The organism is Azospirillum thiophilum, from assembly GCF_001305595.1.
In the GTDB taxonomy this organism is placed as follows: Bacteria; Pseudomonadota; Alphaproteobacteria; order Azospirillales; family Azospirillaceae; genus Azospirillum; species Azospirillum thiophilum.
In genome coordinates this window covers 2047914-2159625 of the sequence record NZ_CP012401.1, presented here as the reverse complement: position 1 = coordinate 2159625, position 111712 = coordinate 2047914, and the positions used below count along the sequence as shown (strand labels likewise).

Annotated in this window: 108 protein-coding genes, 1 tRNA gene and 2 pseudogenes (2 of these 111 only partly in view); 29 read left to right on the top strand and 82 right to left on the bottom strand. The window is 67.7% G+C overall.

All coding sequences use genetic code 11. From position 1 onward, the window contains the following. Positions 1 to 1768: the 5' end (the start) of an alpha-2-macroglobulin family protein gene (locus AL072_RS10060; protein ID WP_045580447.1), read on the bottom strand. Its footprint begins 3449 nt before the window's first position; the window shows 1768 of its 5217 coding nt (coding positions 1-1768); its start codon is at positions 1766 to 1768; its stop codon lies off the left edge, out of view. Between the two features lie 165 nt (positions 1769 to 1933). On the opposite strand from AL072_RS10060, the gene AL072_RS10055 reads away from it, so the two are divergent. Both AL072_RS10055 and AL072_RS10050 read left to right on the top strand, forming a co-directional pair. Continuing rightward, entirely contained in the window at positions 1934 to 2359 is a 426-nt protein-coding gene (locus tag AL072_RS10055; RefSeq protein ID WP_045580448.1) for a hypothetical protein, read from the top strand. 52 nt (positions 2360 to 2411) lie between these two features. Continuing rightward, entirely contained in the window at positions 2412 to 3794 is a 1383-nt protein-coding gene (locus AL072_RS10050) for a PepSY-associated TM helix domain-containing protein (protein WP_045580449.1), read from the top strand. 12 nt (positions 3795 to 3806) lie between these two features. Here AL072_RS10050 and AL072_RS10045 read toward each other — a convergent pair whose 3' ends face one another. From AL072_RS10045 to cutA, 3 genes are all read right to left on the bottom strand, one after another. After that, a complete protein-coding gene (locus tag AL072_RS10045; RefSeq protein ID WP_045580450.1) occupies positions 3807 to 4706 on the bottom strand; it encodes a LysR family transcriptional regulator in 900 nt (299 codons plus the stop codon). Continuing rightward, positions 4703 to 5947 (bottom strand): molybdopterin molybdotransferase MoeA, encoded by a 1245-nt coding sequence (locus tag AL072_RS10040; RefSeq protein WP_045580451.1) that lies wholly within the window; start codon positions 5945 to 5947, stop codon positions 4703 to 4705. The genes AL072_RS10045 and AL072_RS10040 overlap by 4 nt, the downstream gene beginning before the upstream one ends. 185 nt (positions 5948 to 6132) lie before the next feature. Continuing rightward, positions 6133 to 6489: a divalent-cation tolerance protein CutA gene (cutA, locus tag AL072_RS10035; RefSeq protein ID WP_045580452.1), complete on the bottom strand. Its 357-nt coding sequence runs from the start codon at positions 6487 to 6489 to the stop codon at positions 6133 to 6135. A 127-nt stretch (positions 6490 to 6616) separates the two neighbouring features. Here cutA and AL072_RS10030 point away from each other — a divergent pair, with 127 nt between their 5' ends. After that, a complete protein-coding gene (locus tag AL072_RS10030) occupies positions 6617 to 6955 on the top strand; it encodes a hypothetical protein (RefSeq protein ID WP_045580453.1) in 339 nt (112 codons plus the stop codon). Positions 6956 to 7003: 48 nt separating this feature from the next. Here AL072_RS10030 and AL072_RS10025 read toward each other — a convergent pair whose 3' ends face one another. From AL072_RS10025 to AL072_RS10005, 5 genes are all read right to left on the bottom strand, one after another. Next, positions 7004 to 8218, bottom strand: coding sequence for a hybrid sensor histidine kinase/response regulator (locus tag AL072_RS10025; RefSeq protein ID WP_045580454.1), 1215 nt, complete (start codon positions 8216 to 8218; stop codon positions 7004 to 7006). A gap of 288 nt (positions 8219 to 8506) precedes the next feature. After that, entirely contained in the window at positions 8507 to 8719 is a 213-nt protein-coding gene (locus tag AL072_RS10020) for a DUF1127 domain-containing protein (RefSeq protein WP_052709873.1), read from the bottom strand. 207 nt (positions 8720 to 8926) lie between these two features. Next, entirely contained in the window at positions 8927 to 9928 is a 1002-nt protein-coding gene (glpX, locus tag AL072_RS10015; protein ID WP_245636644.1) for a class II fructose-bisphosphatase, read from the bottom strand. 66 nt (positions 9929 to 9994) lie between these two features. Beyond that, a complete protein-coding gene (locus tag AL072_RS10010; protein ID WP_045580456.1) occupies positions 9995 to 11299 on the bottom strand; it encodes a homoserine dehydrogenase in 1305 nt (434 codons plus the stop codon). Beyond that, on the bottom strand, positions 11299 to 12573 hold the full coding sequence (locus AL072_RS10005; RefSeq protein ID WP_045580457.1) for an LL-diaminopimelate aminotransferase: 1275 nt from the start codon (positions 12571 to 12573) through the stop codon (positions 11299 to 11301). Before AL072_RS10005 ends, AL072_RS10010 begins: the two co-directional genes overlap by 1 nt. Before the next feature lie 267 nt (positions 12574 to 12840). On the opposite strand from AL072_RS10005, the gene AL072_RS10000 reads away from it, so the two are divergent. Continuing rightward, positions 12841 to 14913 (top strand): methyl-accepting chemotaxis protein, encoded by a 2073-nt coding sequence (locus AL072_RS10000; protein ID WP_045580458.1) that lies wholly within the window; start codon positions 12841 to 12843, stop codon positions 14911 to 14913. A gap of 31 nt (positions 14914 to 14944) precedes the next feature. Here AL072_RS10000 and AL072_RS09995 read toward each other — a convergent pair whose 3' ends face one another. Continuing rightward, complete coding sequence (locus tag AL072_RS09995; protein ID WP_045580459.1) at positions 14945 to 16018, bottom strand: response regulator; 1074 nt, start codon at positions 16016 to 16018, stop codon at positions 14945 to 14947. A gap of 214 nt (positions 16019 to 16232) precedes the next feature. Between AL072_RS09995 and AL072_RS09990 the strand changes: the two genes are divergently transcribed. From AL072_RS09990 to AL072_RS09980, 3 genes are all read left to right on the top strand, one after another. Next, positions 16233 to 16805, top strand: coding sequence for a peroxidase-related enzyme (locus tag AL072_RS09990; RefSeq protein ID WP_045580460.1), 573 nt, complete (start codon positions 16233 to 16235; stop codon positions 16803 to 16805). 73 nt (positions 16806 to 16878) lie between these two features. Next, positions 16879 to 18630, top strand: coding sequence for a signal peptide peptidase SppA (sppA, locus tag AL072_RS09985; RefSeq protein WP_045580461.1), 1752 nt, complete (start codon positions 16879 to 16881; stop codon positions 18628 to 18630). Positions 18631 to 19211: 581 nt separating this feature from the next. After that, a complete protein-coding gene (locus AL072_RS09980; RefSeq protein WP_045580462.1) occupies positions 19212 to 20780 on the top strand; it encodes an MDR family MFS transporter in 1569 nt (522 codons plus the stop codon). A gap of 1 nt (position 20781) precedes the next feature. Here AL072_RS09980 and AL072_RS09975 read toward each other — a convergent pair whose 3' ends face one another. The 5 genes from AL072_RS09975 to AL072_RS09955 form a co-directional block, all read right to left on the bottom strand. Continuing rightward, a complete protein-coding gene (locus AL072_RS09975; RefSeq protein WP_045580463.1) occupies positions 20782 to 21864 on the bottom strand; it encodes an AI-2E family transporter in 1083 nt (360 codons plus the stop codon). A 244-nt stretch (positions 21865 to 22108) separates the two neighbouring features. Continuing rightward, positions 22109 to 23554 (bottom strand): sensor histidine kinase, encoded by a 1446-nt coding sequence (locus AL072_RS09970; protein ID WP_045580464.1) that lies wholly within the window; start codon positions 23552 to 23554, stop codon positions 22109 to 22111. Between the two features lie 25 nt (positions 23555 to 23579). After that, positions 23580 to 24260, bottom strand: coding sequence for a winged helix-turn-helix domain-containing protein (locus AL072_RS09965; RefSeq protein WP_045580465.1), 681 nt, complete (start codon positions 24258 to 24260; stop codon positions 23580 to 23582). An 88-nt stretch (positions 24261 to 24348) separates the two neighbouring features. After that, positions 24349 to 25914 (bottom strand): DegQ family serine endoprotease, encoded by a 1566-nt coding sequence (locus AL072_RS09960; RefSeq protein WP_045580466.1) that lies wholly within the window; start codon positions 25912 to 25914, stop codon positions 24349 to 24351. Positions 25915 to 26049: 135 nt separating this feature from the next. Beyond that, a complete protein-coding gene (locus tag AL072_RS09955) occupies positions 26050 to 26469 on the bottom strand; it encodes a secondary thiamine-phosphate synthase enzyme YjbQ (protein WP_045580467.1) in 420 nt (139 codons plus the stop codon). A gap of 119 nt (positions 26470 to 26588) precedes the next feature. Between AL072_RS09955 and AL072_RS09950 the strand changes: the two genes are divergently transcribed. Together AL072_RS09950 and AL072_RS09945 are read left to right on the top strand one after the other, a co-directional pair. After that, the gene (locus AL072_RS09950) at positions 26589 to 27038 is read left to right on the top strand and encodes an SRPBCC family protein (protein WP_045580468.1); all 450 of its coding nucleotides are present in this window, start codon (positions 26589 to 26591) and stop codon (positions 27036 to 27038) included. A 121-nt stretch (positions 27039 to 27159) separates the two neighbouring features. Next, positions 27160 to 27804, top strand: a complete 645-nt coding sequence (locus AL072_RS09945; RefSeq protein WP_082108800.1) for a nitrogen fixation protein NifQ — start codon at positions 27160 to 27162, stop codon at positions 27802 to 27804. Between the two features lie 21 nt (positions 27805 to 27825). Here the strand turns inward: AL072_RS09945 and AL072_RS09940 are convergent, their stop codons facing one another. From AL072_RS09940 to AL072_RS09895, 9 genes are all read right to left on the bottom strand, one after another. After that, positions 27826 to 28104, bottom strand: a complete 279-nt coding sequence (locus tag AL072_RS09940) for a hypothetical protein (RefSeq protein WP_245636643.1) — start codon at positions 28102 to 28104, stop codon at positions 27826 to 27828. Positions 28105 to 28229: 125 nt separating this feature from the next. Next, complete coding sequence (locus AL072_RS09935; RefSeq protein ID WP_245636642.1) at positions 28230 to 28628, bottom strand: response regulator; 399 nt, start codon at positions 28626 to 28628, stop codon at positions 28230 to 28232. 145 nt (positions 28629 to 28773) lie between these two features. Next, on the bottom strand, positions 28774 to 30177 hold the full coding sequence (locus tag AL072_RS09930; protein WP_167543369.1) for a response regulator: 1404 nt from the start codon (positions 30175 to 30177) through the stop codon (positions 28774 to 28776). A 27-nt stretch (positions 30178 to 30204) separates the two neighbouring features. Continuing rightward, positions 30205 to 32688, bottom strand: a complete 2484-nt coding sequence (locus AL072_RS09925) for a methyl-accepting chemotaxis protein (RefSeq protein ID WP_045580471.1) — start codon at positions 32686 to 32688, stop codon at positions 30205 to 30207. A 479-nt stretch (positions 32689 to 33167) separates the two neighbouring features. Further along, positions 33168 to 34508: an acetyl-CoA carboxylase biotin carboxylase subunit gene (gene accC, locus AL072_RS09915; protein WP_045580473.1), complete on the bottom strand. Its 1341-nt coding sequence runs from the start codon at positions 34506 to 34508 to the stop codon at positions 33168 to 33170. Between the two features lie 19 nt (positions 34509 to 34527). Beyond that, on the bottom strand, positions 34528 to 34977 hold the full coding sequence (gene accB, locus AL072_RS09910; RefSeq protein ID WP_045580474.1) for an acetyl-CoA carboxylase biotin carboxyl carrier protein: 450 nt from the start codon (positions 34975 to 34977) through the stop codon (positions 34528 to 34530). 22 nt (positions 34978 to 34999) lie between these two features. Further along, on the bottom strand, positions 35000 to 35449 hold the full coding sequence (gene aroQ / locus AL072_RS09905) for a type II 3-dehydroquinate dehydratase (RefSeq protein WP_045580475.1): 450 nt from the start codon (positions 35447 to 35449) through the stop codon (positions 35000 to 35002). 133 nt (positions 35450 to 35582) lie between these two features. After that, complete coding sequence (locus AL072_RS09900; RefSeq protein ID WP_045580476.1) at positions 35583 to 36467, bottom strand: substrate-binding periplasmic protein; 885 nt, start codon at positions 36465 to 36467, stop codon at positions 35583 to 35585. 120 nt (positions 36468 to 36587) lie between these two features. Then, on the bottom strand, positions 36588 to 38051 hold the full coding sequence (locus AL072_RS09895; RefSeq protein WP_045580477.1) for a dynamin family protein: 1464 nt from the start codon (positions 38049 to 38051) through the stop codon (positions 36588 to 36590). Between the two features lie 173 nt (positions 38052 to 38224). On the opposite strand from AL072_RS09895, the gene AL072_RS09890 reads away from it, so the two are divergent. Continuing rightward, positions 38225 to 38869, top strand: a complete 645-nt coding sequence (locus AL072_RS09890; RefSeq protein WP_045580478.1) for a hypothetical protein — start codon at positions 38225 to 38227, stop codon at positions 38867 to 38869. Positions 38870 to 39412: 543 nt separating this feature from the next. Continuing rightward, positions 39413 to 39671: pseudogene (locus AL072_RS34270) on the top strand (helix-turn-helix domain-containing protein); the annotation flags it as partial. A gap of 642 nt (positions 39672 to 40313) precedes the next feature. On the opposite strand, the gene mepK reads toward AL072_RS34270, so the two are convergent. Next, positions 40314 to 40946, bottom strand: a complete 633-nt coding sequence (gene mepK, locus AL072_RS09880) for a peptidoglycan L,D-endopeptidase MepK (protein ID WP_052709875.1) — start codon at positions 40944 to 40946, stop codon at positions 40314 to 40316. Between the two features lie 378 nt (positions 40947 to 41324). Here mepK and AL072_RS09875 point away from each other — a divergent pair, with 378 nt between their 5' ends. Continuing rightward, positions 41325 to 42641, top strand: a complete 1317-nt coding sequence (locus AL072_RS09875; protein WP_045580479.1) for a L,D-transpeptidase family protein — start codon at positions 41325 to 41327, stop codon at positions 42639 to 42641. Positions 42642 to 42663: 22 nt separating this feature from the next. Here AL072_RS09875 and AL072_RS09870 read toward each other — a convergent pair whose 3' ends face one another. After that, complete coding sequence (locus AL072_RS09870; RefSeq protein ID WP_245636641.1) at positions 42664 to 43053, bottom strand: DUF2934 domain-containing protein; 390 nt, start codon at positions 43051 to 43053, stop codon at positions 42664 to 42666. A gap of 273 nt (positions 43054 to 43326) precedes the next feature. On the opposite strand from AL072_RS09870, the gene AL072_RS09865 reads away from it, so the two are divergent. Then, complete coding sequence (locus AL072_RS09865; protein ID WP_045580481.1) at positions 43327 to 44961, top strand: polysaccharide deacetylase family protein; 1635 nt, start codon at positions 43327 to 43329, stop codon at positions 44959 to 44961. Positions 44962 to 45017: 56 nt separating this feature from the next. Here AL072_RS09865 and AL072_RS09860 read toward each other — a convergent pair whose 3' ends face one another. The 7 genes from AL072_RS09860 to AL072_RS09830 all read right to left on the bottom strand — a co-directional run bounded on the left by AL072_RS09860 (position 45018) and on the right by AL072_RS09830 (position 52953). After that, a complete protein-coding gene (locus AL072_RS09860; protein ID WP_045580482.1) occupies positions 45018 to 45380 on the bottom strand; it encodes a hypothetical protein in 363 nt (120 codons plus the stop codon). 123 nt (positions 45381 to 45503) lie between these two features. Beyond that, positions 45504 to 45854: a hypothetical protein gene (locus tag AL072_RS09855; protein ID WP_045580483.1), complete on the bottom strand. Its 351-nt coding sequence runs from the start codon at positions 45852 to 45854 to the stop codon at positions 45504 to 45506. A 588-nt stretch (positions 45855 to 46442) separates the two neighbouring features. Next, on the bottom strand, positions 46443 to 48479 hold the full coding sequence (locus AL072_RS09850) for an amylo-alpha-1,6-glucosidase (RefSeq protein WP_045580484.1): 2037 nt from the start codon (positions 48477 to 48479) through the stop codon (positions 46443 to 46445). A gap of 25 nt (positions 48480 to 48504) precedes the next feature. Beyond that, complete coding sequence (gene treZ, locus AL072_RS09845; protein ID WP_245636640.1) at positions 48505 to 50367, bottom strand: malto-oligosyltrehalose trehalohydrolase; 1863 nt, start codon at positions 50365 to 50367, stop codon at positions 48505 to 48507. Between the two features lie 313 nt (positions 50368 to 50680). Further along, entirely contained in the window at positions 50681 to 50935 is a 255-nt protein-coding gene (locus tag AL072_RS09840) for a hypothetical protein (protein ID WP_045580485.1), read from the bottom strand. Between the two features lie 33 nt (positions 50936 to 50968). Then, the gene (locus tag AL072_RS09835; protein WP_045580486.1) at positions 50969 to 52216 is read right to left on the bottom strand and encodes a zinc-dependent alcohol dehydrogenase; all 1248 of its coding nucleotides are present in this window, start codon (positions 52214 to 52216) and stop codon (positions 50969 to 50971) included. Further along, a complete protein-coding gene (locus tag AL072_RS09830; protein WP_245636639.1) occupies positions 52213 to 52953 on the bottom strand; it encodes an SRPBCC family protein in 741 nt (246 codons plus the stop codon). Before AL072_RS09830 ends, AL072_RS09835 begins: the two co-directional genes overlap by 4 nt. A 259-nt stretch (positions 52954 to 53212) precedes the next feature. Between AL072_RS09830 and AL072_RS09825 the strand changes: the two genes are divergently transcribed. After that, positions 53213 to 53863, top strand: a complete 651-nt coding sequence (locus AL072_RS09825) for an alpha/beta hydrolase (RefSeq protein WP_045580487.1) — start codon at positions 53213 to 53215, stop codon at positions 53861 to 53863. Positions 53864 to 53894: 31 nt separating this feature from the next. Here AL072_RS09825 and AL072_RS09820 read toward each other — a convergent pair whose 3' ends face one another. The 7 genes from AL072_RS09820 to AL072_RS09790 form a co-directional block, all read right to left on the bottom strand. Continuing rightward, the gene (locus tag AL072_RS09820) at positions 53895 to 54818 is read right to left on the bottom strand and encodes an anti-sigma factor family protein (protein WP_245636638.1); all 924 of its coding nucleotides are present in this window, start codon (positions 54816 to 54818) and stop codon (positions 53895 to 53897) included. A 14-nt stretch (positions 54819 to 54832) separates the two neighbouring features. Continuing rightward, positions 54833 to 55342, bottom strand: coding sequence for a sigma-70 family RNA polymerase sigma factor (locus AL072_RS09815; RefSeq protein ID WP_045580489.1), 510 nt, complete (start codon positions 55340 to 55342; stop codon positions 54833 to 54835). 247 nt (positions 55343 to 55589) lie between these two features. Continuing rightward, a complete protein-coding gene (locus AL072_RS09810; RefSeq protein WP_158511057.1) occupies positions 55590 to 57266 on the bottom strand; it encodes a tetratricopeptide repeat protein in 1677 nt (558 codons plus the stop codon). 43 nt (positions 57267 to 57309) lie between these two features. Further along, positions 57310 to 57385: transfer RNA gene (locus AL072_RS09805), tRNA-Ile, on the bottom strand. A gap of 132 nt (positions 57386 to 57517) precedes the next feature. Beyond that, positions 57518 to 59530 (bottom strand): RNA polymerase sigma factor RpoD, encoded by a 2013-nt coding sequence (gene rpoD, locus AL072_RS09800; RefSeq protein WP_045580490.1) that lies wholly within the window; start codon positions 59528 to 59530, stop codon positions 57518 to 57520. Positions 59531 to 59700: 170 nt separating this feature from the next. Then, entirely contained in the window at positions 59701 to 61611 is a 1911-nt protein-coding gene (gene dnaG / locus AL072_RS09795; protein WP_045580491.1) for a DNA primase, read from the bottom strand. A 199-nt stretch (positions 61612 to 61810) separates the two neighbouring features. Then, positions 61811 to 62275, bottom strand: a complete 465-nt coding sequence (locus AL072_RS09790) for a GatB/YqeY domain-containing protein (RefSeq protein WP_045580492.1) — start codon at positions 62273 to 62275, stop codon at positions 61811 to 61813. 357 nt (positions 62276 to 62632) lie between these two features. On the opposite strand from AL072_RS09790, the gene carA reads away from it, so the two are divergent. Continuing rightward, positions 62633 to 63805, top strand: a complete 1173-nt coding sequence (carA, locus tag AL072_RS09785) for a glutamine-hydrolyzing carbamoyl-phosphate synthase small subunit (protein WP_045580493.1) — start codon at positions 62633 to 62635, stop codon at positions 63803 to 63805. Positions 63806 to 64178: 373 nt separating this feature from the next. Then, positions 64179 to 64520 carry an HNH endonuclease family protein gene (locus tag AL072_RS09780; RefSeq protein WP_045580494.1) on the top strand — a complete coding sequence of 114 codons (342 nt, stop codon included), beginning with the start codon at positions 64179 to 64181 and terminating at the stop codon, positions 64518 to 64520. 20 nt (positions 64521 to 64540) lie between these two features. Here the strand turns inward: AL072_RS09780 and AL072_RS09775 are convergent, their stop codons facing one another. Continuing rightward, positions 64541 to 65275: a hypothetical protein gene (locus AL072_RS09775; RefSeq protein WP_045580495.1), complete on the bottom strand. Its 735-nt coding sequence runs from the start codon at positions 65273 to 65275 to the stop codon at positions 64541 to 64543. Positions 65276 to 65365: 90 nt separating this feature from the next. Further along, complete coding sequence (gene serA, locus AL072_RS09770; protein WP_045582338.1) at positions 65366 to 66610, bottom strand: phosphoglycerate dehydrogenase; 1245 nt, start codon at positions 66608 to 66610, stop codon at positions 65366 to 65368. A gap of 217 nt (positions 66611 to 66827) precedes the next feature. Between serA and arsC the strand changes: the two genes are divergently transcribed. The 3 genes from arsC (at position 66828) to AL072_RS09755 (ending at position 69241) form a co-directional block, all read left to right on the top strand. Continuing rightward, positions 66828 to 67169 carry an arsenate reductase (glutaredoxin) gene (gene arsC / locus AL072_RS09765; protein WP_045580496.1) on the top strand — a complete coding sequence of 114 codons (342 nt, stop codon included), beginning with the start codon at positions 66828 to 66830 and terminating at the stop codon, positions 67167 to 67169. Between the two features lie 46 nt (positions 67170 to 67215). Next, positions 67216 to 68148, top strand: coding sequence for a 50S ribosomal protein L3 N(5)-glutamine methyltransferase (gene prmB / locus AL072_RS09760; RefSeq protein ID WP_045580497.1), 933 nt, complete (start codon positions 67216 to 67218; stop codon positions 68146 to 68148). Positions 68149 to 68245: 97 nt separating this feature from the next. Beyond that, on the top strand, positions 68246 to 69241 hold the full coding sequence (locus AL072_RS09755) for an alpha/beta fold hydrolase (protein ID WP_052709877.1): 996 nt from the start codon (positions 68246 to 68248) through the stop codon (positions 69239 to 69241). Positions 69242 to 69248: 7 nt separating this feature from the next. On the opposite strand, the gene AL072_RS09750 is transcribed toward AL072_RS09755, so the two are convergent. The 26 genes from AL072_RS09750 to AL072_RS09630 all read right to left on the bottom strand — a co-directional run bounded on the left by AL072_RS09750 (position 69249) and on the right by AL072_RS09630 (position 95617). Continuing rightward, positions 69249 to 69839: a GNAT family N-acetyltransferase gene (locus AL072_RS09750; RefSeq protein WP_045580498.1), complete on the bottom strand. Its 591-nt coding sequence runs from the start codon at positions 69837 to 69839 to the stop codon at positions 69249 to 69251. Positions 69840 to 69886: 47 nt separating this feature from the next. Beyond that, positions 69887 to 70342 carry a MarR family winged helix-turn-helix transcriptional regulator gene (locus AL072_RS09745; protein ID WP_045580499.1) on the bottom strand — a complete coding sequence of 152 codons (456 nt, stop codon included), beginning with the start codon at positions 70340 to 70342 and terminating at the stop codon, positions 69887 to 69889. 154 nt (positions 70343 to 70496) lie between these two features. Further along, complete coding sequence (locus AL072_RS09740; RefSeq protein WP_045580500.1) at positions 70497 to 70916, bottom strand: organic hydroperoxide resistance protein; 420 nt, start codon at positions 70914 to 70916, stop codon at positions 70497 to 70499. Positions 70917 to 71597: 681 nt separating this feature from the next. After that, complete coding sequence (locus AL072_RS34265) at positions 71598 to 71804, bottom strand: hypothetical protein (RefSeq protein WP_158511056.1); 207 nt, start codon at positions 71802 to 71804, stop codon at positions 71598 to 71600. 168 nt (positions 71805 to 71972) lie between these two features. After that, positions 71973 to 72734: a lysozyme gene (locus AL072_RS09730; RefSeq protein ID WP_052709879.1), complete on the bottom strand. Its 762-nt coding sequence runs from the start codon at positions 72732 to 72734 to the stop codon at positions 71973 to 71975. A 71-nt stretch (positions 72735 to 72805) separates the two neighbouring features. After that, positions 72806 to 73183 carry a DUF4376 domain-containing protein gene (locus tag AL072_RS09725; protein ID WP_158511055.1) on the bottom strand — a complete coding sequence of 126 codons (378 nt, stop codon included), beginning with the start codon at positions 73181 to 73183 and terminating at the stop codon, positions 72806 to 72808. Between the two features lie 105 nt (positions 73184 to 73288). Next, positions 73289 to 75220, bottom strand: coding sequence for an SPRY domain-containing protein (locus AL072_RS09720; protein ID WP_045580501.1), 1932 nt, complete (start codon positions 75218 to 75220; stop codon positions 73289 to 73291). Further along, on the bottom strand, positions 75217 to 76128 hold the full coding sequence (locus AL072_RS09715) for a hypothetical protein (RefSeq protein ID WP_045580502.1): 912 nt from the start codon (positions 76126 to 76128) through the stop codon (positions 75217 to 75219). Before AL072_RS09715 ends, AL072_RS09720 begins: the two co-directional genes overlap by 4 nt. A gap of 3 nt (positions 76129 to 76131) precedes the next feature. Continuing rightward, complete coding sequence (locus tag AL072_RS09710) at positions 76132 to 77706, bottom strand: hypothetical protein (RefSeq protein WP_045580503.1); 1575 nt, start codon at positions 77704 to 77706, stop codon at positions 76132 to 76134. Beyond that, positions 77703 to 84350 carry a tape measure protein gene (locus tag AL072_RS35970; protein WP_045580504.1) on the bottom strand — a complete coding sequence of 2216 codons (6648 nt, stop codon included), beginning with the start codon at positions 84348 to 84350 and terminating at the stop codon, positions 77703 to 77705. Before AL072_RS35970 ends, AL072_RS09710 begins: the two co-directional genes overlap by 4 nt. Positions 84351 to 84380: 30 nt before the next feature. Next, positions 84381 to 84611, bottom strand: coding sequence for a hypothetical protein (locus tag AL072_RS09700; RefSeq protein ID WP_045580505.1), 231 nt, complete (start codon positions 84609 to 84611; stop codon positions 84381 to 84383). A 23-nt stretch (positions 84612 to 84634) separates the two neighbouring features. Further along, positions 84635 to 85009: a hypothetical protein gene (locus AL072_RS09695; RefSeq protein ID WP_045580506.1), complete on the bottom strand. Its 375-nt coding sequence runs from the start codon at positions 85007 to 85009 to the stop codon at positions 84635 to 84637. A gap of 83 nt (positions 85010 to 85092) precedes the next feature. Further along, complete coding sequence (locus AL072_RS09690) at positions 85093 to 85572, bottom strand: hypothetical protein (protein ID WP_045580507.1); 480 nt, start codon at positions 85570 to 85572, stop codon at positions 85093 to 85095. An 86-nt stretch (positions 85573 to 85658) separates the two neighbouring features. Then, positions 85659 to 86087 (bottom strand): hypothetical protein, encoded by a 429-nt coding sequence (locus AL072_RS09685; protein ID WP_045580508.1) that lies wholly within the window; start codon positions 86085 to 86087, stop codon positions 85659 to 85661. Next, positions 86087 to 86389: a head-tail joining protein gene (locus tag AL072_RS09680; RefSeq protein ID WP_045580509.1), complete on the bottom strand. Its 303-nt coding sequence runs from the start codon at positions 86387 to 86389 to the stop codon at positions 86087 to 86089. The genes AL072_RS09685 and AL072_RS09680 overlap by 1 nt, the downstream gene beginning before the upstream one ends. Before the next feature lie 6 nt (positions 86390 to 86395). After that, entirely contained in the window at positions 86396 to 86725 is a 330-nt protein-coding gene (locus tag AL072_RS09675) for a hypothetical protein (protein ID WP_045580510.1), read from the bottom strand. Between the two features lie 3 nt (positions 86726 to 86728). Beyond that, positions 86729 to 87754 carry a major capsid protein gene (locus tag AL072_RS09670; protein WP_045580511.1) on the bottom strand — a complete coding sequence of 342 codons (1026 nt, stop codon included), beginning with the start codon at positions 87752 to 87754 and terminating at the stop codon, positions 86729 to 86731. 12 nt (positions 87755 to 87766) lie between these two features. Next, entirely contained in the window at positions 87767 to 88126 is a 360-nt protein-coding gene (locus tag AL072_RS09665) for a head decoration protein (RefSeq protein ID WP_045580512.1), read from the bottom strand. Continuing rightward, positions 88123 to 88638, bottom strand: coding sequence for a hypothetical protein (locus AL072_RS09660; RefSeq protein WP_052709881.1), 516 nt, complete (start codon positions 88636 to 88638; stop codon positions 88123 to 88125). Before AL072_RS09660 ends, AL072_RS09665 begins: the two co-directional genes overlap by 4 nt. Beyond that, positions 88635 to 89468, bottom strand: coding sequence for a S49 family peptidase (locus AL072_RS09655; protein ID WP_052709882.1), 834 nt, complete (start codon positions 89466 to 89468; stop codon positions 88635 to 88637). Before AL072_RS09655 ends, AL072_RS09660 begins: the two co-directional genes overlap by 4 nt. A gap of 15 nt (positions 89469 to 89483) precedes the next feature. Beyond that, on the bottom strand, positions 89484 to 91079 hold the full coding sequence (locus tag AL072_RS09650; RefSeq protein ID WP_052709883.1) for a phage portal protein: 1596 nt from the start codon (positions 91077 to 91079) through the stop codon (positions 89484 to 89486). Further along, positions 91079 to 91312, bottom strand: a complete 234-nt coding sequence (gene gpW, locus AL072_RS09645) for a gpW family head-tail joining protein (protein ID WP_045580513.1) — start codon at positions 91310 to 91312, stop codon at positions 91079 to 91081. Before gpW ends, AL072_RS09650 begins: the two co-directional genes overlap by 1 nt. Next, on the bottom strand, positions 91309 to 92967 hold the full coding sequence (locus tag AL072_RS09640) for a terminase gpA endonuclease subunit (protein WP_052709884.1): 1659 nt from the start codon (positions 92965 to 92967) through the stop codon (positions 91309 to 91311). The genes gpW and AL072_RS09640 overlap by 4 nt, the downstream gene beginning before the upstream one ends. Positions 92968 to 93076: 109 nt before the next feature. Beyond that, positions 93077 to 94312, bottom strand: coding sequence for a tyrosine-type recombinase/integrase (locus tag AL072_RS33360; RefSeq protein WP_158511054.1), 1236 nt, complete (start codon positions 94310 to 94312; stop codon positions 93077 to 93079). An 86-nt stretch (positions 94313 to 94398) separates the two neighbouring features. Further along, positions 94399 to 94599, bottom strand: a complete 201-nt coding sequence (locus AL072_RS09635; RefSeq protein WP_045580514.1) for a hypothetical protein — start codon at positions 94597 to 94599, stop codon at positions 94399 to 94401. Continuing rightward, positions 94592 to 95617 carry a hypothetical protein gene (locus AL072_RS09630; protein WP_045580515.1) on the bottom strand — a complete coding sequence of 342 codons (1026 nt, stop codon included), beginning with the start codon at positions 95615 to 95617 and terminating at the stop codon, positions 94592 to 94594. Before AL072_RS09630 ends, AL072_RS09635 begins: the two co-directional genes overlap by 8 nt. Positions 95618 to 96077: 460 nt before the next feature. On the opposite strand from AL072_RS09630, the gene AL072_RS09625 reads away from it, so the two are divergent. Beyond that, positions 96078 to 96539 (top strand): hypothetical protein, encoded by a 462-nt coding sequence (locus AL072_RS09625; protein WP_052709885.1) that lies wholly within the window; start codon positions 96078 to 96080, stop codon positions 96537 to 96539. Here AL072_RS09625 and AL072_RS09620 read toward each other — a convergent pair. Both AL072_RS09620 and AL072_RS33355 read right to left on the bottom strand, forming a co-directional pair. Next, the gene (locus AL072_RS09620) at positions 96527 to 97525 is read right to left on the bottom strand and encodes an IS1595 family transposase (RefSeq protein WP_045580516.1); all 999 of its coding nucleotides are present in this window, start codon (positions 97523 to 97525) and stop codon (positions 96527 to 96529) included. The genes AL072_RS09625 and AL072_RS09620 overlap by 13 nt on opposite strands. 78 nt (positions 97526 to 97603) lie before the next feature. Continuing rightward, complete coding sequence (locus AL072_RS33355; RefSeq protein ID WP_082108807.1) at positions 97604 to 98200, bottom strand: DUF1376 domain-containing protein; 597 nt, start codon at positions 98198 to 98200, stop codon at positions 97604 to 97606. Positions 98201 to 98346: 146 nt separating this feature from the next. Here AL072_RS33355 and AL072_RS33350 point away from each other — a divergent pair, with 146 nt between their 5' ends. From AL072_RS33350 to AL072_RS33345, 4 genes and pseudogenes are all read left to right on the top strand, one after another. Continuing rightward, a complete protein-coding gene (locus AL072_RS33350) occupies positions 98347 to 98586 on the top strand; it encodes a transcriptional regulator (RefSeq protein ID WP_082108808.1) in 240 nt (79 codons plus the stop codon). Positions 98587 to 98598: 12 nt separating this feature from the next. After that, on the top strand, positions 98599 to 99201 hold the full coding sequence (locus tag AL072_RS34260; protein ID WP_144428191.1) for a hypothetical protein: 603 nt from the start codon (positions 98599 to 98601) through the stop codon (positions 99199 to 99201). 18 nt (positions 99202 to 99219) lie between these two features. Then, positions 99220 to 100257, top strand: coding sequence for a DUF2971 domain-containing protein (locus AL072_RS34255; protein WP_144428190.1), 1038 nt, complete (start codon positions 99220 to 99222; stop codon positions 100255 to 100257). Between the two features lie 140 nt (positions 100258 to 100397). Further along, positions 100398 to 100994, top strand: a pseudogene (locus tag AL072_RS33345) (IS5 family transposase). Between the two features lie 204 nt (positions 100995 to 101198). Here AL072_RS33345 and AL072_RS09610 read toward each other — a convergent pair. From AL072_RS09610 to AL072_RS09595, 4 genes are all read right to left on the bottom strand, one after another. Beyond that, positions 101199 to 101600, bottom strand: coding sequence for a hypothetical protein (locus tag AL072_RS09610; protein ID WP_045580517.1), 402 nt, complete (start codon positions 101598 to 101600; stop codon positions 101199 to 101201). A gap of 129 nt (positions 101601 to 101729) precedes the next feature. Next, positions 101730 to 101966: a hypothetical protein gene (locus AL072_RS09605; protein ID WP_144428189.1), complete on the bottom strand. Its 237-nt coding sequence runs from the start codon at positions 101964 to 101966 to the stop codon at positions 101730 to 101732. Positions 101967 to 102259: 293 nt separating this feature from the next. Next, on the bottom strand, positions 102260 to 102778 hold the full coding sequence (locus tag AL072_RS09600) for a hypothetical protein (RefSeq protein ID WP_045580519.1): 519 nt from the start codon (positions 102776 to 102778) through the stop codon (positions 102260 to 102262). A 74-nt stretch (positions 102779 to 102852) separates the two neighbouring features. Next, positions 102853 to 104199 carry an IS701 family transposase gene (locus AL072_RS09595; protein ID WP_045582059.1) on the bottom strand — a complete coding sequence of 449 codons (1347 nt, stop codon included), beginning with the start codon at positions 104197 to 104199 and terminating at the stop codon, positions 102853 to 102855. A gap of 58 nt (positions 104200 to 104257) precedes the next feature. Between AL072_RS09595 and AL072_RS35295 the strand changes: the two genes are divergently transcribed. After that, positions 104258 to 104539, top strand: coding sequence for a hypothetical protein (locus AL072_RS35295; RefSeq protein ID WP_045580520.1), 282 nt, complete (start codon positions 104258 to 104260; stop codon positions 104537 to 104539). 116 nt (positions 104540 to 104655) lie between these two features. Then, positions 104656 to 105732, top strand: coding sequence for an IS5 family transposase (locus AL072_RS09585; RefSeq protein WP_045580521.1), 1077 nt, complete (start codon positions 104656 to 104658; stop codon positions 105730 to 105732). 102 nt (positions 105733 to 105834) lie between these two features. Here AL072_RS09585 and AL072_RS34250 read toward each other — a convergent pair whose 3' ends face one another. Further along, positions 105835 to 106176 carry a hypothetical protein gene (locus AL072_RS34250; RefSeq protein ID WP_144428188.1) on the bottom strand — a complete coding sequence of 114 codons (342 nt, stop codon included), beginning with the start codon at positions 106174 to 106176 and terminating at the stop codon, positions 105835 to 105837. Positions 106177 to 106484: 308 nt separating this feature from the next. Between AL072_RS34250 and AL072_RS34245 the strand changes: the two genes are divergently transcribed. Further along, positions 106485 to 106955, top strand: coding sequence for a hypothetical protein (locus AL072_RS34245; RefSeq protein WP_144428187.1), 471 nt, complete (start codon positions 106485 to 106487; stop codon positions 106953 to 106955). Between the two features lie 322 nt (positions 106956 to 107277). Next, positions 107278 to 107538 (top strand): hypothetical protein, encoded by a 261-nt coding sequence (locus AL072_RS34240; protein WP_144428186.1) that lies wholly within the window; start codon positions 107278 to 107280, stop codon positions 107536 to 107538. Positions 107539 to 107573: 35 nt separating this feature from the next. Here the strand turns inward: AL072_RS34240 and AL072_RS09580 are convergent, their stop codons facing one another. The 5 genes from AL072_RS09580 to AL072_RS09565 all read right to left on the bottom strand — a co-directional run bounded on the left by AL072_RS09580 (position 107574) and on the right by AL072_RS09565 (position 110780). Next, entirely contained in the window at positions 107574 to 108518 is a 945-nt protein-coding gene (locus AL072_RS09580; RefSeq protein WP_045580522.1) for a tyrosine-type recombinase/integrase, read from the bottom strand. Further along, complete coding sequence (locus AL072_RS35290) at positions 108515 to 108817, bottom strand: hypothetical protein (RefSeq protein WP_200909742.1); 303 nt, start codon at positions 108815 to 108817, stop codon at positions 108515 to 108517. Before AL072_RS35290 ends, AL072_RS09580 begins: the two co-directional genes overlap by 4 nt. 108 nt (positions 108818 to 108925) lie before the next feature. Next, a complete protein-coding gene (locus AL072_RS09575; protein ID WP_245636637.1) occupies positions 108926 to 109399 on the bottom strand; it encodes a phage terminase large subunit family protein in 474 nt (157 codons plus the stop codon). Next, positions 109383 to 109913 carry a terminase small subunit gene (locus tag AL072_RS09570; protein ID WP_052709886.1) on the bottom strand — a complete coding sequence of 177 codons (531 nt, stop codon included), beginning with the start codon at positions 109911 to 109913 and terminating at the stop codon, positions 109383 to 109385. The genes AL072_RS09575 and AL072_RS09570 overlap by 17 nt, the downstream gene beginning before the upstream one ends. A gap of 120 nt (positions 109914 to 110033) precedes the next feature. Continuing rightward, entirely contained in the window at positions 110034 to 110780 is a 747-nt protein-coding gene (locus AL072_RS09565; RefSeq protein ID WP_052709887.1) for a hypothetical protein, read from the bottom strand. A gap of 96 nt (positions 110781 to 110876) precedes the next feature. On the opposite strand from AL072_RS09565, the gene AL072_RS09560 reads away from it, so the two are divergent. Then, positions 110877 to 111125: a hypothetical protein gene (locus AL072_RS09560; protein ID WP_144428185.1), complete on the top strand. Its 249-nt coding sequence runs from the start codon at positions 110877 to 110879 to the stop codon at positions 111123 to 111125. A gap of 14 nt (positions 111126 to 111139) precedes the next feature. Here AL072_RS09560 and AL072_RS09555 read toward each other — a convergent pair whose 3' ends face one another. Beyond that, the gene (locus AL072_RS09555; protein ID WP_045580525.1) at positions 111140 to 111394 is read right to left on the bottom strand and encodes a hypothetical protein; all 255 of its coding nucleotides are present in this window, start codon (positions 111392 to 111394) and stop codon (positions 111140 to 111142) included. Beyond that, positions 111391 to 111712, bottom strand: the 3' end of a protein-coding gene (locus AL072_RS09550) for a DNA-methyltransferase (protein WP_045580526.1). The gene runs 470 nt beyond the window's last position; 322 of the gene's 792 nt are visible here — the last part of the coding sequence; its start codon lies beyond the right edge, outside the window; it ends in the stop codon at positions 111391 to 111393. The genes AL072_RS09555 and AL072_RS09550 overlap by 4 nt, the downstream gene beginning before the upstream one ends.

The following is a 111712-nucleotide window of genomic DNA, read 5'->3' as shown; positions in this document are numbered from 1 at the left end:
CGCCAAGCGGCGCGGTGCGGGTCAGGGTCAGCGGCAGGAAGAAGCCGCCGGCCTCGCGGCCCTTCAGCGCGCCGCTGTAATATTCGGTGCCGCTGGGGCGCATCACCTTCACCGTCAGCGGGAAATCCTCCACCGCCTCGGTCTTGTCATCGCGCAGCAGGATCGACAGGTTGACCGTCTCGCCCTGGCGGTAGACGCCGCGGTCGGCATAGACGAAGGCGTCCATCGGCCCCGGCGCCGGGCGCCCGCCGACCCCGCGGTCGCTGAGGTCGAAGGCGGCGCCGGTCAGATCCTGCATGGCGAAATCGGTGCCGAGATAGGCCATCGCCATCTCGGGCGCGTTGCCGCCGGTCTTCAGCAGGCCGGGCGCGAAGCGGGCGCGGCCGAACTCGTCGGTCTTGACGCGGGCCAGCTCGGAATTGTTGCGGGCGACCAGCGCCACCTCGACCCCCGGCAGCGGCTTGGCGCTGCCGAAGGAGCGGGCGAAGACGGTCAGCCCGTCGGCGCCGCGGAAGCTGGTCAGCCCGATGTCGGACAGCAGCACCCACTGGGTCGCCAGCGCCTCCCAGCGGTCGGCCTCCTCGAGGTCTTGCGGGCGGGCGGTGACGACATAGAGGCCGGGCTTGGGATCGTCGCCCACCGCCTGCCTGAAGGGGATCGCGGCGGTGACGTCGCGGTTGCGCTCGCCCTTGACGTCCAGCGAGCCTTTCCACACCTGCTCGCCATTCTCCTCGGCCAGCCGCTCGGCGGAATAGCCGGTCAGCTCGCTGAAGATGCTGCCCTCATACTTGTTCGACACCAACGCCCGGTCGGCGATGCGGTAGACCGCCACGTCGAGCCGGTCGGTGTTGACGCTGACCACCGGGATGCCGTCGCTGCCGGTGCGCGGCAGGATGTAGGCGGAACCGCGGAAGGCCGCCATCGATGGCCGGTCGGGCACCCGCAGCCGCTGGGTCTCGTCGGCCTTCAGCGCCACCCCGTCCTCGCCGGGCAGGCCCTGGCGCAGGGTGACGGTGTAGCCGTTGCCGTGGCTGACGCCGCGCAGGCAGAGGTTGTTCCCGCGCACCTCGATGGCGATCTTGGTCGGCGGCTCGACCCGGACGTAATCGTCGAAGCGCACGCCCTGCCTGTTGCTCAGCGGGGCGGAGAACTGGAAGCAGGCGCGCGGGCTGCTGCCCTCCGGGTTGACGTTGACGGCGGTCAGCGCCAGCCCGGCCTTGCGGCGCATGGCGGCATAGCGCTCCTCCAGCTTGGGCGCCTGGGTGTCGAGCGTCGCCGCCTCCAGCTTCGGCGCCAGCTCGCGGATCGCGGCCAGCGCCTTCACCGCCTCGTCCGGCTTGCCGAACGCCTCGTCCATCAGGGTGGCGAGGCGCCAGAGGATGGCGACGCGCTCCTCGTCCTTCGGGTTGAACTGGCCGGCAATCACCGCGCTCTGCAACGCGCGGTCGCGGTTGGGCGGGGATGCTGCCATCCAGGTGGCGCTCAGCTCCAGCCACAGCGAGGGCGAGCCGCCGCCCTGGGTGACCGCCTTCTCGTAATTCTGGATCGCTCCGGCCATGTCCTTGCGGTCGCGGGCGGCGCGCGCCTGCTTCAGCAGGTCGGCGATGACCTGGGGCTTGGGCTGCGGCGGCGATTTCAGCAGCAGGCCGTTGGCGTAGGCGGTTGCGTCGGACAGCGCCCCCGGCGGTGTGTAGTCGGCCCGCACCGGACCGGCCGCCACGGCCATCACCACCAGGACCCAGAGCAGCGTCAAAAGCCGAGCCATCATATCGCCTTACCACCGGAAACGGGACGTTCCGTTTATAGCGCCGATAATCGGGTGCTGGCGATATGGCGAACCGCCGATGCTCCGTTCGGCCATGGCGAGGCTTGTCCGCCCGGGATGGATCGGTTAACGATCCGACATTCGAGGCTGCGCGACGATCACGACCCGATGCTGGCCCATTGCCGCAGGTTTCAGGAACACTGGGGGCTGGCGCTTGCGCTCGCACTGACCCTCAGCCTGTTCCTGCGCCTTGCCGCACCCGCCGCGGGCGCCGCCGACCGTGACGGCTATGTCGCGATCTGCACCGGCAGCGAGCTCGTCTATCTGCCGGCGGACCGGGACGGCCTTCCCCTGGCGGACGGCCGTCTGCCGGCGGATCAGGACACCGACAAGCAGCAGCTAGCCCCCCTTCACCTGCCCTGCAACTGGCTCGGCCAGTACATCGCCCTGCTGCCGGCCTTGCAAACGCTCGTCCTGCCGGCAGGGCTCCTGCTGCCCCCGGGCCTGCCGAAGCCCGACGAAATCCACCGGCCGAAGGACCGGAAGCCCTTCCAGTCCCAGGCCCCGCCATCCGGTCGCATCCGTAGGCACTGAACCGCCCGCCTGCCGGGCGATCCGTCTCACGACGACCGAATGGATTCACCTGATGACCAGAATTACGCAAGGCGGAGCGATCGGCTCCGCCCTTTACCGTGCGCTGTGGCGCTGGCACTTCTTCGCCGGGCTGATCTGCGCGCCCATCGTCATCCTGCTCGCCGTCACCGGCGCCATCTATCTGTTCAAGGACGAGATCAACGACCGGCTGCACCGCGACCTGCGCATCGTCGCCCCGCAAGGCACCGAGCGGCTTGCGCCGTCCGCCCTGGTGGCGAAGGCCCTGGACGCCCATCCGGGCACGCTCAAGGGCTATGCCCCGCCCGAGGCGCCCGACCGGGCCGCCGGGGTGCAGATCGTCGGCGCCGACGGCCTCAAGGACACGGTCTATGTCGATCCCTACAGCGGCCGGGTGCTGGGCAGCCTGTGGGACGGCGGCGCCGCCGGATCGCCGTCGATGTATGTGGTGCGCAAGCTGCACAGCCTGAAATACGCAGGCTGGTTCGCCGAACGCATCGTCGAGGGGGTCGCCGGCTGGATGGTGCTGATGACCGCGTCGGGCATCTATCTGTGGTGGCCGCGCAATCGGGGCGGCTCCCAAGCGGGCGGCCCCCAAACGGGCGGAGTCGTCACCGTGCGCGGCCGGCCGGGAAGCCGCCTGTTCTGGCGCGACCTGCATGCCGTCACCGGCATCTTCGTCAGCGTCTTCATCGTCTTCCTGGCGATGACCGGCCTGCCCTGGTCGGGCTATTGGGGCAAGACCTTCTACAACGTCGCCTATGCGGTCGGCATGGGCATGCCGGACGGCTATTGGGACAAATATCCGGTCTCCACCGTGCCGCTGAAGGACACCGTCGACCGCGCGCCCTGGATCGTCGAGAACCAGCCGACGCCGCTCTCCACGACTGCCGCCGGGGTTCCGGCGACGCTCGACGAGGTGGTGCGGACGCTGGACGGGCTGGGGATGGCGCCGGGCTACGCCGTCGTCGTTCCGGGCAAGCCGGACGGCGTCTTCACCGCGTCGGTCTATCCCGACGACATCACCAGGGAGCGGGTGGTCCATCTCGACCAGTATTCCGGCAAGGTGCTGTTCGACATGCAGCTGAAGGATCTGGGCCTGTTCGGCAGGCTGGCCGAATGGGGGGTCAGCATCCATATGGGCCAGGCTTTCGGGCTGGCGAACCAGCTGGTCCTGCTCGCCTCGCTGGTGGCGATGGTCGGGCTGGTGGTGTCGGGGCTGACGATGTGGTGGAAGCGTCGCCCGGCCGGCAGCCTGGGCGCGCCGCGCCTTCCGGCCGGCGCGGTGGCGCCGTGGGGGCTGGTCGCCATCGCGGTCGCCGCCGGCCTGTTCTTCCCGATGGTGGGGATTTCGATGCTCGCCTTCGCCGTCGTCGAGGCCGTCGCCTTCGGCATGCGCACGCTACGCACCGCGTAGGCCGCCGTCCCGTCAGGAAGAGGCCGGGGCCGCTTCCACCGCCAGCCTCACGAACGCCCGTTCGGCGATGCTGCGGTAACGGTCGCGGTGGCGGACCAGATGGAAGGGCCGGGCCGGCAGCTCCAGCCCTTCCAGCGCGACGATGCGTCCGGCCGCCAGATCCTCGGCGACGATCAGGTCGGACAGCACGCTGGCCCCCAGCCCGGCCAGCAGCGCGGCGCGGATCACCCCGCCGCCCGGCAGCGTCATCGCCACGTCCAACCCACCCGGATCAAGCCCGGCGGCGCGCACCGCCGCCTCGAACAGCGCGCGGGTGCCGGACCCGGATTCGCGCAGGATCCAGCGCCCGGCCGCCATATCCTTCACCCCGACCCGGCCCAGCCCGGCCCAGGGATGCCGGCCGCCCACCACCAGCCTCAGCCGGTCGCCGGCGATCGGCTCGCTCACCAGCGCCGGGTCGGACACCGCCCCCTCGGCGATGCCCAGCTCGGCGCTGCCGTCGCGCACCGCCTCGGCCACCTGTCCGGTGTTGCCGATCGACAGGTCGATGCGGATGCCGGGATGGGTCTCGGCGAAGCGCAGCAGGCGCGGCGGCAGCCAGTGGTTGCCGACCGTCTGGCTCGCCGCCAGCCGCAGGGTGCCGCGCGACAGGCCCGACAGCTCGGCCAGCATCGTCCCGGCCTCCTCCACCTTCGCCAGGATGGCGCGGGCCTCGCGCCGGAGCAGGTGGCCGGCGGCGGTCAGCTCGACCCGCCGGCCGATGCGGTCGAACAGGCGCAGCCCATGCTCGGCCTCCAGCGCGGCGACGGCGGCGCTGACCGCCGGCTGCGACAGGTGCAGCGTCTCCGCCGCCCGGGTGAAGTGCAGCGCGTCGGCCACCGCGGCGAAGATGCGCAGCTGCTCCAGCGTCACGCGAACAGGCCGGTGAAGGGCAGGAAATCCACCAGATCGCCAGGGTTCACCGCGGTCGCCTCCGCCGGCATGTCGACCAGCCCGTCGGCCTCGACCATCGAGGTCAGCACGCCGGAGCTGTTGCTGGGGAACTTGATCGCCACCGGGCGGCCATCCTCGCCACGCTCCAGCCGGGCGCGCAGGAACTCGCGGCGGCCCGGCTTCTTGGTGAAGGAGAAGCCGGCGACCACCAGGCTGCGCGGCGTGGCGATGCTCTCCGCACCCGACAGCCGCAGCACCAGCGGCCTTCCGACCAGCAGGAAGGTCACCATCGCCGACACCGGGTTGCCGGGCAGCCCCAGGAAGGGCGTGTCGCCGACCCGGCCCAGCGCCAGCGGCTTGCCGGGCTTGATCGCCAGCGTCCACAGATCGATGGAGCCCAGCGCGTTGACCGCCGCCTTGACATGGTCCTCCTCGCCGACCGACACGCCGCCGCTGGTCACGATCAGGTCGGCGGTGCCGGCCGCCTCGGCCAGCGCGGCGCGGGTGGCGTCGGGCCGGTCGGGCAGGATGCCGAGATCCCGCACATCGACCCCCAGCGCGTCGAGCTGGGCCGCCAGCGTGTAGCGGTTGGCGTCGTAGATGGCATGGTCGGGCTTCGGCGTCCCCGGCTCGCGCAGCTCGTCGCCGGTGGAAAACAGCACCACGCTCAGCCGCTTGCGCACCGTCAGGGCGGCGCGGCCGACCGCGGCGGCCAGCCCCACCTCCTGCGCGCGCAGCCGCTGGCCGGGATGCAGCACGACCGAGCCGGCCGTCATGTCCTCGCCCGCCGAGCGCAGGTTGGCGCCGCGTTTCAGCCCGGCCGGCACCAGCACGCCGCCATCCTCGGCCCGGCAATCCTCCTGCATCGCCACGCTGTCGACCCCTTTGGGGACCGGCGCGCCGGTGAAGATGCGCACCGCCTGCCCCGGCCCGACCACGCCGTCGAAGACCGAGCCGGCCGGCACCCGCCCGACGACCTCGAGCCGCCGGAAGCCGGCATCGCCGCCGGCCTCCGCAGCGAAGGCCCAGCCGTCCATCGCCGAGACGTCGGCCGGCGGCACGTTGACCGGCGCCGTCACCTGTTCCGCCAGCACCCGGCCGAGCGCCCGGCGCAGCGGCACCCCCTCCGTCCCGGTCACCGCACCATAGCCCTGGACGACACGGCCGACCGCCTCGTCGAGCGACAGGGGGGTGGGGCCGTGTGCGGAGCAATCGTCCATGATCTCACTATCCTTATCCGAGGGTTCGGCCAAGTCGCTGTTTCCGAATGGGTCGCTGGTTCGGTATGGATATTACGGCGGCCGGCCGTTGGTTTGTCTACACCCGAACAGCAGCGCGCGGCGTTGATCGGCGTCAAGGGACTGTTGCAGGCTTTTCATATCCCGCCCCCCGCCCCTGACGTCCCTCACGCGGTTTCGGCCCGCAGCCAGTCCAGATAGGCCGGGTTGCCGCGGCCGACCGCCAGTTCCACCACGCAGGGCGTGTCGTAGCTGTGGAGGTCGCGCACCCGTCCGGTCAGCCGGTCGAACAGGCCGGCGCGGGTCTTGGCGATCAGCACCGCCTCCTCCGCCTGCTCCACCGCGCCGTTCCAGCGATAGACCGAGGTCATGCCGTCCAGCACATTGGCGCAGGCGGCCAGCCGCTCATCGACCAGGATGCGGCCGATGCGCAGCGCCTCCTCCTTGGAGCCGGCGGTGATATAGGCGAAGACCGGATGGTCGGCCCCAGTGTCGGCCGCGGTGTCGGGAATGGTGTCGGACATGGGAAAGCCGCCTCCTTATTCGATGCACCCTTGGACGCTTTCGCGTAGGATGCCCGCACTTTGCCACAGCCCCCGCCGGGGCGGGCAAGCCCCAGTCCGATCCCGCATCCGCAAGAGTCGTCCGTTCATGGCCAAGTCCCGCCGTTCCCCCTCCCGCAGCACTCCGTCCGACGCCCAGGGGGCATGGCTGCGGCGCGGGCTGGACCAGCCGGGCGGCAAGCTCCCGCTGTTCGACGAGCGCGGCCAGCGCGTCAAGAAGGCGACGGTCGAGGCCTGCCTGAAGGCCGGCTGGGCCGAGCGCTGGTTCGACAACCCGCTGAAGCCCGATTGGCTGGTCTGCCGCCTGACCGAGGGCGGCCGTGCCGCGCTTGAGGGCGATGGCCGCACCGATGCCGCCTCTACCGGCGACGCGGCGGAGGAGATGGACGAGTCCCGCCACGACGCGCGCCAGGGCGCGCTGATCTGAACTGAGAAAGGGCGGTCTGCCGAGCCGCCAGAGCCTACTGCGCCAAGCCTACTGCGCCGCCTGGATTGTGTCTTCGCTGGCGTCACGCAACTGGCGATCGACTTCGGCCTGGAGCTGGCGCGGCGTCACCGGCTTGTGCAAAACCGGGACGCCATGGGCCGAGGCGTCGGCCAACGTGTCGATCCCGGTCTCCCCGGTCAGGATCAGGGCGGGAACCGCCGCCCCGTAGCGCTCGCGCACGCGCCGGATCACTTCCGTGCCGACACGTCCCTCGCGCAGCCGGTAATCGGCGATCACGAGGTCGGGCGCCCGCCCCAGCGCGGCCAGCCGGTCCATCGCCCGGTCGGTGCCGTCGGCGGCCACGACCCGGAATCCCCATTCGGTCAGCACCGTCTGCAAGCCCAGCAGGACCACCGCGTCGTCATCGACCAGCACCGCCAGCCGCGGCCGGTCGATGCCGGGCTGCCGCTCGGCCCCGCCGGTCCCCGCCGCGAGGAAGCGGGCGGCCGCCAGCGGCACCAGCACGCGGAAGGCGGAGCCCCGACCCTGCACCGACCGCACCTGGACCGGATGGTCGAGCAGCTGCGACAGCCGCCGCACGATGGCCAGCCCCAGCCCCAACCCGCGCAGCCGGTCGCGTTCCGGGTTGCCGACCTGATGGAACTCCTCGAAGATGCGGTCGAGATGTTCGGGCGGAATGCCGATGCCGGTGTCCTGCACCTCGATCGCCAACTGGCCGGCCTCCGGCCCGCCGCCGACATCCACCCGGCAGCGGATGCGGATGACGCCCGCATCGGTGTAGCGCAGCGCGTTGTCGACCAGATTGCACAGCAGCTGCATCAGCAGGCCGCGGTCGCTGCGCAGCATGCCGTCGCAGCCCTCCACCCGCCAGACCAGGCCCTTTTCGGTGGCCTGCTTGCCATAGGCGGCGTCGAGCGCATCGGTGATCTCGCTGACCGCGAAAGTGTCCAGCACCGGCGTCACCACCCCGGCCTCCAGCCGCGACACCTCCAGCAACCCGTCGAGCAGCCCCTTCATGGTGTCCAGCCCCTGGTCGAGCCGGGACAGCAGGTCGCGCCCGCTATGGTCGCCGACATGGCGGGCCAGGGCGGCGGACAGGAAGAACAGGGCCTGCAAGGGCTGGCGGAGATCGTGGCTGGCGGCGGCAAGGAACTTCGACTTCGCGAGGTTGGCCCGCTCGGCTTCCTCCCGGGCGGCATCGCGCTCCGCTTCCAGCGACTGAAGGCGATGAATGAGACTCATGTGACCACGGCTCTCACGGAGGATGGGGTTCCCGAAGGCGCCCCGTTTCCATTTTCAAACAGAACCGGGGTTAATATTAAACTTCATTAACCATACCCATGCTGCACCGCGCAACCCTTCCCATGCATATGTGCCGCATGGGCAGGGTCCATGAAGAAAAGGTCAATGCCTGCACATATGCGAAAGCCCCGGTTCGGGTCCGGGGCTCTCCGCATTCGGTGCTCGAATGGTGCGGGGCGGCAGAAATCGTGGGCAAACCTTTCGACAGGGCACCGGTCAGACGCCCCATCAGACGCCGCGACGGACCGCGTTGTGGATCTCGCCCCTGGTCAGACCGATATCGGACAGTTCGACATCGGACATATGGTTCAGCTCACTTTCCGCGCGGCGAAGTTCAATCCGCTCACGGGCCCAATGAACAACACGCTGAAAGAAGGTAACATCCTTGGTTCCAACACCGAACAATTCGCCGGACGTCGAGTGCATCGAAGAGTAGGCCATGTTGATCTCCTGTTTCCCGGATCGATTACATGGCCCTATTTTGCCTTTTGCAGCCGCGAAATCAATGATCCGCATCCTGCGGCCCGTCGGCGGCAGCCCTGCACGGATTCGATGGATGCTTCGTAGTCAAATCAACGCGGGCATAGAAAAAGCGCGCGGAGGTCTCCCCCCGCGCGCCCTTCCGTCCGGCGGTGCCGGCCGGATTGCTTACTTCACGCTGACCTTGCGCGACAGGTTGTGGTGTGCCTCGATGTAACGGACGGTACCCGACTTGGAGCGCATGATCACCGAATGGGTGTAGGCGCCGCCGGGGAAGCGGCGGACGCCCTTCAACATGGCGCCGTCGGTGACGCCGGTGGCGGCGAACATGACGTTGCCGCGCGCCAGTTCGTGCAGGCTGTACTTCTTGTCGAGGTCGGTGACGCCCCACTTGGCGGCGCGGGCCTTCTCGTCGTCGTTGCGGAACAGCAGACGGCCCTGGAACTGGCCGCCGATGCAGCGCAGCGCCGCCGCGGCCAGCACGCCTTCCGGCGCACCGCCCGAGCCGACATACATGTCGACGCCGGTGCCGGCCTGGCTGGTGGCGATGACGCCCGACACGTCGCCGTCATTGATCAGCATGATGCGGGCGCCGGCTTCGCGGACGCGGGCGATCAGCTCGGCATGGCGCGGACGGTTCAGGATGCAGACCAGCAGTTCCTCGACGTCGGTGCCCTTGGCCGCGGCCAGCGCCTTCAGGTTGTTGGCCGGGGTCTCGTCCAGGTCGACGACATTGTCCGGCAGGCCGGCGCCGACGGCGATCTTGTCCATGTAGACGTCGGGGGCGTTCAGGAAGCCGCCCTCCTCCGCCATGGCGATGACGGCCAGCGAGTTCGGGCCGCCGGTGGCGCAGATGGTGGTGCCTTCCAGCGGATCGAGCGCGATGTCGACCTTCGGGCCGGAGCCGATGCCGGCGCCGACCTTCTCGCCGATGTAGAGCATCGGGGCCTCGTCGCGCTCACCCTCGCCGATCACGACGGTGCCGTCGATGTAGAGCGTGTTGAGCGCCTGGCGCATGGCGTCGACCGCGGCCTGGTCGGCCAGCTTCTCGTCGCCGCGGCCCATCAGCAGCGAGGCCGACAGGGCGGCGGCCTCGGTCACGCGGACGGCCTCCAGGGCGAGGTTGCGGTCCATGTGGGACAGGTCGACATGCGTAGACGGCGTAGACATCTTGTGCTCCCCCCGACTCTTCGGTCGTATCAGGCAGTCATTGGTTTAGGTGGGAAAGGGTCCAGGTCAGAACTGTTCGATCCGGATCATCCGCGGCGGCTCCAGCACGCTGTCGCTGGCCGCGATGGTCGCAAGCGCGCGCTGCATGGCCGCCTCGTCGGTGTCGTGGGTGGTGAGGACCACCGGAACGCCGGCGTCCGGCGACCGGCCGCGCTGCAGGAACTGCTCCATGGAGACGTCCTGGTCGCGCATCGCCGCCGCGATATCCGCTATCACACCGGGGCGGTCCACCACCATCAGGCGGACGTAGTAAGACCCACGGCGCGCCTCCATCGGCGACGGCGACGCCGCGCCCAGCCGGTCGGCCGGGACGCCGAAGGTCGGAGTAGAGCGCCCGCGGGCGATGTCGATCAGGTCGGCGACCACCGCCGACGCGGTCGGGCCGGCACCGGCGCCGCGGCCGACGAACAGCACGCGGTCGGCGAAGTCGGCCTGCGCCACCACGGCGTTGAACACGCCGTCGACCGACGCGATGGGGGCGGTCTTCGGCACCATGCAGGGATGCACGCGCTGCTCGACGCCGGCGGCGGTGCGCCGGGCGATGCCCAGCAGCTTGATGCGGAAGCCCAGCTGGTCGGCATAGTCGAAATCGACCGCCGACACCTGCCGGATGCCCTCGATATAGACGGACGGGAAATCGACCGGGGTGCCGAAGGCTACCGAGGCCAGGATCGCCAGCTTGTGCGCCGCGTCCACCCCGTCGATGTCGAAGCTCGGATCCGCTTCGGCATATCCCAGAGCCTGCGCGTCGGCCAGCACGTCCGCGAAATCGCGGCCGGTGGTGCGCATCTCGGTCAGGATGTAGTTGCAGGTGCCGTTGAGGATGCCGTGGATCTCCGACACCGCATTGGCGGCCAGCCCCTCGCGCAGTCCCTTGATGATCGGGATGCCGCCGGCCACCGCCGCCTCGAAGGCGACGGTCAGGCCTTTGGCTTCGGCCTTGCGGGCGATCTCGGTGCCATGGACGGCCAGCAGCGCCTTGTTGGCGGTGACGACATGCTTGCCGGTCTCGATGGCGGTGGCGACGGTGTCGCGCGCCGGGCCTTCCGACCCGCCGATCAGTTCGACCACCAGATCGGCGCCGCTTTCCGCCGCCAGGGCGACCGGATCGTCGAACCACTGCACCCGCGACAAATCGACGCCGCGGTCCTTGCCCCGGGACCGGGCGCTGACCGCGACCACCTCGATGCGGCGGCCGCAGCGCTGTTCGATCAACGAAGCTTGGGCGTCCAGCAGCTTCAGGACGCCGGCGCCGACCGTACCGAGGCCGGCGACGGCGATTTTCAGGGGGGCTTGCTGGGCGTTCGGCATCAGGCTTTCGCTTTCTCGGAATCCAGAAGGGCGGCGCGGGCCGCAGGGTCCTTGCTCGCCGCGACGCCGCCGGCGTTGGAGCGGAAGAACTCCTTGATGTTGCGGGTCGCCTGGCGGATGCGGTGGACATTCTCCACCATCGCCAGACGGACATGGCCATCGCCATACTCGCCGAAGCCGATGCCGGGGGCCACCGCCACCTCCGCCTGCTGCAGCAGCAGCTTGGAGAATTCCAGCGAGCCCAGATGGGCGAACTGCGGCGGGATCGGCGCCCAGGCGAACATCGACGCCGTCGGGCTGGGAACCTCCCAGCCGGCGGCGGCCAGCCCCTCGATCATCACGTCGCGGCGCTGCTTGTACATCTCGCGCACCTGCAGCACGCAGTCCTGCGGACCGTTCAGCGCGGCGGCGGCGGCGACCTGGATCGGCGTGAAGGCGCCATAGTCCAGGTACGACTTGATGCGGGCCAGCGCGGTGATCAGCGTCTTGTTGCCGGTGGCGAAGCCGATGCGCCAGCCGGCCATCGAATAGGTCTTCGACATCGAGGTGAATTCCACCGCGATCTCGCGCGCTTCCGGGATCTCCAGGATCGAGGGCGGCGGCTGGTCGTCGAAGAAGATCTCGGCATAGGCCAGATCGGACAGGATGTAGATGCCGTGCTTGCGGCAGAACTCGACGATAGGACGGTAGAAATCCAGCCCGACCACCTCGGCCGTCGGGTTGGACGGGTAGTTCAGCACCAGCGCCAGCGGCTTGGGCACGCTGTGGCGCACCGCGCGCTCCAGCATCATCATGAAGCTGTCGATGTCGGTCGAGGCGCCGTTCTCCATGCCCACCGGCAGATGGCGCACCGAGGCGCCGGCCAGGATGAAGCCGAAGGGATGGATCGGATAGCTGGGATTCGGCACCAGGATGATGTCGCCCGGGCTGGTGATCGCCTGGGCGAGGTTGGCCAGCCCCTCCTTAGAGCCGATGGTGACGATGCACTCGGTCTCGGGATCGACGTCGACGTTGAAGCGGCGCTTGTAATAGGCGGCATGGGCCTTGCGCAGGCCGGGGATGCCGCGGGAGTTCGAGTAGCGGTGCGTCTTCGGATCGCGCACGGCCTCGACCAGCTTGTCGACGATGTGCTGGGGAGTCGCCTGGTCGGGATTGCCCATGCCGAGGTCGACGATGTCGGCGCCATTAGCTCGAGCTCGTGCCTTCATCGCGTTGACTTCGGCGAAGACGTAGGGCGGCAGGCGCTTGATGCGATGGAATTCGGTGTTGGACATGGACGCTCCGGAAGACCGCTCCGGTCACGCCACGAACCCAATTGACCAGCGGACCGGGATTGACGTTCTACCGCCGCGACGCGACGGAAGCGAGGCAAATTTCGCGTGCCGCGTCCCCCTCGCCCGGCAGCAGGTGAAACGAGGGTCGTCCCTGACTGGCCATAATGGCTTGAACTTTAGTATGGATATTTTCTATTTTAGCTCTTTCGTACTACGCCTTAGGTTTCGCCCTTGGGCGTCCTCCCTGTCGTTCCGGAGAGTGTTCCCATGAGCCTGCTGCTGCCGGCCGTCGACCGTCTGCTCGGCAACCTGCCCTTCGCCCGCAAGCTGGCGCTCGCCCTGTCGCTGCCGGCGGCCGGCGCCCTGCTGCTGTCGGGGCTGACGGTGTGGGAACAATATGGCGAGAGCCGGCGCGCTGCCGATCTGGAGACGGTGACCGGCCTGTCGGTGGGCATGACCGGCCTCGTCCACGAGCTGCAGAAGGAACGCGGTTCCTCCTCGGTCTTCCTCAGCGCGAAGCTGGACCGGGACCGCCAGCGGATGGAGGCCGCCCGCGCCGCCTCCGACGCGCGGCTCGCGGCCCTGCTGCCGCAGTTCGACACCGTGCGGCTGAACAGCGACCGTCTGCGGGCGACGGTGGCGGCGGCGAAGGACCAGCTGGGGCGGCTGGCCGCCCTGCGCCACGGCGTCGATGGCCTGTCGATGCCGTCGCTGGAAGCGGTGAAGACCTATACCGGGCTGATCCGCATCCTGCTCGACGCGGCGGCGCAGGCGCAGTCGGTGTCCGGCGATCCCGACCAGGTGCTGGCCGCCCAGGCCATGCTGGCCGTGTCGGAGGCGAAGGAGCGGCTGGGCCAGCAGCGCGCCGTCGGCGGCGCGGCCTTCCGCAAGGACCGTTTTCCCGCCGACGCGCACGAGCGCTTCATCGAGCTGTCCGGCGAGTACAAGGCCCTGATGGCCGGGCTGCGGGCCAAGCTGACGGCGGACGAGGCCGCCTTCTTCGACCGGACCTTCGCCGGCCCGGCGGTGGAGGAGGTCGAGCGGATGCGCCGCATTGGCATCGCCTCGGCCTATGGTGCCGGCAATCAGGGCATCGATGCCGGCGCATGGTTCGACACCGCCACCACCGTCATCGACATGCTGCGCGCCGTTGAAACGCGGGTGGCCGACGACCTGATCGCGCTGGCCGGCCGCGACGCGCGGGACTCGATGACGCGGCTGACCGGGGTCGCCGCCGGCATCGCCGCGCTGCTGGCGGCGATGACGCTGGCCGCCCTGCTGGTCGCCCGCAACATCACCCGTCCGATCGCCCGCCTGAACGGCGACATGGCACGGATGGAGGCCGGCGAGCGGGAACTGGCCATCGACGGGGCCGGCCGTGCCGACGAGCTGGGCGCCATGGCCCGCAGCCTGGACCAGTTCCGCCGGAGCCTCGCCCGCGCCGACCGGCTCGCCGCCGAACAGACGCGGCATCACGAGGAGCGGCTGCGCCAGGCCGAGCGGCTGGAGACGCTGGTCGATGCCTTCGACCGCCATATCGAGACGGTGGCCGAGGAGCTGGCCGGCGCCGCCGCCGGCCTGCGCGGCAACGCCGAGCGGATGAGCCACATCGCGTCCGACACCGAACTGCATGTGCTGTCGGTCGCCCGCGCGTCGGAAGGCGCGTCGGAGAATGTCCAGGCGGTCGCCGCCGCGTCGGAACAGCTGTCCTCCTCCATCGCCGAGATCGGGCGCCAGATGGCCGGCTCGACCGAGATGGCGGAAAAGGCGGTCGCCGACGTCCGCCACACCGCCGGCGTCATCGCCAACCTCAGCGGCGCCGCCCGGCAGGTCGGCGAGATCGTGCAGCTGATCACCGACATCGCCAGCCAGACCAACCTGCTGGCGCTGAACGCCACCATCGAGGCGGCCCGCGCCGGCGAGGCCGGCAAGGGGTTCGCGGTGGTGGCGAGCGAGGTGAAGACGCTGGCCAGCCAGACGGCGAAGGCGACCGAGGACATCACCGCCAAGGTCGCCGAAATCCGCTCGGCGACCGGCCAGACCGTCGAGGCGATCGGCGGCATCGGCAGCATCGTCACCCACATCGAGGAGAACATCTCGGCCGTAGCCGCCGCGGTGGAGCAGCAGAACGCCGCCACCGCCGAGATCGGCCGCAACGTCCGCCAGGCCGCCGACGGCACCGGCGAGGTGTCGCACAATGCCGGGCTGGTCGGCGCCGAAGCCGGCCGCGCCGGCGCCATGGCGAAGGAGGTGCTGTCGATGGCCGACACGCTGAAACGCAACGCCGACGGCCTGCGCCGCGACGTGGCGGAGTTCATCGCGCAGATCCGGGCGGCGTGAGATCAGGCGGCGGGCCGGAAGCGGACCGGCCTCACCCCCGCCCCGCCTCCGCCGCCTTGGCATGCTTGCGCTTCGCCACCTCCAGCGACGCCAGCAGCTGCTGTCCGGTGGCGCCGCCGTCGCCGCTGACCCTGCCGGTCATCACCGCCCTGATCGCATCGACATGGGCCTTGAACAGCAGATGCTCGCCGGCGCTCACCGCAGCCGGCCCGCAGCGGGTCGCCTCGTACAGCGACTTGGCGATCATGGTGATCAGCGGATAGCCGAAGATGCCGCCCTGCCCGCGCATCTCGTGGGCGGCGCGGTTGACCTGGGCCAGCAGGCCGGGCACCGCCTCGGGTTCGCGCGGCAGGCGGTCGACGCGGCGGCCCATCTCCTCCACCTCGGCGCCGATCCACACCGCATAGTCGCCGGCACGGTTCTGGATCTCCTCCTCCGCCGCGGCCAGCACCTCGGGCGGCAGGGTCGGCACCGGGTCGCGCGGGGCGAGGCCGGCCTTGGCGCCCAGCCGGTTGGGCAGCTCGAAATGGATGACCGGGAAACGGTCGATGCCGCGCGCCTTCGACGCGCTGTGGACCACCAGGATCTCCGACGGCGCCGTCATCCGGCAATCCATGGCGACCGGCTTGTCGGCGCGGCGGCGGTCGGGGCCGAAATAACCCTTGGCCAGCACGAAGCGGCGCGGCCGGGCAATGGCGAACAGCAGCCGGCTGGCGATGGTCTGGGCGGAGAAGGGCTTGGCGATGAAATCGGTCGCCCCCAGGTCGCGCGCCTGCTCGACATACTGGCGGTCGGCGGCTCCCGACAGCATCAGCACCGGCAGGAACTTGTCCGGGCTCCTCGGGCTGTAGCGGATCCAGCGCAGCAGCATCAGCCCGTTCACCTCGGGCATCACCAGATCGGACAGGATCAGGTCGACCGGCGCGGTTCCCGGCGGCAAGGCCGCGCGCCGCTCCTCCAGCCAGCGGATCGCGGCGGCGCCGCTCGCCACCCCCTCGACCCGGCCGATGCCGATGGCACGCAACGTCGCGGTCAGGACCTTGCGGATGAAGCCGCTGTCCTCCACCACCAGGACCGACAGAAGCTCGAGCTTCGGCTGGGTCATCGCCCCCCCGCGTCGCGAACCGGGGGCATATCCCCGCATTCATCTCTCTTTCTGACACAGCGGCACCCGCTTGGCGAGGGACAAGCCGGGGCGGGAGCCTTATGCCGGTTGGAAGGAACGCCGCAGTTCGGATTGGCGAGACAGGCCGCCCCGGGCCCGGTTACCTTCTGCATCCCGTAAAAGCAAACGAACGAACAAAGAGAGGAACCGCCCGATGCCGCAACCCGATCACGTCATGGCCCTGCCGCTGCCCGAAAAGCCGGATCTCGACGCCGACATGCAGGCCCTGTTCGACAAATGCGTCGAAAAGCTGGGTTTCGTGCCCAACGTGCTCCAGGCCTATGCCTTGCGGCCGCGGAAGCTGCGCAACTTCGCCCTGTTCTACAACGAGTTGATGCTGGGCGAGAGCGGCCTCAGCAAGCTGGAGCGCGAGATGATCGCCGTGGTCGTCTCGTCGGCCAACCATTGCTACTACTGCCTCGTCGCCCATGGGCAGGCGGTGCGCAAGCTGTCCGGCGATCCGGAACTGGGCGAGATGCTGGTCGCCAATTACCGCGTCGCCCCGCTCGATCCCCGCCAGCGCGCCATGCTCGATTTCGCCTGGAAGCTGACGAAGGAGCCGATGTCGATCGGCGAGCCCGACCGCGAGGCACTGCGCACCGCCGGCTTCAGCGCCGAGGACATCTTCGACATCGCCGACACCGCCGGCTTCTACAACATGTCCAACCGTGTCGCGACCGCGGTGGACATGATGCCCAACCGCGAGTACCACAAGCAGGACCGCTGACGCGGGCGCATCCGGCACCCCCGACGCATGTTGGGCCGGGTCACATCGGGCCGAGCCACACAGGGTTGGAATCATGAGGATTGTCCGCTTCTTCGTCCGCCTGTTCGCCACCATCGGATTCCTGATGGTGGCCGGCGCGGTGACGGTGGTGGTGCTGGCCGTCCGCCACGAGCCGGCCCTGCCCGATGCGGTGGTGCTGGATCTCGACCTCTCCAAGCCGCTGTCCGAAAGCGAGGGCGGCAAGCTGGGCGGCCTGTTCGAGCATCAGGCCACCCTGCGCGAGGCGCTGGACGCGCTCGACCGCGGCCGGCGCGACCCGCGTGTCAAGGGCGTGCTGGCCCGCTTCGGCGACGATTCCATCGGCTTCGCCCAGACGCAGGAGCTGCGCACCGCCATCGAGCGGTTCCGCGCGTCGGGCCGCTTCGCCGTCGCCTTCGCCGAGGAGTATGGCGGGGCCGGGCCGGGCAACCGCTCCTACCTGCTGGCCAGCGCCTTCGACGATGTCTGGCTCCAGCCGCTGGGCACGCTGGGCCTGACCGGCCTGTCGGCCGAACTGCCCTTCGCCCGCGAGGCGTTCGACATGCTCGGCGTGCAGCCGCAGTTCATGCAGCGCGAGGAATACAAGAGCTTCGCCGAGACCTTCATGAGGTCCGGCATGACCCCGGCCAACCGGGAGATGACCGAGGCGCTGGTGGCCGACCTGACCGGCCAGCTGGTCGACGGCGTCGCCAAGAGCCGGCGTCTGGCCCCTGCAGCGGTGCGGGCGGCGATGGACAAGGCGCCGCTGCTGAGCCGCGAGGCGCTGGACCAGAAGCTGGTCGACCATCTCGGCTATGCCGACGAGGCGCGCGACGCCGCGCTCAAGCGGGCGGGTGCCGGGGCGGAGACGGTGGAGCCGGCCGACTATCTGTCGGTGGCCGGCGGCCCCAACGACAAGGGTCCGACCATCGCGCTGATCCATGCGGTCGGCACCATCACCGGCGGCAAGAGCGAGACGCCGGCGCTGGGCGAGGTCGCCGCCGGGTCGGAGACCATCGTCGAGGCGATCGAGGAGGCCGCCGACGATCCCGATGTGCGCGCCATCCTGTTCCGCATCGACAGCGGCGGCGGCTCGGTCTCGGCGTCGGAAGCGATCCGGCGGGCGCTGGTCAAGGCGCGCGAGAAGGGCAAGCCGGTGATCGCCAGCATGGGCGACGCGACGGCCTCGGGCGGCTACTGGATCGCGCTGGCGGCCGACCGCATCGTCGCCTCCCCCGCCACCGTCACCGGCTCCATCGGCGTCGTCGCCGGCAAGTTCGGGGTCAACGGCCTGTCGGAGAAGCTGGGCATCCACTGGGAGCGGGTGCAGAGCGCCCGCAACGCCGGCCTGTGGTCGCCGCTGCACCCGTTCGACGACAGCGGGGCGGAGCGGCTGAACGCGATCATCGACGACACCTATGCCACCTTCCTGCAACGGGTGGCCGACGCGCGGCGGATGACGCCCGAGCAGGCCCGCGGCATCGCCAAGGGCCGGGTGTGGACCGGCGCCCAGGCGCGCGACCTCGGGCTGGTCGACGATCTCGGCGGACAGGACCAGGCATTGGCGCTGGCCCGCACCGCCGCCGGGCTGGCCGCGGATGCCGAGGTGACGCTGGCCCCCTACCCGCCGCCGAAATCGGTGACCGACCAGCTGTTCGACCTGATGGCCGGCAAGGGCGAGCTGGTCGGCGCGCTGGCGGCGGTGGCTGAACTGCGGCCGCTGCTGGCCCAGCTCCGTCCCCTGATGGCCGCCGTGCAGGGCGAGGGCGTCCAGGCCCGCATGCCGGCGATGTCGCTCGACCGCTGACCGTCATCTGTCTCCCGAACCGGTGAAGATCCCCTCTCCCCCCCGGTGAGAGGGTTAGGGTGAGGGGGACTCTGCGGGGATGCGGATTTCCCCGCCTGCATTTACCCGCCACCGGCGCCATGATAGGAATAATTCCTTATTCCCGGCAACGGAGATCCGCGCGTGTCCCGAGCCCGCCATTCTACTGCAATCAATCGATCCCGTCCGTTTCTTCCACCGGCGGAATCCTGCGCCGCGCCGATGCCCGCCTGCCGGATCGGCGGCATGAAACAATGGAACAGGTCTGGATTCCTGTTTCATACGGTTTCAAACGTTCCATCCGCCATCGCCGCCCGGACAGCCCCCGGCCCCGATCCCGACGATCAACCCACTGAAAGAAAACAGGTTTCCCAGAATCATCACCCAACCCCGGCATGGAACACGCAACGCCGCGCCTCCACCCCTGTTCCAACCCGCGTTCCATCGTCACCCTGCCGCCGTCCCGCCATGGCGCATCGGGCTTGCGCCCGGCGGTTCCGGGTCTATGGTGGGGCCGCTTCCGGATACCCGTTCAAAGATCTCTACGGCCGAGACGCCCGACCATGACCGAGACCGCCGCCCGCTCCCCCCGGCCCGACGCCGCAAAGCCCGATACGGTATCGCCCGACGACGCCCCGCCGGTCTTCACCCACAAGGAGATCCTGCGCGTGTTCAGCGGCGTGGCGCTGGCGATGCTGATGGCGGCGATGGACCAGACCATCGTCGCCACGGCGCTGCCGACGATGGCGAGCCGGTTCGGCGGGCTGGAGATGCTGCCCTGGGTGGTCACCGCCTATCTGCTGACCTCGACCACCACCACGCCGATCTACGGCAAGCTGTCGGACCTCTATGGCCGCAAGCGGGTGCTGCAGACCGCGATCCTGCTGTTCCTGGCAGGCTCGCTGCTGTGCGCGATGGCGCAGAGCATGACCCAGCTGATCCTGTTCCGCGGCCTGCAGGGCTTGGGCGGCGGCGGGCTGATGTCGCTGGCCTTCACCATCATCGGCGACGTGGTGGCCCCGCGCGAACGCGGGCGCTACCAGGGCATGATCGGCGGCGTCTTCGCGCTGGCCAGCGTCGCCGGGCCGCTGCTCGGCGGCATCTTCACCGAGACCATCGGCTGGCAGTGGATCTTCCTGATCAACCTGCCGCTCGGGCTGGCCGCCTTCGCCATGACCCGCAGCAGCCTGTCGCGCCTGCCCGCCGGCCGGGCCAAGCCGCGGATCGACGTGATCGGCGCGGCGCTGCTGACCGGGGCGGTGACCGGGCTGCTGGTGTTCGTCACCCGCGGCGACGCCATGGGCTGGACCAGCCCGGCGGCGCTGGCCCTGCTAGCCGCCGGCCTCGCCATGCTGGCGGCCTTCCTGTGGCACGAGCGCCGGACCGCCGAGCCGATCCTGCCGCTGCACCTGTTCAGCCTGCCGGTCGTCGCGGTGGCGCTGCCGGTGGTCGCGGTGTCGGCGATGGTGCTGTTCGCCGGCATCGTCTATCTGCCGATGCATCTCCAGCTGGTGCAGGGCAGCAGCGCCACCCTGTCGGGCCTGCTGCTGCTGCCGCTGGTGCTGGGCATGACCGTCGGCTCGGTCGGCGGCGGCCGGCTGATCGCGCGCACCGGGCGCTACAAGGCGTTTCCGCTGGCCGGGCTGGCGCTGTCCGGCGTGATGTACGCGCTGCTCGGCCTCCTGCCTTCGCTTGCCGCCGACGGGCTGTGGTCGACGCTGATCCTGGTGCCGCTCGGCATGGGGCTCGGGCTGGTGATGCCGGTGATGACGGTCGCCGTCCAGAACGCGGTCGCCCAGCGCGACCTCGGCGCCGCAACCGCTTCGGTCGGCTTCTTCCGCTCGCTCGGCGGGTCGGTCGGGGTGGCGGTGTTCGGCGCCGTCTTCAACGCGGTCGTCTCCGCCCGGCTGGAGGATGCAGGCCTGTCCGGCCGCGCCGTGCTGGAGCATGGCGCGGCGGCGCTGGGCGGCTTGGCTCCCGCCGTCCGCGGCGGGGTGGTGGCGACGCTGGAGCACGGATTCTCGGTTCTGTTCCTGCTGGCGGCGGGTCTGGCGGTGATCTCCTTCGCCATGACCCTGTTCCTGAAGGAACTGCCGCTGCGCTCCGCCCGCCCCCAGCCGGCGGAGGCGTGACTCACGAGTCCGGGTCGGGAAAATGCCGGCGCTGCCCCAGCTTGTCCTCGATGTAGAGCAGGTTGACCAGCACCAGCACGACCACGGCGATCGGCGTCGCCAGGAACATGCCCATGATGCCGAACAGCACCCCGCCGGCGGCGATCGCCCCGATGGTGACCACCGGCGGCAGGTCGACCACCTGCTTCTGCAGGATCGGCGTGACCAGATTGCCTTCGATCTGCTGGATGAGGAGATAGAGGCCGGCGACCCACAGCGCGTCCTGCGGCGACTGGGCGAAGGCGATCAGCAGGGCCGGCACCGCCGCCAGGAAGGGGCCGAGCAGCGGGATGAACTCCAGCAGCCCGGCCACCATGCCGAGCGCCAGCGCCGACGGGATGCCGAGCAGCCACAGCCCGACCCCGATCATGGTTCCGACCAGCGCCATCGCCACCAGCTGGCCGATCAGCCATTTCCACAGGCTGTCGCCGGCGACCTCCATCACCTCGTTCGCCCGCTCCTGCCCGCGCGGCGGCACCAGCAGCACCACGCCGCGCTGGTAGACCCCCGGCGACGCCGCCAGATAGAGCGCCGCGAACATCACCACCACCCCGTCGCCGATGACATAGACCAGGCCGGAGGCGAAGGAACTCAGCTGGGTCATCCAGGGCCATTCCTTGCCCTGGTCCATGATGCGCTGGCGCCATGTGTCGGGCAGCATGCCCACCGCCTTGACGACCTGCTGCTGGAGCTGGTCGACCTGCGCCGCCATCGAGGTCCCCATCAGCCAGCCTCCGCCGCCGACCAGCGCCGCCAGCACCACCAGCACGATGGCCAGCGACCAGCCATGACCGAGCCCGGTCGCCCGCCCGACATAGCCGGCCAGCCGCTGCAGCAGGATGGCGAACAGGATGCCGGTGAAGATCAGCAGCAGCGTGCCGGAAATCCTCCACAGGAACAGCGCCAGCGCCGCCACCCCGGCGACGATCAGCACCTTCCAGGTGAAGACGGCCAGTTCGCCGCGCCCGGCCCGTGCCGGCGGCTCGTCCCGTACCGGAGGCTCGTCCCGCGTCGCCGCGCTCCCCGGCCGGCTGGGTATCGCCATGATCCGATGCTCCCCGTTCCGCTGCGGCGCCCCCTTGGGCAGCCCGGAGAGAGGAACGCGCGGGAACCCCAGACGTTGCCGGGAGCCGGCCGGTTAGGCCGTCGGCGGTAGTCCGAAGATGGGTATGGAAGATCGTCCGCCCCGCCCCATATCAAACGGGACGCCAAGGAGTCATTCTCGCTGATGTCACCTTCAAGAGCCCGCCCTTCGGCGGGCTCTTTTTTATCCGCCTACCGCCGGCCTCCTACCGCCGTCCGTCCGGCGGAAATACCAGGCTGACCTTCAGTCCGGGCGCCGGCTGCCCCGGTGCGCTCTCGCCCAGCTCCAGCCGGGCGCCGTGCAAAGTTGCCACCGCGTCGACCAGGCTCAGCCCCAGCCCGTTGCCGGGCGACGCCCGGGCGGTATCCAGGCGGACGAAGCGCTGCAGGACCTTGTCGCGCATCTCCGGCGGAATGCCGGGCCCGCTGTCGGCGACGTCGATGCAGGCGGCGCGGCCGGGCGCCGGGCCGTCCAGCACCAGCGAGATCGTGCCGCCGTCCGGCGTATACTTGATCGCATTGTCCAGCAGGTTCGACACCGCCTGCGCCAGCAGCTGGCCGTTGCCGCGGACCATCGGCTTGGCGCGGATCTCCACCGACAGCCGCTGTCCGCGCTCGTCGGCCACCGGCTCGTAGAGGTCGGCGGCCAGCTCCACCACCTCGGCCAGTTCGACCGGAACGAAATCCTGCCGCTTGGCCCCCGATTCGGCCTCGGCGATCGACAGCAGGGCGGTGAAGGTGGCGAGCAGCCGGTCGGCCTCGACGATGGTGTCCTGCAGGACGGCGCGGTAGACCTCCGCATCCTCGGTCTCGTGCAGCAAGGCCAGCTCGATCCGCGAGCGCAGCCGGCTCAACGGGGTGCGCAGGTCGTGGGCGACGCTGTCGGTCACCTGCCGCATGCCGGTCATCAGCCGTTCGATGCGGTCGAGCATGGCGTTCAAATTGCTGGCCAGCCGGTCCATCTCGTCGCCGCCGCCGAAGCGCGGCACCCGGTCGCTGAGATCGCCGCTCATGATCTGGCGGGTGGTCCGGTTGATCGCCTCGATCCGCCGCATGGCGCCGCGGCTCATCAGCAGCCCGCCGCCGAGACCCAGCAGCGCGGTGGAGCCCAGGATCCAGCCGAGCGAGCGGAACATCCGGGTGCGCAACTGGTCGATCTCGCTCATGTCGCGGCCGACCAGCAGGCGGAACTGGCCCGGCAGGGTGAAGGTGACGGCCTGCGCCGTCGACGGCCGGTTGGTCACGCCGCCGTAATCGGCGACCTTGAAATGGGTCCAGCCGCTGGCGTTCGGCACCGCCGCCGGCCATCCCGACAGGTTGCCGGCCAGGATCACCCCCGCCGCGGTGGTCAGCAGATAGATGGAGTTGTTGTTGGGAACCGCACTGCGCGTCCGCACCACGTCGACCAGACCGGACAGCCCGTAGCCCCGGTAATGGTCCTGCAGCCCGGCGACCTCCAGCGCGATGGTCTCGCCGATCTCGCCCTCCAGGAAGCCGGCGGTGGTGCGGTAGACCACGCCGAGGATCATCCCGACCGACAGCACGAACATCGCCAGATACAGCAGCGCCAACCGGAACGCGGTGGCCCGCACCAGCCGCAGCCCGGCAGCGAGGAAGCCGTGCAGGCCGCCGGCCGCACCCTCCTGCCTCATGGCACGCGCTTCGTCACGAATGTCTTCACCCTTCCGCGGCGCGCAGGCTGTATCCTGCACCGCGCACGGTGTGGATCAGCGGGGTCGGGAAATCCTTGTCGATCTTCTGGCGCAGACGGGCGATGTGCACATCGATGACGTTGGTCTGCGGATCGAAATGGTAGTCCCAGACATTCTCAAGCATCATGGTGCGGGTCACCACGCTGCCGGCGTTGCGCATCAGATATTCCAGCAGCGTGAACTCGCGCGGCAGCAGGTCGATGGCCTTGCCGGCGCGCTTCACGCTGCGCGACAGCAGATCCAGCTCCAGGTCGCCCACCGACAGGCGGGTCTGCGGCTGCGCTGCGCCGCGCCGGCGCACCAGCACCTCGATGCGGGCCAGCAATTCGGAAAAGGCGAAGGGCTTGGTCAGATAGTCGTCGCCGCCGACCTTCAGCCCCTTCACCCGGTCGTCGACGCTGCCCAGCGCCGACAGGAACAGCACCGGCGTGTCGTTGCCGGCAGCCCGCAGCACCTGGACCAGCGACAGCCCGTCGCGGCCGGGAAGCATGCGGTCGACGATCATCACGTCGTAATGCTCGGCCCCCGCCAGGAACAGGCCCTCCTTCCCGTCGTTGGCGACGTCAACCACATGCCCCGCCTCCTTCAGCCCCTTGGCAAGGTAGCTGGCGGCCTGGCGATCATCTTCGATGACGAGAATCTTCATGAGCACGAGTGTAGCCTCCCGACGCGGCCCGGCCAAGCGTGCGGTGGCACGCCCGGCCGGGTCTTCCCTGGACTGACGGCGATGCGGTTCACGCCTTCAGCTTCAGCGCGACGAAGGACTCGTTGCCCTGGCGGTTGATCAGCATCAGCAGCGCCTTCTGCCCGGCCTTCTCGGCCTCGGCGACATGGTGGCGGACGTCGGCCGGGCTCTTGACCACGCTGTCGCCGATCCGCTCGATGACGTCGCCGGGACGGATCGGCACATCGACGTTGGCGGTCAGGCCGGTCACCACGACGCCGTGCACGTCCTCGCCGATGCCCAACCGCTTGCGCGCCGCAGGATCCAGCGGGGCGAGCTTCAGGCCCTTCACCGGCGCGACCTCCGCCTGTCCGGCCGGGGCGTTGCCGGTCTCCGCCGCGGCGACCTGCTGCTCTTCGGACAGGCGGTCGATGCGCACCGCCACCGTCTTCTCGCGGCCCTCGCGGAGAACCTTCAATTCGACGGTATCGCCGGCCTTGGTTTCCGCCACCCCGCGGGTCAGGTCGCGCAGCGTGTCGACCGGCTTGCCGGCGTAGGACAATACGACGTCGCCCTGGTGCAGGCCGGCGCGCTGGGCCGGGCTGTCGGCGGTGACGTCAGCCACCAGGGCGCCCTTGGCCTGGGGCAGGCCGACGCTGTCGGCGATGTCCGGGGTCACCTCCTGGATCTTCACGCCGAGCCAGCCGCGCTCGACCTTGCCGGATTCCTTGAGCTGAGCCACCACCTCCTTGGCGAGGTTGGAGGGGATGGCGAAACCGATGCCGACCGAACCGCCGTTGGGCGAGTAGATCGCCGTGTTGATGCCGATCACGCGTCCGCCGAGGTCGAAGGTCGGGCCGCCGGAATTGCCGCGGTTGATGGCGGCATCGAGCTGGAAGTAATCGTCATAGGGGCCGCTGTGGATGTCGCGTCCGCGGGCCGACACGATGCCCTTGGTCACGGTGCCGCCCAGCCCGAACGGGTTGCCCACCGCCATCACCCAGTCGCCGACGCGGGTCTTGGCGCTATCGGCCCAGTCTACCGCCGGCAGCGGCTTGTCCGAATTGACCTTCAGCAGGGCGATGTCGGTCTTGGCGTCGCGGCCGATCAGCTTGGCCGGCATGGCGGTGCCGTCCTGCAGCGTGACGGTGATCTCGCTGGCGCCGTCGATGACGTGGTTGTTGGTCACGACGAAGCCGGCCGGATCGATGATGAAGCCGGAGCCGAGAGCCCCCGTCTTGTTGCCGCGCGGCGCCTGGTCCTGCCCATCCTGGTCGCCGCCGGGGCCGCCGTTCCGGCCCAGTTGATCCTGGAACTGGCGGAAGAACTCCTCGAACGGCGAACCGGGCGGGAATCCCGGGACGGCCGGTCCGCGCTGCGCCCGCTGCTCTGGCTTGGCCTCCTGCGTGGCGGCGATGTTGACGACGGCGGGGGAGACCTTGGCGGCGAGGTCGGCGAAGCTGGCCGGCGCGTCCTGCACCATGGTGACCGCGGGCGAGCCGTTCTGAGCCTGCGAGGCCGCCCAGCCGGCCAGCGCCGGAGCCGTCAGCACCGTGGAGCCGAGCAGCAGGGCGGCGACGGTCCGGCGCAGGCGGTTCGGGCGCTGGCGCGTGGCGGGCGAGGAATGGGTGGTCATGCGGCGGCACTCCAGTGAAGCGGTTCCGGCAATCCGGTGTTGTCCGCAATCTAGGACTCCGCCGCTCACCGCGGCCTTGCGACCGGATGAAAGAAATTTCAGGGACGATGCCGGAAGGGACGGTGGTTTGGCCGCCTATTCACCCAGCAGATGCAGCGCGATCTCACGCCGGTGCGGGTGGGCGCGGTGTTCGAACAGGTAGATGCCCTGCCAGGTCCCCAGCGCCGGTTCGCCGTCCATCACCGGAATCGACAGACTGACGCCGGTCAGGGCCGAGCGGATATGTGCCGGCATGTCGTCCGGCCCCTCGGTCGTGTGGGCATACAGCGACGGATCCTCCGCGACCAGACGGCGGAAGAAGCGCAGCAGGTCCGCCTGCACGTCGGGATCGGCATTCTCCTGGATGGTCAGGGATGCCGAGGTGTGGCGGCAGAAGACGGTCAGCAGTCCGGTGCTCATCCCCTGCGCCGCCACCCAGCGCCGCACCGGGGCCGTCACCTCGACCAGTCCGGCGCCGCGGGTGGGTACGCTCAGCGTCGTGGCGGCCTGTCGCATCGCTCCTGTCCTTTCGCAAAAATCGCCGGCTTGGTTCCGGATGCAAGCCATACCAGATGTTGCAGCCCGTATGCTTCCGCCCGGGCGGCGAAGCGGGATCGTGGAAAGGACGACCGCACATGGACATCACCGGCACCCACATCGTTCCCGGACGGCGGGACCGCGTGTTCGCCGCGCTCTGCGACCCGGAGGTCCTGATGCGCTGCATCCCCGTCCTGGAAGAGATGGTGCGGTTGTCGGCCTCCGACTATGCCGCGCGGGTGCGCACCACCGTCGGACCGCTGAAGGCGCGCTTTTCCGGCCGGCTGCGGCTGGAGCCGGAGGATGGCGCCCACCGCTACCGGCTGGTCGCCCAGGGCAACGGCGGGCTCGCCGGTGCGGTGAAGGGCGAGGCGCTGGTCGTCCTGGAGGAGGAGGACGGGCGCACGCTGCTGACCTACAGCCTGACAGTTGCGCTGGGCGGAGCGGTCGGCCGGCTGGCGGTGAAGCTGGTGCAGGCCAAGACCGACCGGGTGTTGGCCGCCTTCTTCGAGCGATTCGCGGCGGAGGTCGACGGCGCGGCCGAGTGACACGACCGAAGAATGCGGCGTAATGCCGCAGCCCGGCGGGACGATGAGCGTCTTTCGCGCATGCAGCATCCTGGGTCAGGATGCGGGTGTCGCGGGTGCTCATTGCCGGTGGAGATGCCGAATGGACAAATCCCAGCCCCTTGCCCCCGCTCAGGATGGCTTTTCCCTCGACCATCCGGATGGCTCGGCCATAGATCACCAAGACGGCTCCGCCGTGGACCGGATGATCTTCGGCCGCGTGCTGGCGCTTGCCGTCGCCGACGCAGCGCGGAGCTTGCCGCAGGCGCTGGCACTGCCGAAGGACGAACTGGCGCTGCTCACCGCCCGCCATGCGCCGCAATTCGCTGCCGCCGTCGACGCTGTTCCCGAGCCGGCCGATTTCGGCGAGGACGCCATCGAGGAGGCCGACCTGCGCGACTTCCTCGCCGAACATGGCGTCCGGGGTGAAGCGGAGGAACGCTGGCTCGCCGCGATCCTGGCCCGCCGGTCGCTGGAGCCGAACCATCTGTGGCAGGATATGGGATTCCACGACCGCGGCGAACTCAACACCATGTTCCGCCGCCATTTCCCGGCGCTGGTGGCGCTGAATTCCGCCGACATGAAGTGGAAGAAGTTCTTCTACCGCCAACTCTGCGAGCGGGAGGGGCTAATGCTGTGCAAGTCCCCCAACTGCGAGGTCTGCGACGACGTCGACGTCTGCTTCGGCGAAGAGGCCGGCGATCCGTTGGCGACGCTGTCGCGGCTGGCCCGGGGGGTGGCGGCCTGACATCGTTCAACGCGGTTGGGCTCAACGCGGCTGGGCGCCCAGATCCTCGAAGGTCAACCCCTTGTCGGTGCGGCGGAACCGCCCCTTGCCGTTGACCGTCAGCGCCGGCTGCCCCGGTTGCGGCACGAAGGTGGCGGCGTAATAGCAGTCGTACGGCGCTCCATCCTGACCATTCCCCTGCCCGGCCTTAGGCTTCGCCTCGACGCAGCCCTGCTTGCGGAAATTGTCGAAGGCCCGGAAACCGGCATTGCCCTGCCATTCCAGCGCCCGGCGCGTGTGCGTCTCCACCAACCGCCGCATGTCGCCTTCCGACGGCTCGCCGGAACAGGCGGAAAGAACAAGGGTCGCCAAGGCGAGGGCGGCGGAGGCGCCGGCACGCCGCCCGAATCGTCCCCGGCCGGAAGTGGGAAAAGCCGGCACCGCTCTCAGCGTCCCCCCAACAGCCGGTCGACCCGCTCCTTCAGGGCGGCGAATGACGGCGGCTTGACCACGAAGCCGTTGACGCCCAGCGTCATCGCCTGCTTCACGATCTCCGATTCGGTGTGGTTGGTCAGGAAGACCACGGGAGCGCGGGGGTTGGCAGCCTCGGTGCTGGCGCGCAGCCGGGCCAGGAATTGCAGGCCGGATACCGGCTTCATGTCGATGTCGCAGACGATCAGGTCGGGGTTCACGCGGATGCATTCCTGCATCGCGGTCTCGCCGTTGTCGGCCTCGGCGATGCCGCGGAAACCGATCTGCCCCAGAATCTGGATGATGGTGCGGCGGACGAAGGGCTGGTCTTCGACGACCAGGATGCGATGCTGGGAGTAATCGATCGCCTGCATGTCCATTCCCGATCCTCAACGCCAATTCGCCGCATCCCACTGATACCGTCCGGACCGGCGGCAGGCAACCGCCGGTCGGTTACGGGCGCATGGAATATGGTTTTGGCGCTGTAAAGTTTGCGACAATTTGCTCCGGAACCGCGGGTCATCCAGCCGCCTGGACCCGTCCCGGGAACCAGCGTTCCAGCATCGCGCGCAGCCGGTCCATGGTCAGCGGTTTGTGCAGGCAGTCGTCCATTCCGGCAGCGCGGCATCGGGCGTCGTCCGCGGCATCGGTCCCGGCGGTCAGCGCCACGATCGGCACCCGGCCGGCCTTGCCGGGAAGCGCGCGGATGGCGCGCGACGCCTCATGTCCATCCATCACCGGCATCTGCACATCCATCACGATCAGGTCGAAGCCGCCGCCGGCCGCCGCCGCCAATGCCTGCGCCCCGTCCTCCGCCGTCGTCACGCCATGGCCGAGCGCCCGGAAGAAGCCGGCGGCGACGAGACGGCCGATCGGATTGTCCTCCACCAGCAGCACCGACAGGGCGGCAGGCGTCTCCACCGGCCGCACCGGGATGTGGATGGAGAACCCGTCCCCGGCATCGGAAAGCAGGCGGCCGGCCAAACGCCGCACCAGGGGACGGGCCGCAGCCAGCACCAGCGGGCGCAGCCGGGGATCACCCCGGCGCCGCAGAACCAGTTCGGCAGCGTCTCCCGCCGGCTGCAACGCCAGGGTCTGCACCGCTCCGCCTTCGGCCGTCAGCACGGAGAGGAGCGCCCGCAGCCCGGCGCCATCGCCGACGAACCGCCCGCATGACTCCGCATCCGCCGTCACGGTGCTGGTGCCCATGGCGTTCGCGGCGCCCGCCAGACCGGCAAGCGTCACCGTCTCCTCCAGTGCCGGCCCGGCCGCATCGCCCAGCGCCGACAGCGTGGCGCGCAATGCCGCCCCCGCCACCCGCAACTCGGTCAGCCGGTCGTGCTGGCTCGGCAACAGCAGCGAGTCCAGCGCGGCATCCGCAAGCGCCAGCATCGGATCGAGCGCCGCGTCCACCGCGGCACCGGCCGCATCGAACAGCGCGGCAGCCTCGGCCTTGCCGCGCTCCGCCGCCGCCAGCGCGGCGCGCAGCCGGTTCTCCCGCACCTGACGCAGCCGGGCACTGTCCGCCGCACGGCCCAGGGCAACGGCATCGTCCGCCGCCAGAACATCCTGCGCACCGGCCGCGATCAAGGCAGCGATCGAGGCAGCGGCATCGGCATGCCTCTCCTCCGGCAGCAGGACCAGAACAGCCGGCGCAGGATCGAGCCGTGCCAGTGCCCCGACCGCCTCGGCGGTGGCAGCATCCCCGTCCAGCAGGACGACACCGGCCCCGCCCGCGTCCCGGCCGCCGCGCAGACGGTCCAGCGCCCCGTCGACCGTCTCCACCCGCATCAGGACACCGGCGAATGCCCGGGCGATCCGCGATGCGCGCACAGGCGGGCAGCACGTGCCGGCGACCAGCAGGGTCGTCACCTGCGCCTCCACCGGCTCCTGCCGTCCCTCGGGGCCCCTTTCGTCAGTCATCCTTCCGTCGGTCATGGCTGCGACAGGTCAGGCAGCCGCATCGACCGGCGGGCGGCCGTTGGTCGCCATTTCCACGGCGCGGGTGAAGTCGCGCGACATCTCCTTGGCATCGAAGGCGAGATGGATGCGCTTATGCTCCACCGCCTTCACGACGACCGTGGCCTCGGCCCCATAGCGGTCGAGCCGCAAGTGACCGATGGCCCCGGCGAGCGAGCGGCCGTCCGTCGCCGTCACCGGATCGATCATGGCGCCGCCGATCGACAGGTTGCGCACGGTCACCGCCAGCCGGTCGCCGCCGACCAGCAGGGTTCCCGTCTCCTCCACCTGGAAGCGGGGCTTGCGCCGGCGGTCGGCATCGCCGGTGGAGGTGCGGACGATGCGGACCAGCACCATGCGCAGGGCCTCGATGGAGCGGGCGACGTCGCCGGAGCCGTTCTTGACCTGGGTGGCCTGTTCGCCGGTGCGGTCGGCCTCCTCCGACACCGCGGCAATGCGGTGCGACACCTCCTGCGCGGCGGTGGAGGTCTCCACCACGTTGCGGCTGATCTCCTGGGTCGCGGCGGCCTGCTCCTCCATCGCCGCGGCGATGGAGCCGGCGATATGGTCGATCTCTGCGATGGTCCGGCCGATCTCCTCCACCGCCTGCACCGCATCGTCGGTCACCGCCTGGATGGCGGTGATCTGGCGGGTGATCTCCTCGGTCGAGCTGGCGGTCTGGTTGGCGAGGTTCTTCACCTCCTGCGCCACCACTGCAAAGCCCTTGCCGGCCTCGCCCGCCCGTGCCGCTTCGATGGTGGCGTTCAGCGCCAGCAGGTTGGTCTGGCCGGCGATCGACTGGATCAGGTTCACCACCTCGCCCACCTTCGACACCGTCTCAGACAGAGAGCGGATGGTGGTCTGGGTGTTGCGGCCATTCTCCACCGCGCGGCGGGTCACTTCGCTGGAATGGGCGACCTGGGACGAGATCTCGCGGATCGAGGCGGCCAGCTGCTCGCTGGCGGCAGCGACGGTCTGGGCGTTGGCCAGCGCCTGCCCGGCGGCCGAGGCCACCGTCTGCGCGTTGACGCTGACCCGCTCGGCCGATCCCGACATGCCTTCGGCATCGTCGGCCATGGCACCGGTCCGCTGCGCCACCTCTTCCACCGCGCGCCCGGCTTCGCGCTCCACGGTCGAAGCCATCGCCTCGAGCGCCTGACGCCGCTCCTCGTCGGCATGGCGGGCGCGCTCCACACGCTCCTGCACGGCATAGCAGAGCCGGGCCTTCAGCCCGCGCAGTTGGCCGGCCACCGGGTGGAACTCGGCCTCCGCCGGCAGGTCGATGATATGGGACTGGTCGTTGCGGGCGATTGCGTCGAAATCCGTCGAGAAGGCAGCCAGCGGCCGGCGCACCGTGCGCAGCAGCAGCAGGCCGCACAGCACCGCCGCGATCAGCACGGCCAGCCCGGCCGCGACGGCAAAGACCAGATGCCATTGGAAATCGACCAGCGCCCCTTCATACTCCGCCCTGGCGACGTTCAACTGCAGGGTCAGCAGATCCTTGTTGGTCTGGAAGGCGGCCTGGAAAAGCGGCTCGATCCGGTCGCGCACCAGCACTTCCAGCCGCAGCGAATCACCCTGGCCCGCCAAATCCAGCGCCGGCTTCAGCCCGTCGGCCTCGAAGGCGGCGCGCTGTTTGCCGAAGCGCTCCGCCAGTACCTTCTCCTCAGGCGTCAGGTAGGTGGTGAGATAATCCGCCCACAGCCGGTCGATGGCGGCGGTATTGCCGGAGATCCGCGCTTGGCGACCGGCCATCACCTTGGCGTCGCTGCCGTCGCGGGTATCGATGACGAGGGTCTGCAGCGTCTGCACCTGGTCGCGCATATGGTCCAGGATCTCGCCGATCTGCACTGCCGGGACCGTCCGGTCCTCGTACACCGTCTTCAGCGAGGCGTTGCTGTCGGCCATGCCGCGCAGGGTGACACCGCCCACCGCCAGCATCGACAGGACCATGAAGGCGAAGATCATGGTCAGCCGGCCGGTGATGCTGGCCGACCAGCGCCGCAGGGATGCCGCCGCACCGCGCCCGACCGCCTGCCCGTCACGCACCGTCAGATGGCGTGCCCGTCCTTCGCGGATGTCGGCATAGAGCTGTTCGGCCGAAGCCACCTGATCGCGCGACGGCTTGGTGCGGATGGAGATGAAGCCGGTCATCCTCCCATCCTCGATCACGGGGGTGACGTTGGCGCGGACCCAATAGAAGTCGCCCGCCTTGGTGCGGTTCTTCACCAACCCTTCCCACGGCCGCCCGTCCTTGATCGTCGCCCACAGGTCGGCGAAGGCCTCCTTCGGCATGTGGGGGTGACGGATCAGATTGTGCGGTGCGCCGACCAGCTCGTCTTCCGCATATCCGCTGATATCCACGAAGGCCTTGTTCACGAAGGTTATGCGCCCGCCCGTGTCGGTGCGCGACACCAGCAGGACGCCGTCTTCCATCACGATTTCACGGTTGCTGATCGGTTCGTTCACACGCATGGACGGGGCCTCGTCGGAGAATAGGCTCTGGCAGGGAGCGGCAAAACAAGGAACACCGCACCTTGCGGAAGGAACGGTGGTTCAGGACGGAGATCGGAAGGTTGTTTCATCTACCCTGGGTGGGCATCACCCCGCACTGACCCAGATCAAAACAGCAAGAGACGTGCCACATGCACCGGCTTGTCCGGAAAGCCGGCCTCCGGAACAACCCTTATGGGCAGCAAGCTCCGCCAGACGCACTCCGGTATGTCGAAACAGGCTTGCCGACTGCCCTGGATTCGCATTTTGCGAATAGAAACGCGAATTTTCTGGTCAATTTCCAAAATGCGAAAATCATCGTGCGCGACGATGAAGTAGAAAAATCTCATATGACGAAATTATGTAAATAAAAAGCCCCTCTCTCGAATAGAGAGAGGGGCCTCATTACCGCGGCAACTTGTCGCAGTCATTGGCTCTATATGATGGATCGCGATCGGTGGTCAGGACTTTGCCATCAGCTGTTCCAGCCAATGGATGTCGTAATTGCCGTCGATGAAAGCCTGCTGGGCGATGATGCGCTCATGCAGCGGCAGGGTCGTCTGGATTCCCCCGATCACATACTCCTCGATCGAGCGGCGCAGGCGCATCAGGCACTCGTTGCGGGTGGTGCCGTGGACGACGAGCTTGGCGATCAGGCTGTCATAGTGCGACGGAACGCGGTAACCGTCATACAAGGCCGAATCGACCCGGACGCCCAGGCCGCCCGGCGCGTGGTAGCCGTCGATCTTGCCCGGCGACGGCATGAAGGTCTCCGGATTCTCGGCGTTGATGCGGCATTCGATGGCATGGCCTTCGAAGCGGATGTCCGACTGGCCGTATCCGAGCGGCGCGCCGGCGGCGATGCGGATCTGCTCGCGCACCAGATCGATGCCGGTGATCATCTCGGTGATGGTGTGCTCGACCTGCAGGCGGGTGTTCATCTCGATGAAATAGAACTGCCCGTCCTCGAACAGGAACTCCATCGTGCCGACGCCGCGATAGCCGATGGCCGCCGCGGTCTTCGCCGCCAGGGCACCGATGAACTCGCGCTGCTCGGCGTTGAGCGCCGGGCTCGGCGCCTCCTCGATCACCTTCTGGTGCCGGCGCTGGACCGAACAGTCGCGCTCGCCGAAATGCACGCAGGTGCCGTGGGTGTCGCCGAGAAGCTGGATCTCGATGTGGCGGGGCCGGCCGAGATACTTCTCCAGATAGACCTCGTCGTTGCCGAAGGCGGCGCGCGCCTCGCCCCGGGCCAGCTGGTAGGCCTCCTTCAGCTGGTCGGGGTTGCGGGCGACCTTCATGCCCTTGCCGCCGCCGCCGGCCGCCGCCTTGATCAGCACCGGATAGCCGGTGTCGTGGGCGACCTTCTCCGCCTCCTCCAGCGTCGTCACCGGACCGTCGGAGCCGGGAACGACGGGCAACCCCTGCGCCATCACCGTCTTCTTGGCGGTCACCTTGTCGCCCATGACCCGGATATGCTCCGGCGTCGGGCCGATGAAGGTGAAGCCATGCTCCTCCACCATCTCGGCGAACTGGGCGTTTTCCGACAGGAAGCCGATGCCGGGATGGATGGCGTCGGCATTGGTGATCGACGCCGCCGACAGGATGGCCGGAATGTTTAGGTAGCTGTCGCGCGCGGAGGCCGGGCCGATGCACACGCTCTCGTCGGCGAGGCGGACGTGCATGGCGTCGGCGTCGGCGGTGGAATGCACCGCCACGGTCTGGATCCCCATTTCGCGGCAGGCGCGGTGGATGCGGAGCGCAATCTCACCGCGGTTCGCGATCAGGACCTTTTCGAACATCGCCAAGGGAGTGCCCCGCTTACTCGATGATGAGGAGAACTTCGCCGAATTCGACCGGCTGGGCATCGGACACCAGCACCTCGGCCACCGTGCCGCCGCGCGGCGCCTTGATCGGGTTCATGACCTTCATCGCCTCGATGATCATCACCGTCTGGCCGGCCTTGACCACGTCGCCCGGACGCACGAAGGGGGTGCCGCCCGGCTCGGCCGCCAGATAGGCCGTGCCGACCATCGGCGAGGTCACCGCGCCGGGATGGGCGGCCGGCCGGCCGGCCGGAGCCGCGACGGCGGCGACCGGGGCCGCCGCCAGAACCGGGGCTGCCTGGACGGCGACCGTCTGGGCGGCGGTCGGGCGGGTGACGCGGATGCGCTTTTCGCCTTCGGCGAACTCGATCTCGCTCAAGCCCGTCTCACGCAGGAGGTCCGCCAGCTTGCGGACCAGATCGCCGTCGATGTCGAAGCTCGCCATGATGTCAGTCGTTCCCGTTTCCTTAATCGCGGTCGATGATGTTCGCGATGGCGTCCAGCGCCAGAAGATACCCGTGCGGCCCGAATCCGCAGATCATTCCCCTCGCCACCGGCGAGATGTAGGAGTGATGACGGACCGGCTCGCGCTTGAAGATGTTCGACAGATGGACCTCGATCACCGGCAGCTCCGACAGGATCAGGCTGTCCATGATCGCAACCGAGGTGTGCGTGTAGGCGCCGGCATTGATGACGATGCCGTCATTCTCTGTCCGCGCCTGCTGGATCCACGAGACCAGTTCGCCCTCGTGGTTGGACTGCCGGAAATCGACGGTCAGACCCAGCCGGTCGGCACGTTCATGGCAGGCGGCCTCCAGGTCGTCCAGGGTCATCGACCCGTAGATTTGCGGCTCGCGTACGCCCAGCATGTTGAGGTTCGGCCCGTTGAGGACCAAGATCGACGCGTCGATGGCCACGGCCCGCGCCCCTTTTCCATAGATCGAAACCGCGCGTTTATAGCACGATGCATCGTCCTGTCCATGGTGAGCGGACGGCATTGCGCGGAAAAGCGCGCCCCCGCGACGCCCCCACCCTGCCCCGGGATCGCCCTCAGGGCGGTGGGGGCAGGGTATGGCTGGTCAGCAGGTCGCGGTATGCGCCCTGCGATTTCAGTGCCTTCAGCCCGTCGTTGAAGGCGGCCACCGTCGAATCCGCCCCCGGCGTGGCCCGGCCGACCACCAGATGGAAGGTGACGACGGCATAGGGCCGCTCAGACATCCGGATGTCGTCCGCCAGGCCGGACCGGGCGATGGCGGCGGCGGCACTGTACTCGTCGATGATGAAGGCATCCGCCCGTCCGGTCGCCACCATGCGCACGCAGGCGCCGAGATCGGACGGCGTCTGCCGCGTCAGGCCCTTCCGCTCGACAAGCGCCTCAAGTTCGGGCGGCAGGGCATAGCCGACCGGCTGGCAGACCGTCCGGCCGCGGAACTCCTCCGCCCCGCTGGAACCGGCCGTCTCCTCCCGGTCGCCGGTGGGGCCGTGGAAGGTCATTGCCGTGCGGTTCGAGAGGTAGACGAATTGTCGCACCTCGATCACCGGATCGGAAAACAGGACCTCGCTCTCTCGCTCCGGCGTGCGGACATAGGGAAAGGTGGCGAGGAAACGCCCTGCCACCACCCCGTCGTAACCGCGCTTCCACGGCATGAAGCGGACATCGTACTGGCGGCCCTGCAACGCGAAGGCCCGGCGGACCATGTCGGTCACCAGACCGCCGCCGGGCAAATCCTCGCCGGTATAGGGGGCATAATCGTCGCCGGTCACCAGATCCAGGCCGGTGTAGGGTGCCCGGACCGGACCGGGACCGGCGTCCGCCGCGCGCAGCGGTGCAGGGGTGGTGGCGAGAAACAGGCCGGCCAGCACGAACGGCGCGGCGAATGCCCTGCGCGCCCACTGCCCCGCGTCGCCGGCCGCACCGGTTCTTCGAGCGCCCATGCTTCCCGATTCCCCTTCCGTCCGCTCGCCGGACCTGCCGCCGCGCGGCGCATGAAGGCGGGATCTAACGGCCTTTCCGCCGCGCTGTAAAGGGCGGCCGGCAAGCCGGCGCGCCCGGGATCACTCCGCCGCCGCGGCAGCGGCCTTGGCGCGGCGGCCGGCCGGGTCGGTGTAGAGATCGTTGATGCGCTGGACATGCACCGCCGTCGCCTCGCGGATGGCGAAGATGGCCTTGCGGGCGCGGCCACTCCACCCGGCCGGTTGCTTGGCGAAGATCGACCGGAAGAAGCGCGTGTTGCGCAGGAAGGCCTGCCGCAGGTTAAGGTCGACGTCGCCAAAACGGTCGCCGAGCGTCGCGGCGATGCGGCCGGCGAAGAACTGCCGGATCTTGAAATGCCCGGCCAGGAACAGGCCGCCCAGGACCACGGCGGCACCGATCAGCCGCACCGGCACGCCGCCGTCGGCCCCGGTCTCGAACAGCCAGCCGAGGAAGGCGCCGAACCCGCCGCCAACCGTCTGCAGCACCACGCCCAGCACCAGCACCAGCAGCGTGGCCCACACCGCGTCGGCGATCAGCACGCGGCGCCGCCACGCCGCCATCGCCTCGCGGAGCTTGGGAACCACCTCTCCCTCCAGCTCCTTGGTCAGGCTGTCGATGGAACCGATGATGCGGTAGGAGCGGGCGACCTCCACCTCGTTGATCCGGCTGTGGATCTCGGCAAGGTCGTGATCGCGCCGCGCCTCGTAGCGGGCGCGCTGGCCGTCATCCGCGATGGCGACGGCGGAACGCTGGTCGTAGATCGCATAGAATCGGCCCGACACCAGCCCGGCCTGGGCGATGGCGCGCTGCCAGGCTCCGAACACCGCCTCCAGATTGTCCTCCTTCGCCGTGGTGTCGACCTGGTTCAGGATGTAGCAGACCTTGCGGGCATCGGCGCGGTTGACCGTCTTGGCGACCAGATGTCGCAGCGTGTCCTGCATGGCTCCCGGTTCGGGATGGCGGGCGTCGAAGAAGACCAGGACGAGGTCGGACAGCTCGACGATATGGTCCACCAGCCGCAGGACCGAGCGGCGCTGGTCGTCGGCGTCGAAACCGGGCGAATCGATGAAGATCTTGCCCCGGGTCCGCGGGCCGGACAACGTCTTCAACTGGAGATAATTGTCGATCCGCTTGCCCTCGCCGGCCGACACCTTCTCGATCTCGTCGGCGATGCGGTAGAAGGGAAAGCGCGGATCGGCGTTCAGGGCGGTGCCGGGCAGCGCCTCCTTCCGCGTCTCCGGGCCGTGGCAGATCACCGTGAACTTGTCGTCGACCGCCTGGTTGCCGGTGTTCTGCAGCGCCTCGCCCAGATAGCCGTTGAGGAAGGTCGACTTGCCGGCCGAGAAGGTGCCGAGCACCGCCACCATCGGCCACCAGGGGATGCGGGTGGTCAGCGATTCGTGACGGTCGATCAGCCCCAGGCCGGACAGAATCCGGTCGAAGGCGCGGAAGGTCGGGAGGACCGGCAGCAGGTTCGGGTTTTCAGCGCGCAGATGCGCGTCCAATGCCGCGAGGCGCTGCTGAAGGGCTTGCCGGGGGGTCATGGGCGGACACGTTCCAAAGTGGCACGGGGCAGGACCGGACCCGACGGGACGCCGGCCCGGGAATAACGGTCCTGTCTAGCACGGGCGGGGCAGGCGCCGGACATGAAATCTCCCTCATCATCCATGCGGGGTTCCGGCGGGAACCGGGGGCGGGACCGGCGCGTTACCCGGCGATGGACAGCGCCGACACACCCGACCGACAGCCCGCCCCCACGCCGGAGGAGGACCATCGGCTGACCGCGGAGGAACTTGCCTTCCTGCTGCGCGACCCGGCCGAGCGGGCCCGCGACGCCGAGCGCGCGGCGCGATCAAACCGCAACCGCACCGAACGCAGGGCCAGCGACCCCGACTATGCCGAGCGGCTGCGTGCCGGGGACCGCGAACGCCAGCGCCGCCGCCGCATGCGCGACGCCATCGGCCGGCCCGAACCGCAGGAGGTCCCGGCCGTGCCGCTGCCCGACCTGAGCGAGGCCCAGGCGGCGGAACGGCTGGCGACCCATCTCGACCGCTCGGCCTCCGCCCAGGCCGCGCAGTTGCGACGGCAACCCGACCGCATCCGCCTGTACGCCGAGGCCTTCGTCGCCTACCGGACGCTGTCGTCCGCCGGCGCCCGGCCGACCCGGGGAGCGCTGGCGACCCTGCTGAAGTCCCGCTTCGGCCGCAGCCTGACCCCTTCCCAGATCCAGAAGCTGCGCGACCATGTGGAGGGCTTCGCTATGCCCGGCGGCCCATGGGAGGCGGCCGCACCTCCTGTGCGGCGGAGAGGCGCTGCCAAGGCCGATATGCGTCGTCACGCATCGCAGGCCGGGAAAGCTTGAATCGGCCGACAGGATGGCCGGTCCAGCACCTTTATCATGGTTAATTATAGATTAATGTTTGGCTGGACAACGAGTCACCCCGCGACAGCCTGCGATTTCAGGCGCGTGACCGACGCTATCGCCCTTTCGCACGCGAAAAATTGCTTTGCCGGCGCATGATTATTTGCTGGAACCAGAACGTCTTCTACCGACATTTGGAAGATCCAAGCACCGTCCGCGATCGAACGGATAAATTCCGAATTCGGAAAGCTGTCGATCCAACCAGTGGATGAGCCCGAAGAATCGGTCATTTTCACAATGGGATATGCGCAGGGTACGGATAGAGTGTCTACGGAATTGATTTCCTTGATCATGCGCACAATACAAAACTGTAACAGGGAGTTTCCGGCGAATGCTGGTCCAACACCGCTGCCTATCGGAATATGGCGGAAATACGTTAATATTAATGATTTTTCTCTTGAAGTCAAACAACGGACGTGCAAACAATCCTTTCATTCTCGCAAAGAGAGGCTGCGAACGACTGGGTATCGGAGACCAATGGACATGAGTGAACCGACGGCGCGCAAAAGAGGACGACGCGGATCGCCGGAATCCTGGTCTGTGGACGCCCATGTCGGGCAGCGCGTGAGGATGCGCCGGACCCTTCTGGGAATGAGCCAGGAAAAATTGGGCGAGGCCATCGGCCTGACCTTCCAGCAGGTGCAGAAATACGAACGCGGCTCCAACCGTATCTCGGCAGGCACGCTCTATCGCCTGGGCCAAGTCCTGGATGTTCCGGTCAGCTTCTTCTTCGATAGCTACAACGACCCCGGTTCGTCGCGCCGGCTGCGCAGCAGCGGCAACGAGGCGGAGGAGACAGGAACCCAGATCAGCCGGCGGGAGGCCCGCCTGCTACGCTTGTGGCGCGCCGCCCCAGCCCATGTCTCGGACGAGATGCTGTCGCTGCTCTCCGCCCTCTCGCCCGAAATCAAGGAATCCCCCGAGAGCCCGGAAGACGGCGAGGATGGGAAATCCACAGCGGCACCACGGGACGAGGGCCTGCCGCCCCAGATCAAGACCCCGGAGCGATCCTCGAGCAGCCCTGCCGACAACGGCATGACGGCCGGGGAAGCGGATGGCGCGGTCCTGGAGGCCGAAGGCGTTCGGGGCCCAAGTCGCACCGTCCGCAACGACTCCCCGCGGATCAAGACGGTGAAATCCACCGACAATTCCAACAAGGCGCGACGGCGGCACGGTGCCGTGTGGGATCCGACGGACATTCTGCGCGCGTCCAAGCCGCCGTCCCGCAACTGAACAGCCGCGAACGACCGACTCGAAAACGACGGACCCGAACGTCACGGAAGGCAAATCGCCAAATGGACTGGATAACTGGAAAGGCTCCGCATCGTTAAGAATGCGGAGCCTTTCCAGTTATCGGCATCATTCCCGGACGGATGCGCCGGCCTCACCAGCTGCGGACGGGACCAACGTCGAGATGAACGAAACCGCTGCGCGGGTAAAATCCGACGCCGCCGGCCTGCATCGCCCGCGCCGTCTCGGAGATCGCGCGCAATTGGGTATCGGGCAGGCGGATATCGATGGCCATGCCGCGGGTGTGGTAGCTTTCCTTGGCGACCCCACGCGACCGGCGCCGCGCCATGGCGTTGGTCCGGCGGGACCGGTAGCCGCAGATCACCTCGAACGGATCGTCGGAACCGACGGACTGGTGTACGCGGGCCAGCAGGTCGAACAGGCGCGGGTCATAGCGGCAGACCTGCTTGGCGCGGTGGTCGCGCAACAGCACGTCCAGCTTGCGCAACGCGTCCGGCTTGTAATGGCCGTCCGCCCAATAGACGCCGTCGAACCGTTCGTTCGTGTTGATGTTATGAAGGGTCAGGCGGCGGACGCCGCCGGTCAGAGGCGCCGCCTCCGCCGAACCGGTCCCGAACAGGACCGGAGCCGTCACCACGCTGGTGGCTACCCCCGTGATCGTCGCCGAGGCGACAGGAACCGCCGCAGACACTGCCGCTACGGCAAAGCTCAGGAACCCGCGCCGCCCGATCGCCGGTGCGGCACGCTCATCATCCCCCAAATGCATCCCCGAACCTCTTCGTTTTACGTTTTGGCCGTTCTACGTTTTGGCCGTTCGGCGTTTGGCGGGTCGCGCAGCGCCCGCGATGGTGTAAACCTTATGTCCAACGCTGGTCCGAACCGTCCCATCTGGTGTGAAACGTGTCCGGACGGATATTCGTATAGGGAAGGTCATCGGCCGAGGCAATTAAAAAATTTTATACTGTGACCTTATTGCATAGGACAGTCATAGGATGGCGGCAGGAAAATCACACCGGAGGAATGATTGGAGAAAATTCGCTCTCCACGCCTCGCCTTCCATTATTGCGTTGCATAGATTGAGTAAAAGGACCGCGGCGCATCCCTTCGGGCAAGTCGCCGCCCCCATGCGACAGAGGGTTCCGACATGACCGTATCCGCCGATCTCCACAAGCCCCGCAAGCTGGCCGCCCTGGCACTGGCCGCCGCATCGGCGCTGGCGTTGCTTGGGGCCGCACCGGCGGACGCCCTGCCCTACCGCGACACCCTGACGCAATGGGCCGACCGCCTGGATGCCGCCGCGGTCGAACTGGACCGCGCCGCACCGCAGGTCTCAGCCCGGATCGGCGAAGGCGGGCTGATGAAGCTCGGCAGCGCGGGCGAACGGGTGGGCCGTCTGGCGCAACGGCTCGTGGAGTTGGGGCTGCTGCCGGCCGACAAGCTGTCCGACCTGTTCACCATCGACATCGACCGTGCGGTGAAGTCGTTCCAGCTCTCGCAACGAATGAAACCGGACGGGCTGGTAGGGGCCGGCACCCGCGCGGCGCTCGACCGTACCCCCGCCGAGGCCGCGGCCCTGATGCGACAGAGTGCGGCGGCGATGCGCAGCTTCCGCGACACCGCGCCCGACAGCGTGCTGGTGGTGAACCTGACCGACCAGACCACCACACTGGTCCGCGGCGGAGAGGAGGAGTTGACGATGCGCGCCATCGTCGGACGGCCGTCGCGCGAGACGCCGCTGCTGACCGACCGGATCACGCACATCATCGTCAACCCGACCTGGACCGTGCCACCCACCATCCTGAAGGAAGACAAGCTGCCGATGCTACGGGCCAAGGGTACGCCCGGCATCCAGAACGCCGTCGTCTATCTCGACGGGCAGGAGGTGGCTCCCGAAACGGTCGACTGGAACGAAGTCAGCCCCGGTCGCGTCCGGATCGTGCAGCAGCCGGGCGACCACAATGCGCTTGGCCGCTTTCGCTTCAACCTGACCAACCCTTACGATATCTATCTGCACGGCACCAACGAGCCACGGCTGTTCGCCCGCGAGTTGCGCTCGATCAGTTCCGGCTGCGTGCGGCTGGAGGATCCGCGGCGCCTGGCCGAACTGCTTCTCCAGGGAACCACCGTGACACCGGCACGCATCGACCGCATGCTGGACCGCCCACAGCCGCAATGGGTGAAGCTGGCGGCTCCCATGCCGGTGCAGTTCGTCTACTGGATCGCGACCGTGGAGACGGACGGAACGGTCCGCCTGCATCCCGACATCTACGACCGGCTGGACGACGCGCCGGCCACCGTCTCGGTTCCGGCGACGGATGCGCCGTCCACCATGCCGGCCACGCCTGCGGCCCCCCCGACCGACACCGGCCGCGCCGCGGCGACGGGCGGCAGGTCCGATACGGCCGGGTCGGAGGGCGCTCCTGCTGCCGGTGCCGTCCCTGCCGACACGTCGCGCGCCTGATTCCCGACGTCCGCCGGGAAGCTCAAGCCCGGCGGCGCGTCTTCTTGCTGCGGTTGGGCGGAACGGCGGTGGAGGCGGCCTCGTCCGGCCTCGGCCAGACGTCGCGGTCGCCGCGCATCGGCATACCGAACTCCTCGCCCTGGTCGGCAAGCCCCGGCTGTTCTCCCTGGTTCGCCATGCTCAGCACCGGTTCGACCGGTTCCGTCCGCATCGCCGTCGCTTCCGGTCCCCCGGCCGGGTTGGGCTTGAGCGTGTCCAGATAATTGTCCTGGATCGCAATCTCCTCGCTGGCGAGTTCCCAATGGGCATTCTCGCGCCCGTCCGGACGGCCTTCCCGCTCCCAGATTTCATGGGCACGCCGGCGGATGCGGCTTTCCAGTTCCTCGTCCATATGATGGGGCGTCGTCTTCATCGGTGGGCCTTTGAGTGAAGGGAGCGGAGGCCTTGGAAAGCGTCTTGCGCGCTGTCCGGCCATCCTGCCGGTCCCTAATGAACCCCGCCGCTCCCCCGCCGGTTCCGGCCTTGTCGCACCGCACCGTTTCCCAACGGCAACGCCTGCCCGAAAACCGCCGGATTTGCCCCAATTCCGCCGCTTGTCGTTTGAATTAATACTTTCGGGGTGATATTGCACCGGGATCAACCGGCGGTCCCGCAGATTGTGGCTGGGCCAAGCGACGGGACCGATATGTTGCGCATCCTTTGGCCGAACGCCGCCTTTCCCGCCCCCTCCCCCAGGGTGGCCGACGCCGTCCGCAGCCGAGTCGCCGCACCGGTCGTCCGGCAGCACGGCAGCCTGCTCGGCACGGTGGTGGTCGCTACGGCCCTGCTGGGCGGCGCCCTGAGCCTGCCGGCGTCGTCCCATGCCGCTGAAACCCGACCGCAACGCCCGCCCGCCGCGAAGCAGACGGCCGCTCCGGCCGCAGCTTCTGCCAAGGCGGAAGAAAAGCCCGCCGCGACGCCCACGGCCAATGGACCGGTGTTGCAACTCGGCATCTATTCCGGCGACGGCGACGCATGGTGGAGCTGGAAAAGCCTGCAACGGCGCGAGCCGGAGCTGACCGCCAACCTGACCGCGTCGGTCATGCTGCTGGACGGCAAGAGCGAGTCCGGCGGCGTGGCTCTGTACGCCCAGATCGGCAAGGGCGTCGATCCGAAGGCGCTGTGCCGCAAGCTCGTCGGTGCCGGCTTCGGCTGCCTCGTCGTCGATCGGCCTGCGCCGTCCGCCGCACAGGTTCCAAACGCCCAGACGGCGGCCGTAGCAGCGAATTCCCCGATGCCGGCCGCCGCCGCTCCCGCCCCGGCACCGGCCAAACCGCCGGCCGTGACCGTCGCCGTCGCGCAGCCTTCGGCCGAACCACAACCGGCCACCAAGCCGGAGGTGCCGCAACCGGCCATCATACCGGAGGTACCGCAGCCCGCCGTCAAGCCCGAGCCGCCGCAGCCGGGCACCACCACCTCGGTCCTGGCGCCCATCGGCTCGGCCGTCGCGGCACCGCTCGCCCCGCCTCCACCGTCGGTCGCCCTTGCGATACCGCCGGCCGACGGCACGATCATCTACAGCGAGGAAGATGCCCGCACGATGGCGGACATCGAGCAACACAGCCGCCGCAAGGGCCGGCTGCGCTCGGTGATGCCGGATTCGCGCTACGACGTGATGCCGGCGACGCTGAAGAAGCAGAACTGGAACCTCTGCGCCCTGACTTTCGACGACGGTCCGCACCGCACGGTCACCCGTCAGGTCCTGGACATCCTGAACCGCGAGGGTGTACGCGCCACCTATTTCCCGGTCGGGCGCATCGCCGAACGGCACGGGGAACTGATCCACGACTTCGTCGTGAGCGGGCACGAGATCGGCAACCACAGCCTGACCCATTCCGACCTGCGCAAGATGGACGCGGCCGGGGCGCGTTACGAGATCACCGAGGCCAACCGCATCCTGCGCGAATTCGGTGCCAATCCGGTGCTGTTCCGCCCGCCCTACGGACGCTATTCGGAAGATCTGCTGGCCATCGCGCGGGAAGAGCGCATGGGCTCCGTCCTATGGTCGGTCGATACCCGCGACTGGCAGGTCCGCAACGCCGACAAGATCGTCAGCCAGATCAAGGCCGGCGGCATGCCGGGCAACGTCTTCCTGATGCACTCCACCTATCCCTCCACCGCACAGGCCCTGCCCCGCGTGATCGCCGAACTGCGGCAAAAGGGGTGCGAGTTCGTCACGCTGTCGGAATGGCTGGATAGGGCACGCAACCTGACGCTTCCCAAGATCGTCAATGCCGGAATGCCGTCGCCGCCTGCCGACGCGGCGACCGACCGCCAGTAAGGGGGGCCGGGGGCCGGCTCCGGCCGGCTCGGGAGCGGGGAAAGACGGGCAGTACCCTACTTCGCGGTTTTAGCGTCCTGTTGCTTGCGAAGCTGGGCGTACTGGCGGATCGCCGATTGGACGTCCGCCGGCAGCAACGTCCAGGTCGCTCCCAGGCTCGCCCCCTTGACTTCCACCACGGTCACGGTCGTGGAGAAGGAGAATTTTCCGGAAGCATCGTCGACCCGCACCGACACCCGTGCGTTCTGGCCGGCGATCAGCGATCCATCGAAGCTACGGGCGACGAAGCCCTTGGGAGTCAGCGACACGATGGGAAAGCACTTCCCGTCGAACTCCACGACGCTGACCGGAAGCCGGCCGGCCGGCTTTGCCGCCTTCTTGTCGCTCACCGTGACTTTCAGGAAGTCGAAAAGCCCCATCCATGCCCCCGGAACACCGCAGAACGGCGCGATACCGCCCCCGCCAGCGATTAAACGCGGGTGAAGCGCCGGGAGCAACGGATTCCTGCGGGAAAGAGCCTTCGGGTAATCCCTGACCGCTTGTCAGCGGCGGGCATCGTCCTGCCCGGCATTCTGGACATCCGCCCAGACCCGTTGCGCCCGCCGTACCCACAGCAAGGCAAAGGGCAGCAGGGTGACGAGAACCACCGTCATGCCGGCCATGATCGACACAGCACCCAGGGCGTCGGAAACGGGAAGACGCGCGACCAGACCGGCCATCAGATGCAGGATCAGCGCACCCAGAACGGTCGCCCCCAGCACCGGACCGGCCAGCGCGGCCAGCAGGCCGACCGTGCCGCGGCGGCGGGAGGCTTCTTCCGGCACCCCGGCGGCCCAACCGGTCCGGACCGCCGGATACGGCGCGCCGGCAACGCTCCGCACAACGTTCCGCATTGGCACCTCCGCTCTGGCTATCCCCCCTGCCGCCGATCCGAATGATCGGAACCATCCGGATGGACAGGGCGCTGAAGAGACTGGCAGGGAAACTATAGGAGACTTTTCCCGGCTTGGCCAAAATCCAAACCGATTACCCCGTTGGACCGGGTCCATCCCTGCCATTGGTCGAAAGCACAGGGAACCAACGGACAGGTCGCGACGAACAGGCTACAGGCAGGCGCGGCGGAAGGCATGACCGCCAGCCGGGCCAGCGGTCTCCACAGACGCTGTGGATAACTGTGTGGGCAAGCCGTGGGCAGCCCCGATTCGCATTAGGCGATTCAAGGGCCTCACGGTGTTTGCCCAAAAATCAGGCAATTTCTGTAAGCACCTGATCCATAAAGAGAAACTACTATTCATGCCTTTGGAAGCCTGGGCTGCGTGTCAACCGAAATCTGTCACATTCCAGCCGGCACGTCGATTTCACACCCGATTGTGCCCTGTTGACAACTGCCTCCAAGGCCATTGCACCATTGTTACAGGGGAAGCAACCTTCGTCGCGGGCCTTATGCCCTTCGTCTAAACGGGCCGGCAACGACCGCAGGCCTATCCCTCAGTCTTCACCCAGCAGCGCAGGACCTCGGCCACGCTCCAGGCCTGGGAGATGCAGCCGCGCGGGGTGAAAGGGGCCTCTGCATCGAAGATTTCGCTGATGGTGCCGATGCCGGCCTCGTCCAGATGGGGCAGGAAGCTCTCCAGCAGCCGGCGCGCTCCCGCCTTGTCCTCCGGATGCAGCTTCAGCCATGCATCGACATAGGGGCCGATCAGCCAGCCCCAGACGGTGCCCTGGTGATAGGCCGCGTCGCGCGCCCGCAGGTCGCCGAAATATTTGGCCTTGTAGTCATGGCTGCCCGGTGCCAGCGACCGCAGCCCGACCGGGGTCAGCAACCGGCTGCGCACCGTCTCCACCACGGGCTCCCACCGGTCGCGCTCCAGCACCGGATGGTCGAGCGAGACGGCGAAGATCTGGTTGGGCCGGCACGCGATGTCGTCGCCATGGTCCCCGTCCACCACGTCGAACAGGTGGCCGGCCGACTGGCACCAAAAGCGGGCGTTGAAGGAGGCGTATGCCTGATCGGCCAACTCGTCCAGCGGGCGTGCCGTGGCCTCGCCCTCCTCCTCGCGCAGCCAGCCTGCCATCAGGCGCAATGCGTTGTACCACAGGGCATTGATCTCCACCGCCTTGCCCCGGCGCGGCGTGACCACCCAATCCTCGACCTTGGCGTCCATCCAGGTCAGCTGGTAGCCCTCCTGGCCCTGGCGCAGCAGCCCGTCGCGGGGATCGACGCCGATGCCGAAACGGGTGCCGCGGCGGTGGAAGTCGATCACCTCGCGCAGCCTTGGCAACAGCAGCCGCAGCGTGTCGCGGTCGCCGGTGACGCCCAGATAGCGGTTCAGCGCATGGAAGAACCACAGCGTGGCATCCGCCGTATGGTACAGCCCGCGATCCTTGCCGTCGGGGAACATGTTGGGAATCAGGCCGTCGCGGATGTAGTGGCCGAAGGTGTGCAGGATCCAGCCGGCCTCCATGTGGCGGCCGGTGGCCAGCGTCAGCCCTTCCAGCGCGATCATGGTGTCGCGACCCCAATCGGTGAACCAGTGGTAGCCGGCGATCACCGTCCGCACCTCCTCGCCCTCCGCCCGTGCCCGCATCTGGTCGGCGACGCGGCCGGCCGGCACGAACAGGAAGCTGTCGGCGGACAACACGAGGTCCGCCATGGCGCCGGTGCGCAGGGACGGGTGGGCGTTCTGGATGATGCGGCGGCGGCGTTCCGTCTCGAATCCCAGCACGTCGCCCGGCGGCAAGGCTTCCAGCCGCCACCACTCTTCGGTCGCGGCGGCGAAGGTGATGCTCCGCCCGGCACTGACCTCACCGCTGAAATAGCCGGGCGTCCACAGCGAGCCGCGCGCCTGGTAGCCACGCTCGTCCTCCACCCGGTAATAGATCTCGCGGCGGATGCCGCCGTCGAGCGTCATGGAAAAGTCCCCGCCCTCGATCGCCATGCGCAGGACCGGCAGGTCGGGACCGGCCGACACCTCGTAGCGCTGACCCTCCGCGGTGATGCGGTAGGCGCCGGCCAGCGGCTTGTCCACCGCCGATTCCTGTGTCCGGAAGGCCAGCACGGGGCGCAGCCGCAACTGGACTGCCTGTCCGGCCTCCAGCACACGATAGGTCACATGGACGATGTTCTGTCCGTGCGGCAGCACGATCTGCTTCTCGATCAGCACGCTGCCGGCACGGAAGCGCCAGACCGGCAGGCCGGATTCCATCCGGAATTCCTGCAATGCCGCGGTCTGCCCATCCTCGCCGGGGTCGCCGCTCGCCTCGCGGCTGCTCAACCAGTAATCACGGCCGTCGGCATCGACGACGGTGTCGCTCAACTGGCTCAGCATCAGTACCCGGCCGAGCGGTGCCGGCAGCGCCGCGATCAGCAGCCCGTGGTAACGCCGCGTCACCGCCCCCGAAACCGCCCCCGATGCGTAGCCGCCGAGGCCGTTCGCGACGAGCCATTCCCGGGTTCCCGTGCTGTCGGAACCGTTCTCGAGCACGTCGTGCGACAGGGTGCGAACGAAATCAGACATGATGGACCTGCGATCTGCTGTGCGTTTACATGCTTTTGGAAACCACGATGACCGGGGTTGTGTCGCCCCCGGCACCGTCGCTTTCCGTCGGGAAGCCGCGCGCCGGCCCCAGCACCAGGGCGGCATGGCCGGGCAGCCGCCATGCGCCGCCCGGCCGCTCCACCGGCGCCGTTCCGCAGCCGCCATAGGCAGGTTCCTCGCTCGACCACAGCACCGTCCAGGCGCCATCCCCGGGCGGAGCAAGCAGCGGCTCGGCCAGCGCGGGCAGCGTCAGGTCACGACCCAGATTGACCAGCAGCAGCCGGTCGCCGCCCTCTTCACCGTCATGGAAAAAGCGCAGGACGAAGGCTTCCTCGCCCAGCACGGCACCATCCAGTCCACCCTCCGGCCCGCCGGCCCGCTGGGCGGAGAAGACCGGATCCTCGCGGCGCAGCCGCAGCAGGTCGCGGTGCAGCGCCCAGACACCGGCGTTGGTCTCACGCTCCCGGTGGTCGAGCTTGCAACGGGTGAAGCCGTCCTCGGCGTCCGGCCTGGACAAACCCTCCAGCATCGCCGGGTCGGCGATGCTGGGGAACTGGCTCAGGAACTCCGCCCGCCCCTTCCCGACCATGGCCGCAAGTTCGGGTTGATGGTCGGCGAAATAGAGGAATGGGGCGCTGGCCGCGAACTCCTGTCCCTGGAACAGCATCGGCGTGGCCGGGCCGAGCAGGGTCAGCGCCGTCATCGCCCGCAGCCGGCCCGGCGTGGTCAGCGCATGCAGGCGCTGGCCGCGGGCCGAGTTGGCGATCTGGTCATGGTTCTGCAGGAAGGCGATGAAGGCCGGTTGCGGCATTCCGAAGGCCGGCATGCCGCGGCGCTTGCCCTGCCAGCCATACCATTGGCCCTGATAGAGGAAACCGTACTTCGCCGCCGACACCAGTTCCTGCGGCGTGCCGCGGTAGTCGCTGTAATAGGCCTCCATCCGGCCGGTCAGCGCCACCATGGCGGAATGGTGGAAATCGTCGTTCCAGATGGCGCAGAGCCCATAACCGCCCTCCCCGGCCGGCTTCACCATGCTGGAGTGCTGCGGCTCGTTCTCTCCCACCAGGATGACGGCACGATGGCCGGCGGCCTCGCGCACGACACGGGAGATGTCGGTCAGGATGTGCGGGGTGCTGGCGTCGAAGATCGACTGGGTGGCGTCGAGCCGCAGCCCGTCCAAATGGTATTCCTCGATCCAGAAGGCGGCATTGGTGAGGAAATATTCGCGCACCGGAGCGGAAACGCGACCATCGAAATTGATCGACTCGCCCCAGTCGTTTTTGTAGCGGTCGGTGAAGTACGCTCCGGCGAAGCATTTCAGATAATTGCCGTCCGGGCCCAGATGGTTGTAGACGACGTCGAGGATGACGGCGAGCCCCAGCCGGTGCGCCCCGTCGACGAAGCGGCGCATGGCGTCGGGATCGCCATACAGGTGCGTCGGCGCGAACAGGTTCACCCCGTCATAGCCCCAGCCGAAGCGGCCGGGGAAGTCCGAGACCGGCATCACCTCCAGCACCGTGACGCCGAGTTCGGCCAGCGCCTGCAGTTCCGCCAGCGCCGCGTCCCAACTGCCTTCCCGGGTGAAGGTGCCGATGTGCATCTCGTAGATGACCTGACCGGCGATCGGCCGGCCGCTCCAGCCCTGGTCGGTCCAGGCGAAACGGTGCGGATCGACCAGTTGCGAGGGACCGTGCGGCCCGTCCGGCTGGAAGCGCGACATCGGGTCGGGATAGAGCGTCTCCCTGCCGTCCAGCCGGAACCGGTAGAGCGCGCCGGCCTCCAGCCCAGGCACCGCGCCGGAGAAATAGCCGTTACCCTCGCTCTCCAGCACCGCGGTACGCCCGTCCGGCCCGATCACTAGTTCCACCCGCTCCGCCTCGGGCGCCCAGACCCGCGCATGGGCGCACGGAAGGGCGCACGGAAGGATGCCGCCAGGCTGCACCTCCACGCCGATGGGCCAGCGACGGGACGTGTCGACAGGCGGATGTTCGGCAGGCGGAACGGTGGCAAACTTCCCCAAGGCGGGCCTCCCGGACTGGATGGTCGGAGCTTGCATATGCTCCCTGCTCAACAGCGGCGGGGGAGCTTGGTCACAGCCATATGGAGGAAATTGCCCGGATCCTGTCCCTTTGCGCTGGCGTTCTTCGGTGCCGGCGCCTCCGGCGCCCCGGCTGCCCCCATCAGACCCTCTCCCCGAAGCTCCGTGCCGCCGCGTCGATCACCAGCGGATGGGCGCGCAGGGCGGTCAGCGCCGCTTCGGCCCGATCGTCGGTGACGTCCAGGGTGACGAAGACGTCGGTGCGCCGTCCGCGCTCGGCGTCGCGTTCCTCGCGCGCGGTCTGGACGACGGCACCGAAGCGGTCGCGCAGGGTGCCGACGATCTCGGCTTCGACACCACGGCCCCGCTCGGCGGGATAGGCGTAGATCAGCTCCATATCGGCTCTCCCCAGTTTCAGGAATGCGGGGCCTCAGGAATGCGGGGCGAAGACGACGCGCAGGCAATCCTCGGCCCTGTCCTTGAACAGACGATAGCCCTGCGGCCCGTCGTCCAGCGGCAGGCGGTGCGTCATCAGGTAGGACGGATCGAGCTCTCCCTTCCCGATATGCTCGAACAGGCGCATGGCGGAGCGTTGGCCGTTCTGCCGTCCCATGCGGAAGGCCAGCCCCTTGTTCATCGCCGCCCCCAGCGGGAAGCGGTCGATCAGCCCGCCATACTCGCCGACGATGGAGAGGGTGCCGCCCTTGCGGCAACTCTCGATCATCTGCCGCAACACCGCCGGCCGGTCGGTCCGCACCCCCACCGCCTCCTGCTCCACCGCCTGCCCAACCATCCGGCCGACCGTCCGCCCGACCGTCCGTTTGCCGCGGTCGTACAGATCCTCCGCCGGGTTGGAGGCGCCATCGCCAGCATTGTCGTCGGCATCCATTCCGACCGCGTCGATGCAGGCGTCGGGGCCGCGCCCCCCGGTCATCGCCTGCAGCGAGTCGAAGACGTCGACGCGGCCATAGTCCAGCGTTTCCGCTCCCGCCTTCATCTGGGCGGCGCGCAGCCGGCCGGAAACGCGGTCGATGCCGATCACCCGCCCGGCACCCAGCAGATGGGCGCTGTGGATCGCCATCTGGCCAACCGCGCCGCAGCCCCACACCGCCACCACGTCGCCCGGCCTGATGCCGGCCATCTCGGCGGCCATGTAGCCGGTCGGCACCGTGTCGGACAGGAAGACCGCCGTCTCGTCGCTCACCCCCTCCGGCACGCGGATGGCGTTGAAGTCCGCATAGGGCACGCGGACATAGTCGGCATGGCTGCCGGCATAGCCGCCGAAGGCGTGGCTATGGCCGAAGAGGCCGGCACCGCAATGGCCGTAGGCGGCACGGGCACGCTCCGGATTGGGGTTGGAGTTGTCGCACAGCGCGCTTTCGCCGTTCCGGCAATGGCCGCAATGGCCGCAGCCGATGACCGACATGACGACGACCCGGTCGCCGCGGTTGAGATGGCGGACCTCCGCCCCCTTCTCCACGATCTCGCCGAGGAACTCGCGGCCGATGATGTCGCCCGGCCGCATGGTCGGCACATGGCCGTCGAGCAGAGGCAGGTCCGATCCGCAGACCGACGACAGCGTCACCTTGACGATCACGTCATGTGGGTTGACCAGCACCGGGTCGCGCACCCGCTCCACCCGCAGGTCACCAGGGCCGTTCCAGCAGAGCGCCTTCATTCCATCGCCTCCCGGGAATCGCCGGGGCCGGAGTCGAGGTTCGAGCCGGACGACCCCAGGCCCGAGGAGCCATGCCCACGCGGCTGGCGGTCGGTGGTCGACAGCTCACCCGTCTCGACCCGTTGCTTCAGCCGGCGCAGCGCCTCCTCCGCCTGCAACTGCGGCGTCACGCCCAACAGCGCCGCCACGTCCGTTGCCGCAACGCGATAGACCAGTGTCAGGCGCACCTCCGTCCCGCGGTTGCCCGGCGCCGGGCTCAACATCAGCGAGGCACGGTGCGGCAGCGCCGTCTCGCCCACCGTATGCCAGGTCAGCAGCCGGTCCTCGTCGACGCGATCCAGCACGCAACGCCAGCTCAGGGCTTCCCCGCCGGGTATCCCGCCGGCTTGCGCGATCCATCGGCTTTCGGTGGCCGACAGCACATCAATCCGCTCAAGTTGAGGCATCAACTTCGCCAGGTTGGCGAAGTTGCGCCAGAAGCGGAAGACCGTTCCCGGATCCGACGCGATGGTGACGACCGCCTGGGTGCGCTCCGGCGTCAGCATATGGCGGCGCGGCCCCGGCCCGCCGCTGCGCCATGCACCGGGTTTCGGCTGCGCGGTCAGGATCTGCGCGCTCAGGGGCCGCAGCCCCAGGGCACCGGCGGCGAACAGCCCGGCACCGCCCAGCGCGATCATCGCGCCGCTCCATCCCGGCCGCCGCAACCCCAGCACCCCCAGCACGGTGCCGCCCATCATGGCAAGCCATCGCCCACCGGTTCCCGCAGCCCCATCCGTCGCGGACAAAGGCGGAATGGTCGGCTCCGGCCGGCGGCCGTGTTCACTCAGACTGTTCGACGCCATCGCCGCTCCTTTCCCGTCTGTCCAATCGCTGTGAATGGAGAACAGCCGGGTTGCGGCTTCGTTGCCTGTCGCAAAGGCTGTGGTGCATCCGGTGCGCGGCAACCACGCGGCCCGTCGCCCGTTATGTTCGGTAAAGCACCGACCGGAAAGGAGGATGGCCGTGCCTCTGCTGACTGCGACCCTGGGCGCCGCCGACGCCGAGGGCTATCGACCGCTGGGCCTCGACACCGACCGCGGACCGGTCGAGGGACGCTATTATCCGGCCCCGGACGGAAAGCTGGCCGTGCTCTGGGTCGGCGGAATCGGCGGCGGATTCGACACGCCGGCACGCGGGCTCTATCCGCGGCTGGCCGCCGACCTGACCGGCGACGGGATCGCATCGCTGCGCCTGCGATTCCGCGACCCGCGCGAGCTGGAGGAGGCGGTGTACGACATATTGTGCGGGTTGAGCTTCCTCGGACGCCAGGGCATCCACCATGTGGGGCTGGTCGGCCATTCCTTCGGCGGCGCCGCCGTCATCCAGGCGGCGGCATCCAACCGCGGGGCGGTCTGTACGGTGGTGGCGCTGGCCACCCAGGGCTACGGCACCGACCCGGTGCAGGACCTGTCCTGCCCCATCCTGCTGATCCATGGCGAGGCGGACGACATCCTGTCGCCCGGCTGCTCCATCCACGTCCACCGCAAGGCACGCGAGCCGAAAAAGCTCGTGCTGGTCCCCGGAACCGGGCATGCGCTGGACGAGGCGTCGGAGGCGGTCTGCCGCGAGCTGCGCGACTGGCTGAAGGCGACGCTGCTGGATAGATAACGGGTCCCCCGGGGAGAGAGCACCCGCGACTTCAGCTGTCCTTCGGCTTCTGCGTGTCGCTGACCGGCTGGACGCCGGCCGGCTGATCCTGCTGCTGCGGCTGCGGTTGGGGCTGTTGCGGCTGCTGTTCGGGCGGCGGCTCGCGCCGCGGCGGACCGGCCTTCACATCCTGGAAGACGGCCTTGGCGATCTCCAGCAGTTCCTCCTTCGACAGGCGGCCGGCCAGCGCATAGGCCAGCGGCCCCTCGACCCAATAGAAGGTGGCGACGTCGCCGTTCTGGGTGAAGCTGAAGTTGGACTGGTTGCCGCTCTGCGGTGCGCCGACGAACAGGGTGATCCGCTTGTTGGCGTCGTTGGCGTACATGTACTGCGCGCCGGCGCCCATGTCGGTCGGCAGCGACCGGCCACCGATCAGGCGGTAGCCGACCCGGCCGAGGTCGGGGCCGAAGACGTCGCGGCCCATGCGCTTGGACAGCCAGCCATTCAGCTCGTCCTGGTTGTCGGCGCCCAACTCAACCTGGAACCGTTCGTCGGAGGTGTAGAAGCGGTGCGCCTGGGTCGCCTCCTGGGCGAAGGTGGCCAGGGTCTGGCGTTGCTGGGCGATGGGAGCGGCCGCCTGCTGATCGGCGCCGCGGCCCATCCAGCCGCCGGCCGCACCGGCGACCACCAGCATCACCGCGGCGGCGAAACGAACCAGCGGCCGGGCATGCCACGCCGGATGGTTGTCGTTGCGGGCGATGCGGCCCTTCAGCCGGTCGGTCAGATCCTGGACGGTGTCGCCCGGCGGTTCCCGCAGGACCGAATCGAACATCTCGTGCAGCAGGACCGCCTGGGCGCGGTAATCCTCCACCCGGCGCGCCGCCTCGGAATCGTCGGCCAGCCATCGTTCCACCGCGAGGCGGCGGTTTCCGTCCAGTTGGCCATCCACATAGGCGTGGAGTTCGTCCTCTGACACCCGATGCGCATTCATCACTTCACCCGCCGGAGGGTGACGCCACCCTCGTTCGCCAGTTTCGCCCGCACCGCCTCCCGCGCCCGCGACAGGCGCGACATGACGGTTCCGATCGGCACGCCGAGCGTATCGGCGACCTCGTCGTATTTCAGGCCCTCCAGCGCCACCAGAAGAAGCACCTTGCGCTGCTCCTCCGGCAACTCGTCGACCGCACGCATCATCTCGCGCAGCTCGACCCGCTCTTCCTGCCGTGCCGGGGTGACCAGCTTCGATTCGACGTCTGCGACGTCGACCTCCTGCGGTCGGGCGGCCTTGGAACGGACCTGATTGACGTGGACGTTGTGCAGGATGGTGAAAAGCCATGCCCGCAGGTTCGTCCCCGCCTGGAAGCTGTCGGCCCGCGCCACCGCGCGGGTCAACGCCTCCTGCACCAGATCCTCCGCATCCGCGCCGTTGCGCAGCAACGCACGCGCGTAGCGCCGCAAGGACGCGATGTGGACTTCCAGATCGACCCCGAATTTGCTCAACCGCGCACCCGATCCTTACCGATCACGCCACGGCTCACGCCATGGCCTTCCCCGTCGGCCGCAAGGCGGCCGGATGGGACGACAAGGGCGCCGCATGTCCAGGGCCGGGCCGTTCCATCCGGCCTTGCGGCCGAGGGAGAACCCGATGCATATGGGTGCGAACGCCTGCCGCGCATCCTTTATTCCAGACTTTGTCGGGCTTGCAGCAAAATTCATGCGCAACGGCCACGCTTGTGCCCAAAAGGCTTCAGCCTTGCAGTCCGGATGCGGCCCGCCGCTCCGCCAGCGCCGCCAGATCGGCCCCCAGCCGCGCCACCGGCCCCGACCAGTCGCCGGGAACAGTCTGGCGGTAGAGCCGCGCCGTCGGATACCAAGGCGACTCCTCCCGCCCACGCAGCCAACGCCATTCCGACCCGGCATGCAGCAGAACCGACACCGGCCGCCCCAACGCACCGGCCAGATGCGCCATGAAGGTGCAGGAGCTGACCACCACATCCAGCCCTTCCAAGGCTGCCGCGGTGGTGTCCATGCCCTGCAACTCCCCGCCCCAATCCACAATGCTTGCGGGTAACGGCAACTTGGCCATGTCGTCGCGTCCCTGACCGAACTGGAGCACCACCGCCGTCACCCCCGGAATGTCGAACAGCGGCAGCAGCGGCGCCAACCGGGGCGAGCGGTCCCGGTCGTAGCGGAACTGCGCCGAACCGGCCCAGACGATGCCGACCTTCAGCCCCTTCAGCCCGGCGGTCCGCCCGGCCCAGCGGCTCGTCGCCGCTTCCGACGGGCGGAGATAGGGAATGTCGGCCGGGATGTCGTCCAGTTCGGTGCCCATCCGGTGGATCAGGCTCATCACATGGACATGCATGTCGTAAGGCGGCAACTCCTCTTCATAGCCGAAGGCCGCGTCCACGACGCCGGAGGACCGGAGCAGGTCCAGCAGGCTCTCCTGGCCGCAGAACAGCACCCGCATCCCCCGCGCCCGCAGGATGGGCGCGTAGCGGATGAACTGGATCGCATCCCCCAGTCCGCGGTCGGCATGGACCAGCAGGGTTGCTCCCGGCCGGATGCGGCCATCCCAGTCCGGCCGGTCGAAGCGCCGCGGCGACTGGAACAGCGGCAGCCGCAATCTTTCCTCATAAAGCGCCGCTCCCTCGCGAACGCAACCCATCAGCATCAGCGCACTGCCCTGCCCGACCGGTACCTCCGCCAATGCCGGATCAAGCCTGCGGGCACGGGCAAATGCCGCCACCGCTGCTTCCGCCCGATGCCGTTGCAGATGCGCAAATCCAAGATTGCTCCAGGTTGCCGCGTCGGCTGGATCGAGCGCCAGCGACCGGCAAAGCGCCGGCTGAGCCTCCTCGATCCGCCCGGCCTCGACCAGTTCCGCCCCTGCCGAGGCCCAGGCCGCTGCCGTGCCGCGAAGCCGCGCCAGCCGGAACAGCTCCGTCGCCGCCTCCGGCATCGCCTGCCGGCGCAGGGTCTCCGCCAGATTGTTCAGGCTACGCCCATGGTCCGGTGCCAGCAGCAACGCCAGCCGGTAAAGCTGCAACGCCGCCGAACCGTTGCCGCCCCCCAGCCGCAAATCGGCAAGATCGCAGAGCAAGTCGGGCGCCAGTGCGCCTGCCAGCGTCGCCCGATGCAGGACGGCTACGGCCTCGCCCGACCGCCCCAGCCGCTTCAGGCAGGCCGCGAGATTGCGCGCATAGGCGGGATTGGCCGGCGCACAGCACAGCGACCGGCGGAACGGCGCCAGGGCGCCCACCGCATCGCCACTGCCGATGGACGTCACGCCCAGGATGCTCCACCCGTCGCCCCGCCCCGGGTCGAGCGCCAGCGCCTGCCGCAACAGCTTGCGCGCCCCCGCCGGCTCCCGCCGCTGCAACGCCGCCGCAGCCGATTGAACGAGTTGGAGAGCATCACCCACGACCAAGACCCCCGATCAGAGTGTTGGGTCGTTCGGGAAAAAATGGTGGGCCCGGCCGGATTCGAACCGACGACAACACCGTTATGAGCGGCGCGTTCTAACCGCTGAACTACAGGCCCAACCGCGGGCCGCACTCTGCGACAAAGGCCGGGGGAAATGCAACCCCTCGTTCTTCGATCGGTCCACGAAATCCACATGCGAAAACGGAGGCCGAAAGGCCTCCGTTTCGCTACGAACCATGCCGCTCCCGGTCAGGTATCCAGGAAGCTGCGCAGCTTGCGCGACCGCGACGGGTGCTTCAACTTGCGCAACGCCTTCGCCTCGATCTGGCGGATGCGCTCGCGGGTCACGTTGAACTGCTGGCCGACCTCTTCCAGCGTGTGGTCGGTGTTCATGCCGATGCCGAAGCGCATGCGCAGGACACGCTCCTCGCGCGGGGTCAGCGAGGCCAGAACACGGGTGGTCGTCTCCCGCAGATTGGCCTGGATGGCGGCGTCGAGCGGCAGGACCGCGTTCTTGTCCTCGATGAAGTCGCCGAGATGCGAATCCTCCTCGTCGCCGATCGGCGTTTCGAGCGAGATCGGCTCCTTGGCGATCTTCAGCACCTTGCGGACCTTCTCCAGCGGCATCATCAGCCGCTCGGCCAGTTCCTCCGGGGTCGGCTCGCGGCCGATCTCGTGCAGCATCTGGCGGCTGGTGCGGACCAGCTTGTTGATCGTCTCGATCATGTGGACCGGGATGCGGATGGTCCGCGCCTGGTCCGCGATGGAACGGGTGATCGCCTGCCGGATCCACCAGGTCGCGTAGGTCGAGAACTTGTAGCCGCGCCGGTACTCGAACTTGTCCACCGCCTTCATCAGGCCGATGTTGCCCTCCTGGATCAGATCCAGGAACTGCAGGCCGCGGTTCGTGTACTTCTTGGCGATGGAGATCACGAGGCGCAGGTTGGCTTCGACCATCTCCTTCTTGGCGCGGCTCGCTTCCTTCTCGCCCTTCTGGACGGTGGAGACGATGCGGCGGAACTCGTTGATCGGCAGGCGCGCTTCCTCGGCGACGTTGGAGATCGCCTCGCGCGTCTTGCGGATGTCGCCGTCGTACTTCTCCGCGAACTTGCCCCAGGTCTTGGGGTTCAAGCCGCGGATGCGCTCCAGCCAGTTCGGGTCCAGCTCGTGGCCGAAATACTGGTTGAGGAAATCCTCGCGCTTCACCCGGCAGTCGGTCGCCATGCGCAGCAGGCGGCCTTCGAAACCGGTCAGCTTGCGGTTCAGGGCATAGAGCTGCTCGACCAGCTGCTCGATGCGCTGGTTGTTCAGCCGCACCGTGTTCATCAGCTCGACCATTTCGAGCTTCAGCTTGTCGTACTTCTTGTCGGTCTGCTTGGCGACGTCCTCGCCGCGCTGCATCGCCGCCATGCGGGTCTCGTGCAGCTTGTGCAGCTTGTCGTAGGTCGCCTTGATGTTCTCGAAGGTCTCGATGACCTGCGGCTTCAGCGCGGCTTCCATGGCGGACAGCGACAGGCTGTTGTCGCCCTCTTCGCCTTCCTCGCCCTCTTCGCCTTCGCCTTCGGCGCGCGGCGGACGGGGCTCGTCGCCCTCCTCGCCGGCAGGCGCCGCCTCGGCCGCGGGGCCGGGGCCCGCGACAGTGGCGCCGGCGGCTTCCACCACATCGACCAGGCCCTCCGGGATCCCCTCGCCGTCCGGGCCGCCGCCATAGGTGGCGTCCAGATCGATGATGTCGCGCAGCAGCATCTTCCCTTCCATCAGGGAATCATGCCAGTCGAGGATGGCGCGGATGGTCAGCGGCGATTCGCAGATCGCGCCGATCATCATCTCGCGCCCGGCCTCGATGCGCTTGGCGATGGCGATCTCGCCCTCGCGCGACAGCAGCTCTACCGACCCCATCTCGCGCAGATACATGCGCACCGGGTCGTCGGTACGGCCGATGTCGTCGTCGTCGAGATTGCCCGACGAACGGCCTTCGCCCTCGCCTGCACCCTCGCCGCTGTTCTCCGAATCCTGCTCCTCCGATTCGACGATGTTGATGCCCATCTCGGACAGCATCGCCATCGTGTCTTCGATCTGCTCGGACGAGGACGAATCCTGCGGCAGCGCTGCGTTCAGCTCGTCATAGGTGACATACCCGCGCTCCTTGCCACGGGCGATCATCTTCTTGACGGCCAAACCCATGCCGTCCATCAGAGGACCGTCTGCGGATTCCTCCCGCGTTTCGGAAACTTCCACGCTGTTCGCAGCTTTCGTGGCCATGCGATCGGTGCCCCCGCATTACCCCATTGAAAAAAAGACGACAGGAGCGCCCGGTCCCGGTTCCCCGGCCCGTCCGCCCCACCCCCCAACCGTGCAACTACCCAGAACCAGCCATGCGGCCCCGTCCCATCAACCGATGCCAGATTGCCGACGATACGAACCATCAACCGTCAGACACCGTCAAAGTCACCATCATCCGTCATACCCAGGCCGGACTTTATGACCTCCTGCTGAAGAGCCACGACCCGCGCGAAGTTTGCCTCGCTGTTGTCACGGGTCAGAGCCGCTTTCGCTTCCCTAAGATCGTCGAGCACCCGCTCGTAGTGCAGGTGCCGCCACGCAGGCCACCATCCCTTCCGGGCGTCCTCGGTAGAGGCATCCGGACGGGCGAAGCCGGCATGGACATAGGTCGACTCGCCTAGCAAAGCGCCGACCATGGCCTCATGGCCGGCGGATGACAAGTGGCGACAAAGCGCTTCGGCGTCAAGTGTCGAGTCGTCGTTGCGGTCGTCGGAAAGGCATTCGATGACGGCCCAGCGCAGTTTTTCGAGCTCCGGGTCACCGAACGGCAACAGGCCGAAGGGCTCGGTCAGTTCGCCGAACAGCTCCGGGTGATTGATGATGGTCGCCAGCAGGATCCGCTCGCGCATCGAGGCGAGGCGGGAGACGCGGCCGCGCCCCTCCCCCGCCGGCTTGGACGTGAGGCGGCCCGGCACACCCGGCACATGGCGGCGGGGCGGCTCGCCGAAACGGCCGCGCCCCTGCCCCGGCACCCAGGGGCCGCGATTGTAGGCGGGCCGCGCAGGCGCGAAGGCCTCGTCGACGCGGCGGCGCATCTCGGTGCGGTAGAAGCTCTGGACGTCGCGGTCGGCGATGGTGGCGACACGGGCTTCCAGCGCCGCCTTCACCGCCGCCTTGGCCTCCGGCGTGTCGGTCGGCCTGCCCTCGCTCTCCATCCGCCACAACGCGTCGGACAGCGGGATGGCGGCCTCCAGCACAGCACCCATCGCCTTGGCCCCCTGGGCGCGGATCAGGCTGTCCGGATCCTCGCCCTCCGGCAGGAAGGCGACGCGGGCCGACTGGCCGGGGGCGAGGTGCGGCAGGATGCGCTCCACCGCCCGCCACGCCGCGCGCCGGCCGGCATTGTCGCCGTCGAAACAGAGGAAGGGCACCTTCTCCGCCGCCGGGATCAGCTTCCACAGCTCCTGCACCTGGGTTTCGGTCAGCGCGGTGCCCAGCGGCGCCACCGCCCCCTCGAAACCGGCGCGGACCAGGGCGATGACATCCATATATCCTTCGGCGACGATCACCGGCTTGCCGTCGGCCGCCGCCTGCCGCGCCCGCGACAGGCCATAGAGCAGCGTGCCTTTATGAAAGAGTGGCGTATCCGCGGTGTTGACGTATTTCGGCCCGTCGCCCTCCAGGATGCGCCCGCCGAAGGCCACAACCTGTCCGCGCCGGTCTGTCACCGGAAACATCACACGGTTGCGGAAGAAACTGTAGGGCGCCCGGCCGTCGTCCGGCCGCTTCAGCAGCCCGGCATTGACCATGTCCTCGTCGGAAAAGCCCTGCCTGCCCAGATGGATGCGCAGCGCGTTCGAATCGCCGGGCGCATAGCCCAGCCGGAAGCGCGCGATGATGTCGTCGTCCAGCCCGCGCCGCACCAGATACTCCAGACCCGAGCGGCCGGCGGAATTGTGCAGTTGCTGTTCGAACCAGCGGGTCGCCTGCTCGACCAGATCGTGCAGGGTCTTGCGCCGTTCGTAGCGCTGGCGGTCCTCCTCCGTCGGGCGCGGCACCGGCAGCCCGGCATCGCCGGCCAGATGCTCCACCGCCTCGGGGAAGCCCAGATTGTCGTGGCGCATGACGAAGCCGATGACGTCGCCATGGGCACCGCAGCCGAAGCAATGGAAGAATCCCTTCTGGTCGTTGACGTAGAAGGAGGGCGACTTCTCATTGTGGAAAGGACAGGGCGCCTTGAACTCCCGGCCGGCGCGGATCAGGCGCAGGCGCTTGGACACCACCTCCGACAGCGTCAGCCGGCTGCGCAGCTCCTCCAGGAATTGGGGCGGGAAAGCCATGGTCGAACGGTCACCGGAGCGAGTTGGGCGGAGTGAATTGGGCGGATGAGTGGGCGCCGGACGCCTCAGGGCGCAAAGCTGCAGCAGAGGCATAGTATGGGGATCATGGCTGCCAGCCCCAAGGCCGCAGGGGCCAGCGCAGCCCTGATAATCGTCCCGTGGCGGCCGGTCCGCCCTGTTCGCCCGGCCGCCCTACAGACTATTTGCCCGACAGGCGCGCCTTCACCAGACCGCCGGCCTTGGCGAAGTCCATCTGGCCGGCATGGCGGGCCTTCAGTTCGGCCATCACCCGGCCCATGTCCTTGATGCTGGACGCCTCCAGCTCCGCCACGATGGAGTCGATGGCTGCAGTGGCCTCCTCCTCGCTCATCTGCTTGGGCAGGAAGCGTTCGATGACCCCGATCTCCTCGCGCTCCTGCTGGGCCAGTTCGGGACGGCCGCCCTGGTCGTACATCGCCGCCGATTCGGTGCGCTGCTTGATCAGGCCCTGCATCATCGACAGGATCTCCGCCTCGTCGATGCCGTCGGTCACCCCGCGGGAGCGGGCGGCGATGTCGCGGTCCTTCAGACCGGCCATGATCATGCGGATGGTGGAGACCGCGCGCATGTCCTTGGCGCGCATCGCCTCCTTCAGGGACTCGGTGAACCGCGTGCGCAGCGTCATGTCCTGTCTTCCTTGTTCGTCGTGCCGTACCGGACGCGCCATGCCGGGAGGACCGGCCGCCCGTTGGAGAGCGGGGGACTATCCCCGAAAGCGCCCGCCGATTTCCACACAAAATACCGGACTTTGCCAGCGGCCCAAGGCAGCCCTGCAAAGCTATTGCTGGAAATCCGCCGGCTGATTGTCATATAGGATGTCCGGCCCACCCGATCAGCCCACTCGATCCCGCACCACCGTCTTTTCCGGCGGATGCGGGGTGCGAGCGGTTCCGTGTGCGCGCCCGGCGGGACGCTAGGCCGTCGCCGTTCCGCCGATCAGTCGATCAGTCGCCGGCCGCGGTTTTTGGGAAGGTTCATAGGAATGACTGTCGCCACTCCCCCCTCCGACGATGCGGTCCACACCGGCGTGCTTGTCCTGGCCGACGGCACGGTGTTCCGCGGCCGAGGCATCGGCGCCACGGGGGATTCGGTGGGCGAGGTGTGCTTCAACACCTCCATGACCGGTTATCAGGAGATCCTGACCGACCCCAGCTATGCCGGGCAGATCATCACCTTCACCTTCCCGCACATCGGCAACACCGGCGCCAATACGGAAGACATCGAGACGATCACCCCGGCCGCCCGCGGCCTGATCCTGCGCGCCGACATCACCGACCCGTCCAACTGGCGCGCCACCCGCCATCTCGACGACTGGCTGAAGAGCTACGGCCTCGTCGGGCTGGCCGGCGTCGACACCCGGCGGCTGACCCGCCGCATCCGTGACCTCGGCGCGCCCAACGGCGTCGTCGCCCATTCGCCCGACGGCATTTTCGACATCGAGGCGCTGGTCGCCAAGGCCAAGGGCTGGCCGGGGCTGGAGGGCATGGATCTGGCCAAGGACGTGTCCTGCCGCCAGACCTATGACTGGACCGAGGCCGGATGGACCATTGGCGGCGGCTATGCCACCCAGGACAAGCCGCAATACCATGTCGTCGCCATCGACTATGGCGCCAAGCGCAACATCCTGCGCTGCCTCGCCGCGTCCGGCTGCAAGGTGACGGTGGTGCCGTCGACCGCCACGGTCGAGGACGTGATGCGCCACAGCCCCGACGGCATCTTCCTGTCCAACGGCCCCGGCGACCCCGCCGCCACCGGCGAATATGCCGTGCCGACGATCAAGGGCCTGCTCGACACCGGCGTGCCGATGTTCGGCATCTGCCTGGGCCACCAGATGCTGTCGCTGGCGCTCGGCGCCAAGACCACCAAGATGCAGCAGGGCCACCGCGGGGCCAACCATCCGGTCAAGGATCTGGCGAGCGGCCGGGTCGAGATCACCAGCCAGAACCATGGCTTCGTCGTCATCCCCGAGACGCTGCCGGCCGATGCCGAGGTCACCCATGTCAGCCTGTTCGACGGCACCAACGAGGGCATCCGCCTGAAGGACAAGCCGGTCTTCTCGGTGCAGTACCATCCGGAAGCCTCGCCCGGCCCGCAGGACAGCCACTATCTGTTCGACCGCTTCGTCCAGCTGATCGCCGAGAAGAAGGCGGCCTGAACCGGCATCCGGCCGTCAGGAGGAAAAAAGGGGGGAGCCGTCACCGCGGCTCCCCCCTTTTCCTATGGGTCCGAGCCCGGCTTTTTGTCGGAAGGCACAGGTGCGGCGGGCCGGGTCCGCGGTTGGACCCGCTGGATGCCGCCGTAACAGGTGGCGCCGCCACGCGCACCCGGCGAGCCGGCGGGCTGGCCATACTCGGTGCAGTCGGCGGATGGACCGGCGGCCTTGCCGGACGTCTCCCGGCTGGCTGTCTTCCGGTCTCGAGGCTGTGAGTCGCGATCGTCCACTATGGCCTCCCGGAGGTTGCGGACCATATGGATCATGGTCCCTCCAGACCAGCCAACATGGGCGGCGCCAGCCGGTTCCGAACGACATGCGCCTTCCTGACGATCCCTTTCCCGCCAAGCCCCTGCCGTCCGCCGCCCCCGAACGGTCCGCCTGCCCGCTCTGCGGCCGTCCGATGGTGCCGGGCAGCAGCCTGAACGACCACCACCTGATCCCCCGCACCTATGGCGGGCGCGAGACGGTGACGATGCACCGCATCTGCCACGCCAAGATCCATGCGGTGCTGACCGAACGGCAGTTGCGTGACCAGTATCACGAGATCGACGCCCTGCGCGGCCATCCCGAGCTCGCCGCCTTCGTCCGCTGGGTCCGCCGGAAGCCGCCGGAGTTCGTCGACGGCCACGCCACCGACCGGCGGCGCCGGCGCTGAGCCCCCCTCAACCCTGGCCATCAACCCCGGCGCACCGGTTGCCGCGCCGCCGGCTTGGGCAGATAGTTGCGGGCCTCGCCGTTGCAGACGCGGCTGACCCGTTCATACTCCTCCACCGTGTCGATCCGGGCCTGCCGGCGGTCGCGCTCGCGGCCGAAGTCGCGCATGATGCCGCGCATCGCCGATTCGAGCGGCCGGCGGATCGCCGCCATCGCCTGGGCCTGGCTGCGCGACCGCACCGGTTCCAGGCGCGCGACCACCTCCTCCAGACGGCTGCGGATTTGCGGCATGAACTCGCGCAGCAGTTCCTCATCCACTGCGACATGCCTCATCTCATGCGCCAGCACCTCGCCATGCAGGCAAGACTCGGCAGGGATCTCCCTCGCGACATGGACGGTGCGCTTCTGGAAGCCGAAAGTGACGGTGACCGCCCTGGGGGCCGAGCAATAGGTGCCGTCGCCCATCGCCTTGAACAGGGCGGAGACCTGCGACTGCTCGCCGTACCGCGCCTGGGTCAGGCCGAGCACATGACCGCTGGTGGTGCCGACCGGTCCCGGCGAGCGACCCGGCAGCCGGGTTAGCTGCACCACCGTCAGCGCATCGTCACGCTGGATCGGCGCCAGGACGCTCTCGACGCTCAGCGTGGGCGTAGGAAAGCCGTCGCAGCCGTTGGACTGCGCTGCGGCCGGCGCGGGCACCGACGACATGCCGCCAAGGACAGCGGCGAGGAGGGGGAACAGGCAGCGAACGGTCATGCCGCCACTGTTACCGGGAAACCGTCCGCCGACAAGAGACATGAAGGGGCCGGACCGCCGGGAAACCGGCGCTCCGGCCCTTCCGCAGGATCACCGATGCGACGGGAACAGGAAGCGCGCCTTCAAGGTGCCTTCGATGGTGCGCAGGTCGTTGGTGACCTCCAGCTCGTCGACGTCGCCGTTGACGTCGACCACGACATAGCCCAGCTCCGGATCGGTCTGGAGATACTGGGCCGCGATGTTCAGGTCGCGGCCGGAGAACACCTCGTTCACCTTGCGCAGCATGCCCGGACGGTTCTCGTGGACGTGCAGGAAGCGGGTGCAGCCGGCCTGCACCGGCAGCGCCACCTGCGGGAAGTTGACCGCGCCGACGGTGGAGCCGTTGTCGGAATACTCGATCAGCTTCTGCGCCACCTCGGTGCCGATGTTGGCCTGGGCCTCCATGGTCGAGCCGCCGATGTGCGGGGTCAGGATGGCGGTCTTGATGCCGCGCAGCGCACTCTGGAACTCGTCCTTGTCCGAGCCGGGCTCGACAGGGAAGACGTCGATGGCGGCGCCCAGCACATGGCCGGACTTCATCGCGGCGGCCAGCGCCTCGATCTGCACAACCTGGCCGCGGGCGGCGTTGATCAGATGGCTGCCCTTCTTCATGGCGGCCAATTCTCGCTCGCCGATCATGTCGCGGGTCTGCGGGGTGTCCGGCACATGCAGCGTCACCACGTCGGAGACCGACAGCAGCTCCTCCAGCGAGTCGCAGGCCCGCGCGTTGCCCAGCGCCAGCTTGCGCACGGTATCGTAGAAGCGGACCTGCATGCCCATCGCCTCGGCCAGGATCGACACCTGGGTGCCGATATGGCCGTAACCGACGATGCCCAGCGTCTTGCCGCGGATCTCGTAGCTGTCCTTGGCCGACTTCATCCAGCCGCCGCCATGGACCAGCTGCGACTTCTCGAAGATGCCGCGCATCAGCATGATGATCTCGCCGATCACCAGTTCCGCCACCGACCGGGTGTTGGAATAGGGGGCGTTGAAGACCGGGACGCCGTGGCGCCGCGCCGCCTTCAGGTCGACCTGATTGGTGCCGATGCAGAAGCAGCCGACGGTGATCAGCTTGCTCGCCGCCTCGAACACCTTGGCGGTCAGGTGCGTGCGCGAGCGGATGCCCAGGATATGGACCGAACCGATGCGCTCCAGCAGCTCCGCCTCGTCCAGCGCGCGGGGCAGCCGCTCGACGGAGGCGTAGCCGCCGCGGGCCAGCTCGTCGATGGCGTTGTCATGGACACCTTCCAGAAGAAGGATGTTGATCTTGTCCTTGGAGAGCGAGAGCTTGGTCACGGCCGGCATCCGTTCTGGGCAGCGGTTCTGTTCCGCGGCCCGTCCGCCGAAACGACTCAGGCGGGCAGCGGAAAAGCGAGCGCGCAAAATAATACCAACGGAAGCCCTTGTCACCTGAGGGATGTTGCGCCGCCGCAGCGTTTCCGCATGCCGGATTGGCGCGGAACGCGGGATGGGTGTATCTCTCGGACCGCTCCTCGAACCTTGGAAGCAGACCATGAGCGACGTGACGATCTACCATAACCCGCGCTGCAGCAAGTCGCGCGAAACGCTGGAGCTGCTGCGCTCCCGCGGCGTCGAGCCGGTGGTGATCGAGTATCTGAAGACCCCGCCGACCGCCGATGAGCTGACCGCCATCCTGGCCAAGCTGGGCAAGAAGCCGCGCGCCGTCACCCGCGCCAAGGAAGCGGCCGAGGCCGGCATCGCCAGGGAACTGGACGGTGCGGCGCTGGTCGCCGCCCTGTCCGCCCATCCCGCCGCCATCGAACGCCCGATCGTGGTCAGGGGCGACCATGCCCGCATCGGCCGCCCGCCGGAGTCGGTGCTGGAAATCCTGTAAGCCCGCCATTATCCGCCGTCCGCACCCTCACCGGAGCCTGCCGCCCGTGACCACCAAGCACACCGCCGCCGCCGCGGCCGCCGAGCTGAAGACCATCCGCGATTTCCTGCGCTACGGCGTCAGCCGCTTCAACGAGGCCGATCTCGATTACGGCCATGGCACCACCACCGCCTTCGACGAGGCGGTGTTCCTGGTGCTGGAAACGCTGCACCTGCCCGTCGACCAGCTCGAGCCCTATCTGGAGTCGCGGCTGACCGCGGCGGAGCGCGAGGCGGTGGCCGGCATCCTCCATGCCCGCATCGACACCCGCAAGCCGGCGCCCTACCTGCTGAACAAGGCCTACATCCAGGGCATCCCCTTCTATGTCGACGAACGGGTGATCGTCCCGCGCTCCTACATCGGCGAACTGCTGTTCTCCGACCTGTTCGGCGGCGACGACTTCACCCTGGTGGAGGATCCGACCTCGGTCGAGCGGGTGCTGGATCTCTGCACCGGCTCCGGCTGTCTCGCCATCCTGGCCGCCCGCATCTTCCCGGAAGCCCAGGTCGACGCCGTCGATCTGTCGCCCGACGCGCTGGAGGTGGCGAAGCGCAACGTCGCCGACAGCGGCTTCGAGGACCGCATCACGCTGCACCAGGGCGACCTGTTCGCCCCGCTGAAGACGCGCAAGTACGACGTCATCATCACCAACCCGCCCTATGTCGACGCCGAGGCGATGGAGGCCCTGCCGCCGGAATTCCGTGCCGAGCCGGCGCTGGCGCTGGCGGGCGGCGATGATGGGCTGGACATCGTTCGCCGCATCCTGAAGGAAGCGCCCAAGCACCTGACCCCGGACGGCGGCCTGCTGTGCGAGTTCGGCACCGGCCGCGAGATCCTGGAGGCCGAGTATCCCCACCTTGACTTCCTGTGGCTGCAGACCGCCAACAGCTTCGGCGAGGTGTTCTGGCTGACGCGCGAACAGTTGAAGGCCGGGAAGTGAAGCAAGCGCGTCCCTGATCGGGAACGCTTCCCCCCGTCGGCGGTTGTTCTCCCACGATGCTGCATCGCAGCAGCAGCCGTTTGGGAGAACGACCGCCATGACCCGCCGCACTCACGACATCCGCCACTCCGGCGCCGTCAAGGCTTTCGGCATCGCCGCGCTGGCGCTGGGCGGCCTGGCGGCCGTCAACACACTGGTCGCGCGGCGGGATGAGCGGCGCCATCCGCCCGAAGGGCGTTTCCTGACCGTCGACGGCGTGCGGTTGCATTACCTCGAGGCCGGCAGCGGACCGCCGGTGGTCCTGCTGCACGGCAACGCCTCGACCCTCGACGACTTTCTGGCGAGCGGATTGTTCGACCGGCTGGCGCGGTCCCATCGGGTGATCGCCTTCGACCGGCCGGGCATGGGCTACAGCAAGCGGCCGCGCGGTTGCGACTGGACGCCAGAGGATCAGGCGGATCTGCTGGCCCGGGCCTTTGTCGTCCTGGGGATCGAGCAGGCGGTGGTGGTCGGCCATTCCTATGCCACGCTGGTCGCGCTGGCCCTGGCGCTGGACCATCCGGATTCGGCGCGCGGCCTGGTGCTGCTGGCCGGCTATTATTTCCCGACCACGCGGGTGGACGCGCTGATGGTGGCCCCGGTGGCGACGCCGGTGCTGGGCGACCTGCTGCGCCACACCCTCTCGCCGCCCTTCTCCAAGGCGATGATGCCGCTGATGCTGAAGGCGATGTTCTCCCCCCAGCCGGTGCCGGACGGCCTGACCGGGACCTTCCCGGCCGCCCTGATCACCCGCCCCGGCCAGTTGCGGGCCAATGCCCAGGACGGCGTCACCATGGCTCCCGCAGCCGACCGCTTGCAGCACCGCTATGCCGGACTGTCCCTGCCGGTGGTGGTCGTCGCCGGACATGACGACCGCGTCGTCACGCAGGAGGAGCAGAGCAGCCGCCTGCACCATGTCCTTCCCAACAGCACCCTGCATTGGGTGCCGGGGGCCGGCCACATGGTGCATTATGCCGACCCTGACCTCGTTGCGGATTGCGTCGACAGGCTGTCCGTCGAAAACGCGCCTGCCGAGCCCCTGATCGCCGAGTAACAACCGCTCAGAGGTGACGCCGCATCAGGATGCTGCCGCCATGATGCGGCAGGCGGGGGTGCCAGGGGATGTCGGCCTGTCCGATCTCCTCGAAGCCTTCACCGGCGTAGAGGCGGCGGGCCGGCGCATTGTCGGCCCAGACATGAAGGGTGACGCGGTTGAAGCCGCCGGTTCGCGCCCGCTCGTAGAACCAGCCGAGCAGCCGTCCGGCGATGCCCTGCCGCCGCCATGCGGGATCGACCGTCAGCGCCGACAGGAAATAGCTGCCCCAGTCCAGCGTTTCGGAAAATGTGGCCATATGGGCGACACGGTCTGGCGGCAGGCCGCTGTAATCCTCCGTCCGGATCCAGTCGGTGGGATAGCCGTGGGCGATGCCGATCACCCGTCCATCCAGTTCGGCTACGCCGCTCTGCCGGTGCGACAGCGAGCCGCTGCGTCCGGCCAGGCCAGGCATCAGCATCTCCGCCGCGCTCATTCCCGGCATCAGCCCGTCGAGCAGGAAGGCGTAGACACCGCCCCCGGCGATATCGATCAGCCGTGCCAGATCCGGCGCGTCGTCGGCATCGGCCGGCCGGATGCGGAGACGGTCCTCGGTCATCGCAAAGCACCTCGACAGTGAAGGACAGGAGACCAACGGCTTTCGGGTCAGCCCCGATCCGCCGCCCGGTTCAGATCGTCGCGCAGCCGCAGCAACGCGTCGCGCAGGGGGCCCAGCTCTGGCGCGGAACAGCCGGCGGCGGCGGTGATGCGGGCCGGCAGGCATTCGGCCTTGCCGCGCAGCGCAGTCCCCTCCGCGGTCAGGCGGACGCGCACCAGCCGTTCGTCCTGCGGGTCGCGGGCGCGGCTGACCAGCCCCTGCCCTTCCAGCCGCTTCAGCAGAGGGGTGAGTGTGCCACTGTCCAGCCCCAGCCGCTCGCCCAGGACCTTCATCGACTGGTCGTCCTCCTCCCACAGCAGCAGCATCATCAGATACTGCGGATAGGTCAGGCCCAGTGACTCCAGCAGCGGGCGATAGACACGCGTCATCGCCAGATTGGCCGAATAGAGCGCAAAGCAGGCCTGGTTGGACAGCAGAAGCGGGTCGTCTTTGTCGGCCGTCATGATTTCGGAAACCTTTAAAACGGCGCGCGCCGCCGGGGCATTGCGCGTCGGTCGATCGTGCCCGGCACAATCGCGCGCAACAGCCCGACGGCGCAACCCCGGAACGCCTGCCATGTGCGGCGGGCGGTCCGGTTCACTGCCTTACCCGATGCCCTCAGGCAACGGTCGTGGTGACCGGGATGTTGCCCTTGGTGGCGTGGCTGTAGGGGCAGACCTTGTGCGCGCGGGCGAGGAGGTCTTCGGCAACGGCGCTGTCCATGCCCGGCAGCGAAACCACGAAATCGACCGTCAGTCCGAAGCCTTCACCGTCGTCACGGGCGCCGATGCCGACCTTGGCATTCACGGTCAGGTCGGCCGGAACGGCGATCTTGTCGCGGTTGCCGACGAACTTGATGGCACCGATGAAGCAGGCCGAGTAACCGGCGGCGAACAGCTGTTCCGGATTGGTGGCCCCACCCTGCCCGCCGAGTTCCTTCGGCGCGGCCAGCGCGACCGACAACAGGCCATCCTCGCTGACGGCCTTGCCGTCACGGCCACCGGTGGCGGTCACCTTGGTCGAATAGAGGGTCTTCATGATGTGCAACTCCTTACGTGCAGGCGATGCCCCTCGGGAGCTGTCGCCGGGTTGGAACCGGGAGGCGACGGCGGGAAGTGCCAGCGCCGCGTCATGTCGTGGGAATAAACATGGCGCACAATTTGATTGCTTGCAATGAATTTTGATATGCGCCATTCAATTGCGCGCGATGCGATATGTGCATGCCATCGGATCCAGATGTTTGGAGCACGGACCAAAACCCATCTGCCGCCGGGACTGGTCGACAGATTCGATACGCAGGACCGGGGTTCTGATTGACGTTTTAAAAGCTGCTGGCGCCCGTCAAGCGGTGGCGGCCATGGCGGCGCTGCAGATGGGAACCGGTTCGACTTCCACACAAGAGTTCACACGGTGCCGACAGGCGACACATCGGAGGCCGATGAACCGGGCAAAGAAAAAGCCTTGGAACTGTTGGGTTCCAAGGCTTTTCCGGCCCTTCCGGAATTGGTCGGAGCGACAGGATTCGAACCTGCGACCCTCAGACCCCCAGAAGGCGGCACTCCTTCTAACTTATTGATTTTCAAAGAGTTCACCTCCCCTTCCAAGGGCTGAATCAATGCCAAAACGCCTCCGTCTCGCAAACACTCTCGCAAACGCCTCTCTGAGACCCAAACAAAGAAGGGGAGATGGCAGGACACCCACCGGCATACTCTGATGGCCTTATCTGACCGGCGCCCACCTGCACAGGCGGGCACCGGTCAGATTGTGCGCCAGCAGCTGCTCGGCCGTGCCATCGGTGAGCATATCGGCCCGGCTGGTGTAGATCGGGCGGAAGGCAGCGCAGCCGCCCTCAGTCCCGGCTCCACTGGTCGCGCAGCCGCTCAGCAGCGCCAGCAGGATGCCGGCGCAGATCATCCTCAATCCCATGGCGCACCTCTGCGTTCCGGAGTGTCTGTGTGGTCGACTCGAGGGCGGCATCCTGCCGCCCTGCCCGGCGCTGAAGCGCGCCGAAGGTGGCAATCCCCGCCAGCACCACGCTGGCGAGGATCAGGCCGGTAGCCGCCCGGCCCCAGCCGGTGGCGAGGAAGGCCAGCATCAGGCCGCCTTGCGCTGGTCATCCCAGCGCCGGTAGAGCATCACAGCCACCGCCAGCCCCAGCAGGGCGGCCACCGCCCAGCCCATCGCCCCGGACGGCAGCGCCTGCAGCAGCCCCTTGATGGCGGTCGAGACGTCGCGCGCCTGGTCCAGCAGCACAGCCACGCCGGCGAGGCCGAGCGCACCGCCGCCGCTGACGGCGCTGACCGACCTGGCCATCGGCTTCATGGCCGGCGCCAGCTCGGCGCCCCGGCTCACCGGGTGGGCCTCGTCCGCCAGGAACAGGGCAGCCTCGGCCGCACGGCGCTTGACCAGGCCGGGCATGACCTTGCCGGCGCCCCGCGTCCATTTGGCGAACTCGGCCGCGGCGCCGGCCGCGTCACCAAGGTTCAGCTTCCGCAGCATCGTGCTGGGCTGGCCCGTCTTCAGCGTGACGAAGCCATCCTTGCCGGCGTCCTTGCCCTTGGCCCTCCGGCCGGCACCGACATTGAAGACGAAGGACACCAACGCCCCGCGCTGGGCGTCGGTCAGCTCCGCCGTGACGGCGCGGTCGACCACCGCCGCGGCGGCGTCCAGGTCGGCCTGCAACTGCTGCTCGGCCTGCGCCTCGCTGATGCGCAGCCCCGGCCGGACGTCCGGGCCGGTGTGGCCGTAGCCGATCGTCCAGGGGGCGCCGCCGGTGGCGGGATCCGGATAGGCGGTGAGGCGCAGTCCCTCGGCCTCCTTCACCAGGTCGACGGCGGCTTGCGGAATGGCACGCATGGGATCCTCCGGGCATGGAAAAGGCGCCTCGCGGGCGCCGGATCGGTCGGTTGGAATATTGTCGCGGAGGGTCAGGGCCAGCCGGCGGCGATGTCCACGGTCAGCACCGCTTCAGCGGTTTCGGCCGCGTCGATGGCGTCGTGGAGTTCGCCTTCCCGGTCGAAGCACGCCTGCACATGGTCCGCGACGGCGTCGGCAACGGCGATGATCTGCGCGCCGGTCAGGTCGACCCATTCACCGCTGGCCGCCTTCCACCGAAAGATCATGGCCGGATCGGCCTGTGCCTGGGCGCGCTTGCCCAGGATCAGCGTCTTGCTGCGGTCGTCGGTCGCCACCGGCACCCCGGCGATGACGATGCCGCGGGTTTCCTGCTGCCACCGCAGCTCCGTGGCGGAGGCCTTGCGTACAGCCTTCATCTCGGCCAGCGGGATCGGTTCGACGAGTTGCACCAGTTGGATGCCGCCGGCTCCATCCGGCGCCTTGTCAAAGGCATCCGGGATGGGGCGATGCGTCGACTGATCGTATGGCGGGCAAGTCCTGATCATCGTCGATCCTCACGAAATCTGAGTGAAGCCAGCAGGGGCGGAGTACGTCCAAGCCGCGGCGGTGAACCGGGCCGTGACTTGGCCGCCATTTTTGCAAGTGATCGCCGGATAGAAGACCGCCGACGAAATGGAAAATGCCGGGTTTGCGCCGGTCGCCGGATTGCCAGAGGCCTGCCAGACGCCGTTGCGCGAGAACCAGACCTTTACCGTTCCGGGCGTTGACACGTCGTCGAATGCCACTCCGATCACGACGCCCGCAGCATTCCACGAGCTGCCCCATGCACCCTCGGAACCGTTGTTCAGCAGATTGCCGGTATCGTCGGCATACGCATACCCGCCCGCGCTCGTCGCCAAGCCGAAAGGCGACCCGAAAGCGGCGGCTGCGGTCGCAATCCCGACAAAAGCCGACGAGCCGGACGACGCCTTCACATCAAGCGCGATCTCGAAATACTTCTGACCTGACAACGCCACGGTGGCGCGACCGGACTGCATGACGCCACCGGCCGCGACCGATGCCGTCAAGCCGCCGTTCGTGACGATCAGCCCGCTTTCCTTGTCGGTCGGCGACAAGACGCATGACGATTGTGCCGTCTGCGTGAGCGCCTTCCATGCCGTTCCGGTGCAGGTGATGAAAGCCCACTGCCCGGCCAACAGGGTCAGCGTCGCGCCGCCGTTGATCAGTTCCGAACCGCTCGGGTCGATGACGACGGCCCCGGTGCCGCTGTTCCACGCTGCGAAGGTGAAACCACTCCCAAGCGTCGCCGCAGCTGTCAACGAAAGCGTCAGACTGGCCGTGCATTCGATCAGATAGCGGGCATCGGATGCGACGACGGTGTAATTCACCGACTTCGCGACCGTCCCGGCGAACAGGCCACCCCCCATCGGAGCGCCATTCAGCCGCACCACACCGGTGGCACTGGTCAGATTGAGATCACCGCCACTGCTACCGACCGTCGCAACCCCTCCAGCATCGGCACCTGTCAGGGTCAGGTGAACGGCGCGCTGCCCATGCACACGCACCATGCCATTGGCCGAAGTTACGGAGAGGGCGCCCGCGGTCGTGCTGACGACGGACATGCCGCCGGGGGTGGTACCGGACACAGTCACCGCCGCGACGGCCCCCGGCAGCAATGCGATGCGGAGGCTTTCGCTGCCAGGAGCCCCGCCAACCCAAACATAAGACGTGCTGATACGCCAGATTTCGGCACCGCCGGCGACGGCCGACAGCGTATCCGCCCCACCCAACTGGGCGATGCCGGTGTCGGGATCGCCCGTCACCGCCAGCCCCGGCGCCCCAGCGGACCCAGGCGAAACGCCAACCTTTCCCGTGTAATCGCCACCGGTCTTCGGCACATAGCTGGCCGGGTTCCAGGTCTGGGCGGCAGCGGCAGCGGCTTCGGTGGCCAGCCGGTCGGCATGGACGGCGGCCTTGTCGGTGGCGACCGCCTGCCGGTCCGCCGCGGTGGATTGCGCGTCGGCATCGGCGGAGAGGCGGTCGGCATGGACGGCGGCCTTGTCGATGGCGACCGCTTGCCGATCCGCCGCGGTGGATTGCGCGTCGGCATCGGCGGCGAGGCGATCAGCATGCACGGCGGCCTTGTCGGTGGCGACCGCCTGCCGGTCGGCCGCGGTGGCCTGCCGGTCCTGTCCGGTGGCTTGCCGATCGGCCACCGTTGCCAGGGCGTTCTGCTGGGCGCTCTGCGCGCTGTCGGCAGCGGCGGCGGCCGACGCGGCGGCATTCCCTTCGCTGGCGGAGGCTACGGTCAGGGCATCGCCCACCCCGTTGGCCACCGTGCCGATGTCCTGGATGCACGGATCCCAGTTGTCGGCCATGCCGCCGACCCCGGTGAGGCCGCCCGGGTTCTGTGCCGTCTTCTCGTCGCCGTTGTAGTAGCCCAGCAGCCGTTGGGCCGCCGCCAGCATGGTGGCCAGCGTGGTCATGTCGTCACCTCGCCAAGGGAAATCGTGGCGGCGCTGTGCAGGTCGTTCAGGTACTTCTGGCTGAAGTCCTCGATGACCTGGAAAAGGCCGCCGTAGCGGTAGCAGTCGAAGGCGCTGTCGGTGTCCGGCAGCCACACCGCCGGCCGGTCGGCGTCGAGGAAGGTGACCAGGTCGAACAGGCGGTCGCGGTCGCCGGCCTCGTTGACGGTGCGGTCCAGCGTCGCGGTGCGCCGGCCGCGCCCGGGCTCCACCGCCACCCCGCCGCCGGCCAGCTCCGTCACCTTGCCGCCGCGGCGGTAGCCGTCCGCCGACGCGCCGACATGGCGGTCGATTGCCAGGCTGTCGCCGGCCCAGCCGAAGCCGATGCGATAGGCCTGCTCCGTGGTGCTGTAGTGGCTGCCGGTCACCCGGTAGGCCGGGCCGTAGATCGTCCAGCGCAGCACCTGCGCGCTGCACAGCGGCATCACCACATGGATGTTGGTGGGATAGCGCAGGAACTCCCGGGCGCCCAGCTGGCCCAGCACGGTGTTCTCGCCGCCGAAGCGCAGGGTCTTCGGATCGTAGAGCCCGGGCAGCACCAGCCGGTCGATGCCGCCGGCGGATTGCGTGCTGAAGGCCAGCGAGGTTCGGGCGCTGGTCTTGAACGCCTCCAGTCTCACCCGGCCGGTCTTCCACAAATTGGTGCGGTAGAGCCCGGCATAGGTCAGGTCGATGGGTCGCGGCCATTCCCATTCCAGCACCAGCGGCTCGTCCCGGCTGCCGATGCGGGTGGACACCGCGGCGTCGACCAGCGGCAGGGTCTTCAGCGCATCGAGCGGCGCCGTTGCCGCCCAATCGGCGGGCGTGCCGGAAATGGCGCAGTCCTGTTCGGACAGCTCGTTGATGTGGGCCAGCAGTCCGGTCGCCATGGCTCAGCGCGCCACGGAGAGGGTGGCGCCGCCGCTGCGGTCGGCGATCGTCCGGCCATAGACCACCACCGGCGCCCCCGCGGCGAAACCGGCGATGTCGTCCTCCACCGTCACGGTGTCGCCGATCCACACCCCCGGCGCCCCGTCCGGCACCGGCAGCTCGTAGAGGGTGGGCGGCGCCGACAGCTCGGCCACCCAGGCCGGCAACTCGGCCGCGGCGTCGGCGCTGAAGGTCAGGGCTGTCTCGATGGTGGCCACCTTGGCGGCGTTTCCCCAGGCGACGGCGATCGCCGCGTCCACCGTGGACGGCACCTCGAGCCATTCCTGCGTCCAGCGGGTGGCATCGGCTGCCGTCGCGTCGGTGGCTGCGGTGGACGGGCTTGGGTTGTGGGCGCAGCGCAGCACCACCTGTTTGGCCGGCGGGTTATGCCGGCCCTCGACATATTGCAGGCCGGCGGTGGTGCCGGCGGCGCTGCTGTAGGCCCGGATCGATGCGGCGGCATTCGGGTGGGGGACGCGCGTTACCACCAGCTGGCCGGCGGTGCCGATGTACCAGCCGCCGCGCGGCACCGAGCCGACGAACCTGGCGTAGGCGGCGGCATGGGTGGTGCCGTCGCCGGCGGCGAGGAACAGGCCGACGGTGCGCGGACTGGCGTCCATGCCGGCAACGTCCACCGTGCTGGCCAGCCCGGCGCCGGTGGCGAGCGCGGCGATCAACTCGCCGACATACCGGCGGTACGTGCCATTGAACGTCCGGCCCAGCACCTCGACGCGGAAGTCGGCATACCTGACGGTGGTGGTGAGGATGCCGGTGGCGAGGTCGGCGGTGAAATGCGCGTTGTCGCTCGGGACACTTGCCGCCTGTCTGGCCACCGCGACGCCGGAAGACCAGCCCCGCGGCACGTCCTGCACCGGCCGGCCGCCGCCGACCGACCAGCGGTGATAGCCCTCGACGATGCCGAGATAGGTTGGCCGCGCCATCGGGCAGTGCCCGAGCGGCAGCTCCTTCAGCGTGTCCTTCAGCTCGGCCGGCCCCTCATAGCCGCCGGTGCCCTGGTAACGCTCGGTCTGGATCGGGGTGTCGAAGTCGAGACGGGCATCGTAGATCGGCAGGGCGATCTCGCTGCGCTTGGGCTTGGGCTGGCCGGCCCGGGCGGTCCAGATGGTGACGGCGTCGGCCAGCGGCGCCCCGTCCTCGATCTCGCGCTCGGCCACCGACTGGATGACATAATCGCCGGCCAGCAGCAGATCGAGCGGCCTGTCGTCGAGGGCGACGCGGAGCCACTGGCCGGTGTCGAGGTCCTGCAGGCTGGCGAAACGCTGCGCCGGGTTGCGGCTGGCCTCGTTGCGCAGCACCAGGTCGCCGATCCGCAGCTCGGCCTGCCCGTCGGCGGCCCCCAGGCTGCCGATCGACACCGCGGCGTCGGCGCCGGCGGTCACCAGCGGCAGCCAGGTGACGTTGGGCGGATCGTCGGCCGGGCCGGACTGGTAGCCGGGGAAGCTGGCCAGCGGCAGCCGGTGGCGGTGGCCGCTGGGGCGATGGAACAGGGTGAGGTCGACCAGTCGCACCGTCGTCATGCGGCCCTCCGGGTGTTGGCGAGTTTGCGGGGCAGGTCGCCGGTGGCCGCCTCGACGCGGGCCAGCAGGGCGGCGGCATCGGCGCCGATGCGGGCGCGCTGGGTCAGGGCGTCGCGGCCGAGCGCGCGGACCTCGTCGCGCAGGCCCTCCACCGCCGCCAGCAGCGCGGCCATGCCGGCGACGCCGGCATCGAGCTCGGGACGGCGGAAGGAGACTATCGGCGCCGGCGGCATCAGATCACTGCCGGGCAGCCGCAGGTCGAGGGCCACCGGGATGCGCCGGCCGTCGGGCAGCGGCACATGGGCCTCGGCGCTGTGGGCGCCTTCCGACACCCATGCCAGTTGCGGCCCATAGGAAATGCCGCCGGTGGCAAAGCCCGGGATGCCGGCGCCATGCGCCTGCGCCAGCACATTCGCCTCGAAGGCGGCGCGGTGGCCGAGCTGCACCCAGGCGTTCAGCCCGGCATCCAGCCCGCCGTCATAGCCGGCACCCCGCACCGCGGCGAGCCGTTGCGCCTCGGTCAGCGCGTCCCACGCCCGTTGCACCGATTCGGAGGCGCCATAGCGCGCCCCGTCGGCGATGGCGGTGACGTCGGCGCCGAAGGTGGCGGCACGCTGGGTCGAGCTGGCCAGCCACAGGTTGAAGGCCTCGTCGATGTCCCCGCCCCAGCCCATGGCGCGGGCGATGCCGTGCTGCTGCTCGGCCGACAGCCCATCCCATGCCGTCTGTACCGCCGCCGGCGCGGCATAGCGCGGCCGGCTGTCTGCGGTGCCGGTCAGCTGCAGCAGCGGGGTCAGCGCCGCCTGCCAGACGGCGTTGCTCTGGTCCAGCACGTCGCGCAGGCCGGACAGGCTGCCGAGCTGGCGCTGCCCCAGCGCCGCGGCCTCGGTCCGGGCCTTCTGCAGCTCGGACAGCTGGTCCTGCGCCACCTGCAGATCCCGGGTGGCGGTGTCGAGGCTCAGCCCGCCGGTGTCGCCCAGCTCGGCGAAGACGGCGTCCACCTTGTCGAACAGCGACGACGCGGTGCCGCCGCTGGCCGCCTTCTCCAGCGCCACCAGGGTGGGGCCGAGCTGCAGCAGGGTCTGGCGCGCGGTCTCCCTGTCGGCATCGGTGGAACCGCTGTCCTTCAGCACCGCATAGGCGGCGTCGAAGCGGCCGGTCGCCTCCTCGATCTTCCGGCGCGGCGCCAGCGGCGAGTCGTCGCCTTCGCGCAGCGCGGCGCGGGCATCCTGGAACTGCCGCGCCGCCTGCAGCAGGGCAAGCGCGCCGGACTGGATCGCGCTCACCACCTCCTGCCGGGCGGCGATCTCGCGGTCATAGGCCTCCAGCACATCCTGTTGGGCGAGCTGGAAGGCCTGGGCGGCCCGCTCGGCCGCCTGCACCAGGCGCAGCTGGGTGGTGTCGTAGCCGGCCGCCGTCGCGGCGGCGAGTGCCGTTGCCTGCTGGGCGTCAAGCGATATCAGCCCGGCACCGCGGCTGTTGCCGACCGCCGCCTGCATCCGGCCGGTGACGTCGGCCCGGTAGGAGGCGAGCGCCTTGGCCTTTTCCGCCGCCGCCTGGGCGGTGTCTGCGCTGTCCTGCCACGCCTGGGTGAGCATGCCCACCATGGCGGTGTACTGGTCGCCGGAGAGGGTGCCGTCATAGAGCGCGGTGTTCAGCCGGCCGAGTGCCGCCCGCTCGGCCTCGATGGTCAGCGCGCCGGCGGATGCCGCCCGCTCGATCCCGTCGATGACACCGGCCAGCCCCTCGATGGCGGAGTCGGTGCGGTCGAGGCCAAGCCCCTGCAGCCGGTCGAGCGCGCCGGTCCTGGCGGTCGGGTCGATCAGGGCCTCGATGGCGACGGCGCCCTGGCGCTGCACAGTGGCCACCGCGTCGGCGTAGCTGTCCTGCAGCTTCTTCGTGTAGCGCGCCGCCAGTTCGGCCACCTCGCCGGTGGTGTAGCCCAGCGACAGCAGCGCCGGCCGGAACTGTTCGAACTCGATTTCCGCCTGTTTGGTCGCCGCGGCCATGCCGACCAGCGGCTTGGTCGCCGGGCCGAGACCCATCATCGCCTCGATGCCCTTGCGGGCTGCGGCGGTCAGCTCGGTCTCGGTGGCCAGCCCCAGCTCGGCCGCCTTGTCGCGCCAATCGGTGATGTTTGTCCTGACCTGGTCGCCGATCGCCTTGGCCGCTTCGGTGAAGGCCTTGATCTGGTTGTTGGTCGGATCCAGGCTGGCGTTCATCAGGTCGAGCTGCTGGCGGAAGCCGGCGGCGAAGCCCAGGTCGGTCGCCAGCCCTTCGGCGGTCGTCGCCTTGGACGTGGTCAGCGCCGTCCTGGTGTCGTCATCGAGGCCGATCAGCTGGCCGGTGCCGATCAGACCCTTCAGGCTTTCGCGCATGTAGTACTGGATCGCCTCGTCCTGCGACCCGAACGACGCCCGCTTGCCGGCGTTCTCGCCCTGCTGCGGCGTGACGTACCACTTGTTGTCCTTGGCGAAGAACTGCAGCAGGCCGGTGTTCAGCCCGTCGCCGCCGGTCAGCTTGCCGCCGACACCGGCCACCACCGTGTTCATGGCGGTGGCGACGGCGTCGGTGACCTGCTGCATCTGGCCGGCATCGGCACCGTTGTCGGCCAAAGCGGTGTCGGTGCGGAACCCACCCTTGCCGTCGATGACGACGTTGCCCGACGCGTTCGGCCCGACGCTCGCCTTCTGGGTGCCGACCATGCCCATGATCGCGCCGACCACGGCGCCGATCGCCAGCCCGATCGGCCCGCCCAGGGACGATATCCCCATGATCGAGGCCAGATAGGCCGACCCGGCCCCAGCCACCGCGCCGGACAGGCCGCCCACCGCCTTGCTGTTGGTCGCGGTGCCGAGCGCGCCGCCGACCAGGCCGCCGCCGAAGGCGCCGGCGCCGGCGGCCCCCAGGACGCCGCCCAGCGTGCCGCCCGCCGTGCCGGCCGCGCCGCTGGCGGTGCCGCTGTAGGACGCGTTCAGCGCCGCGGTGTTGCCGGCGTTCACGACGCCGTTGGCCGCGTTCAGGCTGCCGGCCTGGATCGCTCCGGTGGACGCGCCGATGATCGGGTTTGCCGTGCCGATGACGGTGGCACCGCCGCCGACCGACGACATCGAGACGGCCGAGCCCCACAGCGGGGTGTTCATGATGCTGTCGAGACCGCTGGTCAGCCCCAGCTTGTCCGCCGCCCAGCCGGCACCCTTCGACAGGGCCGTGTCGGTCAGGTTGCCCGCCAGCCCGCCACCCTGTCCCGTTTGCCCGCCGGTGCCGCCGCCCAGATCGAACAGGGTGGGCAGGTTGGTGCCCAGCACCGCGTTCTTGACCGGGTTGATGACGGCCATCTTCAGCGCGAGCTGCTGCAGCTCGACGCTGACGGTGGCGATGGCGTCGGCCCACGACATCGTCGATTTGCCGGCGGCGGACAGCTTCTGCAGGATGGCGTCGAAGGACCGGTCGCCGAACCGCTCCAGCTCCTGATAGGCGGCGCTGGTGCGCTCCAGCGCCGAAGTCTGCCAGGCGAGCGCTTCGGCATTGGCCAGATAGGCCTGCCCCTCCCGGCTGGCGGCGTCGATGTTGTGCTCGCGCAGGTCGATCAGCGCCTGGGTGCGGGCCAGTTCCAGCGCGCGCTGTTCGGCCGACGCGCCCATCAGGGCCAGCTGCTGCTGCCCCAGCTCCAGCTGGTCGCGCTGCCGCTGCAGCAGCGGCCCGGCCGCCGCCGCCGACTCCAGCTGCTGCGCCCGGGTCAGCAGCCCGATGTAATGGGCCTTGGCCTCGCTGTAGGCCTGGGTTCCGTCCTCACCCTCCTTCAGCGCCAGCGTGTGGGCCTGTTCGGCCAGCTCCGCCGCCTTGACCGCCTTCGGACCCTGCTCGTAGGCCTCCACCAGCGCCGTGGCCGCGCGTATGCGGTCCTGGATCGGCTGGTCGGCGTCCTTGCGCAGCAGCTGGACGGTCAGCGCCTCGAGCTGGGCTTCAGCCGATGCCGCCGCGTCGCCATAGCCCTTCAGCCCGGCCGCAGCCACCCGGTTGGCCGAAGCGGCGGCGCGCTGGGCGGCCTCGCCCTTGCCGGCGGCAGCGGCCAGCCGCTGCTGGGCGGCGACGTCCTGATTGAGCTGGGTGACCTGGGCGCCGACCTCGCCGGCCAGCTCGGCCCGGGCCTTGCGCAGCAGCTGGGCGCGGGTGTCGGCCTCGCGCGCCGGGTCGAGGCCGTCGCGCAGGCGCCGGGCGACCTCCACCTCGACCTCGGCCGCCTTGATGGTAGCCGGGTTGCCCGATGTCCGCGCCTTGGCCAGCTTTTCGCTGGCGTCGGCCTCCAGCGTCAGCAGCCGCACCGCTTCGGCCGACTCCGCCGGAATGACCCGGTTCCGCAGGACCGTGCGGGCGACGCTGCGCTGAGTGTCCCATGCCTGATAGGCGGTGTCGTCGTCGGAGCGGCCGCGGTCCTGCAGGCCGGTGACGACGGGAGTCTTCTGTTCGGGCGGCGGCCCGACCATCTCGCCGACGCGCCGTTCCAGCCCGGCCGGCAGCGACAGGGTCCAGCTCTTTCCCTGCAGCTCGGCCAGTTTGGACGCCACGCCGCCCACCGCCGAGCCCAGCCCGGCGAAGCGCGAGGCGGCACCGTCGGCAGTCTGGCCGGCGGCGAGCACCGCCCTGGCCGCCTCGTTGGCCGGGTCGGCCAGCAGCGCCAGCCGGGCGGCCAGCTCCTTCGCCGTCCGGGAGGCCGCTTCCGCCTTGGTCGCCGGATCGGCCAAGCGCTGCGCCAGCTCCTGCAGCGGCTTGCCGGCGGCGCCGGCGGTGCGGCCGACCTCGTCCAGCACCCGCACCAGGGTGGCGATGGCGTCGGGATCGTCGGCCGCGGCCGAGTGGAAGGCGGCGAACGCCGTTCGCAGCCGGTCGACCTGGTCGGCGGCCAGCCCCATCGTCTCGTAGACGCGGGCCGAGCTGGCGCTGTCGGTCGAGACGGTCCAGCTGCCCGACACCGGCCGGGCCAGCGAGTCGGCACCATAGACCGCGGCCGACGCGGCGGCGCGCTGGGCGGCGATCGCCTTGGCCTGTTCGGCAAGCGCCTCGTCCAGCTTGATCCGGGTCACCGCCCGCATGGCATCGGACAGCCGGCCATACTCGCGGGCCAGCCGCTCGACGTCGCCGGCGGCGTCCTTCACCGCATCCTGCGCGGCGCGCTGCGCGTGCTCGAAACTGCTGGCCGCCTGTTCGGCCACCGTGGTCCGCGTGGCGAAGATGGCCACCGCCGCGGCGCCGGCCAGCAGGGCGGCCCCTGCCGGGCCGCCGACCAGGGCCATGGCACCCGACAGCAGGGCCATGCCACGCGCCGCCACCGTGGCGGCGACGCCGGTGCCGGCGATGGCGGAGGCCTGGGCACCCGTCGCCATGGTCAGCGCCGCCGTGGTCTCGGTGACCCGCAGGTCGGCCGCCGCCCGGGCGTTGCGGGCGACGATCAGCGCCTCTTCGGCCTGCACCAGGCGCGCGGTGCGGCCGATGGCGCCGTCCAGCGCGAGCGCCGCCTCATACTGCGTGGCGCGGGCGGCGAGGTCGGCGCGGGCCTTGGCCTGGGCGGCCTGCGCCGCGGCGACGTCGGCCGCCGCAGCCTCGACCGACGCGGCGGCGCCGGCGCGCAGCGCCGCCTCCTTCTGCAGCAGGTGGCCGGTGTTGCTCACCAGCTCCTTGCGCAGCGCCACCTGGGACGCGACGAACTGCGCCCCGGCGCCGATCGCCGGCGCCAGCCCGCGGGCGGCATAGACCGCGCCCAGAGCCGTGGCGGCGGTCAGCGCCCCGGCGGCCAGCGTGTCGAAGTTGTCGGCCACCGCCAGCAGGCCGCGCGACAGCGCCGCCGTGGTGCCGGTCGCCTGGTTCAGCTGGCCGATCTGGCGCTGGGCGGCGTTGGCCAGCACGATCAGGCTGTCGCTTACGGTGGTGGCCATGCGGCCGAACTCGGTGTCGATGGCGGTGCTCTGGCGCAGCAGCGCATTCACCACCTTGTCGGCGGTCAGCGCCCCCTGTTCGGCCAGCGACTTCAGCGCGGCGCGCGGCACCCCCAGCCCGTCGGCCAAGGCCTTGGCCAGCCGCGGCGAGGCCTCCATCACCGAATTGAACTCGTCGCCGCGCAGCACGCCGCTGCCCATCGCCTGCGACAGCTGCACCAGGGCGCCGGCGGCGGTGCCGGCTTCGGTGCCGGAGATGCGGAAGGTCTTGGAGATGGTCTCGGTCAGCCGGATCACCTCGCCCTGCGACTTGCCCATGGTGAGGGCGGCATCGGCCAGCGAGGTGTAGAGCCCGACCGTCGGCTCCAGCGCCGAACGGGCGCGCTGGGCGGCCTGGAACAGCTGCTCCTGAACCGCCACCGCCTTCTCGCCGGCGCCGGCATAAAGCGCGATTTTCGAGGCGGACAGGCTCCAGGCGTCGGCCGCCTTGATCGCTTCGCCCGCCCCCTGCGCCAGCCCGATGCCGGCGACCACCCCGGCGACGCGGCCGGCGGCAGTGCCCAGCGCGTCGAAGCTGCCGGCAGCCTTGCGCACGGAGCCGTCGACGCGGCCGGCGAACTGGTCGACGCGGGCCTCGGCCTGCGACAGCACCCGCCGCAGGCCGCTGTCGTCCGCACCGACCGGCACCATCATGCCGGGGAAATCAGCCATGCCGGTCTCCGGAAACGAAAAGGGCGCCGGTCACCCGGCGCCCATGCCCTGTTCCGCGCGCTTCAGGCCGAAGACGGCCCGCGCCCGCTCCTTCAGCTCCGCCACGTCCTTGGGCTTGCGGCGCGTCCTGCGCCTGGCCCCGGGGGTGGTGGCGGCGAGGAAATCGACCTTCCCGTCCAGGGCGAGCTGGATGTCGGGGAACGGGGCGTCCAGCGCCTCGCTGCGCGACCATCCGAGCCACCCCGTGGCGTATGCGAACATCCGGTCCACATAGTCCGGGAAGGTCAGCCGGCTTCCCCCGACGGGGCGGCCTCGCTGTCCGCCTTCACGCTTTCCGACTTGGGCGCCTTGCCGCCGCCGGCGAGGAAGTTGAGATACAGCAGCACCTGCGGCGCCACCGTGATGACGCCTTCGGCGAAGATCGCCTCGGCGGTGGCCTCGGCCGCCTTGCCGACCCGGCCGGCGGCGGCGTTGACGACGTTGACCAGCGTGTCGAAGTCGAAGGCGTTGGTGTTGGTGAAGGCCTGGTTCAGCCCGCCATAGAGGCGGCAGATGGTGCGCGACGCGCGGACGTTGGCGAACAGCTCGACGTCGTCGCCGTCGAGATGGATGGTCATCACGCCGTGCGCGAAGCGCGGCGCCGTGCTGGAGGCGGTCATGGCTGGATCTCTCGGTGGACGGGGGAAGGTGCCGGCAGCCAGGGCGGGCCGCCGGCTCAAGGGTGGGAGGTCTGCGCCGGCGCTTACTGGCCGTCGTCGGCCGCGACCTCGATCGGCTCGGCGTCGATCTCCAGCCCGACGCTGGTCTCGATCACCTTGTCGTTGGAGCCGATCTCGGTGGTGTAGGACATGACGTAGGCGCGCAGGTAGATCGTGGTCGGGGTGCCGCCGTCGGGGGCGTCGTCGAACTCGATCTTGATGTTGTAGGCCGCCTTGCGGTTCCTGGCCGCGGCGCGGATCGCCGTCTGGCCGGCGCCGGCCGGCACCCGGGCCAGCTTCAGCGTGCCCGAGCCATAGTCGACGGTGCCCTTCTTCTTGTGGACCGCGCCGTCGCCCAGCGTCTTGTAGGTGACCTTCTCGAAGGTCTCGCCGAAGGCGCCGATGTCCTCGATCTCCTCGACCTCGGTCCAGGCGAGCGCCTTGTACTGCGCTTCGGTGGTGCACAGGGCGGTGGTGGACAGGAACAGGCGCGTGCCGGCGCTCTGGACAGCGTTGCCGCTCATGGGAATGCCCCTCCTTCGGGCAGAGAAAAGGCCTCTCGGAAACCGGATGGCCGCGATGGGATGGACGTCGAATTCAGGCGCCGGGATCAGGCATCCGGCTGGCCGAAGCCGGTCTGGTAGGTCACGGCGAACTGCAGGCGGGTGACGCCGGCCTTCAGCTCGCCGCTGGTCAGGCGGTCGGTGACGGTGCGCAGCAGCTCGATGCGGTCGACCAGCCCGCCGAAGCGCCGGCCGGCGGCCATCGCCTGCTCGATGCGCAGCGCCATGGCGTCGAGCCGGTCGTCCAGGTCGCCGGCGGTGCCGTCGGCGCGGACATAGCCGTCGACATAGAGCTCCAGGCGCCGCAGCTGGCGCCGGCTGCCCATGGTCAGTTCCTGCGCCGTCTCGTCGGGGGTGAACAGGCCGATGCAGGGCAGCGCGTCGGCCGGCAAGGGATCGTCCCGGTTGGCGGTGACCGGGGCGACGGCCCCCAGCGCCGCGGCGATGGCGGCGCGGATCGTCGTGCGCTGGTGCATCACCGCGACTCCCGCAGCAGCAGCACGGTCATGCCCTGTCCATCGGGCCGCGGCTCCGACACCGTGAAGGTCAGGCCGCGCAGCTCGATGGCGGCGCCGGCGGGCACCGGTCCGCCGACATCGGCGTCGACCACCGCCAGCGAGGTCACCAGCGTCGACACCGGCCCGCCGTCGGTGTCCTGCTGGTAGTGCCGGCGGTCGAAGATGCCGGTGACGGTGACGTCGGGCCGGCCGGGCCGCCGGATCACCGCCGGCTCACCGAAGGCGCCGGCGCAGGCGGTGTTGAGGTCATCGAAGAGCATGGCCGGTCAGCCCTGCAGGGCCGCCCAGGCCCGGTCACGCTGGTCGGCGGTGACATCCACCCCCAGCAGCTCGCCCAGCGCCTTCAGCTCCGGCTTGCCGGCCTTGAAGTGCCTTGGATTGGCCGGGTCGAGCCGGCCGATCGCCGCGATGATGCGGTCGGGCGGCAGGCCCTCCTCCCCGGCCTCGTCGCCGGCCTTCAGCCAGCGGGCGAAGCCGCGGGCGACCAGCGAGGCGGCGTCGGCATCGTCCGGATCCTTGACCTCGATGACGGCCCCGGGCCGCAGCGAGGTCTCCCTGTCCACCTTCACGGTGGCCAGCAGGCGCAGCCTGGCCATGGCTCACCTCACCGTCACGGCCATGCAGGCGTTGGGACGCCGTGGGTAGACCAGCGGCGCCGACTGGCTCAGCAGCAGGCGCCGGCCCGGGTTCTCCTCGATCCAGCTCTTGGGGAACACCTCGAGCGCCTGGTAGCCGGCGCGCGGGTCGAGGATGGCGCCATGGGCCTGGGTGCCCTCCATCGCCCCGGTGGCGCCCAGCAGCACGGTGTGATCGGGCAGCAGCGCCCGGGTCGTCCCGCCATCGGTGTAGGTGTCGTTGTAGGTGTACAGCTCGACCATCCCGATCCGGCCCTTGAACACCGGCGTTCCGGGAACGCCGGGCTGGAAGCCCATCTGCACGATGGCCGCCTGTCCCAGGGTCCGGTCCAGCACCTTTTCCAGCTTGGGATCGGCCTCGAACAGCGCCCAGGCCTTGGCGTCCATCACCACGACATTGACCGCGGCGCCGGACTTGCGCCCGACCAGGTCGATCCATTCCGACAGGTCGGCGAAGGGCGACACCCCGGCCTCGCCCCAGCGGGCGGCGGCGGACAGCAGCAGCGACAGCTCGCCGGCGCGCTGGAAATCGACCAGCACCTCCGGATAGTCCGGCCCCTTGACCACGCATTTGCCGGTGCGCAGCACTTCGGCCGCCATCACCTCCTTGCGGCGCAGGATCTGGGTCAGCTGGCGCTGCAGCTTGGCCCCCAGGATCGCCTGTTCCCGCGCCCCGGCCGACAGGGCGCCGCCCAGCGGCTCGCCGGCGAGACGGCGCAGCGGCTCGTCCGGCTTGATGTCGTGCAGCGGCTTCACATAGGCCGGGGCGAACATCCGGGTCTCATAGCCGCTGTCCGACCCGACGCGGCCGGCCGACAGCGGCGAGACGAAGGGGGCGACCTCGACGTCGTCGACCTCGACGTCGAACAGGATCTTCCCGGTGTCGCTGAAGCTGGCCAGCGGGAAGAACATGTCCAGCAGGAAGCGGGGGGCCTTGGCGCGCAGCGACCGCAGCACCCCCAGCATGGCGAGGGTGGAGTAGATGTCCATGGGCGGGTGTCCTCAGAGGAAGATCGACAGGGCGCGCAGCGCGTCGGCCGCCGACACGGCGGAGTGGCCGGCGCCGAAGGTCAGCTGGTCCGGGTTGAACTCGCCGGTCAGGTAGACGATGGCCTGGACGTCGGCGTCGGTGGCGTCGACCGGCTCGGCGAGGATGGCGCGCACCGCTTCGGAGCCGTCGCCGGCAGCGGACGCCGACAGGGTGAGTTTCTTGCTGGCGGTGATGCGGCCGAGCACCGCGCCGGCCGGCAGCAGGCCGGACCCGCCGGCGATGGTCACCAGCCGGGTGACGCGGGGGAAGTCGCCGGCGATCAGCGACGGCAGCGGCGGGTTGACCTGGGAAGAGAAGCTGGCGGGGATCATCGGGTGCCGTCCTTCTTGGGAATGAGGCCGACGGCGGCCATGCTGGCCAGCACCGCGGCGGCGGCCTTGTCGTCGTCGCTCAGGGAGCCGGTGTCGGTGGCCGGCCCGACGGCCGGGATCGGGTGGGCGTCCATGGCGGCGAGCGCCAGCGGGTTGCCGGCGGGCGCCGGGGTGGCGGCGGGTGCGGCGGCGCCGATCGGTGCGGCCTCCAGCGCGGCGCAGGCCAGCTCGACCGACAGGTCGGTGTTGAAGGCCAGATGGGCGGCGAGCTGGACCCGGCCGGCGGCCGCCGGCGCGGCGAAGATGGCGGCGCAGCGCTCGCGCTCGCCGGGGGCGGCGGCCTGCGGGGCATCGGCTTTCGGCTCGTCGCCATCCGCCGGCGTTTCCTTGCCGTCTTCCTGGTCGGCATCGCCGCCGGCGCCGGCCTTGGTGGTGGTGGTGTCCTGCGCGTCCCCGTCCGCGGCTTTCGAGCGGCCGAAGGGGTTGAGGTGGGCGAAGCTGAAGCTCTTCACGGATTGTCCCTCACATGGTCCAGCAGGGCCGAAAAGGCCCGGTCGGGTGGCAGGACCGCATCGGCCAGCCCGAGGCGCACGGCCTCGGCGGTGCCGAGCGGCCCCTCGAAACAGCGGGCCTCGGTGGCGAGGACCGCCGCGAAATCCAGCCCGCGGGCGCGGGCGACGGTCTCGGCGAAGAGCCGGCGCAGCGCGTCGACCTGCCCCTGCCAGTCGGCGCGCACCGCCTCGGGCAGCGCGGCATAGGGGTGGCCGTCGGTCTTGTGAGCGCCGGACTGGACGATGGTCGGCACCATCCCGGCCCCCTCCAGCATCCGGGACTGGTCCCAGTGCATCAACCAGACGCCGATCGACCCCACCCCGCCGGTGCGCGGCACCGCGATGCTGTCGGCGGCGCAGGCGAGCGCATAGGCGGCGGAATAGGCCTCCTCGCTGCAGATCGCCGCCACCGGCTTGCCCGCCGCCCTCTTGGCGGCGACGATCCAGTCCACCAGGTCGAAACAGCCCTGGGCGATGCCGCCGCCGCTGTCGATGTCGAGGCAGATCGCCCGCACGTCCGGATCGGCGAAGGCATGGGCGAGCTGAACCCGCAACCCGTCATAGCCGGTGGCCCAGCCGGCGCCGATGTAGCCGAGCTTGGGCACCAGCAGCCCGGCCACCGACACCAGCGCCACGCCCTGATCCACCTCGTAGGGGCGACGCGTGCCGTTGACTTCGCCCAGCCGGAAGCAGCCGGCCGGAAGCTCGGCGCGGCCCAGCTGCACCAGGCGCGCGGCCGCGGTCTCCGCCCATGCCGGGGCCACCAGCAAGGGCTGCGTCGTCTTCAGCATCTCGGGGGGACTCCGTCAGGCGCCGGCGGCTGCCGGCTCGGGCTGGTCAGCTGTGGGCATGAAATTCACCTCGGGCAGGGTCAGCCCGCGCGCCTTCAGCGCCTCCTGCTCCAGCGCGATCTGGTCCAGCAGGTCGTCGAGGTCGCGGCCCTGGTCCAGCGCCTCGTCGCGCAGGGTCGAGATGCCGAGCCGGACCCGCATCGCCGCGGCGGTGATTTCCTTCACCGGGTCGACCCAGCCGCGCGCCGGCCCGCGCCACACCCCGCGCAGCCAGGCCTGCCGCCGCGCCCGGCTTTCGGCGAAGCCCGGCAGGTCGAGGTAGCCGCGCCACACCGCCTCCTCCAGCACCAGGTCGAGCGTCGGCCGGCACCAGGTCAGCGTCTTGTGCATGCGCAGGAACAGCACGAAGCGCCAGCCCTCCAGCAGCGACGCGCGGGCGCTGGAGTAGTTGGTCTTGCTGAAATCGCGCATGAAGGTCTCGTAGGTCATGCCGATGCCGGTGGCGATCAGCCGGCTGACCGTGGTGACGAACCCGTCCATGCCGGCGCTCGGCCGGTTGGACGAGTAGCCCTTCAGCGTCTCGCCCGGCAGCAGCCGCGGGATGGCGCCGCCCGGGCCGATGCCAAGCTGGACCGCCGGCTGGGCGTTGCGCATGTCCATGTAGGCGTTGGCGTCGCCGAACAGGTCGACCAGCGTCTGGCCGTCGGCCGGGCTTTCCAGCACCGCGGCGATCACCGCATTGACCACCGCCGCCTGCAGCTCGGCGCGCTGGAACCGGGCGCGCTGCTTCAGCTCGGTCATCACGGGTGCAAAGACCGAGACGCCGCGGTGCTGGCCTGGGCGCTTCTGATCGAAGGAATGGATCACCACCCGCCGCCCGCCCGGTCCGCGCAGCGCCACCCGCTGCCACTCGGCTGCGGCCATCGCCCACGGCATGAACAGGTCGCCCGGATGGCTGGACCGGATATGGTAGGCGACCGGGGCGCCGTAGCCGGCCAGCTCGACGCCGTCGCGCAGGCGCGGGTCGCCGATGCGGTCCTGCGGGTTGGACAGCCGGTCGGCCTCCACCGTCTGCATGACGGTGGCGAAGCGGCTGCCCAGCCGGCGCTGCCGCTCGGGCAGCCACAGGGCGAGCTGGAGGCTTTCCCCGTTGACCAGGTCGGACTGCACCGACTGGCGCAGCATGGCGCCGAAGGGCAGCTGGCCGGTGACGTCGCAGGCGTCGCGGTCCTCGCTCCATTCATGCCAGATCGCTTCGATCCGCCGGGCGGCGTCCTGCGCCCGGTCGCGGTCGATGCCGAGCGCCCGGTAATCCGGCATCGACTGGAAATCCAGCCCGAAGCCGATGGCGCTGTCCTTCAGCGACTGCACCGCGCCGGAGACGAGCGCGTCGTTGCGTTCCAGGTCGCGGGCGCGGGCGGCGATGGTCTGGCGGTCGCCATCGAGGTCGGCATCGGCCGAGCCCGCCGCCGGCGTCCAGTCGCGCAGCTCGGGCGCGCTGCCCGATCCGGCGAGAAAGGCGCCCATCGCCGCCTGCGCCCGGGCGCGGCGGATGTCGGATTGCGGGATCGGCCGGCCGTGCTGGTCGAGGATGACCGGAGCGGGCGCCATCAGCCGATGGTCCGGACATAGGGCGACACCGCCGGCCCGCGCCGGCCCCGGGCCGCGGCGATCCGGCGCTCCAGCGAGGCGATGTAGCCGGCGAGCGCCTGGGCGTTGGCCGGGGCGTACTCGACCACGCGGTCGCCGAAGCGGACGCTGACCGTCTGCCGGCCGAGCTGCAGGGCATGGTGGGCGGCCCGCGCGTCGGCGAGCCACGCCTCCAGACTGGTGACGTCGGTCATAGGTACAGTTCCCCCTTGTCGGTCGAGGCCGCCGGCGCCGCCGGTTGGACTGCCGCGGCCGGCTGGCTCAGCCTGCGCGCCCGGGCGACCGCCGCGGCGATGGCGTCGGCGGGTGTCGAGTCCGCGCCAGTGTCATCCGAGTCGGTCACTGGCACCGGCACCGCATCGGCCTCGCCCAGCTTGACGTATTTGCCGGACAGCGCCTGAAGGCCGCACACCGCGGCGTAGGCGTAGACGAAGCACACCCCGGCCTCATGGGCCTCGGCCGGCTTCTGCCACACCGTGTATTGCTGGCCGCGCGGCACGATCAGCCGCTCGCGGGTCAGCTGGGCGAAGAACTCCTCGTCCAGCTCGCGGGCGCCGTCGATGGCGGCTTGCGGGAAATGCACCCGCCGCGGCCCCGGCCTGTCCACCGGCAGCGAGCCATAGGCCCAGTCGCGCGCCGCGTTGCCGCCGATCATGTACCAGACATGGCCGAGCTTGCTCGACGGCTTGCGCGGCCACACCCGGCCCCGCTGCCCCCGGCTTTCCGAGCGGCCCTTGATCGCCCACACCCGCCGCGCCCGGCGCTTGTTGGCGAAGGCATAGACCTCCTGGGTGTGGTGGCCGCCCGAATCGATGCAGGTCGCCCGCACGTCCAGCGTGCTGCCGTCCGGCTTGCGGTAGCGCCGCAGCAGCACCCCCTCGTCCAGCGCCGCCCACACCTCGGCCTTGGCCGGATCGCCCGGCAGGATGAAATGCCCGATCAGCCAGACCTCCAGCCCGCGGCCCCAGCCATAGGCCGATGCCTCAAGCCGCGGGTTGACCTTGCCGGACTGGACGTCCACCCCCACCGTGATGAACTCGACACCCGCCGGCACCTCTGCCGGGTACGGCTCCATGCGGTCGATGAAGCTGGCGCTCTTGATCTCCTGCCCATAGGTCGCCCGGTAGGGCCGGCCGAGCCGCAGGTTGACGAAGGGCTGCACCAGCGTCGCCGGGTCGGCCTGCGCCTCCAGCCATTCCTGGACGATCACCGGCCACGCCGCATTGGGGTTGAGCGACATGCCGGTCCACAGATGCATCCCGACATGGCCAGGCACCTTGGCCCTTGCGGTCGGCCGCCACTCGCCGTTGGCGTCCATCCACGCCTTGTGCCGCTCCTCGATGACACAGCCGCAGGTGCCGACGTACCACACCTTGTCCAGGGCGCCCTCGGCGTCCAGGCTCCATTTCAGCCCGTGCGGCACGTCCGGCCCGCCCCAATCCAGATGCTGCCAGCCGTCGAGCCGGCCGGCGGCCTCCGAGCATTGCGGGCAGGGCACGAAATAGCGGCGCTGGTCCGACGCCAGCCACAGCCGCCACACCCGGCTCGTCTCGTACAGCAGCGGGGTGGAACCGCGCACCATCGAGCGGTTCCAGAAGGTTTCGCCGCGGGTCCAGAACAGCTTCAGCTTGTCGCCCTGGGTCCTGGCGCCGGGCGTCCAGCCGTCGCCGTCGATCTCGTCGGCGAACAGGAAGCGGGCCGAGTAGCGGCGGAAGGCGTCGTCCGACGCGGCCCCGACCACCCGCACGCTGGCGCCGTTGCTCAGCTGGTAGAAGGCGGCGTTGTCCTGTTTCTCGCCCTTCCTCACCGGCCGCAGCAGCGGCTTCAGCGCCGGGGTGTCGCGCAGCATCGGCGCGATCTCGCCGCTTCCGAAATCTTCCGCATCTGGAATATAGATATTCTATATCAATGCTTTAATGATCTATGTCGCGCTCTTGTCGCGGCCGGAACCATCCGTGCTATTCCGCAGGTCGCGCCTGATCCTTGCGATTACGTTCGCCGATGCGCTCCGTTGAGGTCGGTTGGGGAGCGGCGCGCGCTCGATCCAACAACACATCTGCAATGCGATCCATCGCTTCCTGCCTCTGCCCGTCATTTGCCAACGCATGAGCGTAGGTGTTCAAGGTGATGTCCGAACGACTGTGCCCGACATGTCGAGACACTTCCGTTACCGGAATGCCCTGGTTGAGCATGAACGACACCGTAAAGTGACGAAGCGCATGAAAATGGAGTTGATCCCCATCGGTTGAATACAGTCCTGCCCGTTTTAACAGAGGATGCCAAAAGTGCGTATGGAAATTTCCAGAATTTATAGGGTATCCAGTGCTCGTACGGAACACAAGATCTCTATCATTGATCAATTGGTGCTTCTCGATCCACTCTTTCAATAGAGCGACGATATGGGCCGGTATTGGAACGTTCCTAACGCCTGCCTCCGTCTTTGGCTGCTTCAATTCATCCCAGCTTGTAAGAGAATGGCGGACCATTATCATTTTATTGTCTAGGTCAATATTATCCTTGGTCAGCCCAGCAATCTCACCATACCGCAGCCCACAGAAGGCGGCCAGATGGACAAAGCACCTGAGAAGCATATGACCACGAATAACATAGTTTCTCGGCCTTTCATCAACAATTTTCAGTATAGAAAGTATATCTTCGATGGCCGGTATCCGAATTTTCTTCTTTTTTGAAGATGCGAAATCCAACCGATAATCTCTTACTATTCTCTTCTTAGTGTAACCTCTCCGGATTGCATAATCCTCAATCATTTTCAGGGTGGTAAGATATCCATTTGCTGTCGTAGGAGAAACTTTAGAAAACCCCCTTTGAAGAGTTTCGAGATCAGACCATGACAGAGAGTTAAATCTACGACTTCCAATTGCGGGAATAATGTATCTATCGACAGCCAGCCTATACTTGTAAAATGTCGACGTCCCAATAGAGCCGGCCTTATAGCGTTCCTCTGCGCTTTTTAAGAATTGATCGCAGACTTGGGCGACAGTTGCGGATGATCCATCTGCCGTGTGCTCACCTTTTTCTATTTCCGTTTCGACCTTTAGCCGATATGCATCCGCCTCTTTTTTCCGGTCGAAGGTCTTCAACCGGCGCTTCCCAGACTGATCTGTATAGTTTACAACCCAAGCGGTTTTTACTTCGCCGTTGTATTGCCACTCACGTTTCCGTACAGATGCCATGTGAACTTCTCCATGCCTCTGCATAGAAGCGCCACCGCCCCACCCACAAGAGTGGGCGATAGCGCTGTATCTATGACAGGATTTGTTTACGAGCAATTACTATCGTTGTGGCTCTTGAGGCGCTCGTGGATCAATTTCATTAAGCGCCCCTTGTCAGGCCCGGACGCATTACCTGCTTGATCCATTAGCTCCAGAAGGCTGTCCCTTTCCTTCGGGTCCATGGTGCGAAACACTGCCGCAAGAAGCCCGACGGCTTTTTCCAGTAGGGCGGAACGGCGCTCATCCATCGGAGCCATCCGCGACATGCGCGGCAATCACCCGCATTACGTCGCGGATCATCGCCTCGGTGTCTCCGTCCGTCCGGTGCCCGCAGGCGAACAGACCCAGCTGCGGGCAGACCAGCCGCCGCAGCTTTACCAAGGCGCCCACATGCCCCGATGCTGGCGTCCAGGCGATCAACCGCTCCAGCGCGTCGACCCGTCTGTGATGCGTTGACGGTTCGTCCACCTCGAAGCGCCGGCCCAACAACTCTGCCAACTCGGCTTCCCATGCGAGAAAGCGGACATCGTCCCCGGCGGCGTTCAGCGGCAGAGAAGATGCACCAGTGGCGACTCCGGCTTGAAGGTCGGACAGAACCGACAGGACAATGTCGTCGGTGAAGCCGGCCCCATCCTCGTCCAGGCCATCGAGGTTGTCCCGCCAGACCAGAAGCTTGCTGCACACCACACCGGGCATGGTCAGGGGACGAGTGCGCAGGATCTCCGCTTCGATGGCGCTACGGCGATCCCACAGTGCATCTGCCTGCGCCACCAGCTCGGGAATGCCGGCAACGTTTCGGAGTTGTCGCTGTTCACGCACGCGGGCAATCCAGGCGCGGGCACGCGCCCGATGCTCCACCACACACTGCATGCGGGCTGCATTGTCTCCGATTGGACAATGCCACAGCCGCTCCCGGTGAAGCCTCACCAGTTCGGCCAAGCCGGGCTGCGTCCATGCTTCCGGCAGACGGTGCTCCGCGATCATGGCATCGGTCCAGACCGGCCACCCCGCCTCCTGCGCCCATGCGGGCAGCCGCGCTTTTGCTGCCTCAACAAGGGTCCAAGCCGCCTCGACGTCGGCTTCCAACGCCATGTAGCGGGACCAGAGATCGACCACGGGATCCCGCACCGGAGCGCCCTTCACCATGCCGATCGGCGGCATGATCTTGGCGTCGGGAACGGCCGTAAACGCTACACCCCCGGCAAGCACAGCGCGCCGCGTCGGCGCCGGCCGCGCTGGAGTGATCGACAGGGCAGCGTCACCCATGGGCCACCTCCTGAGTATCGCTGACCGTGACAAGCGCCTCATACGAGGGCTGGAATTCACCTTCGCAGCCCAGCACCAGATTGGCTTTGCTCATGTCAGGCTCACTCGGCAGGAGTTGCGGATAAACGCTGACCCCAAGGGCTGGCCGCGACCAAGGCGGCGGGCGCATCACATCCAGGTTCGCCCGGCTGCGGTCCCCAAGACGAAAGCCAAGGCTTTTCCGGCCCTACAGCCAAGCGGCAGCGCCATTGCGCATTCGCATCCGACACCCTTTCAGGAGCGGAACGCAGGCGCTCTTTCCGTCCGCCCTTGCTGGATCGTGGCCGACACTCCACGGCGTTCCTGTCGCTACCCAGCAAAGCCGCAGACTTATGTAGCACCCGCCACCGCCTGATCCTGCCGCGTCGCCGCCCTGCCAGCTACCCTGTCGCCCTGAAGCCGCACAGAAGGGGCATGGAGTATGGGCGAGCCGCACGTTGTCAGCGCCTTGCGGGAGAAGCGGGGCGAGATCTCCGGGGCAATCCTTGAGCTTGAGAAGCGGATGTCTCAGCACCGGGCCGACCTGGTGCACCTGGACGCCACCTTGCGCCTGTTCGCCCCGGAACTGGAGCCGGAGAGCATCGCGCCGAAGAAGCCGCCGGCGAGGCGCTCCCACTACTTCGCCAGCGGCGAGCTGGCGCGCCGCTGCCTGGAGGCGCTGCGCATGGCAGAGGGACGTGTCGTTGCCGCTGAGGAGATCGCCGTCGCCGCGCTGCGCGACAAAGGGCTCGATCCGGAAGACCGCAAGACCCGCTCCGACTTCATCCAGCGCGTCCTCAACACCCTGACCGCCCTGAAAGGCAAGGGCACGGTGGAGAAGATCGGCAATGGCCTGGGCGCCCGCTGGCGCCTTCCGGCCGAACCCGCCGATCACGCCGCGTGAGCGCGCTGCCAGTAGCCGCAGAAATCGACCGACGGGCCGGTCTTCGTCACCAGCCCGACCACGACGCGGAACTGCTCGCCGTTGCTGGTCCGGCGATGATCCTCTCGGAACGCGGCCTCATTGGCGTAGCGGTGCAGGTAGAGGCCCGAGATGTGATGATGGTGCCCGATCTCCCCGCGGCGGATGCGCGAGAAGAAAGATTCCGCCCCGTTGGTGCAGGCGCCGTCCTGGCTGTAGGCGTCCTGGTGGTTGATGCGGTGCATCGGGTAGCGGGCGTGCAGGTCGTTCCAGGCGCTGGACTCGTCCGCATGCACTTCGGTGCCCTTGGCGACGCGCGAGCGGATGAAGCTGCCGGCGGCGTCCTCGGACGGGAACACGCCGGTCAGGGTGCGGCCGTCGCGCTCGCGGATGGTGACGACACACCGGCGCTTGCCGGTCTGGTTGATGGCCAGCCGGCGGTCCTTGCGCTCCGCCTTGCGGTTCTCCGGGCGGACGTGGCCGCCGAAGTAGGCCCCATCGATCTCCGCCGCCTTGCCCGCGCCGCCGATGACGACACCGCGGCTCTCGGCCGCCATCGCTTCGCGGATCTTGTGGCCCAGCACGAACGCCGTCTTGTACTGGACGCCCAGGTCGCGCGACAGCGGCAGCGCGCCCTTGCCCTTCACCTCGTTGACGAAGATCACCACGGCGGCGAGGTACATCCGGAGCGCCAGCTTGTGGAAGGCGAACAGCGTGCCCGAGGTGAGGGAGAAGTCTTTGCGGCACCGCTTGCAGCGCCAGCGAGGCGCACCGCTCGGCCGGCGGCAGTCGTACACCGCATCACAATCGCACGCCGGGCACACGGGACGCCCGTTCGTCTCCGGCCAGCGGATCGCCGCGAACACCGTCTCGGCTTCCGTGTCCGACAGGCGCAGCACGGTCGCCAGCGACAGCGTGCGCGCCGCGGCGCTGAGAAGGAAGTGCTGGCTTTTGGTGCGACGGGGCATGGCGATCTCCGACACGGTGATTGCCCGAGTCTACCCGGCCACGACTCCGTTGTGAATCATCAAGTTCATGATTTGTGCTCACCCGCCGGTCATAGTGGCGGATGCTACATAAGTCCGTAAAGCCGAGCCAGCGGGGTCAAATCCGGCGGCGCCGTCTGGGGGGACGAAGGGGGGAGACTGTTCTGTCCTGTCCTGTAGCGATTTTTCCGCTGGAATTCCTTCGGACGCCTCTTCGACATTTCCGCGAGTACGCTTGCGCTCACGATCCTTGGTTCGGCGGGCGTTCATCCGCTCGAACTCACCCCAGGCTTCAAGGGCCTGCGCGGCTAGGAAGGGGTGATACAAGCGGCCATCGCTGCACTTGGTAAAGCCGTGCAGAGCGGTCCCTTTAACGCGACGCCATGTTTCCAGATCACGCCCCAAGCCGGCCATATGGCACAGCATGGCATCATCATCGGGAAGGCTTGAGGCGGGCACCTGATGCCATGCCTTCATGTAGAGGGTGATACCGCAGCGCCACCCCGTATCATCGGCCGTCATGTTGAACGTGCTATTCAGCAAGGCGGTGACATCGAGTTTCATCCACCAGAGACGACGAAGGTCCAGCGACGGCGGGACTGGCGGCGGGAAGCCGCTGGTTTTAGGCAAAGGTATGGTATTCTCGGAATCAGCCATGATCCGAAGCTCCAGTTCGGTGTGTGGTTAGATCGGGTCGAGTGGCTGCTACTCCACTCGACCCGAGCGCTTGATCCGATATCGGATCATTGATACGATATTCTTCATCTCTGGACCCATCAACCAAAATCGTATCGGTGATCCGAATGCTTCCCATCCAACTTGAGATGGCCCTTGCTGCCCTTGGTTGGGGAACTCGAAATTTATCTGCGGCATCAAAGGTTTCATTAGATACCATTGGTCGCTTTAAGCGTGGAGAGGCACTAAAAGAGGTCACAATTTCCACAATGAGAAAGACTCTTGAGGAGGCTGGCATCATATTTATTGATGAGAATGGTGAGGGTCCTGGCGTTCGTCTGACGAAGGATAAATTCCATAAATCTTAGGGGCGAAATATTGTGGAAATGACTGTCTCTAAAATTCATGCCGCGTCTGAGCAAATTGACGCTGCCATCAATCTTCTTGCTGAAAACAAATTTCCTGTTTCTGTTCATACACTCTCTGCTGCGGCCTACGAAGTAGCAGAAGATTTATGCAAACATGGCAAGGTATTTTCTATAGGAGATGCTTTTATAATTCATTTAAAGGATAGTGCTTTAAAGGGTTTTCTTAGAGGACTAGCAGCACCTGCCAACTTTTTTAAGCACGCAGACAGAGATCCTAATGAAGTAATATTCTTCAATACGGAAAAAAATGACCTTATGATATTTATGGCCACCATGAACTTAGCAGAGATACAACAAACAACATCTCTGACCAGAAGAGTTTTCCTGAACTGGTTTGCAATGAAGAAGCCAGAAGCATTCGAGGCCGACATTTGGGAGGCATTTAGCGACCCTCACGGTGCAAAGCTATTGTCACAATGGGCTCAGAACGCTCCCCGTGAAGCAATGTTGGCGTTTCTTCGCGCAATGCTGTTAGCAGCAAATGGGAATAATGAAGAGTGCACAGCACTATCTTTCCGCCTTCACGAAGAATATGGACTTCCCTTAAAAGAATAAACCATGCAGGAGAACAAAATGGAAGAAACCGGCAAGATTTCTATTTATAATTACATTCCAAAGCACGGACCATTACACAAAAGGCACAGAGAGTTATTTCACTACACAACTTGGGAAGGCCTCAAAGGCATCTGGAGTTCCGGTACTTTGTGGGCAACACGCTATGACTGCCTGAATGATTATACAGAGATAAGTCACTTAAAAGATCCCCTCGTTAAAGCATTAATCCCCAAAATGGTGGATAAAATGAAAGATTTTGGCAAAAAAGGCTTTAAGGAAAGAACGCTTGTACAGAAGTCTGGCGGAAACTGGAATAGTGCAAAGAATGAAGCTGAATGCCTTGTGAGCGCTATCTATGGTGCAACGGTCGAGAACAGAGATACTAATAATAATACTTCAATCCCATTTATCACATCATTCTGCTCTCATAGCAGAGATGATAGTTATGAAAAGGAAAATGGCCTACTTAGCCAGTGGCGAGCATATGGAGGAATGGAAAGTTTTGCAATTGTATTCGATACCAAGATTATATGCGATCTAGTTTTCCAGTCATTTTCTTCAAACACTTACTGGGCTCTTTTCATCGATGACGTAATATATAATTATGGGTCAGATACAGTAATTTCAGAATGCGCTCCTTTGATTGATGAGTTCTGCCGCGTTTGGGATATAGCAATCAAAGATCAGAAAGAATGGAAGACATCCATATACATGGACTTCATGTCGAGAGCTACGAGATTTAAACATAGAGGCTTTTACGAAGAAAGGGAGGTCAGAATTGTAGCATGTCCAATGACAAAAGAAAGCTCAGATAAGTATAATATAAGCAAACACTTTCCTCCGAAGCATGACCTTCACCAGATAAGAACCAGAACTCGTTCAGAAAAAGAGGTATCATACGCGTCATTATTTTCTCACAGCGGGAAAAAGAAATTGCCAATTAATAAGATAATTGTTGGTCCTGGGCCAAATCAGAATTCCTCATATGAGAAAGCAAAGGCTCTAGTTGGCAATTCCGCTTACGTTACTAAGTCATCCACCCCTTACATATGGTAAACATCCACGTCATATCGGCCACGATCACGAAGAACATTACCACTTTAGGTTAAAACCCATAAAGAAACTTTCTGGATAGAACCGTCGCGATTCAACACCCTTGAAAGAGGCTTTGTGATGAGCGACGGTCATTTTGGCTGATGGTGGAGCAGTTTGGGGGCTGGAGCCGCACCTTCCGAGCAACACCCGCGGCAAGCCGCGCTTGGATCATCGCCGTGAGACGCTCTACATCCGCTTTGTCCGCTGGGCGGCCAAAGGCGTTTGGAAAAACATCTTCCATCCTTTGGCGGCAGCGGGTGGCCCGCCAGTCCAGGGGATGACCGACTCCACAGTGGTGTGCGACCATTGTTCGGTAAGCGGCGGCAGAGGGGGAAACGAGCACAGGCCATCTGACGATCCCGTGGCGGGCGGACCACAAAAATCCACGCCCCGAGCGAACCGCACGGTTCGCCACTCGCTTTCCTGCTGACTGGAGGTCAGATGGCCAACTGCACCGCCACTGACCACCTGCTCGACCGGATGCTCGCCACCGATCTTCTACACGGCGACAAAGGCTACGATAGTGCCGCTGCTTACCGGAAGATCGAGGAGGCGGGAGCCGCGCTCAGCATCCCACCACGCATCAACACGTGCTGAAAAACTGCTTTTCCCCTTACCTCCACCGCAACCGTAACGTGATCGAGCGCATGCTCGGAAGCCTCAAAGACTTCTGGCGCATCGCCACCCGGCATGACTGATCCGCGACCAATTTCATGGCAGCTGTCCAATTCGCGGCAATCTTCGCCTACCCGTTATGAGTCCCGCTCCTAATCCCCCTCAACCTGCTTCGGAAGTAAACAAAAAGCGCGTCTGGAAATTTTCTTAGAGGGTGTGGGGGTGCGGCCCGAATTACCCTCTCTGGGGGGTGCCCCCGGAAGGACCCGCGGCGGCCAGCTAGGCGCTTACCGTCGGGCGGCGAAGCGGGCGTTGACCGGCCGCACCGCCTCCTCGAGGCGCCGTCCGATGTTGGCGCGACCCGCCCGCTCCTCGATGTCGTGGAAGCGGAGGCGGGCGGTACTTGGCGCCCGAACGAAGGTCACCACTGGCCGGGCGTCGGTGCCGTCGCGCTGGTAGATGCCCGGCGACAGCCCGCAAGCATTGCCGGGCAATGCTGCTTCCTGCTGTGGGCGTTGTTGCTCCGATTGGCGTTGCATCGCTGCTACCCGAAAGCATAGGTCGGCGACCAGGATGCGGACCACCTCCGGCCGACGCATGTTGCCGTAGGCGTCGAGGCTGGCCTCTTCGCTCGGAAGGGCGAACATCCTGGCCGACAGCAGGCCAGCGGCCCGCAGCTGGCGCTCCATCCGTTTGTCCCGGCGCGGCCCGCCCCTGATTAAGGATCCGTCGACCGTCTGAATTGCCGTCGACGGATCCTTCCATACCCAGCGGAGGAAATCAGGAAGCCCGCACAGCTATCGACTTCCCGCGCCTGATCATGCCTTCCTGTCCAGGCGGTTGAGCGGATGGAGAGTCTGGTTCAGGCTGGCAAGCACGGCATGGGCTGCCTGCTGATCTTCCGACAGAACCGGCCCCTCGTAGGCAGCGCCGATCTTGGGGATATGGAAAGCATCCATCGCGGCGATCATTTCCGGATTGCCCCGTATCGGCTTCGGTATCCCCACCAACGCCGCGATGATCTTGGCCGGCGGCATGTTCGTTGTAGCGAGCATGGTGCAGGCCGCTTCAGGTCGATCCTGTGCTTCTGGTGACGCGAACACGGTCCGCCAGCGGTCCCTCTCGGCCTTGTCTCCGCCCGATGATCCTACTCGGGTGCCGCCATAGGCCGCACTACTGTTCCCGCCGCTTGTGCGCCCCGTGGAGCGTTGGAGAACATCAGCAAAGCTGAACCGCCCGGCAGGTCTGCCGGGCGGGCTCAGCGTCCGTTTGGGAGCCTCCTTGGTGCCAGCCCCGCAAAAGGCAAAAGGGTTCAAATGCGCAAGCATGTGTCGGAACATGGCAAGCCTCAGCTTTCGATAATGTCGAGAACGGCACGGGGATCCGCATCTACTCGGCGCATGATCTCGATCCCGGCGGCGCCGGCATGCTCGATCAGCTTCTCTTCGTCGCGCTCGAGTTTCAGCAGAGACGCCTCCAGCGTTGCCAGCTTGGCTTCGCGTGCGGCGTGCGGCAAACCGGCCGGCTTGTTCGCAAGGTATTCGGTGATGGACTCCGCCAAGCGGTCCCGCATGGTCAGGGCAACAGCCCAAAGCAAGGTGCGTTCGGGATAGCGGCTCAGCAGCAGATCATCGATCCCGACCTTCGCTGTCGGCGACACCAGCGCATGAACGTTCGCGGCATAGCCATCGAACCCCGCCAGGACACCGTCCAGCTTGGCGAGCGCCTCCTCCTTAGGAAGAGGGGCACGGCCGATGGTTTCGATCTCCTGTTTGGTCGAGGTGATGCGGCGACGAAGCGCAGTGATCTCCGTTTCGATTGCCTTGTGCGCATCGGCGATGCTGGCAAGCGCGGTAGAAAGCGTCATGATGGTCGTTCCCTTCAATCACGCGGTCGAGCGCCGGTTTTTTGGATGTGGGTCTTAACCTGGACTTTGCGCATTTACGCCGGGAAGCAGACGGCTTGGATCAGTCGGTTGAGGATAGGGTCCGGGGGTTTCGCGATCTCCGCGTGATGGGCTGATACTGGAAAAGTCATTTCACGCCAGAGTTGGAGGCGTACGGCGGCGATGGCATCACTGAAGGTTGGCTCGTCTTTACGGTACCACGGCGCGGCCCTCGGTGTGATCGCTGCCCCCGCGGAGATGTCGTTGGCCCAGAGCGTGACCAGCGAGAACAGCCCGAGCAGGGCCGGAGTGGTGCGCGCGATAGCTTGGTCCGACCATTGCCGTTGGGTCTCAACCCCCAGATGTCGACGAACTTCGGCGAAAGTCACTTCGACGGCCCAGCGCCGAACGAACCAGCGTAGCACATCGAGCGGATCGGCCTGGAGATCGGTGCACAGAAAGCCCTGCGGCTCGAAGGCGCCCTGCACATCGCGCACCAGCACCCATCGGATCGGGACCTGTTTGCCGGGATGATACCATATGGCCGTGCCGGTGCTGATCTCCAGTTGGCGTTCCCCACCGCCATACCAGCCGTTCACCCGAACGCGGCACCAGGATGTGCCTGTATCCTTCAGGCGTTGGACAAGCGAGGGCAACCGGGTGCCCGACACCCGAGGGCGTCCCTTCGTTCCCGGAATGCGTGGCGGGGCCGGTTCGAACAAGCGGGCATCCAGGCGCAAGCGCGTGACGACGGTGAGGTGGGCTCGTAGATCACTGAGCAACTCGATGGCTGCGTAGCTGCTGTCGGCGACGACGATCAGCGGGCGACCAGGCGCCCAGCGCCTGACCTGGAGCAGAAGCTGCCGTGCCCAATCGGTAAGCTTCTTATGCCGACGTCGGGTATCCTGGGCAAACCGCTCCGAAGGTGCCAAAGCGCTGAGAAACGGCAGGGCCCAGACCCGTCCGGCCCAGGGGATCGGCACCAGCAGCATGACCACCATCCAGCGCAGGCCGCTGGCCTTGACGAAGTGACCATGGCTGGAGCGCACTGGGTCTCGATAGATGCCGCGCGCCTTGATCTTGGGACCCCAGCGCCGCTCGATCGTCTCGTCGATGCCGATGACCACCGGGCCTTGCGGCACGAAGGCGGCGATCAGGAGCGTGAACAGATGCCGGGCGACAGCGAGGCTCGACCAGCGGTTCCGATTGAGAACGCGGTGGAAGTTGGCGAAGCTGCCGGTCTCGCGCTGTCCCATGATGCTCAACACGGCCGTCACGGTGCGTCGCCCAGGGGTGAGAAGCGCTCCGGCAACCAGCACCAGGACATGGCGCCAGGTCGGCCTAGTGAACAGCGCCGCAAAGGGCGCCATCCAGCGCTCAATGCTGTCTGGAACGGGAGACATGACAGGGCTCCGCTGGTTGGAACCCTTGGGTAAACCCGACTGGAACGGGAGGATCACGATGAGCGTGGACGCCATGCTCGAGCGGATCGAGCGCTTCAATCGCACCCGAGGCGGCGGCGTGATCGTACGCAAGGTCGCCCGCGGTTACACGCTCCTCAGCGGGCACAACGGTGCCCCCGTCGCGAGGTTTCGACCCACCGGTGACGGGGACAAAGTGAAGGTGCTCTGGTGGAACGGCGAAAGTTGGGGGGCGTCAGGCCCCTTCGGCGTCGCCACCATGCCGCTCGACAGAGCCCTCGACTACGTCGCCAATGACCCGGACTTCTGGATCAACGCCTGATCCCAGCATCGCGAAATTGGCCAAAGTCCAGTTAACAGGATGCGGAAAAAGGTCTGTTCCCGGCAGTTCGGTCGTGATTCTCTTTGGTCGAAGAGAATGCGGCTGGTGAGGGGGCGATGCGGGGTTCGGACGAACGCAGCGAGGGTCTTTTCAGCTATGTGAGCTGCGAGGCTCGGGTTCCGGCCGATCATCCGCTGCGGCCGATCCGGGCCATTGTGGACGAAGCGCTGGAGGTGATGTCGCCGGCTTTTGAGGGGCTGTACTCGAAGATCGGGCGACCGTCGATCCCACCGGAGAAGCTGCTGCGGGCTTTGCTGCTCCAGGCCTTCTACTCGGTGCGCTCGGAACGCCAGTTGATGGAACAGCTCGACTACAACCTGCTGTTCCGCTGGTTCGTCGGCTTGTCGATGGACGCCCCGGTGTGGGACGCGACGGTCTTCACCAAGAACCGGGAGCGTCTGCTGGCCGGCGACGTGGCGGCCAAGTTCCTGGCCACCGTGCTTGGCCAGCCGAAGGTCAAGGCGCTGCTGTCGGACGAGCATTTCTCGGTGGACGGCACGCTGATCGAAGCCTGGGCGTCGGTGAAGAGCTTCCGGCCCAAGGACGGCAGCGGCGAGCCGCCGGGGCCGGGTCGCAACGGCGACCGCGACTTCCATGGTGAGAAGCGGTCCAACGAGACCCATGCGTCGACCAGCGATCCTGAGGCGCGGTTGTATCGCAAAGGCAACGGGCAGCCGGCGAAGCTGGCCTTCATGGGCCATGCATTGATGGAAAACCGTCACGCTCTGGTGGTGAATGTCCGGCTCACCGCGGCCACCGGTCTGGCTGAGCGCGAAGCGGCGGTTTCCATGGTCGAGGCCATCCCCGGCCGCCACCGCATCACGGTGGGTGCCGACAAGGCTTACGACACCAAGGATTTCGTGGCGAACATGCGCAGCCTGGGCGCCGCTGCGCATGTCGCGCAGAACACGAGCAACCGCCGCTCGGCGATCGACGGCCGGACCACCCGTCACCCCGGCTACACCGTCAGCCTGAGAATCCGCAAACGGATCGAGGAGGTGTTCGGCTGGATCAAGGGAGCCGGCTTGCGCAAAACGCGTCATCGCGGCACCGCCCGCGTCGGTTGGATGTTCACACTGACCGCCACCGCCTACAACCTGATCCGCCTGCCCAAGCTGCTGGCGGCGGCATAATCACGCCCGGAATCCGCCTGAATGGCGGTTCCGGGAGCCACAGAGCGCGAAAAGGCGCTCCATTCTGACAAAAACGGGCGTCGGAAACCCCATTTCCAAGCCTCAGCCGAGGAAAAAAGCCGGAATATGTTCGTTTTTCCGTGTCCTGTTAAGGCGGGAGACAAGTTGCTTGAGACGATCAGCCTGTTGACGGGCAGTTCCAACCTCTTCCGCAACTGCGCTCTCCTCTTGAAGGAGCTTCCCAGCCTTCCGTCCGAGTTCTGCCAATAAGGCCTTATCCCGGCTACGGTAAGAGCATGCACTCGCTTCCCCGTATTCCTTGTCCGCCTCCATGCGGAGGAATGCAATGGCACGGTACTTTTCGGATAGTCCAGTCGCTTTGCCAGCATGAGCAGCATGTTGCCCTTCCAAATACTGAAGCTTTCGCGCGTTATAGGTACACATTGACAGTCTCCCTAAGTTAATCTGAAAACAAATAGCGATTTAATTCGTGAAATTTACGAATAATGTCGGTGTAAATTTGTTTTATTTATTATTTTTCTAAGTTAGCTGAGTGTTTTTATATAACAGCATAATTGAAAAAATATGTTCACTATCTTGCAAACCGATCTAAAAACTCCGAGATCTATTACACTATTGATTTTGGTGAATTTCCTGCTTTACATCCGGTGGGCTCATCGGCTTTCGATTGAAGCGTTTCGCTCAATGCGAAGTGGCAAAATCCACAAGAAACCCAAGAGGCTACAAAGAAAATGGACAAGACTCAGCTAATTACTATTGCAGCACCAGTGATAGCTCTTTTCGGTGCAGCAATAGGTGCAGTTATTGCCTTTTTTGCTACAAAATACAACGCTGACACATCAAGGAAAAACGCACTAATACAAGCACGACTTAACCAACACATCAAAATATCTGACTTCAGGCAAAACTGGATTAATGATTTAAGAAATGCAATGGCAGGTTTTCAATCTTACGGAACAACTCCTGGCCTTGATCACATGCAAGCTAGAGAGTTTTATGAGTTTGGTACAAAAATAGAATTACTAATGAACCCGAATGATGAAGACTACAACAATCTCACAGAACTTCTTTATCGGTATCTTGCAGCCCGAGAAATCCATGAAAAATTTAACGTCAACGCGGAGTTCATTGAAATCTGCCAGAGAATACTGAAAAGAGAGTGGGAAAGGACGAAAATCGAATTGATGAAGCCTCTTGAGTAAATAAGCAACAACCTAAAACCATCGGCTCAGAGATTTTTTGAGCATGATAATTATAGTTTTCGTGCTCTCTTCATGAAAGCCAACCACCTGCTGAGAGCACGGATCAACCTCTCGGTTCCAAACTATCAGACCTATCATTTTTCCTAAATCATTGTGAGTTTTGATCCGCGCTCTTGGTGAGCAACAGTTAGAAATCAAACGAATACGATAGTACTCATGCTCATAAAATATATAGCTCTGTTATTAGCAGTGCTATAATGTGTATGCCGTGACGCTTATTAATTGCCTACTCTGTTATTGCTAGTAAACAAGGACATGAAACATGACACAAATCAAAGACGATCCTTCTAATGGTGAAGGGTTTATGTTGTACGACAAGGAGACCAACACCCCCACCGCTCATATAGTGAAGAGAAACTTTATACGTCACGAAAGAACTCCTGACGGAACGATTAATGTTTACTATAAAGTAAAAGATCATGTTCATGAAGATTTATGGCGCGAGGCTAAGATTTCGTTCCATGAAAATGACCACAACAAAGGAGCGCTTCTTTATTTGAGTGAATGGTCAAAAAATAAGTAAGGGAAAAAATATATCTACGATACACATACCTCCTGTTATTCGGAAACCAATCGCGCAATATCTCCGGCTAGATCAGTACGGTTGTCGTCATACACGACAAGAACGTTGAAATCCTTGTGGCGACTGAACTTCCGCACGGCGCGGATATTTCCGTTAGTCCGGTCAAGCGCGTCCGTGATGGCTGAATGCCGCAGCCCATGCGGACGCGCCTTGATCCCCGCCTTCTTTCCCAGGTCGCGCACCAGCCGGTAAACGGCCGAGTCCGTCAGCCGCCCGCTTCCCTTGCGGGCGCGGTCCTGGTTTGTGAACAGCGGGCCGGCGACACTGCCACGCGCGGCGATCCACGCCTCGACCGCTGCGCGGGCAGCCGGCGGAAGGGTGACGAGTTGCCGCTCCGTCCGCCCCTTGCCGAGGATGGCGACGGTGCCTCGACGCGGATCGTAGTGCGCCAGGTCAAGCCCGACCACTTCCCCTCTCCGCAGCGCCACGTCATGCAGCAGCCGCAGCACTGCGACGTCGCGCAGCGCTTTCGAACCGCCCGGCTGCGCTGCGAGCTCGAAGAGCGTGCGCACGCCGTCACGGCCAGGACCGCGTGTGTCTCGATAGGCCGCGCTGGGGACGTTCTCCACCTCCAGCCTCCACGACACCAGCCCCAGCGTGTTCCCCAGCTTCACCAGCGACCGCAGAGCCGCGAGCCGGCGGTTGACGGTGGCCGGCTGGAGTCCCCGCTCGATCATCGCGGCTTTGTAGGCGAGCGCCCAGGCGTTCGCCTGCCCATGGGAAACCGCTAGGATGGCCCGCGCGGCGGCGTCCATGTCGGCGGCGCCGGCGAACGTGCGCCAGTCCTCCAGGTCCCGGCGGTAGGCTGCGACAGTTCGGGCGTTCCTGCCGGCGAAGAAGGCGTCGAGAAGGTGCGCCTGTAGATCGCTCAGGGCCAGTGCCGCGGGCGGCGCCGGGATGACGACAGCGGAGCCGGTCATGCTGCCCTCCGACCACGCGGGCCACTGTTCTTCACCTTGACCGGGCCGGCGGCACGGGCCGTTCTTTCCCGATCCGCGATCCAGGCGTTGAGCGTGCTTCGCCGCGCGCACAGCACACCGGCCAGATCGAATATCGGCAGCCCGCCCTTTTCTTTGAGGTGGTGCGCCTGTCGCGGTCGGATGTTGAGGTGCCGGGCGATGGCCGGCATTCCGTAGAGCAGGTCCGAGTCTGCCCCGCACACCCCTGCCCTTGTCGCACTGGCATCCTCAGGAGAGGCCTCAAGCCGATGGCTTTCCATGCACTTTGCTCCTTGCTCTTGTTGCATCCATGTCGCGGCTTTGTCGCACGGAGAAGCCGTGCAACTGCGGAAATCAGGGAAAATCAAAGCTTTATGAGAAGGTACCGCTCAAACAGAAACCCCCGACCACAGAGAGGGGCCGGGGGATAAGAGGTTGATACAGAACAGAGATTTCAGATTTTTATCAGAGGACGAGTCCCCCGCATCGGGCACGGTGGGTTGGGCGACGGCGCACAGCGTCGGATCCTGGTGCAGGTGGTAGCCCACCGCCAGCGTGGCGCAGCGGGTGTAGCCGACGCGCGCCGCCTTCAGCACCGTCAGCAGCGGCACCGCCGGGTCGCACATGGCGTCGACCAGCCCGCGCTGGTAGCCGTAGAGCGTCACCTTGCCGTGCTCGGCCCCGGTGCCCTTCGGGATCCAGCCATGGCGCTCGGCCCACACCGAGCCGCTCATCCGGTCCTGGAACTTCAGGCTCCCCTCGAACAGGGCCAGCAGCGCGGTGCGCAGCTCGCCCCGTCCGGTCCGGTAGTCGCCGTGACGGTGGGCGCTGACCCGCGCCGCCGCCTCAGGCCCGCGGCTCACGGTCGGCCCCATCGCCCCACATCTTTACCAACTCGCCCCGTGCGGCGTCGAAGGCCTGGTTGATTTCCTTTTCCGCCAGTGCCTGGATTTCCGGCGCCCCGGTCATCGCCGCGGCCCGGCCGGCGATCTTGGCCACCGCGTTCGACAGGCCGGTGCGCAGGGAGATGCAGAAGCCGGCGACGTCGGCCGCCGCCTCATGGCGGTTCACCACCTCGTTCAGCGCCTCGTCCGCCCTGATCTCGGCGACCACCGCATCGGCCACCGCCTTGCGGCGCTTGGCCTCGTCGGCGGTGATGACGCCGATCTCGCCCTCATAGCCGGCGGCGACGTCGGCCACCGCGCGGTCGACCAGCCAGCGATGGACGTCCGCCGTCGCGAAGGCCCATTCCCGGCCCTTGGCCCCCTTCTCGGCGAAGGGGCAGCCGTCGCGCACCCAGGCGTCGACGGTGGGCAGCGAGACGCCGAACAGCTCGGCCAGCTCGGCCCGGTTCACCCGTTGGCCCGGCTTGGACATAAACAAAAACCTCGATTCAAAAATGTCTCAGAGGGTGGACCGGTGCGGCCCGAATTCCCCTCGCGGGGGCCCCCCCGGGGAAGGACCCGTCGCCGCCCCCGGCCTGTCAGCGCCAGTCCGTCAGCGCCGGGCGGCGAAGCGGGCGTTGACCGTCCGCACCGCCTCCTCGATGCGGCGACCGACGTTGGCCCGCACCGCCCGCTCGACGATGTCGTGGAAGCGGAAGCGCGGGCGGTAGCTCGGCGCCCGGACGAAGATCACCACCGGCCGGGCGTCGGCGCCGTCGCGCCGGTAGATGCCGGGCGGCAGCCCGCCGGCATTGCCCGGCAGAGCGGCGAAGTGGCCGCTGCGCCGGCGCTTCCTCATGCTGCGGGCGCTGCCCGTGCGGTTGGCGCTGTAGCCCTGTTCCCCGAAGGCCCTGGTCTGCGACAGGATGCGCACCACCTCGGACCGCCGCATGTTGCCGTAGGCGTCGAGCTGGGCCTCCTCGCCCGGGACGGCGAACATGCCGGCCGGCAGCAGGCCGGCGGCGCGCAGCTGGCGCTCCATTCGCTTGTCCCGCCGCGGCCCGCCCTCGACATTGGGCAGCAGGTAGCGCGCCGCCGGCGTGCCCTTGCCGGCATCGTCCTTGAAGCCCACCCACGCCACCGGGTCGGCCTTGCCGGCGGGCCGGACGAAGGTCGAGTTGATGGTGTAGGGCGTCGGCCGGTCGAAGGTCTGCGGCAGCGCCCGCTGCACCGCCAGCCTGGCGTCCTGCGCCGTCCGGGTCAGCGCCAGCGGCAGGGCGTAGCGGGTCAGTTGGTCGCCATACTGGCGGATGGCCCCCTTCACCCGGTCGGCAGAAGCCCGGATCGTCGCGTCGGTCATATCGATTTCGTCCCGATTGTGACGGTCGTCACTGCCGGCCGGCGCCCGAAAGACGAGACTGGCGACACGATGCCGCTCAACCAAAGGCCCTCCGGAATGTGCAAAACCGCCAGGATCGTCATATTTCAGAAGCCCCAGCCTCTGGCGATCTGCCTGGAGTGCGGAGCGCCCTACGGCACGTTGGAGGCGATCACCCACGGGTGCAGAACCCCGACGCCCACCGGCCGGTGCGAGGGTGAGGTCGCTGCCCGCTGGAACGACGACGATTGGACCGCCTGCCCATCCTGCGACAGCACCGGCTGCCCGGGCTGCGGCGATGTCGGCTGGCTCGCCGTGCCCTACTGAGTCCGCCGGCGGCCTCACCGCCTGGGATCGTCAAACTGTTCACGCGTGAACACTTTGCCCGGCCGCCGCAGCCGGTCACGGACGTCCAGCGCCAGCAGCACCAGCCGCCCGACCACCAGCGCCACCGTGCCCCAGAAGGCCAGCTCCTGCGCCGGCCCGTGCAGAGCGTCGAGCCACCAGCCCATCGTCCCGCCGATGGTGACGATCACCCCGTCGGCCGCGGCGCGGTTGGTGAGGCCGTGCATCACGTCCTCCATCTGCATGGTCATGCCGCCAGCTCCTCGACCAGGCCGGCCAGCCGTTGCCAGCCGGTTTCGAAATAGCGCCGGTCGCGCTCGATGCCGACGAAGCGCCGGCCCGTGCTCAGCGCCGCATGGCCGGCCGACGCGCTGCCGAAGAACGGGTCGAGCACCGTCTCGCCCGGCGGGCAGACCGTGCCGATCAGCTCGGCCAGCAGCCCCACCGGCTTCTCGGTCGGATGGGCGCCCAGCCGCACCGGCGGATGGCGCAGCACGTTGGCCACATTGCGGCGCAGCGGCTCGGCCCCCTTGCCCTTGGTGAAGTGGTGGATCAGCTCGTGCTGGTGG

Excerpts from the sequence above, each read along its gene's own strand:
- AL072_RS10040 (WP_045580451.1), bottom strand. The coding sequence starts at position 5,947 with ATGGACGATTGCTCCGCACACGGCCCCACCCCCCTGTCGCTCGACGAG.
- AL072_RS09850 (WP_045580484.1), bottom strand. The coding sequence starts at position 48,479 with ATGTCTGATTTCGTTCGCACCCTGTCGCACGACGTGCTCGAGAACGGT.
- AL072_RS09825 (WP_045580487.1), top strand. The coding sequence starts at position 53,213 with ATGGCCGTGCCTCTGCTGACTGCGACCCTGGGCGCCGCCGACGCCGAG.
- AL072_RS09945 (WP_082108800.1), top strand. The coding sequence starts at position 27,160 with ATGGACAAATCCCAGCCCCTTGCCCCCGCTCAGGATGGCTTTTCCCTC.
- AL072_RS09890 (WP_045580478.1), top strand. The coding sequence starts at position 38,225 with ATGGACAGCGCCGACACACCCGACCGACAGCCCGCCCCCACGCCGGAG.
- AL072_RS09740 (WP_045580500.1), bottom strand. The coding sequence starts at position 70,916 with ATGAAGACCCTCTATTCGACCAAGGTGACCGCCACCGGTGGCCGTGAC.
- AL072_RS09625 (WP_052709885.1), top strand. The coding sequence starts at position 96,078 with ATGGGCGAGCCGCACGTTGTCAGCGCCTTGCGGGAGAAGCGGGGCGAG.
- AL072_RS09700 (WP_045580505.1), bottom strand. The coding sequence starts at position 84,611 with ATGTTCGCATACGCCACGGGGTGGCTCGGATGGTCGCGCAGCGAGGCG.
- AL072_RS09750 (WP_045580498.1), bottom strand. The coding sequence starts at position 69,839 with ATGACCGAGGACCGTCTCCGCATCCGGCCGGCCGATGCCGACGACGCG.
- accC (WP_045580473.1), bottom strand. The coding sequence starts at position 34,508 with ATGTTCGAAAAGGTCCTGATCGCGAACCGCGGTGAGATTGCGCTCCGC.
- AL072_RS34245 (WP_144428187.1), top strand. The coding sequence starts at position 106,485 with ATGGACAAGACTCAGCTAATTACTATTGCAGCACCAGTGATAGCTCTT.
- AL072_RS09680 (WP_045580509.1), bottom strand. The coding sequence starts at position 86,389 with ATGCTCTTCGATGACCTCAACACCGCCTGCGCCGGCGCCTTCGGTGAG.
- AL072_RS09970 (WP_045580464.1), bottom strand. The coding sequence starts at position 23,554 with ATGAGGCAGGAGGGTGCGGCCGGCGGCCTGCACGGCTTCCTCGCTGCC.
- AL072_RS09855 (WP_045580483.1), bottom strand. The coding sequence starts at position 45,854 with ATGCGGAACGTTGTGCGGAGCGTTGCCGGCGCGCCGTATCCGGCGGTC.
- AL072_RS09710 (WP_045580503.1), bottom strand. The coding sequence starts at position 77,706 with ATGACGACGGTGCGACTGGTCGACCTCACCCTGTTCCATCGCCCCAGC.
- AL072_RS09860 (WP_045580482.1), bottom strand. The coding sequence starts at position 45,380 with ATGGGGCTTTTCGACTTCCTGAAAGTCACGGTGAGCGACAAGAAGGCG.
- AL072_RS09925 (WP_045580471.1), bottom strand. The coding sequence starts at position 32,688 with ATGCGTGTGAACGAACCGATCAGCAACCGTGAAATCGTGATGGAAGAC.
- AL072_RS09870 (WP_245636641.1), bottom strand. The coding sequence starts at position 43,053 with ATGAAGACGACGCCCCATCATATGGACGAGGAACTGGAAAGCCGCATC.
- AL072_RS10030 (WP_045580453.1), top strand. The coding sequence starts at position 6,617 with ATGGCCAAGTCCCGCCGTTCCCCCTCCCGCAGCACTCCGTCCGACGCC.
- AL072_RS09935 (WP_245636642.1), bottom strand. The coding sequence starts at position 28,628 with ATGCAGGCGATCGATTACTCCCAGCATCGCATCCTGGTCGTCGAAGAC.
- AL072_RS09995 (WP_045580459.1), bottom strand. The coding sequence starts at position 16,018 with ATGACCCAGCCGAAGCTCGAGCTTCTGTCGGTCCTGGTGGTGGAGGAC.
- AL072_RS34250 (WP_144428188.1), bottom strand. The coding sequence starts at position 106,176 with ATGTGTACCTATAACGCGCGAAAGCTTCAGTATTTGGAAGGGCAACAT.
- AL072_RS33355 (WP_082108807.1), bottom strand. The coding sequence starts at position 98,200 with ATGGCTGATTCCGAGAATACCATACCTTTGCCTAAAACCAGCGGCTTC.
- AL072_RS09685 (WP_045580508.1), bottom strand. The coding sequence starts at position 86,087 with ATGCACCAGCGCACGACGATCCGCGCCGCCATCGCCGCGGCGCTGGGG.
- AL072_RS09730 (WP_052709879.1), bottom strand. The coding sequence starts at position 72,734 with ATGCGTGCCATTCCGCAAGCCGCCGTCGACCTGGTGAAGGAGGCCGAG.
- AL072_RS09780 (WP_045580494.1), top strand. The coding sequence starts at position 64,179 with ATGCGCCTTCCTGACGATCCCTTTCCCGCCAAGCCCCTGCCGTCCGCC.
- gpW (WP_045580513.1), bottom strand. The coding sequence starts at position 91,312 with ATGACCGACGTCACCAGTCTGGAGGCGTGGCTCGCCGACGCGCGGGCC.
- AL072_RS09745 (WP_045580499.1), bottom strand. The coding sequence starts at position 70,342 with ATGACGGCCGACAAAGACGACCCGCTTCTGCTGTCCAACCAGGCCTGC.
- AL072_RS10020 (WP_052709873.1), bottom strand. The coding sequence starts at position 8,719 with ATGGCCTACTCTTCGATGCACTCGACGTCCGGCGAATTGTTCGGTGTT.
- AL072_RS09715 (WP_045580502.1), bottom strand. The coding sequence starts at position 76,128 with ATGGCGACCGGACTGCTGGCCCACATCAACGAGCTGTCCGAACAGGAC.
- AL072_RS35290 (WP_200909742.1), bottom strand. The coding sequence starts at position 108,817 with ATGGAAAGCCATCGGCTTGAGGCCTCTCCTGAGGATGCCAGTGCGACA.
- AL072_RS09620 (WP_045580516.1), bottom strand. The coding sequence starts at position 97,525 with ATGCCCCGTCGCACCAAAAGCCAGCACTTCCTTCTCAGCGCCGCGGCG.
- AL072_RS10025 (WP_045580454.1), bottom strand. The coding sequence starts at position 8,218 with ATGAGTCTCATTCATCGCCTTCAGTCGCTGGAAGCGGAGCGCGATGCC.
- AL072_RS09560 (WP_144428185.1), top strand. The coding sequence starts at position 110,877 with ATGTGCAAAACCGCCAGGATCGTCATATTTCAGAAGCCCCAGCCTCTG.
- AL072_RS09720 (WP_045580501.1), bottom strand. The coding sequence starts at position 75,220 with ATGACCACGCTGGCCACCATGCTGGCGGCGGCCCAACGGCTGCTGGGC.
- AL072_RS09950 (WP_045580468.1), top strand. The coding sequence starts at position 26,589 with ATGGACATCACCGGCACCCACATCGTTCCCGGACGGCGGGACCGCGTG.
- AL072_RS09940 (WP_245636643.1), bottom strand. The coding sequence starts at position 28,104 with ATGCGGCGGTTGGTGGAGACGCACACGCGCCGGGCGCTGGAATGGCAG.
- AL072_RS34255 (WP_144428190.1), top strand. The coding sequence starts at position 99,220 with ATGGAAGAAACCGGCAAGATTTCTATTTATAATTACATTCCAAAGCAC.
- AL072_RS09670 (WP_045580511.1), bottom strand. The coding sequence starts at position 87,754 with ATGGACATCTACTCCACCCTCGCCATGCTGGGGGTGCTGCGGTCGCTG.
- AL072_RS09895 (WP_045580477.1), bottom strand. The coding sequence starts at position 38,051 with ATGACCCCCCGGCAAGCCCTTCAGCAGCGCCTCGCGGCATTGGACGCG.
- rpoD (WP_045580490.1), bottom strand. The coding sequence starts at position 59,530 with ATGGCCACGAAAGCTGCGAACAGCGTGGAAGTTTCCGAAACGCGGGAG.
- AL072_RS09865 (WP_045580481.1), top strand. The coding sequence starts at position 43,327 with ATGTTGCGCATCCTTTGGCCGAACGCCGCCTTTCCCGCCCCCTCCCCC.
- cutA (WP_045580452.1), bottom strand. The coding sequence starts at position 6,489 with ATGTCCGACACCATTCCCGACACCGCGGCCGACACTGGGGCCGACCAT.
- AL072_RS10000 (WP_045580458.1), top strand. The coding sequence starts at position 12,841 with ATGAGCCTGCTGCTGCCGGCCGTCGACCGTCTGCTCGGCAACCTGCCC.
- accB (WP_045580474.1), bottom strand. The coding sequence starts at position 34,977 with ATGGCGAGCTTCGACATCGACGGCGATCTGGTCCGCAAGCTGGCGGAC.
- sppA (WP_045580461.1), top strand. The coding sequence starts at position 16,879 with ATGAGGATTGTCCGCTTCTTCGTCCGCCTGTTCGCCACCATCGGATTC.
- AL072_RS09965 (WP_045580465.1), bottom strand. The coding sequence starts at position 24,260 with ATGAAGATTCTCGTCATCGAAGATGATCGCCAGGCCGCCAGCTACCTT.
- glpX (WP_245636644.1), bottom strand. The coding sequence starts at position 9,928 with ATGTCTACGCCGTCTACGCATGTCGACCTGTCCCACATGGACCGCAAC.
- AL072_RS09990 (WP_045580460.1), top strand. The coding sequence starts at position 16,233 with ATGCCGCAACCCGATCACGTCATGGCCCTGCCGCTGCCCGAAAAGCCG.
- AL072_RS09605 (WP_144428189.1), bottom strand. The coding sequence starts at position 101,966 with ATGCTCGCTACAACGAACATGCCGCCGGCCAAGATCATCGCGGCGTTG.
- AL072_RS09835 (WP_045580486.1), bottom strand. The coding sequence starts at position 52,216 with ATGAAGGCGCTCTGCTGGAACGGCCCTGGTGACCTGCGGGTGGAGCGG.
- AL072_RS09830 (WP_245636639.1), bottom strand. The coding sequence starts at position 52,953 with ATGATGGGCGGCACCGTGCTGGGGGTGCTGGGGTTGCGGCGGCCGGGA.
- arsC (WP_045580496.1), top strand. The coding sequence starts at position 66,828 with ATGAGCGACGTGACGATCTACCATAACCCGCGCTGCAGCAAGTCGCGC.
- AL072_RS09930 (WP_167543369.1), bottom strand. The coding sequence starts at position 30,177 with ATGACTGACGAAAGGGGCCCCGAGGGACGGCAGGAGCCGGTGGAGGCG.
- AL072_RS09570 (WP_052709886.1), bottom strand. The coding sequence starts at position 109,913 with ATGTCCAAGCCGGGCCAACGGGTGAACCGGGCCGAGCTGGCCGAGCTG.
- AL072_RS09650 (WP_052709883.1), bottom strand. The coding sequence starts at position 91,079 with ATGGCGCCCGCTCCGGTCATCCTCGACCAGCACGGCCGGCCGATCCCG.
- AL072_RS09695 (WP_045580506.1), bottom strand. The coding sequence starts at position 85,009 with ATGACCGCCTCCAGCACGGCGCCGCGCTTCGCGCACGGCGTGATGACC.
- AL072_RS09755 (WP_052709877.1), top strand. The coding sequence starts at position 68,246 with ATGACCCGCCGCACTCACGACATCCGCCACTCCGGCGCCGTCAAGGCT.
- AL072_RS09595 (WP_045582059.1), bottom strand. The coding sequence starts at position 104,199 with ATGTCTCCCGTTCCAGACAGCATTGAGCGCTGGATGGCGCCCTTTGCG.
- AL072_RS09665 (WP_045580512.1), bottom strand. The coding sequence starts at position 88,126 with ATGATCCCCGCCAGCTTCTCTTCCCAGGTCAACCCGCCGCTGCCGTCG.
- AL072_RS09600 (WP_045580519.1), bottom strand. The coding sequence starts at position 102,778 with ATGACGCTTTCTACCGCGCTTGCCAGCATCGCCGATGCGCACAAGGCA.
- AL072_RS09960 (WP_045580466.1), bottom strand. The coding sequence starts at position 25,914 with ATGACCACCCATTCCTCGCCCGCCACGCGCCAGCGCCCGAACCGCCTG.
- AL072_RS35295 (WP_045580520.1), top strand. The coding sequence starts at position 104,258 with ATGAGCGTGGACGCCATGCTCGAGCGGATCGAGCGCTTCAATCGCACC.
- AL072_RS09975 (WP_045580463.1), bottom strand. The coding sequence starts at position 21,864 with ATGGCGATACCCAGCCGGCCGGGGAGCGCGGCGACGCGGGACGAGCCT.
- AL072_RS09875 (WP_045580479.1), top strand. The coding sequence starts at position 41,325 with ATGACCGTATCCGCCGATCTCCACAAGCCCCGCAAGCTGGCCGCCCTG.
- AL072_RS10055 (WP_045580448.1), top strand. The coding sequence starts at position 1,934 with ATGCTGGCCCATTGCCGCAGGTTTCAGGAACACTGGGGGCTGGCGCTT.
- AL072_RS33350 (WP_082108808.1), top strand. The coding sequence starts at position 98,347 with ATGCTTCCCATCCAACTTGAGATGGCCCTTGCTGCCCTTGGTTGGGGA.
- AL072_RS09675 (WP_045580510.1), bottom strand. The coding sequence starts at position 86,725 with ATGGCCAGGCTGCGCCTGCTGGCCACCGTGAAGGTGGACAGGGAGACC.
- AL072_RS09585 (WP_045580521.1), top strand. The coding sequence starts at position 104,656 with ATGCGGGGTTCGGACGAACGCAGCGAGGGTCTTTTCAGCTATGTGAGC.
- dnaG (WP_045580491.1), bottom strand. The coding sequence starts at position 61,611 with ATGGCTTTCCCGCCCCAATTCCTGGAGGAGCTGCGCAGCCGGCTGACG.
- AL072_RS09610 (WP_045580517.1), bottom strand. The coding sequence starts at position 101,600 with ATGGAGCGCCAGCTGCGGGCCGCTGGCCTGCTGTCGGCCAGGATGTTC.
- AL072_RS09580 (WP_045580522.1), bottom strand. The coding sequence starts at position 108,518 with ATGACCGGCTCCGCTGTCGTCATCCCGGCGCCGCCCGCGGCACTGGCC.
- AL072_RS09630 (WP_045580515.1), bottom strand. The coding sequence starts at position 95,617 with ATGGGTGACGCTGCCCTGTCGATCACTCCAGCGCGGCCGGCGCCGACG.
- AL072_RS09980 (WP_045580462.1), top strand. The coding sequence starts at position 19,212 with ATGACCGAGACCGCCGCCCGCTCCCCCCGGCCCGACGCCGCAAAGCCC.
- AL072_RS09640 (WP_052709884.1), bottom strand. The coding sequence starts at position 92,967 with ATGCTGCGCGACACCCCGGCGCTGAAGCCGCTGCTGCGGCCGGTGAGG.
- AL072_RS09955 (WP_045580467.1), bottom strand. The coding sequence starts at position 26,469 with ATGCGACAGGCCGCCACGACGCTGAGCGTACCCACCCGCGGCGCCGGA.
- AL072_RS34240 (WP_144428186.1), top strand. The coding sequence starts at position 107,278 with ATGACACAAATCAAAGACGATCCTTCTAATGGTGAAGGGTTTATGTTG.
- AL072_RS33360 (WP_158511054.1), bottom strand. The coding sequence starts at position 94,312 with ATGGCATCTGTACGGAAACGTGAGTGGCAATACAACGGCGAAGTAAAA.
- AL072_RS10005 (WP_045580457.1), bottom strand. The coding sequence starts at position 12,573 with ATGTCCAACACCGAATTCCATCGCATCAAGCGCCTGCCGCCCTACGTC.
- AL072_RS09840 (WP_045580485.1), bottom strand. The coding sequence starts at position 50,935 with ATGGAGCTGATCTACGCCTATCCCGCCGAGCGGGGCCGTGGTGTCGAA.
- AL072_RS10010 (WP_045580456.1), bottom strand. The coding sequence starts at position 11,299 with ATGCCGAACGCCCAGCAAGCCCCCCTGAAAATCGCCGTCGCCGGCCTC.
- AL072_RS09655 (WP_052709882.1), bottom strand. The coding sequence starts at position 89,468 with ATGCTGAAGACGACGCAGCCCTTGCTGGTGGCCCCGGCATGGGCGGAG.
- AL072_RS09565 (WP_052709887.1), bottom strand. The coding sequence starts at position 110,780 with ATGACCGACGCGACGATCCGGGCTTCTGCCGACCGGGTGAAGGGGGCC.
- AL072_RS09775 (WP_045580495.1), bottom strand. The coding sequence starts at position 65,275 with ATGACCGTTCGCTGCCTGTTCCCCCTCCTCGCCGCTGTCCTTGGCGGC.
- mepK (WP_052709875.1), bottom strand. The coding sequence starts at position 40,946 with ATGCATTTGGGGGATGATGAGCGTGCCGCACCGGCGATCGGGCGGCGC.
- AL072_RS09555 (WP_045580525.1), bottom strand. The coding sequence starts at position 111,394 with ATGACCATGCAGATGGAGGACGTGATGCACGGCCTCACCAACCGCGCC.
- AL072_RS34265 (WP_158511056.1), bottom strand. The coding sequence starts at position 71,804 with ATGGGATTGAGGATGATCTGCGCCGGCATCCTGCTGGCGCTGCTGAGC.
- AL072_RS35970 (WP_045580504.1), bottom strand. The coding sequence starts at position 84,350 with ATGGCTGATTTCCCCGGCATGATGGTGCCGGTCGGTGCGGACGACAGC.
- AL072_RS09790 (WP_045580492.1), bottom strand. The coding sequence starts at position 62,275 with ATGACGCTGCGCACGCGGTTCACCGAGTCCCTGAAGGAGGCGATGCGC.
- carA (WP_045580493.1), top strand. The coding sequence starts at position 62,633 with ATGACTGTCGCCACTCCCCCCTCCGACGATGCGGTCCACACCGGCGTG.
- AL072_RS09635 (WP_045580514.1), bottom strand. The coding sequence starts at position 94,599 with ATGGATGAGCGCCGTTCCGCCCTACTGGAAAAAGCCGTCGGGCTTCTT.
- AL072_RS09900 (WP_045580476.1), bottom strand. The coding sequence starts at position 36,467 with ATGGGCGCTCGAAGAACCGGTGCGGCCGGCGACGCGGGGCAGTGGGCG.
- AL072_RS10050 (WP_045580449.1), top strand. The coding sequence starts at position 2,412 with ATGACCAGAATTACGCAAGGCGGAGCGATCGGCTCCGCCCTTTACCGT.
- AL072_RS09690 (WP_045580507.1), bottom strand. The coding sequence starts at position 85,572 with ATGAGCGGCAACGCTGTCCAGAGCGCCGGCACGCGCCTGTTCCTGTCC.